Source organism: Ancylobacter vacuolatus (assembly GCF_030813595.1).
Taxonomy (GTDB): Bacteria; Pseudomonadota; Alphaproteobacteria; order Rhizobiales; family Xanthobacteraceae; genus Ancylobacter; species Ancylobacter vacuolatus.
In genome coordinates, this window is sequence record NZ_JAUSUH010000001.1 from 1 (window position 1) to 112,144 (window position 112,144).

Consider the following 112,144-nt stretch of genomic DNA (forward strand, 5'->3'; position numbering starts at 1 on the left):
GCGCAGTTCGACGCGCTCGCGCTGCGCGGCGGCGCCTCCTACACCTGGCACGACATCTCGGTGTCGCGCTCGGTGGTGTTCCCGGGCTATTACGGCACGCAGGACGGCGACTACACGCTGGGCACCACCCAGCTGTTCGGGGAGATCGGCTACGACCTGTCGGTGGGGGCCTATGCCTTCGAGCCCTTTGTCGGGCTCGCCTATGTCCACATCTCCGGCGACAGCTTCACCGAGAGCGGCACGCTCGCCTCGGCGCTGTCGGTTGATGGGGCCTCGCAGGGCACGTTCTATTCCACGCTGGGCGTTCGTGCCGCCACCAGCTTCACCGTGGCGGGCCGCACCCTGACCACGAGCGCGACGCTGGGCTGGCAGCATGCCTTTGGCGACACGACCTCCACCGCCGACATGCTGTTCGCCAATGGCGGCACCAACCCGTTCACCATCCGGGGCGTGCCGATCGCCGAGGATGTGGCGCTGGTCGGGCTCGGGCTGGGCTACCAACTGTCCGACAGCGCCGCGCTGCAGCTCAACTATGCCGGCCAGCTGGCCGACCAGACCAACCAGAACACCTTCAGCGCCCAGTTCTCCTTGAAGTTCTGAGCGAACGGCGCGGGTTACTCTGATCTCGCCCACCCGATCCTCACCTGACCGAGTTGTATGATGACGCATCGTTTCCTCAAACTGGCGGCGCTCCTGGCGGGCCTCGGCCTGTCCTGCCTCAGCCTCGCCGGCCCCGCTTCGGCGCAGCAGCCGGCGACGCCCGCGCCGACGGCGAGTGCTTCGGCGGCCGCGCGGCCCGGCCTCACCACCGCCACCTACCAGGACTGGGTGGTGCGCTGCGTGGCGGGCGACAATGGGCGGATCTGCGAGGTGGTGCAGAACATCCAGGCGCAGGGGCAGGGGCTGATCGCCAGCGTGGCGGTCGGCCGGGCCGATGCCAAGGCGCCGCTGCGGCTGGTGGTGCAACTGCCCGCCGGGGTGTGGCTGCCGGCCGGGGTGAAGGTGCAGGTCAGCGAGAAGGCCAAGCCGCTGCAGCTCGCCTTCACCCGCTGCCCGCAGGGCTGCTTCGCCGAAGCCGAGCTGGACGCGGCCACGGTGCAGGCGCTGCGGGCCGCCACCGAGGGAGGCAGCTTCTCCTTCGAGGACGGCGCCCGCCGCCCGGTGATGCTGCCGCTCTCCTTCAAGGGCTTCGCCTCAGCCCTCGACGCCAGCCTCAAGCCCTAGGCGACGCGCCGGCCCGCCGGCAACGCACGCCGGTCGGATGACGCCTCATCTGTCTCGGAGTTCGGCCACCCGCCGGCTTCCAGCCTGTCTCTTCACGCCGATCGGACAGCGCGCCTCGAAGGTCGCCGCTGCCCGCCGGCCGCATCCCGGCGTCCCGCTGACAGGACGCCGGGCGCTCCGCTCCGCGAAAGGTCCCTGAAGTGACGAACCCGACCGAAACCGGCTCCGCCGCCTCTCCCGCCTCATCCTCTCCCGCCGCCGCTCTGCCGCTGTTCTACCGCGCGCCGGGCCTGCTGCGCTTCCAGCGCCATGCCCGGCTCGGCGTCCGGCGCGGGCCGGCGTTCGGCTTCGCCGCAAGCGCGACGGCGATCCCTGTGGTGGCGGGCGAGTTCGCGCTGGCCGGGCGCGACTATCCCCTCGTCTTCGCCAGCGATGAAGCCGCCATGCCGCTGGCGGTGACGGGCATCGCCGCCGGGCAGAACCTGTTCGTGGAGGCCGACGGCCAGTGGCGGGCGGGCTGCTACATCCCCGGCTATGTCAGGCGCTATCCCTTCATCGGCATGACGGTGGCCGAGGGCGGTGCGACGCTGCTGGGCGCAGACCTTGCCAGTGACCGCCTCGCCAGTGACCGCCTCGCCAGTGACCGCTTGGCCAGCGACCGCCTCGCCACCGGGGACGCGGAGGTCGAGCTGCTGTTCGACGCCTCGGGCGGCCCCACGCCGGCCGGCCAGGCGGCCATCGCGCTGTGCGAGGCCTATGCCGCCGACCATGAACGCACGCGCGCCTTCGCCCAGGCGCTGCAGGCCAACAGCCTGCTGGCGGCGCGCACGGCGCAGGTCAATTATCAAGATGCCGGACGCGCCGTGGTGCAGGGCTTCCAGCTGGTCGACGAGGTCGCCTTCCGGGCGCTGCCCGGCCCGGTGCTGGCCGAGTTCCACGCCAAGGGCTGGCTCGACCTCATCGTCCTACACCTGGCCTCGCAGCAGCGCTGGCCCACCCTCGCCACCGAAGCCGCCAACAGCCGCACCCGCAACGCTAACTGAAGGGCCTCCGGCCGGGGCTCAGTCGAGCACGGCGGCCTTGAGCAGGCAGACCATGGTGGCGTGGGCCGGCTCGGTGGTGAGGTTGCGGATGACGTGGCGCCGGTCGCACCGGTAGCGCAGCGTCTCGCCGGCGCGGGCGGTCTCGATTACGTCGCCGCACTCCACCTGAAGCTCGCCGGCCAGCACGGACAGGCATTCCACCGAGCCGCGCTGGTGGCCGTCGGAGATCAGCTCGCCGCCCGGCCCGGCGACGAAGTCGAACCATTGCAGCCATTCCACCGTCTTGATCCAGCCGGTGATGGTGAGGCGGCACTTGCCGTCCTCCGACAGCAGGATCGGCGTGTCGGCGCGGGTGAGGTGCTCGACAAAGGGCTCGTCATCGGTCGCCGCCATGAAGCGGTCGATCGACATGTCGAGCGCCTGCGACAGCCGCCAGACGGTGGCGAGCGTCGGATTGGTCTCGTTGCGCTCGATCTGGCTGATGATCGACTTGGCGACGCCGGACTGCTCGGACAGCTCGGACAGGGAGAGATTGTAGGCCTTGCGCAGGCGCTGGATGGTGCGGCCGAGCTGGCCGGTAATCGCCTGCGCCCCGGCATCCATGTCGCCGCGATCGAGGCTGCGTGTCCGGCCCGACATGCCGTCTCCTGTTTGGCTTATGAGGCCTGTATTTAGGTCGCCACGGCACGCCCGCGCAAGCCTGGCGAAAAAGGGTGCGGAAAGGGCGCGGAAAGCGCATGCGCGCCCCGCGCGGCCGGAATAAGCTGGCGCCATGATGCAGAGCAATGCCCTTCCCACCTATGACGATATCGCCTCGGCGGCCGAGCGCCTCGCCAGCGTCGCGGTCCGCACGCCGCTCCTCTCCAGCGCCCGCCTCGACGCGATCACCGGCGGGCGCGTGTTCCTGAAGCCGGAGCCGCTCCAGCGTACCGGCTCGTTCAAGTTTCGCGGCGCCTATAACCGCATCTCGCGCATTCCCGAGGACCAGCGGGCCGGCGGCGTGGTCGCCTGCTCCTCCGGCAATCACGCCCAGGGCGTGGCGGCGGCGGCGACGCTGATGGGCATGGCCTCGGTGATCGTGATGCCGAAGGACGCGCCTGACATGAAGAAAGCACGCACCATCGCCTTCGGTGGCGAGGTGGTGGAGTATGACCGCGAGACCGACGACCGCGACGCCATTGCCGGCGAGATCGCGCGGGCGCGCGGCGCCATTTTCGTGCCGCCTTATGACGATTTCCACATCATCGCCGGGCAGGGCACGGTGGGGCTGGAGATCGCCGAGGATCTTCTCGCGCGCGGCCTCGCCCCGGATGTGGTGGTGGCGAACGCCTCGGGCGGCGGGCTCGTCTCCGGCATCGCGCTGGCGGTGCGGCACCATTTTCCGGACGCCCGGATCCTTACCGCCGAGCCGGCGGGCTTCGACGATCACGCCCGTTCCTTCCGTTCCGGCGGGCGCGAGCGCAACAACCAGGCGACCGGCTCGATCTGCGACGCGCTGCTGGCGGCGACGCCGGGGCGGTTGACCTTCGAGATTTCCTCCCGCCTCGTCGGCGAGGGTGTTTCGGCCACGGACGAGGAAGTGGCGCGGGCGGTGGCGTTTGCCTTCGAGGAACTGAAGCTCGTCGTCGAGCCCGGCGGGGCGGTGGCGCTTGCCGCCGTGCTGGCCGGCAAGCTCGATCTCACCGGCAAGCTCGCCGTGCTGGTGCTGTCGGGCGGCAATGTGGATGCGTCCACCTTCGCCCGCTGCCTCGCGGTGGCGTGAGGCTCAGCCCGCCGCCACGCTGGGGACGGCGCGGGCGTGGGCGGCCTCGATATTGTGCAGGAACTGCTCGGTGCAGGCGCGCCAGGAAAAGCGCAACGCATAGGCGCGGGCCGACGCGCGGTCGATGTCGAGCGCGCCGAGCGCCGCCTGCCGCAGATCATCCGACAGCACGCCGACGGAGAGGTCCGCCTCGCCGATCACGTCCTTCGGCCCGGTGACGGGAAAGGCGGCGACCGGCAGGCCGCTGGCCAGCGCCTCCAGCAGCACGATGCCGAAGGTGTCGGTCAGGCTGGGAAACACGAACACATCTGCCGCCGCATAGATGCGGGCCAGTGCCTTGCCTTCCCGAAGGCCGAGGAAATGCACGTCGGGGTGGCGGGCCTGAAGCTCGGCGCGCGCCGGGCCCTCGCCGACCACCACCTTGGAGCCGGGCAAATCCAGGTCGAGGAAGGCGGAGATGTTCTTCTCCACCGCGACCCGGCCGACCGACAGGAAGATCGGGCGGGGCAGGGCGGCCACAAAGGCGTCCATCTCGGATTCGGGGCGCGGGTGGAACAGCTCGGCATCGACGCCACGCGACCAGCGCATGATGTTGCGGAAGCCGCGCCCGCGCAGCTCCGCCTCCAGCGTCGGGGTGGAAACCATGATGCCGGCGCCGGCATTGTGGAAGCGCCGCAGCCAGGCATAGGACAGCACTTCCGGCACCGGCGCGCGGGCCGCGAGATATTCGGGAAAGCGCGTGTGGTAGCTGGTGGTGAAGCTCTGCCCCCGCGAAAGGCAGGCCCGCCGCGCCATGATGCCGATCGGCCCCTCGGTGGCGATGTGGACGTAATCGGCGCCGATCTCGTCCATCCGGCGGCGCACCCGCCCGGGCGTCGCCAGCGCCAGCCGGATTTCCGGATAGGTCGGCATCGGCACCGTGCGGAAATCGGCGGGGGTGAGGAAGTCGATCCGCGCGCCCAGCGTGGCGGCCTCGCGGGCGGTGTTCTGCAGCGAACGGACGACGCCGTTCACCTGCGGCAGCCAGGCATCGGTGGCGACGAGAATGTGCATCAGGCGGCGACCTTCGGTCGTTCGAGCAGCAGCGGCGCCTTGACGCGCGCCCGTGTCTGGCGTGCCCAGTCGATCAGCTCGAAGCGCCCGTCCTCATGTTCGACGATCGCCGTGCAGCTTTCGACCCAGTCGCCGCAATTAATGTACTCGACGCCGAAGCTGTCGTGAATGACCGCATGGTGGATGTGGCCGCATACCACCCCGTCCACCTTGTGGCGGCGGGCCTCGGTGGCCACCGCTTCCTCGAAGCGGCCGATGAAGTTGACCGCGTTCTTCACCTTCAGCTTGGCCCACTGGCTCAGAGACCAATAGGGAAAGCCGAATTTGCGCCTGATCCAGTTGAGATAGGTGTTGAGGCCGAGCGCGGCGGTGTAGGCGCCATCGCCGAGGAAGGCGAGCCAGCGGGCGTGGCGCACCACGACGTCGAACACGTCGCCATGGATGACGAGGTAGCGCTTGCCGTCGGCGCCTTCGTGGATCGCAGTCTCGACCACTTCAATGCCGCCGAAATGATTGCCGTAATAGTCGCGGAGGAATTCATCGTGGTTCCCCGGCAGATAGACCATGCGGGTGCCCTTGCGGCTCTTGCGCAGCAGCTTCTGCACCACGTCATTATGCGCCTGCGGCCAGTACCAGCCCGAGCGCAGCCGCCAGCCATCGACGATGTCGCCGACGAGGTAGATGGTGTCGGCGTCGTGGTAGCGCAGGAAATCCAGCAGAAGATCGGCCTGGCAGCCCTTGGTGCCGAGATGGACATCGGACAGGAAAAGGCTGCGATAGCGGCGCGCCTCGGGTGCGTCGTTCACCTCGAAAGCCCCCTCGATCAGGCCCTCAAACGGGCTGGGCAATGTCTCCATGGGGAAGCATAAGCCCGAGTCGCATCACCCTTTTATGACGATGCTGCGCTGCACCGTTCACAGGCACTTGTCAGAGGAACAGCATCACCACGCTCGACGCCACCAGCGCCGCCATCACGTAGTTGACGAGGCGTTGCTGGCGTGGGGTCGACAGCAGCCGGGCGAGCAGCGCGCCGAACCCCGCCCACAGGCACAGGCTGGGAAAAGCGACGCCGCCCGAAACCAGCGCGATCATCGCCACCTCGGCGAACAGATGCTCGCCGCCCACCGTGGTGAAGGCGGGGATGATCGAAAGAGCGATGGTCCACGCTTTCGGGTTCACCCATTGGAACAGCGCCGATTGCAGCAGGGTCATCGGCCGCTCCACCGCGCTGCCGTCCCCCGGGCCGCCGGCATTGGCGATCTTCCAGGCGAGATAGAGCAGATAGAGCGCGCCGACGATCTTCAGCGTCTGGTGCATGTAGGGGATGGCGAGGAACAGCGTGCCCAGCCCCATGCCGATGGCGACGAGCATCACCGCGAAGCCGACCGTGACGCCCCAGATCTGCGGCAAGGTGCGGCGGAAGCCGAAGGCGGCGCCGGAGCCGGCCGAGATCATGTTGTTCGGTCCCGGCGTCAACGCCCCGGCCAGCGCGAACAGGAACATGGGCAGGAGCTGGGACGACAGCGGCACCGTATTTTCCTAAGGCGGGCGACAGGCCGGATCGGCGCATCAGAGCTAAGTCGCGCGGCGCCTGCACGCAAGCTGGGAACGATCGCGCATCGGACATGAAAAAACCGCCGGCCCCTCTCGGGAGCCGGCGGCGAACAGAGCCAGTGTGGAAGCGGCCCGTCCGCTCAGTGCGCGACGAAAAGCGGCACGGGCGGGTCGACCAGCAGCGAGGCGGTGACGCCACCGAGGATCATCTCGGCCAGGCGCGAGCGGCTGTAGATGCCCATGACCAGCAGGTCGGCGCCGAATTTCTGCGCCTCCTGGGTAATGACGACACCGGCCTGGCCCTCAAGGACATGGCGGTGCGTGGCATTGACGCCGTGGGTGGAGAGGTAGGCGGCGAGCTTGGCGCCGGAGGCGGCGACATCCGACTTGCTCTCCTCGACGGTGAGCACTTCCACCTGGTCGGCCAGCGCCAGCACGGGGAGGGCGAAGCGCACGGCGTGGCCGGCCTCGCGCGAGGGCTTCCACGCCACCAGCGCCCGGCCGATCCGGGCCGGCACCGGCTTGCCGGTCGGCACCACGATCACCGGGCCGTTGCAGGCGAGGGCGAGATGCTCGGGCAGGGTGGCAGCGAGTTCGTCATCGACCGTGCCATAGCGCGTCTCGCTGACCACGGTCACGTCGGTAAAGGTGACTTCATCGCGCAGCGCGGCCGTGACCTCGCCCTCGATGGTCTGCCACACCCCGACCACGCCAGCTTCCGCGACAGCGGCCTCGAACTGGGCCTTAAGGGTGGCTTCCTTCTCCTTCGCCTCGCGCACCAGCTCGTTCACATAGATCGACAGCGCCCGCCCGACGCGCGGCACGCCGGCGGGATAAAGCGTGTAGACCGCCTTGAGTTGGGCCCCGGTCTGGCGCGCGAGGCCGGCGGCGAAGGCCAGACGGTCGCTAAAGCCCGAATCGGGCGCGGCGTGCAGCAGGACGGTACGGATGGACATGGCGTTTCTCTCTCCTGGCGGCTGTCCCTTTGACGTAAGGACATTGGAGCCTGATGGAAATGCGGAAAACCACGATCCGCAAGAGGCATTAGGTATTCACCATACTTGGCTTTCCGCCCCATCACGAGCGCGCGACCGCGCCGCTTGCGTCATTGCCATCGCATATGCGGTCACTACTCTCGCACCGCGCGTCGGGCCCGGCGCGTAGATGAGGGAGCATCTCATGGTTCGTCGCCTGACGGCTGCACTTGCAGCCGGCATCATCACCGCTATCGTCGCAACATCGGCCCCGGCCGGGGCCGATGTCATCAAGGAGCGCCAGGCCCTGCTCAAGCAGTTCGGCGATGCCACCAAGCCGATCGGCGGCATGCTGCGCGGCAGCGTGCCCTTCGACCTGGCGCAGGTGCAGGCGGCGCTGGACCTCTATGTGACGGACGCCAAGGTGCTGCCGACCCTGTTCCCGGCCGGTTCGGGCACTGGCGACACCGAGGCGCTGCCGGCGATCTGGACCAATAAGGCGGATTTCGACGCCCGCTTCGCCAAGCTCGGCACGGATGCCGCAGCGGCGCGCGCGGCGATCACCGACGAGGCCAGATTCAAGGCCAGCTTCCCCGGCGTGGTCCGCAATTGCGGCGGCTGCCACGACAATTACCGGCAGAAGAATTGACCGGCGCGCCCCTTTCCTCGTCCACGCCGGCGGCGATGCTGGCGTGGGACCTGCCGACGCGCCTGGCCAAATGGGGGCTGGCCGCGCTGGTCGGGCTCGCCTTCGCCAGCCGCTACTGGGGCGACGCGGCGCTGGTCTGGCACCAGTGGAACGGCCTCGCCATTCTGGTGGTGCTCGTGTTCCGGCTGCTCTGGGGGCTGGTCGGCGGTTCGACGGCGCGCTTTGCCGGCTTTCTTGCCGGGCCGGCGGCGGTGCTGGGCTATGCCGGGCGGCTGCTCAAGGGCCGGCCGCCGCATTTCCTCGGCCATAATCCGCTTGGCGGCTGGATGGTGCTAGCGCTGCTGGCAATCGTGGCGGCGCAGGGGCTCACCGGCCTGTTCACCAGCGACGACATCATCGTCTATGGCCCGATGACGCCTGTCGTGAGCGACGAGACGATCCGCAGCGCTTCCAGCTGGCATCAGCGGCTCTACCCGTTCCTCCTGGCGCTCATCGCCCTGCATGTGCTGGCCAATCTCGCCTATTCGCTGTTCGGCCGGGACAATCTGATCCGCGCCATGGTCACCGGCTGCAAGCCGGCGGCCACCTATACCGACCGGGCACCGGCGACGCCGGGCGGGGTGGGGCTGGCGTTCGCCTGCCTCGGTCTCTCGGTGCTTATCGTGTTCGGCGGTATCGCGTTGGCGGGAGGACATCCCTTCCCGTGAAATACCACCTTCGGCCGGCTGCCGAGCCCCCTTGCCGGGGCGGGTGAACCGTGCTCCATGGCGGCCCCATGAACGCGCTCAAGGGCATCGCGCTGCAGGTCGGCGCGACGTTCCTCTTCACCATCATGTCCGCCCTCGTCCGCATCGTCTCGGAACACGTTCCGACCGGCGAGATCGTCTTCTCGCGCTCGTTCTTCGCGTTGTTTCCGCTGCTGGCGCTGCTCGCCTGGCGCGGCGAGATCAGCGCGGCGGTGCGCACCGCCCATCCGCTCGGCCATATCGCGCGCGGCACCATCGGCGTGTGCGCCATGGGATTGAGCTTCGCGGCGCTGGCGCGGATTCCGCTGGCGGACGCCACCGCCATCGGCTTCGCCGCGCCGCTGCTCACCGTCATGCTGGCGGCGCTGCTTCTGCGCGAGCGGGTGCAGCTTTATCGCTGGGCGGCGGTGGTGGTGGGGCTTGGTGGCGTGGTGGTGATGCTGTGGCCGCACATGCACGGCTCGTTCGACACGCCCGGCCACATGTTCGGCGCGCTCTACGCGCTGATGGCGGCCGCCTTCACCGCCGGGGCGATGGTGCAGGTGCGCCGTCTCACCCAGACCGAGACAACGGCGTCCATCGTGTTCTATTTCCAGGCGCTCGCCGCCCTTGCCGGCCTTGCCACCGCCGGCTGGGGCTGGGTGCTGCCGAGCGGGCGCGAGGGGCTGCTGCTATTGACGATCGGTTTTCTCGGCGGGGTCGGGCAGATCCTGCTGACCGAGAGCTATCGCTACGCGCCGGCCTCTGTCGTGGCGCCCTTCGCCTATTCCGCCATGCTGTGGTCGTTGCTGCTCGGCTTCATCCTGTTCGCCGAGATTCCGCCGCTGCTGGTGCTGCTCGGCGGCGCCATCGTTATCACCGCCGGCCTGTTCGTCATCTGGCGCGAGCGCCAGCTTGGCATCGACCGGACGCGGGAGGAGGCGGCGACCACGCCGCCCGCCGCGCCGGCCCCGTGAGGGCTCAGAACGCCTTGAAGGTAATGAGCGTGCGGGTGTCCTGGATGCCCGGGAACAGCTGCACCTTCTCGTTGACGAAATGGCCGATATCGGTGCCATCAGGCACGTAGAACTTCACCAGCAGGTCGAACTCGCCGGCGGTGGAATAGATTTCGGACGCGATCTCGGCGTCGGCGATGGCGTTCGCCACTTCATAGGCGCGGCCGAGCTGACATTTGATCTGCATGAAGAAGGGAACCATCGCGGCATTCCGGCTTGGATCGGGAGGCCGATAGGAACCAGAAGGCGGCGGATGGCGCAACCCCCGCCGCCCCCCGTGGCGCGACGACGCCTTGCGCGCACGGGCGTCCTCGCCTATCTCGCGGGGACGATCACGTTGGGGTGCCCAAGGCGCGGTGGCGCGGCGGGCTGAGAGGTGAAGGCGCGCCGCAGGGCACGCCACCAACCCACGAACCTGATCCGGGTCATGCCGGCGGAGGGAACGGATCGCGCGCGCTCGGGGTGGCTCCCCCCGCAGGGCGACGCTTCCGCCTCCCGCGCGGCGAGGGGAGGCGTAGCATGGCAGGCTCCACACCGATCGCGGTGACGATGGCAGGCTCGGATTCCGGCGGCGGCGCTGGCATCCAGGCCGATCTGAAGACCTTTTCGGCGCTCGGCGTCTATGGCGCCAGCGTCATCACCGCGCTGACCGCGCAGAACACGCGCGGCGTCACCGGCATTCACGACGTGCCCGCCGCCTTCATCGCGGCACAGATCGACGCCGTGCTGTCCGATCTCGCGGTCGATGCGGTGAAGATCGGCATGCTCTCGCGCCCCGAGGCGATCGTGGAAGTGGCATCGGGCCTGAAGCGCCACGGCATGGCGACTGTCGTGCTCGATCCTGTCATGATCGCCGCCTCGGGCGACCGACTGCTGGTGCCGGAGGCGATCGAGACGCTGCGCCGCGACTTGCTCCCGCAGGCTCTGCTCATCACCCCGAATCTGCCGGAAGCCGCCGCGCTGCTCGATGCGGCGCCGGCCACGGACCTCGCCAGCGTGCGGGCGCAGGCGCAGCTTCTGCTGGCGATGGGGCCGCGCGCGGTGCTGATCAAGGGCGGGCATGGCGAAGGGCCGGACAGTATCGACGTTCTGCTGGACGAAGACGGTTTCCTCGAACTTTCCGCGCCGCGCATCGTCACCCGCAACACCCATGGCACCGGTTGCACGCTCTCTTCCGCCATCACCGCCGGGCTGGCCAAGGGCCTGCCGCTGCGCGAGGCGGTGGCGGCGGCGAAGGAGTATCTGACCAGGGCGCTGGCGCGCTCGGAAGAACTCGCCATCGGCCAGGGCCACGGGCCCGTGCACCACTTCCACGCCTGGTGGTGAGCGCGCACTGATGGCCCTCGCGCGGCGCGGCCTGCTAAGCGGGGCGGCCTTTCCTGCGAGCCGCCTCGTGCCCCTCATTGCCCCCCGCCACGCCATCGCCGCCGTCTATGCCGGGTTGTTCTTCGGCATCGGCGTGTTCATGCCGTTCTTCCCGGTCTGGCTGGAGGGGCGGGGTTTCGATGCGTCGATGATCGCGCTGGCCCTCGCTGTGCCGCAGGTGGTGCGGCTCGTCACCATGCCGCTCGGTGGCCTGCTGGCCGATCGCAGCGGGCGGCCGCGTGCCACGCTCATCGTCTATGCCGTCGCCACTGCCCTGTGCTTTGCCGGCATCGCCTTCGCCCCGAGCGCCACCTTCATCCTGATCGGGCTCGGCCTCGCCGCCGTGTTCTGGCAGCCGAGCCTGCCGGTGCTCGACGCCTATGCGGTGGCGCGAAGGCGTGAGGGGCTGATCGACTATGGCCGGGTGCGGCTGTGGGGATCGGCGGCGTTCATCGGCGGCAACCTCCTGGCGGGAGGCCTGCTCGGCGGGGTGTTCCTCGCCAACGTGCCGGCCGACACGGTGATCTGGCTCATCGCCGGGGCGAGCGTGGCGGCGGCGCTGGCGGCGGCGACGCTGCGCGAGGTGCGCCCGGTGCCGCACGAGACGGCGGTGCGGCGCCCCATGCTCACCGGTATGGCGCCGGTGCTGCTGGTCGGGCTCGCCGCGGCGGCGCTGGTGCAGGGCTCGCACGCGGTACTCTACGCCTTCGCCTCGTTGATGTGGCAGGGCAAGGGTCTGTCCAGCACGCTCATCGGCCTGCTCTGGTCGCTCGGCGTGCTGGCCGAGGTGGTGCTGTTCCATTACGGCACGCGGGTGACGATGCGGCTGGGGCCGGAAAAACTGCTGCTGATCGGCGGGCTCGCCGGGATGCTGCGCTTCGGGGTGATGGCGCTCGACCCGCCGCTGCTGCTGCTTCTGATCTTGCAGCCGCTGCATGCCTTCACCTTTGGCTGCACCTATCTCGGCACGGTGGAACTGGTCGCCCGCCACGCGCCGCCGGGGCGCGGGGCGAGCGTGCAGGCGCTGGCGGCCTGGGCGACGGCGATCGCCATGGCGGGGGCGACGCTGGCCGCCGGTCCGCTGTGGCAGGCCTACGGCCCCGGCGCCTTCCTCGCCTCAAGCGGGCTGGCGGGGCTCGGCACGCTCGGCGCGCTTCTCGCCGGGCGGCTGCGTCAGCCCCACAGCGCGGGCTCGGGCGGGTAGACCCGGCTGCCCTCATAGCGCAGCGCCGGGTCGCGGTCGGCGGCGAGCAGAAGCGGGCCGTCGAGATCGACGAAGCGCGCCAGCGGCGCCAGCAGTAGTGCCGGCGCCATGGCCAGCGAGGTGCCGACCATGCAGCCGACCATGATGTCGAGCCCCGCCGCCTGCGCCGCGCGGGCGAGCAGGATCGCCTCGGTCAGCCCACCGGTCTTGTCGAGCTTGATGTTGAGCGCGTCATAGCGCCCGGCCAGCGCGTCGAGGCTGTCAAGCCCGTGCGCGCTCTCATCGGCGCAGACCGGCACCGGGCGGGCGATCTGCGCGAGGGCCGCGTCATCGGTGGCGGGCAGGGGCTGTTCCACCAGTTCGACCCCCACCTGCGCACAGGCGGTCAGGTGTGCTTCCAGATTGCCCGCCGTCCAGCCCTCATTGGCGTCGACGATGAGCCGGGCATCAGGCACCGCCGCGCGGATCGCCGTCAGGCGCGCGAGGTCGCCCTCCGTGCCGAGCTTGAGCTTGAGCAGTTCGTGCCCCGCCTCGCGGGCCGCCTGCGCCATGGCGGACGGCGTGTCGAGGCTGAGCGTGTAGGCGGTAACGACCGGCTGCGGCGCCGGCAGGCCGGCCATCTCATAGGCGCGCATCCCGGCGCGCTTGGCCTCGATGTCCCACATCGCGCAGTCGAGTGCGTTGCGCGCTGCCCCCGGCGGCAGCAGCGTCATCAGGTCCTCGCGCCGCAGGCCCTCGGCGACCAGTCTTTGCAGCGCGGCGAGCTGGTCGACCACCCCTTCGACGCTCTCGCCATAGCGGCCATAGGGCACGCATTCGCCGCGCCCGACATGGGCGCCGTCGCGCAGCTCGACGGTAACGACGGCGGCCTCGGTCTTCGAGCCGCGGGCGATGGTGAACCGGCCACGGATTGGGAAGCGTTCGGGGGTGATGAGGAGATCGGTCATGGCCCTATCGCCGGGAGCAGGAGGAATCGCGCTCCCAGCATAAGGCCGGCCGCGCCCGGCGGGGCGTCGCATTGAAAGCACACTCGCGGCGATTACGCCGTTCTCAGGGTGTCATCGCCGTGATTCGCCGGGCGGCTCTCTCGACTGCCGCAGGTGCTACCGCTAAGTAGGGCATTGCGAATTCGTCTCGGTGTCGCGGCCGCTGGTCGTGTCATGCCCGCAGGAGAGGTCATTTTGGGAGCTGCTGAAGCGCCGCTTCTGGCCACCGCCCGCAATGGCCGCGAACTCGTGTTCGTGGGCAATGGCCGCTGGGTGGCCGGGCAGGGGCGCGCGCTGGAAGGCAGCGTGGATGCCGCGCTGGCGGAAGTCGGCACCGGCGCCAGCGAGACGGCGCGGATCGACCTTTCCGGCGTGCGCAGCTTCGACACGCTCGGCGCCGTGGTGCTCGACCGGCTGCTGCAATCCCTGGACAAGGCCAATATCCGCTTCCAGATCGTCGGGCTGGAGCGCCGCTTCCGCCCGTTGCTCGACGATATCGTCAAGGGCAGCCATCAGAATCCGCCGCGCCGGCGCTATGTGAACCCGCTGCTGGGCGCTCTCCAGCTGGTCGGCAAGACCACGGTGTCGATGGCGGAGGACGCCCTGGGGCTGCTTTCCTTTATCGGGGCGGTGGTGGCGGCCTTCCTGCGCGTGCTGGTGCGCCCGCACACCTTCCGTTTCACCTCGATGATCTATCATCTGGAGCGGGCGGGGCTGCGGGCGGTGCCGATCGTGGCGCTGATCACCTTCCTGATCGGCTGCATCATCGCCCAGCAGGGCATCTTCCATTTCCGCAAGTTCGGCGCCACCACCTATGTCGTCGACATGGTGGGCATCCTGACCCTGCGCGAACTCGGCGTGCTGATCGTCTCGATCATGGTCGCCGGCCGCTCCGGCAGCGCCTTCACGGCGGAACTCGGCTCCATGCGGATGCGCGAGGAAGTCGACGCGCTGCGCGTGATGGGGTTCGACCCCAATGAAGTGCTGGTGCTGCCGCGCCTGGTGGCGCTGGTCATCGCCGTGCCGCTGCTCACCTTCATCGGCAATATGAGCGCGCTGTTCGGCGGCGGGCTGGTGGCCTGGCTCTATGGCGGCATCTCGCCTGCGATCTTCATCGCCCGGCTGCAGGAGGCCATCGGCCTCAACACCTTCGAGGTCGGCATGATCAAGGCGCCGTTCATGGCGGCGATCATCGGCCTCATCGCCTGCATGGAGGGCATGCGGGTCGGCGGCAGCGCGGAATCCCTCGGCGCCCACACCACCGCCTCGGTGGTAAAGGCGATCTTCCTGGTGATCGTGGTGGACGGGCTGTTCGCCATGTTCTTCGCCGCGATCGACATGTGAGGCGCGCGTGCACGCCGAGAGCGATACCCAGCAGAGCAGCGGCCCGGCCGTCCCCGAAGTCGCCCCCGGCGAGCCGATCATCCATGTGCGCGACCTCGTGGTGGCGTTCGGCGAGCGCACCATCCTCAACGGCCTTTCGCTCGACGTGAAGCGCGGCGAGATCCTCGGCTTCGTCGGCGCCTCGGGCGGCGGCAAGTCAGTGCTGACCCGCACCATTCTGGGGCTGGTGCCCAAGCGCGCCGGCACGGTGGCGGTGTTCGGCCAGGACCTCGACGAACTGACCTTTGCCAGCCGGCGGGCACTGGAGCAGCGCTGGGGGGTGCTGTTCCAGCAGGGGGCGCTGTTCTCCTCGCTGAGCGTGCGGCAGAACATCCAGTTCCCGATGCGCGAATATCTCGACCTGTCGCAGGGGCTGATGGACGAACTCACCATCGCCAAGCTGGAAATGGTCGGCCTTGCCCCTGACGTCGCCGAGAAGGCGCCTTCCGAGCTTTCCGGCGGCATGATCAAGCGCGTGGCGCTGGCCCGCGCGCTGGCGCTCGATCCGGAAATCCTGTTCCTCGACGAGCCTACATCGGGCCTCGACCCGATCGGCGCCGGCGAATTCGACGAATTGATTGCAACCCTGCAGCAGACTTTGGGGTTGACTGTATTCATGGTAACTCACGATCTGGACAGCCTGCATACGGTATGCGATCGCATCGCGGCACTCGCCGATGGCAAGGTCATAGCCGTCGGTCCGATCGAGACCATGCTGGCGTCGAAACATCCTTGGGTTTCGGCCTATTTTCACGGCAAGCGGGCGCGCGCCGCCGGCTTCGGATCTGAAGGGGCGCGCTGAGGACACCATGGAGACACGCGCCAATTACACGATCATCGGGCTGTTCACCCTCGCCGTCGTGGCGGCGGGCTTCGCCTTTGTCTGGTGGTTCACCGGCTCGGCCAATCGCGGGCCGCGCACTTCCTATGATGTCGTGTTCAGCGGCGTGGTGAGCGGGCTGCAGACCGGCTCCGCCGTCACCTTCAACGGCATTCCGGTTGGCGAGGTGACGGCCTTGCGGCTCGATGCGCAGGACCCGCGCAAGGTGATCGCCCGCATCGCGGTGCAGCCCGATACGCCGGTCAAGTCCGACACGCGCGCCACGCTGGATTCGCAGCTGCTCACCGGCCTTGCCTCGGTCGGGCTGGTCGGCGGGTCGACGGCGGCCGCGCCGCTGCCGGCGCCGGCGGAAGGCCAGCTGCCGCGCATCGACGCCGACACCTCGGCGGTGCAGGACCTTATGCGGACCGCCCGCGACGTGCTGGGGCGGGTCAACGATATCGCCATTCGCGTCGACGACCTGATCAAGGCCAATGACGCCAAGATCTCCTCGGTGATCGACAATGTCGACAAGTTCACCGCTGCCCTGGGCGAGAATTCCGGCAATATAGACACTTTCCTTCGGGAAATGGGCGGCGCGGCGCGGCGCATTTCCTCGCTGGCGGACAATCTCGACAAGCTGGTGGTTTCCGTCGATCCGGAAAAGCTCGGCAATACGGTCAACGACATCAGCGCGTTCACCGCGCAGCTCGGTACCATGGCCCAGAAGGTCAACGTCATCCTCGACAATGTGAATGGCATGACGACGAGCGAGGAAGGCAAGGGGATGTTCAACGAGATTTCCAGCGCGGCTGCCGAAGTGCGCAAGCTCGCCGCCAATCTCGACACCCGCACGGCGGAACTGACGGTCAACCTCAACAAGTTCGCCGGGCCGGGCCTGCGGCAATACGAGGCGCTGGCGGTGGACGGCCGGCGCACGCTCGGCGAGATCGAGCGCGTTTTCAGGAATTTCGAGCGCAACCCACGCCAGTTCATCTTTGGCGGGTCGAACGTACCAAGCTACAATGGGCGCTAGGGGATGGGGCGCCATATGATGGGAAGTCGTGCAACCGACGGGGGCAGGGGCGTTCGCGTGAGTTTTGACGAGACAAGCGACCGCTCGGCCGGGCGCAGCTTTCCCGAGCGCGGCTCCCGCGCGCGCAAGGTCGCCGGCACTCTCGGCATGGCGGCGCTGGCCGTGTTGCTCGGCGGCTGCAGCACGCTGCTGTCGGGCGGTGACGCGGCCGTGCCGACCTTCGATCTCAGCGCGCCGGCCGATTTCAGCGCCCCGCGCCGGGGAACCGGCCTGCTCGTGGTGGGCCCGCCCAGCGCGCTGGCGGTGCTGGACACCGAGCGGATCGTGGTCGAGCCGCAGCCCGGGCAGATTACCTATCTCGACAAGGCGCAGTGGAGCGACCGGCTGCCGGCGCTGTTCCAAGCGCGGCTGATCGAATCGTTCGAGAATGGCAACCGCGCCCGCTCCGTCGGCCGGGCCGGCGAGGGGCTGAGTGCCGACTACACACTGCTCTCGGACCTGCGGGCCTTCGGCCTGCGCACCTATGAGGGCGGGCCGGTGGCGGTGGTCGAGGTGTCGGTCAAGATCGTCGCCGCCAATTCGGGCCGCATCGTCGCCGCGCAGGTGTTCACCGCCCGCGCCCCGGCCGCCTCCACCAGCGGGCCGGATGCCACCGCAGCCCTCGACCAGGCCTCGGACCAGGTGTTCGTGGAGCTGGTGCGCTGGGCGTCCAGCCGCTTCTGACGTTTAAACAGCAGGCAGGGCGCCGCCACTTCGGCGAGTGCCATCCCCACGGTTCCTATCGATCTCCAGACGCAAAAAAAGCCCGGCTCGCGCCGGGCTTTTTCGTTGTCGGTCAGGCGTGGATCAGAACTTGTAGCTGATCGCGGCGCGGACGATATTGCTGGTCAGGTCGGCTTTGGCGCTGACGAAGCTGCCCGAGGTGCCGGCGAGGTAGCTGGTCACGTTGGACTCGCCGAGGTCGACATAGAGATATTCGCCGCGCAGGATCCAGTTGTCGGTGATCGCATATTCGAGACCGCCACCGATCGTCCAGCCGGTATTGACGTTGTCATGCGAGCCATAGGCCGCGGTGCTGATGTCCGGCGCGCCACCTTCAGTGAGACCCATGACGGTGGTCGAGCTGCTGACCTTGCCATAGGCGAAGCCGCCGGTGCCGTACACGAGCAGGCGGTCAAAGGCGTAGCCGAGGCGGGCGCGCACGGTGCCGAACCACTCCAGCTCGGCGCTGGACTGGTAGTAGGGGCCACCCGGCGTGGCATAGAAGGCGACGCTTTCCTCGGCGCCGGTCCACTGGAAGTCAGCCTCGACGCCGACGACCACATTGTTCTCGAACTGGTAGTTGTAGCCGATCTGGCCGCCGGCGACCCAGCCGTCCATATTGCCGAAGTTCACGTCGTTGCCGGCAAAGAGGCCGCCGGGCGTGAAGACGCCGCCAGTGCTGTCGAAGAACAGCACGTCGGTGGCCTTGGATTCACCCCAAGCATAGCCGGCATTGCCGCCGAGATAGAGGCCAGTCCAGGAGAAGGCCGGCACGAAAACCGCGACCGGTTCGGCCTTGACGGGATAGGGCATGTCGGCGGCAAGGCTGGCGGTGCCGGTGGCAAGCAGGGCGGCCGCGCCAAGAAGCAGCGAGCGGTTCATGAGGTTTCTCCAGGTAAACGCACTGCCGGGATAATGACATTCCCGCGAAACAGTTCGGTTGTGGCCTGCTACCCCTGCGTTTGTTCCTGAATGTGCGGCTGAAATACAACAGATGGCGTTCTCCAATACCTTTAAGCCTATCGGCTGCTGTCATGATACCGCCAGATGGTAATTTATTACATGTCGGTGGGGTGCGCGGTGGCCGGGCGGAAGGACAGGCCTTCGCATATCGGCGTATTTCGGCGCATGTCGCCGATGGCCGGCATCGGAGGCTCCGGGTGCGGCGCGATTCTCGTGGGGCAGTGAGTCGGTCGGGCGAACGAGGGGGCTGGCGCGGTCCAGAGTGGGGGGTACTCCAGCGCAGCGTCTGGGTGACGCTGGCCCGGCCATCGCCCTTCCTGTCGAGGCCGATCTGCGTGGCTTCGAGGTCGCTCCGCTCGCGCCTCCGCATGACGGACGGGAAGGGGGCTCGACCGGCTAGCCCGCCTTGGACGCCCAACGTGCAGCCATTGCGTCGGGGCAAGAAGGCGTGGATCCCCGGGCCAAGCCGGGGATGACGTGCTCTGGAGGCGATCGCCCAACACAAGCGGCGCGGCCTCGCATGGGCGGCCTGCGGGCGCGATTTCCACCCTGTCGGGAGCGGGAGCGAGCCGCCTCCGCGAGTGTCACGTCATGGTCAGGCCTGGCCCGGCCATCCCCGCCCTTCGTTCGCCTCAGTGGCTGCACGATCGCAGCAAAAAGGGCGCAGCTTGCGCCGCGCCCTTGATGGAACCGCAGGGACGAATGGACCCCTGAGGAAGTCCATGCCGCCACCTAAGTCGGGCTTGCCCGGCTTAGGCACTCAGGGAAAAGCAGGGGCGAAGGGACTTCCTCAGAAGTCCATGCCGCCACCTAAGCCGGGCTTGCCCGGCTTAGGCACTCAGGGAAAAGCAGGGGCGAATGGACTTCCTCAGAAGTCCATGCCGCCCATGCCACCCATGCCGCCGCCCGGCATGGCGGGGGCCGCGCCGCCCTTCTTCGGAATGTCAGCGATCATCGCTTCGGTGGTGATCAGCAGCGAGGCCACGGAAGCCGCGTTCTGGATCGCCGAGCGCAGCACCTTGGCCGGGTCGATGACGCCGGCCTTGTACATGTCGACATATTCGCCGGTCTGGGCGTTGAAGCCGTAGGCGTAGGTATCCTTCTCGAGTATACGGCCGACGATCAGCGAGCCGTCTTCGCCAGCATTGTTGGCGATCTGGCGCGCCGGGTACTGCACCGCCTTGCGGACGATGTCGACGCCGGTCTTCTGGTCGGGATTGGCGGTGACGACGGCGTCCAGCGCCTTCATGGCGCGCAGGAGGGCGACGCCGCCGCCCGGCAGCACGCCTTCTTCCACGGCCGCGCGGGTGGCGTGCAGCGCGTCGTCGACGCGGTCCTTCTTTTCCTTCACTTCGACTTCGGTCGCGCCGCCGACGCGGATGACCGCGACGCCGCCGGCGAGCTTGGCCAGGCGCTCCTGCAGCTTCTCGCGGTCGTAGTCCGAGGTGGTCTCCTCGATCTGCGCCTTGATCTGCGACACGCGGTCCTCGATGTCCTTCTTGGAGCCGGCGCCGTCGACGATGGTGGTGTTCTCCTTCTCGAGCACGACCTTCTTGGCGCGGCCGAGCATGGCGAGCGTCACGGTGTCGAGCTTGATGCCGAGATCGTCGGAGATGGCGGTGCCGCCGGTCAGGATGGCGATATCCTGCAGCATGGCCTTGCGGCGATCACCGAAGCCGGGCGCCTTGACGGCCGCGACCTTGAGGCCGCCGCGCAGCTTGTTGACGACGAGGGTGGCCAGAGCCTCGCCCTCGATGTCCTCGGCGATAATCAGCAGCGGCTTGGAGGTCTGCACCACGGCTTCCAGCACCGGCAGCAGTTCCTGCAGGCCCGAGAGCTTCTTCTCGTGGATGAGGATGTAGGGGTCCTCGAACTCGACGCGCATCTTCTCGGCATTGGTGATGAAGTAGGGCGAGAGATAGCCACGGTCGAACTGCATGCCTTCGACCACGTCGAGCTCGGTCTCGGCGGTCTTGGCTTCCTCGACGGTGATCACGCCCTCATTGCCGACCTTCTGCATCGCCTCGGCGAGGTACTTGCCGATTTCGGCATCGCCATTGGCGGAGATGGTGCCGACCTGGGCGATCTCGGCGTTCGACGTCACCTTGCGGGCGTTCTTCTTGAGATCAGCGACGATGGCTTCGACCGCGAGGTCGATGCCGCGCTTGAGGTCCATCGGGTTCATGCCGGCGGCGACCGACTTGGCGCCTTCCTTCACGATGGCCTGGGCGAGCACGGTGGCGGTGGTGGTGCCGTCGCCGGCGAGGTCGTTGGACTTCGAGGCCACTTCGCGCACCATCTGCGCGCCCATGTTCTCGAACTTGTCCTCGAGCTCGATCTCCTTGGCGACGGTGACGCCGTCCTTGGTGATGCGCGGGGCGCCGAAGCTCTTCTCGATCACGACGTTGCGGCCCTTGGGACCGAGCGTGACCTTGACGGCGTTGGCGAGAATGTCGACGCCGCGCAGCATCTTCTCGCGCGCGTCGCCAGCGAACTTAACTTCCTTGGCAGACATGATCTCTTACTCCGGTGATGCGTTGCGAGCAGCGTGAGCGGCTGGCTCAGGCGGCCTTCTTCGACGCAGAAGCGCCTTCCAGGACGCCCAGAATGTCGGACTCCTTCATGATGAGGTAGTCGACGCCGTCGAGCTTGACCTCGGTGCCCGACCACTTGCCGAACAGCACCCGGTCGCCGGCCGCCACATCGAGCGGCACCAGCTTGCCGGCCTCGTCGCGGGCGCCAGGGCCAACAGCGACGACTTCGCCCTGCGAGGGCTTTTCCTTGGCAGTGTCGGGAATGATGATGCCGCCCGCGGTCTTCTCTTCCGCATCAATGCGCTTGACCACGACCCGGTCATGCAGGGGACGGAACTTCATCGGCTCTCTCCAATCGTGAACGATCGTTTGATCCTGCACCACGCCCGCCCAACCGGATGGCCTGGGGGTATCTCGCGGTGCCGTGCGACATCTAGGCGCCGGGGAATGGGGGCGCAAGGTGCGGGCGGCAAAAAACTGGCAGTCACGATGAGAGAGTGCCAACGCGCCACCCTCCTTCCTGTCAGCACTCTGTCGTATATGCTGCTAGTGCATTGATATTGAACATTTATTGTCAATTTTAGCCTTGCCGCGTGCCGGCGGCGGCTGCACACTCCTTTCAGTCACGAAAGGAGGTTCCGCATGACCGATCATGGGGTGTCGTCGCGTGGTGGGCCGTCGCTTCAGGCGACGGGGGAGGGCGCGGGTACCGGCGGGCGCGTGTCGCCGGATTTCCGCCGGCAGTTGGAGGGCTATGGCCTCACCACGGCCCAGATCCTCTACCGGATGCCCGATCATCCGGGAATTCTGCAGACCTTTCTCTGGCAGCATTACGATCTCTGCCCGCATTTCCCGGAGCTGAACCGCTTCCTCGCCTTCTGGAAGCGCGAGCTGGAAGGCCCGCTGCATTCGGTGCTTGTGGCGCATTCCCGGCTGATCGGCCCGGCCGAGCTGCGGCGGGTGGACGGGGAGTTCCGGCTGAACTGAGACGCATGGTCCGCCGCTTCTTTTGAGCGACCTGCCCTCTTCTTGCCGCGCGCGACGTGCTATGAGCGCGGGAACGGGGGCCGGTCCGGCGTCCGAGGAAAGTCAGGCAGCTGGTCACGCTGGTGGATCATCGTTCTCCGCGCACGTCGGAATTGCTCTCGGCGATCGTCACCGCCCATTCGGCGGAACGCATCGGCGTGGGCGAAATCGTGCACGCGCTGCGCAACCGCGCCTTCGGCCTGTCCATCCTGCTGCTCGGCCTGCCGAACTGCCTGCCGATGCCGCCCGGCCTGCCGGTCATCTGCGGCATTCTGCTCTGCCTTGTCGGCGGACAGATGGTGGTGGGGCGCGATGAATTGTGGCTGCCGCGCTGGCTGGCCAACCGCACCATCTCGCGCGGGCTGCTGGAGAAGATCGTCAACGGATCGCTGAAGCTGATCTGCCGCTTCGAGGGCTATTCCCGCCCGCGGCTGCCCTATTTCTCCTCGCCCTCGGCGCGCTTCGTGCTGGGCGGGCTGGTGGTGGTGCTGGGGCTGCTGCTGCTGCTGCCGATCCCGATCTTCGGCAATCTGCCCCCCGGCATCGCGGTGGTGATTCTTGGCCTCGGCCTGGTCGAGCGCGACGGCGTGTTCATCCTCGCCGGCGTGGTGGCGACGCTGGTCAGCTTCGGCGTGATGGGCCTGCTCAGCTGGCTGCTGTTCCAAGGCGCGCTGGCGGTGTTCTGAAACCGCCTGAAGAACAAGGCGCTGCAAGCTCTTAGCCGATACTGGACAGACCGCGTCGCCTGCACCTATTCCTTAACGGAATGGGGTGGGGAGAGTTGCCATGGCGCGAAGCGGACGGTCTTGGCTGGCCGGTATTGGCCTTTGTGTGGCCGGCATGGGGTCAGCTCTGGCCGCCGACATTCCCTCGCTTGGGCTGCCCGACCCGCTGCTGCTGGCGACGCCCGGCGAGGAGATCCTTCTCAGGGCCGGCGTCGGCTACGCGTGGATCACCGCCAACGAATATGTCTATGAGGACGGCAACCGGATCAGCCGGCTGATCTGGGAGAGCCAGGTGCCGGTTGTCACCGCGGCGCTGAAGGCCGAGCTGTGGGAGAACGTGGTGTTCTCGGCCAATGGCAAGCTCGGCTTTTCCGGCAGCAGCCATATGCGCGACTTCGATTGGGTCGGCCCCTATTTTCGCAGCTATGCGGCCCAGGACTGGACCCACTACTCCACCCACCCCTCCACTTCGCTCGACCATTATGTCGATATCGACGCGGCGCTGGGGCGGCGGTTCACCCTGGGCGAGGGGAGGTTGCTCACCCTGCAGGCCGGGTTCAAATACACCGACATCAAATGGACCGCGAATGACGGCCCTTATCTCTACAGCCGCAACGGCTTCCGCGACTCCGCCAAGCTAGACGCCACCGGGCTGCCGGCGATCGCCTATCAGCAGCGCTACGCCGGGCTGTTCCTCGGCGCCGAGACCGAAATGCGGCATGAGGCGTGGACGCTGACCGGGCAGGTCAAGGGCGGCCTGACCATCTCCGCCAATGACACCGACCACCACTATTTCCGCAATCTGCGCTTCGAGGACGATATCGGCGCCGTGCCCTTCCTCACAGTTGGCGCGCGCGCGGACTATGCGCTCAGTACCTCCGCCGGCTTTTATCTCGGCGTCGAGCTCGACACTTATTTCCGCGGTACGGGCGACACGTCCACATATGACAACACCACCGGCGGACGGCTCGACTATTACAAGGACGGCGCGGGGATGGATTTTCAGTCCACGTCCGTGACCGCCGGGTTCCGGCTGGCGTTCTGAGCCCCTTGTCACCCGCGCCCGATGAACGGCGCGCTGCTGGCCATGATGGTCATGGTGAGGATGTTGGCGTCGAGCGGCAGGCTGGCCATGTGGGCCACCGCGCGTCCGGCATGGACGGGGTCGAAGGTCGGCTCGACCATGATCTGGCCATTGGGCTGCAGGATGCCGGTCTTCATCTTCGCCGCCATATCGGTGTCGGCATTGCCGATGTCGATCTGCCCGCAGGCGATGTTGTGGGCGCGCCCTTCCAGCGCCACCTGCTTGGTCAGGCCGGTGACGGCATGCTTGGTCGCGGTATAGGGCCCGGTCAGCGGGCGCGGCGCATGGGCCGAGATCGAGCCATTGTTGATGATGCGCCCGCCCTTGGGGTCCTGCGCCTTCATCAGCCGCATGGCGTGCTGGATGCACAGGAACACGCCGGTGAGGTTCACATTCACCACATGCTGCCAATCGGCCAGCGGGATGTCCTCGATCGGCGTCGCCGGCGACCAGCCGCCGGCATTGTTGAACAGCACATCGAGCCGGCCGAAGCGCTGCTGCACCGCCGCGAACAGCGCCGCCACGGAGGCGGGGTCGGCGACATCGGCGGTGATCGCGTGGCCTTGGCCCCCCATGGCGGCGGCGACCGCTTCCAGCGGTTCGGTCCGGCGCCCGGTGAGCACCACGGTGAAGCCGGCCTCATGGAGGGCGAGCGCGGCGGCCTTGCCGATGCCGGTGCCGGCGCCGGTGACGAGGGCGATGCGGGGGGCGTTCATGCTGTTTTCTCCCTGCGGGCGCGCCGTTGGCCGACGCTTAGGCGTGTGTGCTGATATCCCGTCGCGGACGGAGGCTTGATTGTGTCACGGTATCGGGCGCGACAAGGAACCCAAAAGCAATTTCGGCGTTATCAAGGCGAACCCCACGTCTTGCAAACCGGAGGGCAAATCATGCCTATTCTTTTGTGGCTTATCGGTATCCCGATTCCGATCATTCTTCTGATCTGGCTCCTCACCTGACGGGTGAAGACGCCTCTAACCTGCCGTTAAACGCAGGTTTACAAAATGGGTCGCCCGTATAAGCCTGCGGGCGGCCCATTTTGCTGTCGAATGCGCTCTCAGCGCCCATAGGGCGGGCGCGGGATCGAGGTATGGGCCGCCCGCAGCGCCGCCGACCAGCGCTCGCGCAGATCGTGGAAATAGGGCTCGCCCGGCTCGATGCGGTAGTTCAGCTCGGCCTGTCCGCCATCGCGGCGCGCCACCAGAATGTCGATCGGCATGCCGACGCCGAGATTCGAGCGCATGGTCGAATCCATCGAGATCAGGCCGGATTTCAGCCCGTCATAGAGATCGGTGTCGAAGGTGATGGAGCGGTCCAGCACCGGCTTGCCGTATTTGTGCTCGCCGATCTGCAAAAACGGCGTGTCGCTGGTGCATTCGATGAAATTGCCGGCGGCATAGATCATGAACAGCCGCATGCGCCCGCCATTCACCTGCCCGCCGAACAGGAAGGAGACGTCGAAGCGCAGATCGGCTTCCTTCAGCGCCGCGCCGTAGAGATCATAGACATGGCGCACCGCCCGCCCGACCAGCTGGGTGGCGCGGAACATGCTGCTGCAGGTCGACAGCGTCTCCTTGGCGCCAGTCTCCGGGTTCTCCAGCCCCTCCTGCAGCGTGCTGATCACCGCCTGCGAGATCGACAGATTGCCGGCGGTGGACAGCGCCAGCACATGGCGGCCCGGCTCCTCGAAGACATGGAGCTTGCGGAAGGTCGAGACGTTGTCGAGGCCGGCATTGGTCCTCGTATCGGCGATCATGACGAGGCCGTCACGCACCAGAATGCCGCAACAATAAGTCATGAAAGGCACTTCCCCCATCCGCGCCGGCGCCAGAAGGCGCCGCCCCGCGCCCTTATACCGGGCCGCTTTCCTGCGGGGCAACCTCAGCGATGCACGTTTGGCCGCGATCTGTCCGTGGAGCCTCAGCCCTGAACCTGGCGGCTGGACTGGTCGACCTTGAGAGCGACGGTGAGGTTTTCATCGCCGCCGCCATAGCGATTGCCCCGCACCGGGGCCGCGCCGAGATAGTCGAGCCCGACGGCGAGCCGCACATAGGCATCGGTCGGGCACTGGCCCTGCGCGGCATCGAAGCCGATCCAGCCCAGCCCCTCGACATAGGCTTCCGACCACGCATGCCCGGCCTGATGGCCGGCGCGCTGCTCGGCCTCGGCGCCATCGCCGACGAGATAGCCGCTCACATAGCGCGCCGGCACGCCGATGTGGCGGGCGCAGGTGGTGAAGATATGCGCAAAATCCTGGCACACGCCCCGCTTCGCCTTGAAGGCGGCGGCGGCGGTGGTGGAGACATGGGTCGGGTCGGCATCGAACTCCATCGCCGCGGTGATCGCGTCCATCAGCGCGTGCAGGCGGGCGATGCGGTCGCCCTCGCCGCCGCTGGAGGCCTGCGCGAAGGCGATCAGCTCGGCATCGGCGGTGGTGAGGTCCGAGTTTCGCAGGAAGAAGGTCGGCGGAAAGCGCTCGTTTATGCCGCGAATGACACCGGCGGTGTCCTGCGTCTCGACCTCGCCCTCCACCAGCACGCGCAGTTCCTTGATCGGGCCATCAAGCGCGAAAGTGTGGGTCAGATTGCCGAAGGCGTCCTGGTGGGCGCGCAGCTGGCAGCCTTCCGAGACGTCGATGCGCCAGGAGACGACATACTGGCCATCATGGTTGCGCGGCGTCAGGCGCAGGGTCTGGATCGCGCCATTGGCCGGCGGATCATAGGTGTAGATGGTCGCGTGGTTGACATGGATACGCATGACGCAGGCCGGTTCAGAGCAGGTATTGCTCGTTGACGATGGAGCCGAGGCGGTTGTTCTCGGTCACGAAGGTGTCGATGTATTCGTGAAGTCCGGTCTGGAAAATGTCCTCCATGCGGCTGTTGCCGAGCCGGGTCAGGGTCGAGCGCGCCAGCCTCTGCGAGCCGCCCTGGCGGCCGTAATAGGCGGCGATGTCGTCGAGATAGCGCGTTATGTTCTGGTAGCAACTGGTGAGCGAGCGCGGCATCTGCGCGTTGAGGATGAGCAGGTCCGCCACCAGCCACGGCTTCACGCTTTCGCGGTAAACCCAGTGGAACGAGGTCAGCGCCGAGACCGAGCGCAGGATCGAGGCCCACTGGAAGTAGTCGAGCGGGCCGCCAATGTGCTCGGAATCCGGCAGCAGAACATGGTACTTCACGTCGAGGATGCGGGCGGTGTTGTCGGCGCGCTCGACATACATGCCCACGCGCGAGAACCAGAACGCGTCGTTGCGCAGCATGGTGCGGTAGGCGGCGCCGTCGAAGCGCAGCGAGGTTTCCTTGACGAAGGACATGAAGCGCGCCAGCTCCTCGCGCGTCATGTTCTTGGTGGAATAGCGCTTCAGCTCCAGCCAGGAGGAGTTGATCGTTTCCCACATCTCCATGGTCAGCGCGGTGCGGACCGAGCGGGCATTGGTCCGGGCGATCTCGAAGCAGTTGCGGATCGAGGACGGGTTTTCCGGCGAGAAGGCCAGAAAGGTGATGACGTTCTGCTCGCTGATGTCGTCGCCATACACCGCCTTGAACTGCTCGGCGCAGCCGGCGGTGAGCAGGGCGGAGCGCCACTCATTGGTGGAGCCGCCATAGGCCGCCGGCAACTGGGCGAGACGCTGCGTCACATCGAGGATGCGGGCGAGGCAGTCCGCCCGCTCCATGTAGCGGGACAGCCAGTAGAGATTGTCGGCAGTACGAGAAAGCATGGGACCCGCGTTCTATTTGGCGTTGCGCCAGGCGAGCGTGGCGACGCCCGCCGCGATCAGCAGCGAACCGCCGACCCGGTTGATGATAGCGACCATGCGCGTGTTCTGCACCGCCCCGCGCAGGCGGCCGGCGAGCAGCGCGTAGCCGAACGCATTGGCGGCGGCGAGGACAAGGAACGTCGCCTCGAAGATCGCAAGCTGGGTGAGGAAGTCCCGGCCCGGATCGAGGAATTGCGGCAGGAACGCCACGAAGAAGGTGATGCTCTTCGGGTTCAGCGCCGTGACCACCCAGGCATGCGCGATCATGGCCCAGGCCGAGCCCGCCGGGCGGGCCTCGCCGAAGCTCGCCTGTCCACCGGCCCGCCAGAGCTTGATGCCGAGCCAGATGAGATAGGCGGCGCCGACCCATTTCAGCGCGGTGAACAGCGTCGCCGAGGTGGCGAGCAGGGCGCCGAGGCCGAGCATGGACAGCGTCATGGCGGTGAAGTCGCCCAGCGCCACGCCGAGCGCGACCGGAAACGCCACCTTGCGCCCCTGGCCGAGCGCATAGGAGACGACGAGCAGAATGGTCGGGCCGGGGATCACCAGCAGGACCGCCGAGGCGGCGACGAAGGCCAGCCATGTTTCAATCGACATCTGTCTATGCGCTCCCACCCCGCGTCATCCCGGCCGCAGCGAAGCGAAGAGCCGGGATCGCTCACCAAGTCCGAAGACGATCCCGGATCGGCCTGCGGCCGTCCGGGATGACGATCCGATCGCAGGTCCCTCAGTTCTCCTCCAGCACCCAGGTGTCCTTGGTCCCGCCGCCCTGGCTGGAATTGACCACCAGCGAGCCAGCCTCCAGCGCCACGCGGGTCAGCCCGCCCGGCACGATGCGCACCTTGTCGGCGCCGGTCAGCACGAAGGGGCGCAGATCGACATGGCGCGGGGCGATGCCTTCCTCGACGAAGGTCGGGCAGGTCGACAGCGCCAGCGTCGGCTGGGCGATGAAATTGTTCGGGTCCTGCTTCAGCTTGGCGCGGAACAGCTCGATCTGCGCCTTGTCGGCGCGGGGGCCGATCAGCATGCCGTAGCCGCCGGAGCCGTGCACTTCCTTCACCACCAGCTCGTTCAGATGGTCGAGCACATATTTCAGGTGGTCCGGCTCGCGGCAGCGCCAGGTCGGCACGTTCTTCAGCAGCGGCTCCTCGCCGAGATAGAAGCGGATGATGTCAGGCATGTAGCTGTAGACCGCCTTGTCGTCGGCGACGCCGGTGCCGACCGCATTGGTCAGCGTGACGTTGCCGGCATTATAGGCGCTCATCAGCCCCGGCACGCCGAGCGCGCTGTCGGGCCGGAAGGTCAGCGGGTCGATGAAATCGTCGTCGAGCCGGCGGTAGATCACATCGACCCGGCGCGGCCCCTCGGTGGTGCGCATGTAGACAATGTCGTTGCGCACGAACAGGTCGCGGCCTTCCACCAGCTCAACGCCCAGCTTGTCGGCGAGGAAGGAGTGTTCGTAATAGGCCGAATTATAGATGCCCGGCGTCAGCACCACGACCGCCGGGTCGCTGTTGGAGGTGCCCGGCGCCAGCGATTTCAGCGTCGCCAGCAATTCGTCGGTGTAGTTCTCCACCGGGGCGACGCGGTTCTCGGCGAACAGCTCCGGGAAGAGCCGCATCATGATCTCGCGGTTCTCCAGCATATAGGAGACGCCGGAAGGGGTGCGGGCATTGTCCTCCAGCACATAGAACGTGTCGGCGTCGACGCGCACCACGTCGATGCCGGCAATGTGCACATAGAGGTCGTGCGGCACCTTCTGGCCGTTCATTTCAGGCCGGAAGGCGGGGTTCTGATAGACGAGATCCTCCGGCACAATGCCGGCCTTGAGGATCTCGCGCCGGGAATAGATGTCCTTGAGGTACAGGTTCAGCGCCTTGGTGCGCTGCTCCAGCCCCAGCGACAGCCGGCGCCATTCGGTGCCGGTAAGGATGCGCGGGATGATGTCGAAGGGGATCAGGCGCTCCTGGGCATCGCTCTCGCCATAGACGGCGAAGGTGATGCCGATGCGCCGGAATATGAACTCGGCCTCCCGCCGGCGGTAGTCCAGCACGTCGGGCGGCACATTGCTCAACCAGCGGGAGAGCGCGGCGTAAGCGGGCCGGATCGAACCGTCCGCATTGGTCATTTCGTCGAAGGCGACGCTCATTGCTGCAAATCTACTCCCCAACTCAGCCAAGTTAGCTACAAAGCTCGTGCCAGAGGAAGGGGAGGAACCCTTCCCGAGGCGATAATTGCGGGATTGCGCACCGATTGCCTGTTTTCAGGGCATGGTGCCCTCACCTGCGGCGACAAGTGCGGTGAATTGCGGCGGATGGCGGCGTCGTCATCCCGGTGTGGGGGAGAATCGAATGGCGGATGCGGCAGTTTCGGTGACGGCGGCGGTGCTGGTCATTGGCGACGAGATACTTTCCGGCCGCACCAAGGACCGGAACATCGGCTATATCGCCGAATATCTCACCGCCATCGGTGTCGATGTGCGCGAGGTGCGGGTGGTGCCTGATATCGAGGACGAGATCGTCGGCGCGGTGAACGCGCTGCGCGCCCGCTACACCTATGTCTTCACGACAGGCGGCATCGGCCCCACCCATGACGACATCACCGCGGATTCGGTCGCGAAGGCTTTCGGGGTCGGCATCGATATCGACCCCCGCGCCCGCGCCATGCTGCTGGAATACATCAAGCCGGAAGACCTCAACGAGGCGCGCCTGCGCATGGCCCGCATCCCGCACGGCGCCGATCTGGTGGAAAACCCGGTCTCCAAGGCGCCCGGCTTCTGGATCGGCAATGTCATTGTCATGGCCGGGGTGCCCACCATCATGCAGGCCATGCTCGACCAGGTGGCGCCGAAGCTGCAGACCGGCGTTCGCATGCTCTCGCAGACCGTGCGGGCGGATGCGCGCGAGGGCGATGTCGGCGGGCCGCTCGGCGCCATCGCGAAGGCGAACCCTGAGGTGAGCATCGGCAGCTATCCCTTCATGGCAGAGGATGGGCGGCCGAACACCAATCTCGTGGTGCGCGGCCGCGATCCGGAAAAGCTGGCGGCGGCGGTGGCGGAGGTCGAGGCCATGGTCGCAGCGCTGGCGGCGCGGCCGTGAACCTGGCGGTCCGATTTTCCCGTGCGAAGCCGGGAATTTCCGGCCGGCAGCACTGGAGAAGGCGCGGCGCTGCCGCTAATGATCGCCGCTGACGTTTCCGCCAGCCCTGCCGGGATTTCGCCTGATGTCCGATGACCGCCAGAACAAGGCCTTTCCGGTCTCCTGGGATCAGTTCCACCGCGACGCGCGCGCCCTGGCGTGGCGTCTGGCCGGTGCCGGCCCGTTCGAGGGCATCGTCTGCATCACGCGAGGCGGGCTGGTGCCGGCGGCGATCGTGGCGCGCGAGCTGGGCCTGCGCATGATCGAGACGGTGTGCATCGCCAGCTATCACGACTACACCAAGCAGGGCGAGATGCAGGTGCTCAAGCCCATCGCCGAGGTGGTGACGTCGGTGGCGGGTGAGGGCGGACGTGGGCTGCTGGTGATCGACGATCTGGTCGATACCGGCAAGACGGCGCGGCTGGTGCGCGATATGCTGCCCTCGGCGCATTTCGCCACCGTCTACGCCAAGCCGCTCGGCCGGCCGCTGATCGACACCTTCATCACCGAGGTGAGCCAGGATACGTGGATTTATTTCCCGTGGGACATGGGGCTGAGCTTCCAGCCGCCAATCCGCGACGGGGTAGCGTGAGGACAGGACATGCCCGGCAGCAGCACTGAAAATCCGGAAGACGAGAACGACGAAGGCTATGATGCCGCCTTCGACCAGCACCGCGCGGCGCTCTACGACATGCTCATGGAATATGCCGACGATCACGATCTGAGCGACGGCTTCATGGCTGTTCTGGCCTCGGATATCGGCCTGTCCCTGCGCATGGTCGCCTATGCGGCCGAAACCGAGAAGCCCTCGGTCGGCGGGCTGCGGCTCGATCTCGACCGCTACGCCCGCGAGCTCGGCGACAGCGTGCGCGACGCCAAGAAATACGCCGCCGAGTTCATCGCCGAAGCCAAGGCCGCGCAGGAAGCGGACGATGCCGAGGACGAAGAGGACGAGGACGAGGACGATACCGGGCCGGAAGAGGATGGCTCGGACCGGACGGATCCGGACGGCGATCCGAAAAGCCGGCCGTCCTGAGGCGAGGGGGCCGGCGGGCGTCTCGCCTTTCGGCTTCCCCTGCGCTATGCCCGAGCTGCGGCAAATCGCGCCGCTTAGGGAACCTTACCGATGACCCCCGCGATCATTTCCGGCATTCTTCTCTCGCCGATCACGGCCTTCGTCGCGCGTCTCCTGCTTGTGTTCATGTTCCTCGGCAGCGCCATAGCCAAGATCACCGACTTCGCCGGCGCTGAGGCCGAGATGGCCCATTTCGGCCTCAACCCGCCATGGCTTTTCGCGGTGGCGACCATCCTTGCCCAACTTGTCGGCGGGCTGCTGATCCTGCTGAACCGGGTCACCTGGCTCGGTGCCGGCGTGCTCGGCATCTTCACGGTGCTGACCATCCCGATCGCGCACCATTTCTGGACCATGGAAGGTCCGATGGCGCAGATCGAATTCTATTTCGCAGTCGAGCATCTCGCGGTGCTCGGCGGCATGCTGCTGGTCGCCATACTGGCCGAGCGCACGCGCGCGGCCTGACGGCGGAAAGTGTAACGGGAGCCTTCATGAAGACCGCGCTGCGCACGATCGATCCCACCAGCGACGCGGCCATTGCCGCTTCCGTGACGCCGCGTCCCATTGAGGAGATCGGCGACCGGCTCGGCGTGCCGGCCGCCGCGCTCTACCGCTACGGCCCCGACAAGGCGAAGATCGCGCTCGACTTCGCCCGAGGCGCCGAGGCGCGGGCGGATGGCAAGCTCATCCTCGTCACCGCCATCAACCCGACCCCGGCGGGCGAGGGCAAGACCACCACCACCATCGGCCTTGGCGACGCGCTGGCCCGCGCCGGCAAGCGCGTCGCCATCGCGCTGCGCGAGCCGAGCCTCGGCCCGGTCTTCGGCTCCAAGGGCGGGGCGACCGGCGGCGGCCATGCGCAGATCGTGCCGATGCAGGACATCAACCTGCATTTCACCGGCGATTTCCACGCCATAAGCGCCGCGCATAATCTGCTGGCAGCGGCCATCGACAACCACATTTACTGGGGCAATGCCCTCGACATCGACACCCGCCGCATCAACTGGCGGCGCGTGGTCGACCTCAACGACCGCGCGCTGCGCAGCGTCGTGGTCGGCCTCGGCGGGCCGGGCAACGGGTTTTCCCGCGAAGACGGGTTCGACATCACGGTCGCCAGCGAGGTGATGGCGATCTTCTGCCTCGCCCGCTCGCTGGAGGATCTGGAGGAACGGCTCGGCCGCATGGTGGTGGCGCAGAACCGCGCCCGCCAGCCGATCACCGCCGGCCAGCTCAAGGTGACGGGGGCGATGACCGCGCTGCTGCGCGATGCCTTCCAGCCGAACCTCGTGCAGACGCTGGAAGCGACCCCGGCGGTTGTGCATGGCGGCCCCTTCGCCAACATCGCCCATGGCTGCAATTCGGTGATGGCGACGCGCACCGCGCTCGGCCTCGCCGATTATGTCGTCACCGAAGCCGGCTTCGGCGCCGATCTCGGGGCGGAGAAGTTCCTCGACATCAAGTGCCGGCAGGCGGGCCTCACCCCCTCCGTCGTCGTCATCGTCGCCACGGTGCGGGCGCTGAAGATGCATGGCGGCGTGGCGCAGAAGGACCTCGGGCCGGAGAATGTCGCTGCCGTTTCCGCCGGCACCTCCAATCTCGTGCGCCACATCGAGAACATGAAGGCGTTCGGCCTGCCCGCCGTGGTGGCGATCAACCGCTTCACCAGCGACACGCCGGCCGAGATCGAGGCGATCAAGGCCGCCTGCGCGGCGGTGGGCGCCAGCGTGCATCTGTGCTCGCACTGGGCCGAGGGGTCGGCCGGGGCGATCGGCCTCGCCGAGGAAGTGGTGACGCTCGCCGCCGGCCCGTCGAGCTTCCACCCGCTGTATGAGAGTGCCCTGCCGCTGGTGCAGAAGATCGAGGCCATTGCCACCCGCATCTACCGCGCCGGCTCGGTGGCGATCGAGCCGGGGGCGCTGAAGAAGCTCGCCGAGTTCGAGGCGCAGGGCTATGGCGATCTTCCCATCTGCATGGCCAAGACGCAGTACAGCTTCTCCGCCGACCCCACCCGGCGCGGCGCGCCGGAAGGCTTCGTGCTGCCGGTGCGCGATGTGCGCCTCTCCGCCGGCGCCGGCTTCGTGGTGGCGCTGTGCGGCGATGTGATGACCATGCCGGGCCTGCCCTCGCGCCCGGCGGCGGAAGACATCTTCGTCGACGCCACCGGCTTCATCGGCGGGGTGTTCTAAGATCGCCCCCGAACGCGGCGGATCGCCACCGCTGAAAGCCTTGCGGGCGTGGCGAAACTGGTAGACGCAACGGACTTAAAATCCGTTTCTCTCTGAGAGTGCCGGTTCGAGCCCGGCCGCCCGCACCATCGTCTTGCTCCCGCGCCCCGACGGCCGGGACGCACGCGCCGTCCCGTTCCCCGGTGGCCGTCCGGCGCCGGACGGCCACCCTTCGTCCGGCTCCCGCCGGTTCAGTCGACCAGTTCGATCTTGTGCTCGTAATGGCCGGCATCGCGGCGCGTGGTGGTCATCTGCCCGCGCTTGCCGATGAAGCGGCCGGTGCCGCCGACGATGGCGCGCACCTGCGGGGCATCGACGACCATCTCGCCGGCGCCCACGGCGTAGACCGAGCGTCCGGCAATCACCAGCGTATCGGTGCCGCCGAAATCCAGCACGATGTCGGCGAGGCGGTCGAAGAACTTGTCCTTGTCACCGTCGGGCACGTCCACCGTGGTGATGAGGCCGCTCATCGTGCCCTTCTTGCCGTCCGGGGTGGTGAAGCCGGCCTCGAAGGCCAGCATGTCGCCATGCGAGGCGCCCGCCTTGCCGAGGTCGATATGGACCAGTTCCGGCTTGTCCTGGATGACGGCGAAGGTCTCGCCGGCCTGTGCGGCGGCGGTGGTGAGCAGCAGGGCGGAGAGAAGGCCCGCCAGCGGAGAGAGACTGTTCATATGGCGCGTCCTTAGGGGCGCAGGTGCCCGTCCGGGAGCACGATAGCTCCGCCACTCGCGCTACCAATCGCGCGGGGAGGCCGCAAAGTCTATTTTTGACCGCATTTCCCCGGCGGGTACACTGGCCTGGCGGCGGCGTGTTTTTCGTGTTGAACCGGGACGGAACTTTAGGGCAAGCTAACTGCAACCTTGACGGCCCCCTTGGTGGGCAAATGCAATTTAAGGGTGTTATTATGCGTCGTCGCGACTTTCTGGCCGGGGCCGGCGTCATCGGGCTCGGCCTTCCGCTCATCGCCCGTGCCGCCTTCGCGCAGACTCCCGCCTCCGCGGCCGCGCCCGCCGACCAGAAGGTGGCGCGGCTGGCGATCTATCCCCCGCTCGGCATCTGCCGCGTCGGCAGCAGCGCGGAATTCTTCTACGCGCCAGAGGTTCCCGGCCTGCCGGCCCTGGCCGATGGCGCCTACAAGGACGGGCGCGACAAGCTGAAGAAGCAGGCGCAGCGCTTCCGCGTCTATGCCTTCAACGCCGCCGGCGAGGTGCTGCGGGAAGTAACCGCCCATGAGGCGACCATCGAATGGTCGGTGCATGTGGCCAACACCAAGGGCGCCTGGTACGGCTTCAACAACCCGCTCGACAATGGCGAGCTGGCGCCGGGCTTGCCGGGAGGGCCGCGCAACCAGGCGATCACCGATTGGGCGCAGCGCGCGAAGATGCTGGTCATCGACCCCGGCCCGCAGGCCATTTCCGGTCGCGGCCTGAATCTCGCCGGCGACGACCCGGCCCATGCGATGGTGGGCGAGTTCTGGGGCCGCGAGCGGGTGCGGCTCGCCTCGCTCGGCACTGATACGCAGGGCCGACTGGTGGTGTTCCCCGGCGACGGGGTGGCGAAATCGGCCATTCCGAACAACCCGATCACCAATTTCTCCGACAATGATGGCTGGTGCGACGATTGGTGCGACGGCCCGGTGGAGGCGCGCGTCACCTTCGCCGATGGCCGCATGCTGGAGGCAGAAAACGCCTGGGTCGCCAGCTGCGGCCCGGATTTCGCGCCGGAAATCCCGCCCTTCGTCTCGCTCTATGACGTGATGCGCGATGTCGCGTTCGATGCCGGCTGGCTGCCGGAGACGACGGCACCCTATTCCTTCCGGCGCGACATCTACCCCTTCTTCCGCGCGCTGGCGCTGATGCAGTGGGTCGCCGCCGCCGGGGCGATGGCCGGGCAATATGTCGAGGTCGGCGATTTCAGCGATCCCGCCTATATGCGCCGCCTCGCCGATCCCTCGCCGGAACAGGCGGCGCTGCGCGCCTCGGTATTCGCTGCCTTCCGCGACCCGGAAAAAGACGTGTCGGTCGAGCCGGAACAGCAGTTCAAGCTGCCCTACATGCTTGGCGACGGGGTCAACTATGCCGGCTCGCCGCTGCGCTGGTTCCGCATTCCCGCGCGCCAATATGCCCTGCTCAAGGCGTGGGCGGAGGGCAATTTTGTTGCCGATCTCGACCCGGACGCGCCTGAGCCGGTGATCGGCTTCGAGCAGATTCCGCTGGCGCAGCAGCCCGAGGCGCTCACCCGCGCCGCGCTCGCCCCGTGCTCGGGCGGCGCCTTCCATCCCGGGGTGGAACTGACATGGGTGCTGCGGCACAAGGAGCTGTTTCGCGGGCCGTTCCGCATCGCCCGGTCGGACAAGCGCGATCCCCGCCTGATCCAGAATCTCGGCCTGCTGCTGACGCCGGAAAAGGCCTTTGCCGGCTATGGCGATACCCCGCCCGCCGTGGCACCGCAAATGCCGGGCGATCTCACCCGCTGGATGGGCCTGCCCTGGCAGTGCGACGCCTTCAGCTGCCAGCAGGTGCAGTTCTCGCATGATTTCGTCAACGCCACCTGGTGGCCGGCGCTGCTGCCGATCGACGTGCTGCCGGAGATCAATTATCGCGGCGTGCTCAACAAGAACCTGCCGGCCGAGGAGCGGATCAAGATGTTCGGCGCCCGCGTGGCGTGGGCGCGCGGCGCCGCGGGCATCGGCTACCACGCCAATGCCAGCTACACCGACGGGCTCAACCGGATGATCTATTTGTGGGAGCGCATGGGCGTGGTGGTCAGCCGGCCCGGTCCCACCGATGAAGGGCGGCCAAAGGGCATACCCGAAACGCTTTTCGTCGAGATCGACCGTGGCTCGATGGACCTTATGCTGAACGGCGCGCCCGCTCCGGGCCCGTTCGCCCCCGACGATCTCTGACCGGGCGGTGGCGCGGGCAGGGCTGGTCATCGCCGGCACCGGCCTCGCCGGCATGGCGGCAGCGATAACGGCGGCGCAGGCGGGCGTGGAGGTGCGGCTTCTGGGTCCGCCGCCGGCGGCCGGAGATCGCGTCGGCGACACGCTGTCGGCCGCGGGGTCGGCGGCACTCGCGGCGCTCGGCATGGAGGATCTTCTCGTCGAGGGACCGCACCGCCCTCATCTCGTCACCCATGCCGCCTGGGGCCTGCCGGTGCTGGCCCAGCGCCACGCCGCCGCCCAGCCGGAAGGCGGTGGCCATATTCTCCAGCGCGCGGCGTTCGAGGCCGCGCTGTTCTGGCGCGTTCGGGCGCTGGGCGTCGCCGTCCAGCCCGCGCGAGCGGTGGCGATGGCGCGCGAGGGCGCACGCTGGCGGGTGGCGCTCGACACCGGTGGCGAGATGGAGGCGGACGGCGTCATCGACGCCACCGGCCGCGCCGCCGCGCTGGCCCGCGGCCATTCGCGGCATTTCCGCGCCGACCGGCTGGTGGCCGCCTGGCAGTTCATCGCCCGCAGCGACCATGAGGTCGAGCCCTCCCGTGCCAGCCTGATCGAGGCGGTGGAGGGCGGCTGGTGGTATGGCTGCCTGCTGCCGGACGAGCGCCTGAGCCTCGCCTTCTTCTCCGACCCCGACCTGTTGCCGCGCGGCCTGTCGCGCGATCTGGCGCGCTGGCGCGCGCTGACGGACGAGACGGTTTTCATTCGCCGCTGGCTTGAGAGCGCAAGCTTCGACCTTGTCGCGCCGCCCCGGCTCGCCTCCGCCGCGACGACGTGGCTGGCGCCGGCCGCCGGGCCGGGCTGGGCCGCCGCCGGGGATGCCGCCTGCGCCTTCGATCCCCTGTCCTCACATGGCATGGCGACGGCGCTGTGGACCGGGCGCCGCGCCGCGCTGGCGCTGATCGCCGCCGGCAATGGGGAGAAGCAGGCGCTCGCCGCCTATGCCGGCGAGATGGCCGGGGCGGTGACGGATTTCCTCCTCCAGCGCGAGCGGGTCTATGGCGCCGAGCGGCGCTGGCGCGAGGCGCCGTTCTGGAAGCGGCGGCGCGGCGCGGCGGATTGAAAGGGCGTCAGTCCGCGGGGCAGGCGGCGCCGGTGTCGACCCAGGCCTGGGCCAGCGCCTTGGCCTCCTTCTGCGTGCCCGGCGCCGGCGTGCGCCCGGGCCCCGGCGCCCAGCCCCAGCCGACGAGGCTGTCATCGCCGATATGGTGGACGAGATCGGCCAGCGAGCGGCCGCCATTGGTCGCCGGGTTCTTGATCTGGGCGCAGAGCTGGGCGACCGTGCGGCCCTCGAACGCCATTTCGCGCGGGGCGAGGAACCACGGGTCATGCCCCGGCATGCGCGCGGGATCGTAATTGGTTGCCTGGTGGCAGGTGGAGCAGCGCAGCGCCGCCAGCCCCTTGCCATCCGCGCCGCGATAGACCGGCGGCTGGTGCAGGCGCTGGCTGTCGCCCTGCAGCGGTCGGTCGGCGACGGGGTGGCAATTGACGCAGCGCGGGCTGGTGAGCACCCGGCCGAGCTCGGTGAACAGCGCCGCCGAACGGGTGGCCGGGTCCTTGATGCTGTCGAAGCTGGCGGGCGGCGCCAGCCCCTCGGAGGCGGCGCCGGAAACCGGGGCGGGGGCCATTAGCGCCATCAGCAGCCCGGCGGCAAGGCCGGCCGCGCCTGTCGAGGCGATGAGGCTGGGCAGGCGCAGAAGGAACATCATCGCCGGTCGCCCCGTCACAGCAGATAGCGGGAGGGTTCGGCGAGCACGACGTCGCGAACCGCCTCATGATAGCGGACATAGCCCGAGCACCGGCACAGATGCCCGTCCAGCGCGTCGAGGATGGCCTGTTCGAGGCCCGCGCGGGGAATTGGCGCCGCCTCCAGCCGCTCCAGCAGCACCTGCGCCTCGTTGAGGAAGCCGGCGGTGCAATAGCCGCACTGGAAGGCGTAATGGGCGACGAACGCCCTTTGCAGCGCGGTGAGCTGGCCGGCCTTGGCGTGGCCTTCCACCGTGCGGATATGGGTGCCGTTGAAGCTCACCGCCGGCGCGACGCAGGTCGGTTGCGTGGTGCGGGTGCCGGCGGGGTCGTCGACAATGACCACGCAGCTCAGGCACTGGGCGGCGCCGCAGCCGAACTTGGTGCCGGTCATGCCCAGCACCTCGCGCAGGAAATCGTTCATCGACAGATCGTCGCGAACCTCGATCGGCCCGTGCGGCGTGCCGTTGATGGTGAGCGAAAGCGCGGTCATGCGATCACCTTGCGCAGCATGGCCGGCGTCACCGGCAGCGACTGGAAGCGGTGGCCGGTGGCGTCATAAATGGCGTTGAGCAGCGCCGGCACCACAGGGATCATCACCACCTCCGCCATGCCCTTGGGCGGCTCCTTTGGCGAGACCGGCGGCAGCACCTCGATCTGGAGATGGTGCAGCGGCAGATCGGAGGCGCGGGCGATCACATAGTCGCCGAGATTCCACTGGCCGTTGCCGGGGCCGTCCTCGAAAGGCGGCAGGTTCTCCAGCAGCGCGTAGCCGACCCCCATGGCGAAGCCGCCCTGCGCCTGGCCTTCCACCAGCTCCGGCACCAGAACCTCGCCGCACTCGAACACGCTATAGGCCTGGGCGATGCGGATCTCGCCACCCGGCACGCTGATCTCGACCCGCACCGCTGTGCCGCAGGAGGAGGTGAAGGCGGTGCCGATGCGGTTGTAGTCGGTGGGCGGGAAGAACACGAAGCTGCGGTCGATCACCTCGAACGGCCCGTCACCCTGGCGCACCGCCAGCGCGTCGATATCGGCCGCCCAGTCCAGGCCGCCCAGCTTGAACGCCGCCTGCGCCCACGCCCAGCGCGAGAAGGCGTGCGCCATCGCTCCGGTAATGCCCTTGAGCGCATGGGCCCGCGCGGCGATCGCGGTCTGCGCCAGTGGCGGCAGGCCGGACATGATGAGGAACCCGTCCTGCCAGAACGCTTCCTCCGCCAGGAATTCACGGGGATCGCCGGCCTTGATGCCCCAGAGGTCGAGCGCGGCGGGCCAGAGGCCGAAGCGGAAGATGATCCGCGCCGCCTCTGCCGGTGCCTGGGTGCTGACATGGGCGCCGATCGAGGCGCTGGTGGCCGAGCTGATCGCCGGCACCCAGCGCGGGTTCTTCGCCGCTGCATCCTGCTCGGCCTGCGTCATCGCATAGGGATCGCCCGAGGTGACGAGGCCGAGCGCGTCATACATGTCGATGCGGGCGACCGTCACCGCGTCGGCGCTCTGGCCGAGAATGGCCGCCACGCGCCGCGCGGTGGCGGTGCCGATGCCATTGCCCATCTCCACCGCATCTGACTGCAGGGTGACGCGGCCATCCGGCCCGATCTCGACCCGCCCGAGCGAGCAGTCCGCCCCGGTGCCGTAATCCTTGGTGCAGCAGGCGACCCCGGTGCCGACGCGCACGCCGGGAGCGGCGGCCGCCTTCTTCGCCGCGCGGTCGCGCCAGATCGGGTGGGCTTCCAGCTTGTCGAGGATCTCCGGCGTGCGGACCGACACCGTCCAGGGATTGCCGGTCATGGTGCGCCCGCCGGCGGTGAGCAGATTGCGCCGGCGCAGGTCGATCGGGTCGATCTTCAGCGTGGTCGCCGCCTCGTCGATCAGCGTCTCGATCGCGGTCATGGTTTGCAGCGTGCCATAGCCGCGCATCGAGCCGGCTGGGACGCCGCGCGTGTGCTCGGCCACCGTGGTCACGTCGACCTTGGGAATGTCGTAGATGCCGGCGGCGGCGGTGGCGCCGACCACGGCGACGCTGGGCGAATAATTGGCGAGGCCGCCGCCATCGAGCACATGGTCGGCGGCAAAGGCAGTGATGCGGCCGGTGGCGCGGTCAACGCCGATCTGCGAGCGCATCTGGAAGGCGTGGCGCTTCACCCCGCCCTGGAACTGCTGGAAGCGATCCTGCGTCAGCCGGATCGGCTTGCCCGGCAGGAACAGCGCGGCGAGGCCGGCATAGAGCGGGAAGGGCGTGTGGTCGCGCCCACCAAAGCCGCCGCCGAGCGAGGCGAAGTCGAGGTCCAGCCGCGTCGGCCGCAGCGTGGCGGGGGCCTGCGCCAGCATGTAGTCGAGCGCTTCCGCCGCCTCGAAGGGCGATTGCACGCCGAGCACGAGGTGCAGCGCGCCGGCGGCTTCTTCGTACCAGCCGAGTCCGGCTTCCGGCTCCAGGAACATCGGGTCGACCGACTGGGTGTTGAAGGCGCGGTCGAGCACCAGCAGGTCGGGATTGTCCGCGGCCAGCAAAGCGCGGATCTCCTCGCCATAGGTCGCGCCCTTGGCGTACTCGCCGCCCTGTGCGGTGGGCAGCGGCTTCCAGATCGGCCGGCCGCCGCCCTCGGTGAAGCCCGGGCTGATCCAGCCTTCCTGCAGCGGCGAGTAGATGTCGGGCGCGTCCGGCGTCGGGCCGGCGATGCGGGTGAAGCGCAGTGCGGCATAGTTCGGCCCGGTGCGCGGGCCGGTCTCGGCGCCGAAGCGCACCAGCGCGCTGTTCTCGCGAAAGGCGATCCGCGCCCGGTCATAGGCGTCGAAGCCCTCGAACAGCAGCAGCGCCACCGGCTGGCCGAGATAAAGCGGCGTCTGGCCGATGGGACAGAACAGGTCGCCGGCATAGAAGGGAGGCGTGCGCAGCGCACTCGCCGCGACATCGGCGGCGCCCACCACCTTGGTCGGCTGCGCCTGCGGCGGGAGAGCGTCGAGGTTCAGCCCTTGATAGACATGGCTGGCATCGCGCGCCCGCACCAGCAGCGCATGGGCTGTTGTGGCCGGCCAGCCCTCCATGTCGGCGGCGCGGAAATCCGAGGCGTAGAGCTTGGCGCCTGTGACCTTGGCGATGCCGTCGATGCGGGCGCGGCCGGTCAGCCCCGCATTGGCGCGGCCTGGCAGGGTCTGCGTCGCCTCGAAGGGCAGGGCGGCGGCCGGCGAAAGCCGGCTGAGGCCGAGGGTGATGCCGCTCGCGGCCACCCAGCGGAAGAGCTCACGGCGTGTTGGCTGCATGGCTTGTCGCTGGGTCCCCGCCGCGTAGACTTGCGAAACCTTAGAACACTTCCGAACGAACAGCCAGAAAACTCGCCGGCAAATGACCGTGTTAAAGGCAGGCCAGCCGCCGCCAGGCCTTTCGCCCCATCTCCATACCTCTCTGTAAAGGCTCGAAAAAATAGTGTCGGGCGCGTCCCGGCGCGAAAGGGCCGCGTGCTACTGTGCCGGTGCGGAAGAGCAGGGTGGGGTGGTCACGTGAAGCGTATTGTTCGTTGGGCCGCGTCGGCGGCCATCGTCGCCTTGCTTGTGCCGTCGTTCGGCGCGGGGCCGGTCCTCGCCCAGACCTACCAGCCGCCCGAGTTTCGCGAGCCGGTGGTGCTCTCCAGCGTCGATGGCGTGCTGGAAGTCACGCTCACCGCCCATCAGGGCGAAGCCACGCTCGACACCTCGCCCGTGCCTGTCAAGAACACGCTGCTCTATGGCTATGCGCTGGTGCGCGGCAAGGCCTCCAACGGCGTGAACGCCAACCGCGACAATTATCCGGCGCCGACGCTGCAGGTGTTTCCCGGCGAGAAGCTGATCATCCACTACGAGAACGGCCTCGCCGGGCTCGACATTCGCGACTTCTACGATCCGCGCTACACCGCCGTGGGCGGGGAGGTGCCGGTCTATCCCCCGCAGCTCACCGTCTCGCCGGTGAACCTGCACACGCATGGCCTGCATGTCAGCCCGAAGTCGAATTCCGACAATGTGCTGCTGCACATGCCGCCGGGCACGGTGAACACCTATGTCTATGACGTGCCGCGAAACATGCCGCACGGCATCTACTGGTATCATCCGCATCTGCACACGCTCACCTCAGCCCATGTCTATCTCGGCCTTGCCGGCATGCTCGCGATCGGGCGGACGGACGGCAACCTGCCTGTCGTGACGCAGAAATCGATTCCCGTGCGCAACATGGCGCTGCAGTATAATTTCGTGTTCGACCGCACCGGGCCGGAGCCGAGCTTCAACAATGCCAGCTGGCCGCAATTCATCAGCACGCTGACATCGCCCCTTGAGGGCGAGCTGGCCGCCGGCACCTATCGCCCCATTCTGGCACCGGTGAACTTTGCCGGCTCGGCAAAAGGCACGCGCTTCGCCACCGTCTGGTATTCCGGCCCGCTGTCGATCCATAATATGCGCGGGCGCACCCAGTTCATCCCGAACAATCTGCAAAGCTTCACCGCCGCCTCGGGACCCGAGGGCAACGTGCCGGCCGACCCGGCGCTGCCGGACCATCTGCGCGATATCCAGTTCACGGTGAACGGCCAGTTCCAGCCGGTGCTGCGCGGCAGGCCGGGCCAGACCGAGATCTGGGTTCTCGCGAACATCAGCGACATGGCCTATATGAGCGTGCGCCTGACCGAGACGGCGACCGGGCGCCACCCGAAGATCGCCATTGTCGGCCAGGACGGCAATCCGAGCCCCTCCGTCCGCTATCCCGTCGAGGAAAGCGGCACCCGCCTCGTCATCCCCCCGGCCTCGCGCTTCGCCATTGCGGTGACGCTGCCGCTGGAGGGCGAATTGGTGCTCGACATGCCCGCGCGCGGCGGCGGCGCCCGCACCGAGAACGCCCCGGGCATCCTCTACACCAGCAACGGCACGCAGAACCCGCCCGCCGTGCTCGGCACGCTCAGCGTCGCGCCTTCGGCGGTGAGCTATTATGACGGCTTCTTCCTGTTCCCCACCCAGAAGCTGATGAGCGCGGTGGTGGAAGGCGAAAAGGGCGAGAGCACGCCCTTTGTCGAAGGCCAGCCCGTCGGCGCCTTCTCCTCCTTCGACGACCTGTCCAAGGTGACGCCTGACGTCACCCGCAACATCCTCATCAATGGCGGCTTCCTCAACGACCTCGCCAGCAAGGCCGACCCGAAATCCTTCATCTACGCCTTTGACAGCGGCGCCTTCCCAAATGTGCCGCTGATGCAGCCCCGGCTGGATTCGGTCGAGGAATGGGTGTTCCGAAACGAAAACAATGACGAGCACCCCATCCATGTGCACGTCAACGACTTCCAGATCATCTCCGTCTCCGATCCCACCATCGGCCAGAAGGTGGGCGTGGTGCAGCAGGGCGTCGACAACGCCAATGTGCCGGCGCCCAATCTCGGCCCCGAGGAATCGGTAATCGAGCCGGGCACCCTCACCATCCGCACCCGCTTCGAGGATTATGCCGGCCTGTTCGTCATGCATTGCCACCGGCTGAACCACGAGGACAATGGCCTGATGGCGCTGGTCAATGTCATCCCGGCGATCTCTTCCTATGCCGTCGCCGTGCCCGGCGCGCCGGGCCGTGCCGCCACGGTGCGGGTGATGGATGGGGACAAGCTGCTGGCCACCGTGACTCCTTTCCCCGGCTATGAGGGCACGCCCAGCGTCGCCATCGGCGATGTCGATGATGATGGCATCTATGATCTCGTGGTCGGCGCCGGCCCCGGCCATGCGCCTGAGGTGGCTGTCTTTTCCGGGGCGGTCCGGCAGGGCGGCGGCCCCTTCGCCACCGAGCTGGCGCGCTTTCTCGCCTTCGACGCCGCCGCCACCGGCGGGGTGAGCGTCGCCTCGGCGCAGATCGACGGCATCACGACCGGCGACAACATCGTCGTCGGTTCCGGTCCCGGTGTGTCCAGCGAAATCCGGGTGTTCGGCTCGAAGCTGCCGGCGGTGGGCACGGCGCCGGAGCTGTTTTCGACCTTCAACCCCTTCTTTGGCGAGCGTAACGGCGTCACCCTCGCCACCGGCTTCGTCGATTTCACCACCGGCCGGCAGAGCCTCATCGCCGCGCCCGGTGCTGGCTCGCCCGCATTGGTGAAGGTGTTCGTCTTCCCGCTGCTGAAGGCGATGGAGGGCGAGATCGGCAGCCACGCGCACCGCAGCAAGGGCCCGCCGCGCCCGGTGCTGTCCACGTCCTTCACGCCGTTCGGTCCGGATTATCGCGGCGGGGTGTCGCTCGCCACCGGCTGGCTGGCCGGCGTGCTCGGCGGCGCCGAGCGCATCGTCATCGGCCAGCGGGATGGGGCTGAGGTGGCGGTGTTCTCCGCCGGCTCGGCGCTCGATGGCGGGCCGGCCATGTATCTGCACAGCGCGAGCGCCCACCAGAAGGCCGACTTCACCGAGATGGCGCGCTTCACCCCCTTCGGGGCGGACGCACGCGGGGTGAGCGTCGCCACGACGAGCACCACCTCGGGTGCCGATCTGCTGGTCGCCACCGCGCCCGCCGGGAGTGGGGCGAGCGTGCGCCGCTTCGCGATGGAGCGGGCCGGCGAGGGGGCGAAGACGCTGGCCGCCACGCCGCTCGGTGAGGCGAAGGTTTCGAGCGCCGGCGCCGTGGTCCTCGGCGGCGACTGAGCCTCAGGCGATGCTCTCGCCGCCATCCACCACCAGCGCCTGGCCGGTCATGAAGGAGGAGCGGTCGGAGACGAGGAACAGGATCGCTTCGGCGATTTCCTCGGCGCTCGCCCAGCGCCCCATCGGGATCTTCTCGCGCACATAGGCCTCGATGGCGGCGCGTCCGCCCATCTGGGCGATGAAGGGTTCGTTGAACGGGGTGTCGACCCAGCCCGGGCACAGCGCGTTCACCCGCACATTATGGCGGGCATAGTCGATCGCCATCTGCCGCGCCATGGCGATGACGGCGTGCTTGGAGGTGGTGTAGGCGATCATCTCGCGGTCGTAGAACACGCCGGAATTGGAGGCGGTGATGAGGATCACGCCGCCGCCCTGCGCCATCATCGCCGGCATGGCGAGGCGCGCCGCGAGATAGGAAGCCCGCACATTGATCCGCCAGGAGCGGTCCATGCCATCAGGCGCCACCTCGGTGAGCGGCCCGCCGACCTGGATGCCCGCATGGCTGTGCAAGATGTCGAGGCGTCCGTGACGCTCCAGCGTGCCGCCCACCAGCGCCTCGATGTCGGCATCGACATCGACATCCGTCCGCACCGCCTCGCCGCGTCCGCCGGCGGCATGGATCGCCGCCACGGTGGCCTCGCCCGCCTTCCCGTCGCGATCAGCGACGATGACGAACGCGCCCTCGCGCGCCATGGCGAGCGCCCCGGCGCGGCCGATCCCCGAGCCGGCGCCGGTGACGATGGCGATCTTGTCCTTGAGAATCATGATGCACCTATGCGGAGGCCGGGCGGCGCCGGCGGAGCAGCAGCTGCGCCGCGATGACGAGGATGATGGACGCCACCAGCACCAGCGCGCCGATGGCGTTGATCTCCGGCGTGACGCCGCGCCTTATCGAGGCGAAGACATACATGGGCAGCGTGGTCTGCGACCCCGCGACGAAGAAGGCGACGATGAAGTCGTCGAAGGAGAAGGTGAAGGCCAGCAGGAAGCCGGCAAGGATGGCCGGCAGGATCTGCGGCAGCACGATCGAGCGGAAGGTGGTGAAGGGGCTGGCATAGAGATCGCTGGAGGCTTCCACCATGTCGCGACCGAGCGCGCCGAGCCGGGCCCGCACGATCATCGTCACCAGCGCGGTCGAGAACAGCCCATGCGCGGCGATGATCGAGCCATAGCCCAGCGACAGGCGCGGCGGCGCGTCGCCCGGCCACAGCGCCGCGAGCGCCGGATTGACGATGCCGAACAGCTGCACCAGCGCCACCAGCGTGGCGATGCCGATCACTACGCCCGGCACCACGATGGCGGCGCCGAACAGCGCGTCGAACACGGCGCGGGTGCGCGGCCCGGCGCGGCCGAGCCCGAGGGCGGCCGCCGTGCCGCACAGCGAGGCCAGCGCGGCGCTGGTCGTCGCCACGATCAGGCTGTTGGTCAGCGCCTCCATCAGGAAGGTGTTGGAGAGCGCCCGCCCGTACCACTGCACGGAAAAGCCAGTGAAGTCGCTCGCATGCCGCCCGGCATTGAACGAGAACAGCACCACCAGCCCGATCGGCAGGTAGAGGAAGCCGTAAACGGCGATGACGAAGGCGCGCATCATAGGAGGTCGACCTGTCGGGCGCCGGAGAGCCGGGCGGTGATGCGGTTGGCGGCCAGCAGCAGCACGACGGCGATGCCCACCAGCGCCACCGCGATGGCCGAGCCGAACGGCCAGTTGCGCGATTGCAGGAACAGGTCGACCAGCGCATTGCCGATGAAGAACACCTTGCCGCCGCCGAGCAGGGTCGGGATCAGGTATTCGCCCAGCAGCAGGATCAGCACCAGCGAGAAGCCGGTCATCATGCCGGGCAGGGAGAGCCGCAGGGTGACGCTGAAAAAGGTGGAGAACGGCGTGGCGCCGAGGTCGGCCGAAGCTTCCAGCAGCCGGCGGTCCAGCCGCTCCAGGCTGATATAGATCGGCAGGATCATCAGCGGCAGATAGCCATAGACGATGCCGAGCAGCACCGCGCCAGGCGTGTTGATGAGGCGCACATCCGGCAGGCCGACCAGCTCCAGAAAGGCGGGAATGCCGCGCCCGCCGAGAATGTACATCCAGGCATAGGTGCGGATCAGCAGGCTGGTCCAGAACGGGATGATGATCAGCGCCACCAGCAGCAGCCGGCGCTGCGGCAGCACCTTGATCGCCAGATAATAGGCGACGGGATAGGCGATGAGCAGGCAGGCCAGCGCCCCGGCCGGCGCCAGCACCAGCGTGTTCCAGAACGCCGCCGCCCGCGCCGGCAGATTGGCATATTGGGCGAGGGTGAGCGCCGGCTGGTAGCCGCCCGCCGGCGCCCGCTCGCCCAGGCTGAACACCACGATGGCGATGAAGGGCAGCACCAGGAACAGGAACAGCCACACCGCCGCCGGGGCGAGCAGCAGGGCCGTGACCAGTCGCTTGCGGGCGGCGCTCGACATTGCGGGGTCCATCGTGACGGCGCTGGGGAGCGCGGCATGCGCTGCCCGGACAAGGTGAGGGGAGCGCGCCAGCGCACTCCCCCAGATGCGGCGTGGATCAGGCCGACTTGAAGCGGGCCATCAGCTCGGCGCGGGCCGGGTCGGTCAGCGTCGCCGCCGCGCCGAATTCAAGCGGGGCGAGCAGATCGGCGGCGGGGTAGAGGATCGGGTTGTCGAGCAGGTCCTTCGGCAGCAGGGCGTTGACGCGCGCATCGGTGGAGGGCGCGCCATTGGCGATGTGCTCCTTCACCGCCACCTTGGGGTCCATCAGATAGTTCAGCAGCGCATAGGCCGCCGCCTTGTTCGGCGCGTCCTTCGGAATGGCGTAGAAATCGGTCCAGATCTCGCCGCCCTCCTTGCCGAGCACATAGTCGATCGCGGGAATGTCGCGGTGCAGCTGGGCGCCGTCATTGGTCCAGCACATGGTCAGCCAAGCGTCGCCGCTGCGCATGGCGGGCTGGTAGTCGCTGGAAATGGCGAACAGATGCGGCTTCACCTTGAGCAGCAGCTCCTCCGCCTTGGCCAGTTCGTCCGGCTTCAGCGAATTGAAGGAATAGCCGTAATATTTCAGCGCGTTGCCAATGGTGGTCAGCTGATAGTCATGCACCATGGAGCGGCCGCTGCCGGTAGTCATGGCGGTGTCGAAGAAGTCCTTCCAGCTGGTCATCGGCTTGGTCAGCTTAGCCGTGTTCACCGCGAAGCCGGTGGTGCCCCAGTTCTTCGGCACCGCGCACAGCACGCCGTTCACTTCGCCCTCGGCGGTGAAGCGCTTGTTCTGCGCGGCGGCGTCGTAATTGGGCAGCTTCGACACGTCGAGCGCATCGATCAGGTCGAGCTGGCGATAGGTCGAAATGGTGTAGTTGGTCGGCACGAACAGCGACCAGCCGGAGGCGCCGGCCTGCAGCTTGGCCAGCATCTCCTCATTGGAGCCGAACACGTTCACTTCGACCGCGACGCCGGTATTGGTGGTGAAATCAATGAAGGTCTGCGGGTCGTGATAGTTCGGCCAGGTGGCGATCGACAGGCGGTCGCCGAGCTCGCCCGCCGCATAGGCCGGCATCGGCCGCAGGCCGAGTTCGCTCGCCAGCACCGCCGTGGCGACGCCGAGGCCGGTCACGCCGAGAAAGTGGCGGCGGCTGATCGAGCCGCGGCGGAAGCGCAGCAGCTGGTCGATGAATTCCCGCGCCGAAAGGGGCAGGCCGTCACGATACGATTTGGACATGGCTGGATTCCCTCTGTCTGGTCTTGTTGTCCGACGCCGGAAACGCCAGCGGCGCGCCGGGGTTGAAGCTGATGGCGACGGGGTCGCCCGGTCTCAACAGATCGCTCTGCGCCGCGCTGTGATCGGCGGTCGCGAGCAGCGTGCCGAGCAGCGGCACTTCAATGGCGTATTCGGCGGTGGAGCCGAGAAAGATGCGGTTGCGGATGATGCCGGACAGGCCGGTTCCGCCTGCGGGCGCGCCGAGGCGCAGCGCCTCCGGCCGCAGGCTCACCGCCACATCAGCGCCGGCGGAAACATCGCCGCTCACGCGGGCGCTGACCTCCATGCCGTTGGAGAGGCGCAGGCGGGCGGCCCCATTGGCGTTTGCCAGCACGGTGCCGTCGAGGAAATTGGTCTTGCCGACAAAGGCGGCGACGAAACGGTCGGCCGGGCGGTCGTAGATTTCGTCAGGCGCGCCGAGCTGGACGATCCGCCCGCCATTCATCACGCACACCACGTCGCTCATCGAGAGCGCCTCTTCCTGGTCGTGGGTGACGAGCACGAAGGTGATTCCGAGTTCGCGCTGCAAATTCTGCAGCTCGATCTGCATGTCGGTGCGCAGCTTCTTGTCGAGCGCGGCCAGCGGCTCGTCGAGCAGCAGCACCGAGGGGCGGTTCACCAGCGCGCGGGCGAGGGCCACGCGCTGCTGCTGGCCGCCGGAGAGTTCGTGCACCTTGCGGGCCCCGAAGCCGGCGAGCTGCACCATCGCCAGCGCGTCCGCCGTGCGCCGGGCGATCTCGGACGAGGTCAGCCGCGGGCGGACCTGGCGCAGGCCATAGGCGACATTGGCGCTGACATCGAAATGCGGGAACAGCGCATAATGCTGGAACACCATGTTGACCGGACGCCGATAGGGCGGCACATCCGCCATGTCCGCGCCGCCGATCAGCACCTGTCCGCTGCTCGGCTGCTCGAAGCCGCCGATCATGCGCAGACAGGTGGTCTTGCCGCAGCCGGAAGGGCCAAGCAGGGCGATGAACGCGCCTTTCGGCACGGCGAAATCGGTGGGATGGACGGCGGTGACGTCGCCATAGCGCTTGCTGACGCCGCGAAACTCGATGTCGAGGGTCTGCTGGCCTGCCACCGGGCGCTCTCCGCAGCTTTCCGGCCGCCATCAGCGGCGCGGCCGGGTCATCGTCACATAAAAAGCTAATACCGGCGCGTTTGAGGGTATATACCTTTGCAGTGGTAGAAAGAGCCTATATATTCGTCACGAGGGGTATAGATGGTGGGCATTGGCAAGGCCGAAATCGGCCGAGACGGGCAGGAAGACATCACGCGGGACGGGGGCGAGCGCCCGTCGGCGGCGCGGCTGCTGGCGCAGGCCATTTCGGCGGCGCATGAGCGCAGCGCCGATGTCCGCACCGGGCCGGGCGACGATCCGTTCGGCCACGCCCTCATCGCCTGGCTGCGCGCCCATGTGCCGTTCGACCATTGCGTGACCTTCGGCTATCGCGGCACGGCGCGCCCGCCCGTGCTGTTCGAGACCTTCAACCCGGAAGAGAGTCACGTCTATGTGACGCTCTACCAGGTCGGCCCCTATCTGCTCGACCCGTTCTACCACGCCGCGATCGAGCGCGTTGAGGGCTTCCGCCGCATGCGCGAGCTGGCGCCGGACCGCTTCTATGCCAGCGAATATTACCGCTCCTATTACAGCCAGACCGTGCTGGCCGAGGAGGTCGGCTTCTTCGTGCCGCTGGCCAATGGCGCCAGCGTGGTGGTGTCGCTGATGCGCAAGGCCCCCTCCGGCGCGTTCGGCGCGGCGCAGGTCCGCCAGTTGCGCGAGCTGGCGCCGATCGTGCTGGCGCTATGCCGCCTGCGCTGGGGCGGCGAGGTCATTGGCGAGGAGGCGCGCGGCCGCCCGGGGCGCGAGGGCGAGGGGAAAGCCGCGCGGGGGGTGGATCGCGGCACCATCTGGCGCGACCTGGCGCTGACCGCCCGCGAGGGCGAGGTGGTCGACCTCATCCTGCAGGGCCATTCCGCCGATTCCATCGCCCGGCTGCTGTCGATCTCCGCCGGCACGGCGAAGGTTCACCGCCGCAACATCTACCGCAAGCTCAACATCAATTCGCAGGCCGGCCTGTTCGCCCATTTCGTCGCGATCATGCAGCGCAAGCCGTAGAACGCTCAGCCCTTCGCCGCCGCCGCGCTCTCGCGCATCATCAGCGCGGCACCGAGAAAGAAGCCGAGCGCGCCGAGGCCGAGCAGGCTATTGGCGAGGTCGGCAATCCACCACGCTTCGCCCCCGCGCGGCACATAGGCCAGCGTCGAGGCGGCCATGAAGGCGAGGCAGCCCAACAGGTTGACGAACACGATCTGCCAGTCGAGCTGGCGTGGCCGCCAGCTCCAGTAGCGATGCGCGGTCTCGACAAAGGCGAGATAGCCCGAGGCCAGAAACAGCACCGAGCCGATCATCCCCGGCAGCCACACCGCGAGGTCCTGCGTCTGCCAGCCGGCGCCGACCACCAGCGGGTCGAAGGTGTTGAAATTGAACGCCACCGTGCCGACGAACTGGCAGAAGGTGCTCAGCCATCCCGCGCTGTGCGGGTGCCAGCCGATCAGCGAGATCCGGCGCGGCGCGGCGGCATCCTTCGGGTCGATCGTGAAGGCGCTCTGATTGGCGGCCTGGAAATGCTGGAGATAGCCCGCCAGCGTGAACGGGATCGACCCCAGGAAGAACACGATGTTGATCGGCGTCGCGGCCAGCCCCGCCTCCGCCGGCAGCAGGCTGAGCAGGCTGCCGGCAAGGAACAGCAGCGAGCCGAGCGCGAACAGCGCGCCCGTCCACCAATTGTAGCCCTGCGTCTGCCAGAACGGGACCGGCGCATTCTCCAGCGCCCGCGCCGCGCGGGCCAATCCCTTGCGGTGCTGGCGCGCCTGCCAGACGATCCGCCGCCCGGCGAGCAGGTAGCTGCGCCGCGTGATGAACGGCCACGGCCCGGCCACATGGATGCGCAGGCCGGAGGGGTGGAGATGCACGCCCTTCATCATGCCTCTCCGCCGGGGCCTGCGGCGCGCGGGAAACGGCTCACGCCGCGCTCGCCGCCTTCAGCGCCGCAGTGGCCTCGCCCGTCTCAAGGGGGAGACGGTCAAGCGGCAGCACCTTCGGCGCGGTTTCGCCGGCCAGCGCGGCGAGGTCGAAGCGGCTGAAATTGAGGCTGCGGTAGTCACGCAGGAAGAACAGCTTGCGGTCGAGGTCGGAGAGGCTGGTCCAGCAGGTATATTCGGTGGCGCAGCCTTCGCCCGCCGGCTGGTCGAGGCCCGCCACCTCCATATGGCCGCCGCCCCCGCCGGGGGGATCGATGCTCACCCCGCGCGGCCGGTCGAAATTGTTGAGGATATGCGCCAGCGTCTGCACGGCGCGGTCCGGCGTTGCCGCCTTCTCGGTGAACTCGGCGTAATAGGCGGCGCGAATGAAACGCCCGACCGAGGTGTTGGAGGCCGGCAGGCCGGCGGTGGCGATGCCGGAATCGGGCTGCACCGCCCTATAGCCGCCAAAGCGCGCCGATGACTTATCGACATTGGAGAGGAAGGTGTAGTTGTTGAGATTGGTGAGGTGCCAGCCGAAATCCGGCCCGTTGGTCATCACCCCCACCGGGTTGTCATAGACCTTCATCGTGCCGTGATCGAACTCGATCACCAGCGCCGCCCCGGTGGCGTCGTGCACCACATAGTGGAACGGCGATTCCACCCCGCCCAATATGGCGAGCGGAACCAGCAGGACCGGCTGGGCCTCCAGCGCCGCCTTCACCTCACCCACCGTGGCGAACTGGCCGAGGCACCAGCTGCCGAGATCGGAGGCCGACAGCACGGCCTGGGTCATCTCCACCGAGCGCTGCGTGCCGCCGGCGGCGGGGTAGGAGAGCAGGCTGAAGGTCAGGCCCTGGTCGTTCAGCCCTTCCAGCACCTTGAGATCGTCAAGTCCGGCGGGGGCCTGCGGCGTCGGAACCCGGCACGGCATGGTGACGGCAAGCAGGGCGTAGCGCGCCGCATACTCGGTCGCCTTGTGCCCTTCGACCTGCGAGCGGGTGCGGAAACCGACGGGAAAGAAGGCCATCTGGTAGGGCAGATCGATCGTTAGTTCGAGTGTGCGGCCGAAATAGGCATTGCCGCTTGCGTCGCGATAGCCGAGCGATGTGCACATCCCGTCCGTCCTTCCCGTTCGGGCGAGGGTCTGCGCCTCGCCACCGCGTCTCTCCAGTCGCCCCGCGTCGCCCAGTGGCGGGCGGTCGGTCGCTGGTGTTTGGTGGCATGATTCAGCGAGGCGGGAAAGGCCAAGGCGCCGTCGGCGCGGCGCGCAGCTTCGGAGCGGCTAGCTTCGCCATAATGAAGCCCCCCGTTCCCCCGGGCGGGCGCCGGCGGCGGCGCGCGAGCGGCCCTGGCTGCCGGGAATTTGCTCTCGCTGGAAGGCCTTGCTACCCCTTTCATCAACGTTTCCGACTCGGAGACCCTGCCGGAGAGCGACGTTGACCTGCGTGTGTCCCGTCTCAGTGCGATCGGTCCGGCGGCGGCCGCCAAGCGTGCCGCTGCGAGTTGCCGCGCGGCTGCGAGTCGCCGCGTCACTGCGCGCTGTCGCGGCGAGCCTCGCCGCGCTGCCGCTCGCCGGCTGCATGCCGGCGGGTGCGCCGGCTATACCTTTATTCGGGGCCTATTTTCCCTCCTGGCTGCTCTGCGCGCTCATCGGCATTCTCGGCGCGGTGCTGGTCCGGCTGTTCTTCATAAGGGCGGGCATCGACGATGCACTGCCGCTGCGGCTGCCGGTCTATGTCTGCATCGCCGCGGCCATCGGCTTTGCCGCTGCCCTTCTCGGCTTCGGGCGCTAGCGGATGGCGGAAGACGCGCCTCACGCCTCCCGCCGCCCGCTCGGCCTGCTGGTGAGCCTGCTCGCCGTGGCCGCGGCGGTGTGGCTCGGCTGGCACTATCTCAGCGATGCCGCGCGCAACCCGCTCTCGCAGGATGCCGAGCTGTCGGCTGACGTGACCGCTATCTCCGCCTCGGTGCCGGGCCGGATCGTCAGCATCGGGGTGCGGGAGAACCAGGCGGTCGCCAAGGGCGCGCTGCTGTTCGCCCTCGATCCCACGACCTATCGGCTGCAGGTCGAGCAGGCCCGGGCCGATCTCAAGCTCGCCGAGGCGGCGCTGGCCGACAAGCAGCGCACCGTCACCGCCGAGCGGGCCAATGCCGTGATCGCCCAGGACCAGGTGACGCGGGCGCGGCAGAATCTCGCTCTGGCGACGCAGACGCTCGCCCGGCTGGAGGCACTGCGCCCCAAGGGCTATGTCAGCGCCCAGCAGGTGGACGACGCCGCCACCGCCAAGCGCGACGCCGAGGTGAGCCTCAGGCAGGCAATCCAGCAGGAGGCGGCCGCCCTGGTGCTGGTCAGCGACACGGCGGCAGCGGTGGCGCTGGTGGAAGCGCGGCGCGCGGCGCTGGCGATCGCCGAGCGGGCGCTGGCCGACACGCAGGTGATGGCCCCCTTCGAGGGCCGCGTGGTGGGGCTGGAGACGGCGGTGGGTGAATATGTGCTGCCCGGCCAGTCGATCTTCGTGCTGATCGACACCGGCGCCTGGTTCGCCTCCGCCGCCTTCGTCGAGACCGAGCTGGCCGGCATCCGCGTCGGCAATTGCGCCACCGTCTACACGCTGGCCAATCGCGAGGCGAAGATACGCGGCCGGGTGGAGGGCATCGGCTGGGGCGTGCAGTCGACCGAGCAGATCACTTTGCCGCGCAAGATGCCGATCGTGCCCAAGAGCCTCGACTGGGTGCGGGTGGCGCAGCGATTCCCGGTCCGCATCCGGCTCATCGATCCCCCCGCCGATCTGATGCGGATCGGCGCCTCGGCCACCGCGACCGTGCATCATGACACGGATTGCTGAGCAGCCCTGGGGCGGCATGCTGCGCGAGGCGTGGGCCGACCTCCAGCCCGCGCCCGGCCGCTTCGCCATGACCTGGCGGGTGGCGCTGCTGTGCGCGCTGGTTTGCGGTACGGCAATGCTCTACAAAGTACCGGAATCGGCGATCAGCTGCTATCTCATCATTTTCCTGATGCGCCCGAACGGGGCGGAGAATGTCGGGCAGGCGCTTGGTCTGATTGTTCTCGTCACCCTGATCGTCCTCCTCATTGCACCGATCATCCAGTGGACGGCGGAGCTGCCGCTGCTGCGCATCGCGGTGATCGCGGCGACCTCTTTCGCCTTTCTGTACCTGAGTTCGGCCTCCCAACTGGGCGAGATCGGCGCCATCATCGCCCTCGTCATCGCCTTCGTGCTGACCCTGGTCGACCAGGTGCCAGCCGGTGAAATTGTCACCCGCGGCCTGCTCTATGCCTGGCAGATGGCGTCCATGCCGATGGCGCTGATGGCGGTTTTCTCAATGATGTTAGGGACTTCGCCGCATCGACTGCTGCGCGGTACCCTTGCCCGGCAGCTCGACGCCGCGGCCCTCGCGCTGTCGGGCAAAGGGCGGCACGGCCTGCACGCGGCGCTGGAGGAGGGGCTGGAGGCGAGCGGCAAGCAGGCCCTTCTGGCGCGCCTGTTCCACACCGCGCCGACCCGCGAGATCACCTGGCTTTACGGCGCAGCGGCAACGGCTTATCGCCTGATGCTGGCGGTGGCGGCTCTGCCCGCCGGCCTCACCGACACCGCGCTGGCGCAACGCTGCCGGGCGATGGCCGCAACGCTTCGCGGCGGCGGTCGGCCCGCCCCGGAAAACGGCAGTGCCAGCACCGGCGAGGGCGCGCTCAGCGCCGCCCGCCAGGCTGTGGCGGATCTCGAAAAATCTAACGGCGGCAGTGCGTTGCGCGCCGAAAAGCCGCCCTTCCTCGCCGCCGACGCCTTCACCAATCCCGACCACCAGCGCTACGCGCTGAAGACCACGGCGGCGGCGATTTCCTGCTATCTCATCTATTCGCTGATCGATTGGCAGGGCATCCATACGGCGATGGTGACCTGCTACGTCGCCGCGCTCGGCACGACGGGCGAGACGGTGCACAAGCTGGCGCTGCGCATCACCGGCTGCCTGATCGGGGCGGTGCTGGGATTGGGCTCGATCCTGTTCGTCATCCCGCATCTGCAATCGGTCGGCGGCCTTATGGCGCTTGTGTTTGCGGGGGTTCTGGTGGCAGCTTGGGTGTCGTCGGGCAGCGAGCGAATCTCCTATGGAGGTGTTCAGATCGGCCTCGCCTTTCTCCTCACCATCCTCGACGGCTTCGGCCCCAGCACCGACATGGACTCGGCGCGCGACCGCGTGGTGGGTATCCTGCTCGGCAATCTCGTCGTCTATGTCGTCTTCACCCAGATCTGGCCGAAGAGCGCCGCCGCCGATGTGCGCGAGAGGCTGGCGAAGGCATTGGCCGCACTGGCGCGTCTGGCCACGCTGGATCACGCAACGCGCGCGCAAGCGGTCAACGAGGCGGCTTTGGTGGAGACCGAGCTCGCAAAGGCGCGCGAGGCGTTGGCACTGCTGGCTTTCGAGCCGCGCCGCCAGCGCCCGCCGGAGAGCCATGTCCGGCGCCTGCGCCGGCTGGCGGAGGAAGCCGGCGCGGTGCTGCCGCCGCTGATGTTCGCCGAGGATGTGACAGCCGAGACCACGCGGCGCTTGGCCGAGGCGGCGGAACAGGTCGGCCGGCACGGGGCCGGGCGGGGGGAGCCGATGGCGATGCCCGGCGACGAGGTCCCTGACGCGCTCGCCCGCCGGGCCGAGCGCATCGCGTTGCTGGCGGCGGGGTAGGCCATGCACGTGTTTCGCCGGTCGGCCCGTTCCCGAATCGTCCCGCTCGGACTGCTGCTGGCGGGCCTGCTGCTTTCCGGCTGCGCGACCAGCGCCCTGAAGACGGCGCCGCAGGACCCGTCACAGCCCTGGGCGCCGGTTGAAGCGGCCTCTTCAGCATCGACGGAGGGCGAGCCGATGGCGGCTGTGGCTTCTTCAGCGAAGCAGTTCAGCGTGCCGGCCGACCCGGAAGTGGCGCAGATGCAGCAGGTGCCGGGCATCGACCCCCGCCGCGCCTATGGCCTGCCCGAGCTCATCGACATCGCCCAGACGCAGAACCCGCTGACCCGCATTGCCTGGCAGCAGGCCCGGCAGGCGGCGCTGGCGACCGGCATGGTGGAGGCGACCTATCTGCCCTTCATTTCCGCCAATGTGATTGGCGGCTGGCAGGATGTCTCGGCCTCGCTGCCCGTGGCGGTCGGCAGCACCAGCCAGGTGTCGAACAGGATCGAGGGCGTGTCGCCGCAGGTGGCGTTGCAATGGCTGCTGTTCGATTTCGGCCAGCGCGACGCGCTGCATAAGACGGCCCGTCACAACGCTACTGCCGCCAACATCCTGTTTAACGGCGCGCATCAGAAAATCATCTACGACGTGACGCGCAGCTATTTCCTCTACAGCGCCGCGCGCAGCCGAGTGCGGATCGCCGAGCGCAATGCCGCCAATGCGCGCCGGATCGACGCGGCGGCGCAGGCGCGCAATAATGAGGGCAGGGGCACCACGGTGGAGGTGGCGCAGGCGCGGCAGTTAGTGGCGCAGGCGCAGTTCGGGCTGGTGCAGGCACAGGGCGCCGAGCGCGACGCCTATCAGATGCTGCTGGGGGCCATGGGCGTGTCCCCGATGACCAAGATCACCATCCGAGAGGCCGGCCGGCGCGCGCTGCCCGAGAGCGTCGGCGCGCCGACCGAAGAGATGATCAAGGCCGCGCTTGCCCGTCGGCCGGACGTGCTCGCCACCTTCTCCGCCCTGAAGGCGAGCCGCTCGGCCATTGGCGCGGCGCAGGCCGATTTCATGCCTAAGGTTTTCCTCGGCGCGGTGGCCGCCGGCGGGGACGCCAGCTTCAGCGCCACCGGCCTGCCGACCATCGGCCAGCAGGCGTCCGCCACCGGCGTGCTGCTGGGCGTGACCATGCCGCTCTATGATGGCGGGCTGCGCGCCGCGCAGCTGAAGAATGCAGAGTCGCTGGCCGCCGCGACTGAAGCCACCTTCGAGAAGACGCGCGACGCTGCCGCCCGGGAGATCGTCATTAGCGCCGATACGCTGCGCTCGGCGCTGGCCTCCCACCGCGCCGCCACCGCCCTCGCCAGCGCCGCCGCTGTCACCTATGACGCGGCGCTCGACGCCTACACCAGCGGCGTTGGCGACATCACCGCCGCCACGGCCGCCGATAGCGGCTTGCTCACCGCCCGGCAGGCGCAGTCCGACGCCCACGCCGCCGCGCTGGTGGCCGCCGCCAACCTCGCCTTCGTGCTCGGCGCGATGACTTCCGCCGATGTGCCCGCCGGGCTGACCGGGCGGTGAGAGGCTATGGGTCGGTATCGGGCCCCGCAGCCTGCCTGAACGGCAGCTTGCTTGATCTGGCGGCGCCGATGTCGCTACCTTTGCCCCATGGGCAGCCGCCGCGACCATCCCCTTTCCCCGTCAATGGTGCGCCCCATGGCGGGCCGCCAGAAGCGCAAGAGCCATCACCCGCCGGCGCTGCCGCTTCCCACTCTCTTTACCTCTCTCTCGTGAAAGGACGCCCGTCTTGACGTCAGAACCGTCCAGCCCCGATCTCCGCCCTGACCTGCGCAGCGACCTCCTCGACGATCTCTACGGCTCGCCAGACTTGATGGGGATGCTGCCCAAATCCGCGTTTCCGCGAGCGGAGAGGGAGCCGCGCCATGTGTTTGCGGCGGTGCGCGACGAGCTGATGCTGGACGGCAATTCGCGTCAGAACCTCGCCACCTTCTGCCAGACCTGGGTCGACGACGAGATCCGCGACCTGATGGAGCTGTCGATCGACAAGAACATGATCGACAAGGACGAATACCCCCAGACGGCGGAAATCGAGGCACGCTGCGTGCGGATGCTCGCCGATCTATGGAACGCGCCGGATGCGACCAGCACGCTCGGCTGCTCCACGGTCGGCTCTTCCGAAGCGGCGATGCTGGGTGGGCTCGCGCTCAAATGGCAATGGCGTAAGCGCCGCGCCAAGGACGGCAAGCCGGCCGACAAGCCGAACCTGATCTGCGGGCCGGTGCAGATCTGCTGGCACAAATTCGCCCGTTATTTCGATGTCGAACTGCGCGAAATCCCGCTTGAGGGCGACCGGCTGATCATGACGCCGGAGGAGGTGCTCGCGCGCGTCGACGAGAACACGATCGGTGTCGTGCCGACGCTTGGCGTCACCTTCACCTGTCAGTATGAGCCGGTGAAGGCGGTGAACGACGCGCTGGACCGGCTGCAGGCCGAGACCGGGCTCGACATCCCCATTCATGTCGACGGCGCCTCGGGCGGCTTCCTCGCCCCCTTCTGCGCGCCTGACGTCGAATGGGATTTCCGCCTGCCGCGGGTGAAGTCGATCAATGCCTCCGGCCACAAGTTCGGCCTCGCGCCGCTGGGTGTGGGCTGGGTGATCTGGCGCGAGGCGGGCGACCTGCCGCCGGAACTCGTCTTCGATGTGAACTATCTCGGCGGCGACATGCCGACCTTCGCGCTCAACTTTTCCCGTCCGGGCGGGCAGATCATTGCGCAGTACTATAATTTCGTCCGGCTCGGGCGGGAGGGCTACGCCAAGATCCAGAACGCCTGCTACGACACGGCCGAATATCTCGCCCGAGAGATCGCCGCGCTCGGGCCGTTCGAGATGCTCTATGACGGCAACCGGCAGGAGGGCATTCCGGCCCTGTGCTGGAAGCTCAAGGACGACAAGGGATTCGGCGGCTACACGCTCTACGATCTTGCCGACCGGCTGCGCTCGCGCGGCTGGCAGGTGCCGGCCTATTCCATGCCGGCGAACCGACAGGACATGGTGATCCAGCGCATTCTGGTGCGTCATGGGGTAAGCCGCGACCTTGCCAGCCTGCTGCTCGACGACCTCCGCCGCGCGCTCGACTTTTTCGCCAAGCACCCCGTCACCCACCCGATGACCGATGACGAGGCTGCTGGGTTTAACCATAACTGAAGCCGGGAGGGCCGGGCGCTGCGGAGCGCCCGGCCCTCTTGTCGGCTTCAGCCGAGCGTCATCAGGCTGGCATTGCCACCGGCGGCGGCTGTGTTGGTGCTGGTGGAACGCTCCAGCATCAGAAGATCGAGCGGGTAGACCTCGCCCCGCGCAATGTCGTCCGGCGCCAGGCCGTGCACCAGCACGATCGGCCCCTCGCGCGCGGCGATAGTCTCGTTGAGCTGGCGCAGCGCATCGCCGTCGCCTTCGAACAGCACGGCGTCGAACGCCGCCTCGGTCAGGCTGTCGGTCAGGCTGATCCATTCCTCCAGCCCGTGCGGAAGCGCCGGCAGGAGCGAGCCCTCCAGCAGCACCTTATTGCCGGTGGCGAGCGCCGAGGCGATCTGCACGGCGAGGCCCTTCTCGGTTGCGGCCAGACACAGGATGGCGCCGCGCGGAGAGAGCGCATACAGGTTGCGCTCGCCCACCGGTCCGGGCAGCTCTGCCTGGTGTCCGAAGGGGGAGGCGTCGAGAACCCCGCCGCACAGTGTGCGCGTGCCGGTGTCGGACTGGAAGTCCACCCAGAGCCGGGCCGGGGCGGGCGCCTCGCGCGCCGACAGCAGGGTGGCGGGGCGGCGCGCAAGCAGGCGGCCGAGATAGAGCGGTCCGCCAGCCTTCGGGCCGGTGCCAGAAAGCCCGTGGCCGCCAAAGGGCTGCACGCCGACCACCGCGCCGATGAGGTTGCGGTTCACATAGACGTTGCCGACCTCGATGCGGGAGCCGACACGCGCAATGGTCTCGTCGATGCGGGTGTGCAGGCCGAAGGTCAGGCCGTAGCCGGTGGCGTTGATGGCGGCAATCAGTTCGTCGAGTTCGTCCCGGCGGTAGCGCACCACATGCAGCACCGGGCCGAACACCTCGCGGGTAAGCGCGGCGATGCCGTCGATCTCGATCAGCGTGGGAGGAACGAAGGTGCCGTGGCGGGCGTCCTCGCCAAGCACGACCTGCTCGACGGCGCACCCTGCCTGCCGTAGGCGTTCGACATGGGCGTCGATACCGGCCTTCGCCTCGGCCGAGATGACCGGGCCAATATCGGTGGACAGATGAACCGGATTGCCGAGCTGGAGCTCCTTCAGCGCGCCGCGCAGCATGTCCAATATGCGTTCGGCCACATCCTCCTGCAGGCACAGGATACGCAGCGCCGAACAGCGCTGGCCGGCGGAATCGAAGGCAGATGCAAGCACATCCGCCACCACCTGCTCGGCCAAGGCCGAGGAATCGACGATCAGCGCGTTCTGCCCGCCAGTTTCGGCGATCAACGGGATGACGCTGCCATCGGGATTCAAGCGGGTGGCCAGCTGGCGCTGGATGAGCCGGGCCACCTCGGTCGAGCCGGTGAACATGACGCCGCGCGTTCGGGTGTCACCCACCAGCGCAGCCCCCACCTCGCCGGCACCGGGAAGGAGTTGCACCGCGCCGGGCGGCACTCCGGCCTCGCGCAAGATTTCAACCGCAGTGAATGCGATCAAGGGTGTCTCTTCGGCCGGCTTGGCCAGCACCACATTTCCGGCGGCGAGTGCGGCGCCGACCTGGCCGGCGAAGATGGCGAGCGGGAAGTTCCACGGGCTGATGCAGACGACCGGACCCAGAGGGCGGTGGGTGTCGCCGGAGAAACCGTCGCGTACCTGCGCGCCGTAATAGCGCAGGAAGTCCACCGCCTCGCGCACCTCGCCGATGGCGTTGGGATAGGACTTGCCGGCCTCGCGCACGATAATGCCGATCAGCGTCGGCATGCGCGCCTCCATGAGCTCCGCGGCGCGGAACAGGCAGGCGGCGCGCTCGGCGGGCGGCGTGGACTGCCAGATCGGCGCGGCCGCGTGAGCGAACTCCATGGCGCGCGTGACGATCTCGGGCGTCGCTTCCACCACTGTGCCAACCGGGTCACGATGGTCCGCCGGGTTGAGGACAGGCCGAGCTGTTCCTTCCCGGTCGAGAGGTTCAGCCAGCAATGGGCGGGCGGCCAGCGGGACGGTGCTACCTGCAAGCAGCGCTGCGGCCAGCGAGGCGAGGCGCTGCTCGTTGGAAAGGTCCAGTCCGGCCGAATTGCGTCGCTCCGTGCCGAAAAGCTCCGCCGGGGCGGCGATGCCGCGATGCGGCGCGCCCAGCGGCTCGATGCGCTGGGCGGCGTCGACGGGGCTCTCGGTCAGTTCGTCCAGCGGGACGTTCGGATCGGCGATGCGGTTGACGAAGGAGGTGTTGGCGCCGTTCTCCAGCAGGCGCCGGACGAGATAGGCCAGGAGCGTCTCATGGGTGCCGACGGGTGCGTAAATGCGGCAGGGCCGGCCGAGCTTCTCGCGGCCGACCACTTCCTCATAGAGCGGCTCGCCCATGCCGTGCAGGCACTGGAATTCATATTGTCCGGCATAGTAGTTGGCGCCGGCCATTTCCATGACGGTGGAAAGCGTCTGGGCGTTGTGGGTGGCGAATTGCGGGAACACGGCGTCCGGGGCCGCGAGCAGCTTGCGGGCGCAGGCGAGATAGGCGACGTCGGTGTGGACCTTGCGCGTATAGACGGGGAAGCCCTCCAACCCATCCACCTGGGCGCGCTTGATCTCGCTGTCCCAATAGGCGCCCTTCACCAGCCGCACCATCAGCCGGTGACCGGAGCGGCGGGCGAGGTCGATCAGGAAATCGGCCACGTAGGGGCAGCGCTTCTGATAGGCCTGAATGACGAAACCGATGCCATTCCAGCCATTTAGCGCCTCATCAAAACAAAGAGATTCAAGCAGGTCGAGCGAGATTTCCAGCCGATCGGCCTCCTCAGCGTCGATGTTGAGGCCGATGTCATAATGCCGAGCCAGCTTTGCCAGTGCGGTAACGCGCGGCAGCAACTCATTGATAACGCGGGAATATTGCGCGCGGCTGTAACGAGGGTGCAGCGCCGATAGCTTGATCGAGATGCCCGGGCCTTCATAGATGCCGCGCCCGGCCGAGGCCTTGCCGATGGCGTGGATGGCCTGCTCGTAATCGGCGAAATAGCGCTGCGCGTCGGCCTCGGTGGTCGCGGCTTCGCCAAGCATATCAAAGGAATAACGGAACCCCTTCGCCTCCATGCGGCGGGAATTGGCCAGCGCCTCGGAGATGGTCTGGCCGGTGACGAACTGCTCGCCCATCATCCGCATGGCGACATCGACGCCGCGTCGGATCAACGGCTCGCCGCCGCGACCGATGAGTCTAGTGAGAGCGCCAGTGAGTCCAGTCTCGCTTGATGTGGAGGTCAATTTGCCGGTGAGCACCAGCCCCCAGGTAGCGGCGTTGACGAACAGCGAGGGGCTGTGGCCGACATGGGCCTGCCAGTCGCCATGGCCGATCTTGTCGCGGATCAGCGCGTCGCGGGTGGCACGGTCGGGAATGCGCAGCAGGGCCTCGGCGAGGCACATCAACGCCACGCCTTCCTGGCTGGAGAGCGAATATTCGTGGATGAGGCCTTCGACCGGCCCCTTCTGTCCCTTTTCGCGCAATGCCTCCACCAGCGCACGGGCGCGGGCCCGGGCGGCCTCCGCCTTTGCCTCGGGCAGGGTGGCGGAGCCCATGAGGACCGGCACCGCCTCGGTCTCCGGCACCCGATAGGCCGAGGTGATGCGGGCCCGCAGCACGCTCTGGGGCTGGATGCCGCGGGCGAAGGGCAGGAACGGGCTGTCGGCATGCAGGCCGCCTTCGCCGGGGGCGGGCGTCGCCGCCGCCACCGGTGGCGACAGGGCGGCAAGCCCGCGCTCGGTGCGCTCAATGGCGGCGGTGAGCGCGCCCTTGACCAGGGCGTGCGCGGTGCAACCCTCGCGCTCGGCGGCGGCCTTAAGACGGGAGCGCAACTCGTCGTCGATCTTCACGCCGATGGTCGTCTGCGACATGATGCGATCCCTCTTTGCCTCGGTCGAAGTGGCCCCAAGGCGCGCTTCTATGATAAAAAGTGTAACCTCAGAGACCAATAAGTGCAACCAGATCGGAGAGGGGGTGATGGCGCGCTTTTGCAGGTTGCGCCCGTGCGCTCACGGCCCGGTATGGGCCTGCGGTGATGGCCCGGGCGGCGGGCCGTTTGCCGCTGCCGCCATGGTGACATGCAGGATACTCCTTGGCAGCAAGGCAGGGGATACCCACCTGAGCCGCATGACCCGTCTTGCAAGCACCCCCCTTTCCGTTCTCGACCTCTCCTTCGTTGCCTCCGGCAGCAGCGGGCCTGAGGCGCTGCGCGGCACGCTCGACCTCGCCCGCCATGTCGACGGGCTGGGCTTTTCCCGCTTCTGGGTGGCCGAGCATCACAATCTGGCCTCCGTCGCCTCTGGCGCGCCTGACATTATGGCGGGGCAGATCCTCGCCGTGACGGAGCGGATCCGCGTCGGCTCCGGTGGCGTCATGTTGCCCAACCACGCCCCGCTGATGGTCGCCGAGCGCTTCAAGGTTCTGGAAGCGCTCTATCCCGACCGGGTCGATCTCGGCCTCGGCCGGGCGCCCGGCACCGACCAGCTCACCTCGCACGCGCTGCGCCGCCGACAGGACGTCGACCCCGGCGACGATTTCCTCGACCGGCTGAAGGAACTGATGCTGTGGGACAGCGGCCAATGGCCGGCCGACCATCCCTACCGCACGATTCAGGTGATGCCGGTGGACGTGAAGCTGCCGCCGATCTGGCTGCTCGGCTCGTCAGGCTACAGCGCCCGGCTCTCGGCGCAATTGGGGTTGGGCTATGCCTATGCCCATCACTTCGCCCAGCATGACGTGCTGGACGCGATGTTGAGCTACCGCGCCGGCTTCCAGCCTTCCGAGACGCTGGCGGCCCCGCATGCCATTCTCGCCCTGGCTGTGGTGTGCGCACCGACCGACGAGGAGGCGGAATATCTCGCCGGCAGCGTCGACCTCGCCCATCTGCGCCGCGCGCGCGGTCATTACGGGCCTATCCCGACGGCGGAAGAGGCTGCCGCCTATCCCTATACCGAGGCGGACCGCGCCTTCATCCGCCGCAACCGCGACAAGGTGCTGGTCGGCGGGCCGGACAAGGTGGCGCAGGGGCTGGAGCGGTTCCTCGACACCACGCTGGCGGACGAACTGATGATCGCCACCGCCATTCCCGACCTGGCGGCGAAGAAGCGCTCCTATACGCTGGTGAAGGCGTTGCAGGCGGTGTCGGCGGCGGCCTGACGTTGCGTCCCTGAAATAGCGTTCCGGACGGCCGCAGGCCGATCCGGGATCGTGTGTTGATATCGGATGCCGATCCCGGCTCTCCGCTGCGCTTCGGACGGGATGACGTCTGAGGGGGCTACCCCGCCGCCTTTGCCGGGCGGGTCACCAGCCAGATGCCGAGCGCGATCGGCACAATGCCGAGGATGTCCAGCAGCGGCACGGCTTCGCCCAGCAGCAGCCAGCCGAAGAACAGGCCGAGCGGCGGCATGAGGAAGTGCAGGCTGGATGCCGCCGTCGCCGAGGCGCGGGTGAGTAGGTAGAACCAAAGTCCATAGCCGCCTATGGAAACGCCGATCACCAGAAAGGCGAGGCCGCCGAAAAGGTTGGCGGTGAGGCGGATGTCGCCCGTGCTTTCGGTCGCGAGGGCAACGGGAATGAGGGCAAGTCCGCCGGCGAGGCACTGCACGGCATTGCCGCTCCATACCCCCCCGCGCGGGGCGAAATATTTGAACGCCAGCGTGCCGGCGGCGAGCGCGGATACGCCGCCGCCGATCAGCAGCGTGCCGGCCAGCGTCTCATGCGCGCCGGCAAGGCGCGAGCGCAGCACGATGACGACGCCGATGAGGCCGAGCGCGATGCCGGCCCATTTCGCCACGCTCATTCTCTCACCCAGCAGCGGCCCGGCGCCCAGCGCCACCAGCAGCGGCAGGCAGCTGGTAAGCACGGCCGTATAGGCGGAGGAGGTGAAGGTGAGCGCGGTCCAGTTCAGCCCGAGATAGACCGCATTGTTGAGAATGCCGATGCCGATCAGCGCCACGATGTCCCGCCGGCGAACCGGCGGCTGGCCTTTGCGCCGGCCGGCATTGTCCCAGAGCGGGGCCAGCGCCAGCATGATCGAGCCGGCGAGCAGCAAGCGCACCGAGAGCAGGATCAGCGGCGGGCAATCGGCCAGAGCGAGTTTGGCGCCGGCAAAGGCCGAGGACCACAGCACGCAGAACAGCCCCACCAGCAGCGGCAGCGGCAAAAAAGTTCGGGGGGCAACGGCGACCGCCGCCGAAGCTACCGGGCTCGCCTTTGATGCGGGTGGCATCGCCGATCTCCATTCTCAATGGCGCGCACCCTAGGCGGGGCGGTCTCGATCGGAAAACGAGATGTTTTTATAGCCTCTATGAGGAAAATCGATGCCGCTCTGCGGGCACCGCCTCACGCCCGCCAGTCATAGATCCAGCGGTAGCGCTCCAGCACTGCGCTCTCCGGTTGGACCCGCATGACGAGATCGCGGGCGAGGCGGGCCGCGCCGCCGAGGTGGTAGATGCGGTCCATGCCCCGCGCGGCGCGCTGCACGCGGGCGGTGCGGGGCACGCGCGCGGCCTCGTAGCGGCGCAGCGCGGCAGGAAGGTCGGGAGCGTCCGCCAGCTCGCGAGCGAGCACCACCGCGTCCTCGATCGCCTGCGCCGCGCCCTGGGCAAGGAAGGGCGGCATGGCGTGGGCGGCGTCCCCGAGCAGCGTCACCGCGCCGGTGCCCCAGTTGGTGAGCGGGTCGAGATCGAACAACGCCCAGCGCAGCCAGCGCTCCGGCGCGTCGAGCAGGGCGCGGGCGTCGGCGCACCAGCCGCGATAATGCGCGAGAAGCTCGTCGCGCCCGCCGGCCTCGCTCCAGCCATGCACCTCGCGTTCGTCGGGGGTGACGGCGACCAGATTGATCGCCCGGCCGGCCTGCACGGGATAGGTGACGAGATGGGCGCCGGGGCCGAGCCACAGCCGCGTCACCTTGTCGGTAAGACGGGCGGGCAGCGCCTCAACCGGCACGGTGGCCCGCCAGGCAGCCCGGTGGCGGAAGGAGGCCTTCGCCTGCGGCTGCAGCGCGCCGCGCACCACCGAGCGCAGGCCGTCGGCACCGATGAGCGCATCGGCCGCCAGCGTCGCCGCGCCATCGGCGTTGCGAAGCTTCAGGGCGACGCCGGTGCTGTCCTGGGTGAAGTTCTCCAGCGTGTGGCCAAGCCTGAGCGTGATCGACGGAACCTCGCGCACCGCATCGAGCAGGGCGGATTGCAGATCAGCGCGGTGGATGACGAGAAAGGGGCCGCCGAAGCGGGCCTCGGCGGCCGCCCCCATCGGCCCGCCGGCGAGCCTTGTGCCGCGTCGCCCGTCGAGCACGGCGAAGGCGGTTGGGAACACCGCCTGTTCGGCCACGCGCTCATAGACACCGAGCGCTTTCAGGCAGCGCGTGGCATTGGCGGCAAGCTGGACGCCGGCGCCGGCCTCCTCCAGCACCTCCGCCCGCTCAAGCAGCGTGACGGCAAAGCCGGCCTTCGCCAGAGCAAGGGCGGCGGTGAGGCCGCCTATGCCGGCACCGGCGATGGCGATGGAGCGGGCGGACAAGGGTGCCGCTCAGGCGGCGGCCGGAATCTCGAACAGCGCGCCCGGCGGGGTCGAGTCGGTGCCGTGCAGGTGGGAATCGAAGGTGTAGAGCGTCGAGCAATAGGGGCAGATGATCTCGTCGTCGGAGCCCATGTCGAGGAAGACATGCGGGTGGTCATAGGGCGGCAGAGCGCCCACGCACATGAATTCGCGTGCCCCGATGGCGATCTTCGCCACGCCGGCCGAATTGTGGAAGTGGGGAACGACGTGGCCCGCCATGATGTTCGCCTGTCCGCGCTCGTGTTGAAATCGGCGCGACCATAGCTGCTGGCGCGCCGCGGTCCAAGGGGCCGAATGCGGGGCCGGATGCCGCGCCTGTGCATCGTGGCCCATCGCTTCGCCATAATGAACGGGCAGAAAGCGGCAATCGCGCTGCGTGATCCCCATATCAACGCCATGTACCGCTTCTTCGCCGCCTTCGGATTTCTGCTCGCCTTTGCCGGTGCCGCCCATTGGGTGGTGCCGGTGGCGCGGCATGCCTTCGCGCTGGTGAGCGCGCAGGACGATGCGGCCCGGCTGGCCGATCTCCAGCTTGCCGGTGTGTTGACGCCCGAGCGCACCGCCGTGGAGATCGACGCCGCGCTGGCGGAAGACGACGGCGAACTCGCCGCGAGCTTCATCGAACTGGCGGACGCGCGCGGCGTGCCTGTGACAGCCGAGCGCCGGGCCCGCGTTGCTCTGGCCAATGCGCCCGGTGCCAGTTTTGCGCGCGGGGCGGGCAGCTTCGGCCATGGCTTCCTGACCGGGCAGGGCGAGGACCTCGCCGGACTCGCCGGGGCAACGGCGGGCGACCTCACCGTGTGGGGCGATGTGCGCGACCTCGGCCGCGAGGCGGCGAACTGGGCGCGCGGCGAGCCGGTGGACCAATTTATGGTCAACCTCGCCGGCATTGGCATCGTGGCGACCGGAGCGACCTATGCCGCTTTCGGCGCGCCGCTGACCTTCCGGGCCGGCATTTCCGTGCTGAAGGGCGCGCGACGGGCCGGCGTGGTCGGCGGGCGCTTCGCCGGCAACATCACGGCCGCGGTGCGGGGCGGCTCAAAGGCGACGCTCGCTGCGCTGGTGGGCGATCTCGGCACAGCGGGCTCCAAGGCGGGCACGCGCGCCACCTTCGCCGGGCTGCGTCATGTCGACGATGCGGCCGGCGCGGCGCGGCTGAGCGTGTTGGCGCAGGCCAAGGGTGGCAAGACGCTGGCCATCTTCAAGACGCTGGGACGGGGCGCGCTGTTTCTCACCGAGGCGCTGGCCAAGCTCGCCTTCTGGGTCATGGCGGGCGTGCTGAACCTGTTCGGCCTCATTGCCTCGTTTAATTCCATGATGGTGGCGATGCTTCGCCCGATGTGGAAAAAGAAAAAGCCCCGCCGGCGGCTGTTGCTGCCGGCGTGAGGCCTTTGAGGAGGCGATGATGCGCCGTGCCCTGATGACGTTGTTCTCCTTCGCCGTGCTGGCGCTCGCTTCCCTGCCGGCCGGCGCGGCGGAAAACCGCTGCGGCTGGTATGTGAATCCGACGCCGGGCAACTGGTATCTGACCGACCGCGACGGCGACTGGTGGATGCGCTCGCAGGGCGGCATGGAGGCCGAGGGCTTCGACAACGCCCCCGATTTCGACGCCAAGCAATATGTGAAGCTGCAGCCAAACGGCTATGGCTATGGCTGCGCCTGCCTGAGCGTCGACACCGACAAGTCGGAGATGAACATCACCCGCATCTATTCCGGCAACATCCTGCCGCTGTCGCGCTGCCGAAACGACAAGACGTTGAAGAAGCCGGGTTGACACGCGGGCGCGGGTTGGCAGCGGGGGCCTGGCTGATTAGCGTGCCGTTCCCCGGAACGGAGCGCCTTATGCCGACCTTCAGCCATGACGGAATAGCGTTTTCCTACCTCGACGAGGGGGAGGGGGAGCCGATCGTGCTCGTGCACGGCTTCGGCTCGACCAAGGAGATCAACTGGGTCGGGCCGGGCTGGGTCTCGACGCTGACCGGCGCCGGCCGCCGGGTGATCGCGCTCGACAATCGCGGCCACGGCGCCTCGGCCAAGCTCTACCAGCCGGAACTCTACGACCCGTGGCTGATGGCCCGCGATGTCCTCGCGCTCATCGCCCATCTCGGGCTGCCCCGTGCCGACCTGCTGGGCTATTCGATGGGGGGGCGGATCAGCGCCTGCGCCGCGCTGACCGCGCCGGAGCGGGTGCGCTCGCTGGTGCTGGGCGGCATCGGCATCCACCTCATCGCTGGCGCCGGCCTTCCGATCACCATCGCCGACGCCCTGCGCGCCCCCAGCCTTGACGATGTGACCGACCCGATGGGGCGGATGTTCCGCGCCTTCGCCGACCAGACAAAGAGCGATCGCGAGGCGCTGGCGGCCTGCATCATCGGCTCGCGCCGCACGCTGAGCCGCGAGGAGGTGGCGCGGATCAGCGTGCCGACGCTGATCGCGGTGGGCACCCGCGACGAGGTGGCCGGCGCGCCCGGGCCGCTCGCCGAGCTGATCCCGGATGCCCGGGCGATCGACATTCCCGACCGCGACCATATGCGCGCCGTTGGCGACAAAGTGTTCAAAGAGGCGGTGCTGGCCTTCCTTGCCGAACCGCGCTGAGGCGGGGAGGGGGTGGCAAGGTGCCGGCGCCCCTTCTTGCCATTTTGATTCAAGAAGGGCGGAAAGCCGAGTCAACGGAATCGCTTGGCGGGCGTTGTTGGCAAAGAGAATCGGCGTCGGCTCAGATTCCGATTCAACCGCGATCCGCCGGCGGCAGGGATGCCCGATCATGCATTCGTGCAATCCCGACGGCGTAGGCCGGTGCCGGCGCTTGTGTTAGGCTCGAGCCAACTCGGGACATCTGGCCGGCGCCCAGGGGCGAACGGCGAGGGTAGAAAAATGGCTGTGAATTCTCTTCAGCGCGTCGAGGCGCCGCGCGCACTCGACAAGGTCGATCCGGTTTGGGCGCGCATCCGCGCCGAGGCGGAGACGATCACCCAACGCGAGCCGGCGCTCGCCAGCTTCGTCTATTCCACGGTGCTCTATCACACCACGCTGGAGCGGGCGGTGGCGCACCGCATCGCCCAGCGGCTCGACCATGGCGACGTGCCGGCCGACATCATCCGCCAGGCCTTCGAGGAGGCGGTGGCGGAAGATCCCGGGCTCGGGGTCGCGATCCGCGCCGACATCGTCGCGGTTCTTGATCGCGACCCCGCGACCGACCGGGCGATCCAGCCCCTGCTCTATTTCAAGGGCTTCCACGCCATCCAGACCCATCGCCTGGCGCACTGGCTGTGGAAGAACGGCCGCACCGATTTCGCGCTCTATCTGCAAAGCCGCTCCTCGGCGGTGAATCAGGTCGACATCAACCCGGCCGCGCCCTTCGGACGCGGCATCTTCTTCGACCATGCCACCGGCATCGTGGTCGGCGAGACGGCTGTGATCGAGGACAATGTCTCGGTGCTGCAGGGCGTCACGCTGGGCGGCACCGGCAAGGAGCATGGCGACCGTCACCCGAAGATCCGCCATGGCGTGCTCCTCGGCGCCGGCGCCAAGGTGCTCGGCAATATCGAGGTCGGCCATTGCGCCCGCGTCGCCGCCGGCTCGGTGGTGCTGAAGCCCGTGCCCGCCCGCACCACCGTGGCCGGGGTGCCCGCCAAGGTGGTGGGCGAGGCCGGCTGTGCCGAGCCCTCGCGCAGCATGGACCAGATGTTCGACCAGTTCTCGGACATGCCCTCCTTCCTCGGCGAGGCGATCTGAGCCTCGTTGTGTGAACAGCCGATTGTGCCGGCGCCGGTTGCGCCGGCCGGCGCGTCGTGGCAAGCCTGCCGCCCGATCAACCCCCTTGGGAGCACGGACTTGGAAAAGAAGGACCTGGAGCGCGTCCAGACCTATATGCGGCGCCTGTTCACCAACACCCAGCTGCGCGTCGTCGCGCGGCCGAAGAAGAAGGATTCGGCCGAGGTCTATCTCGGCGACGAGTTCATCGGCGTCCTGTTCGAGGACAAGGAAGACGGCGAACTCTCCTATAATTTCCAGATGGCCATCCTCGACACCGATCTTGAGGACTGAGGGCGATGCCCGTCTACGCGCTCGACGGGGTGGCGCCGGACCTGCCGGCGCTTGGCCGCTGGTGGATCGCCCCCACCGCCGAGGTGATCGGCAATGTGCTGGTCGGCGACGAGGCGAGCGTGTGGTTCGGCTCGGTGATACGCGGCGACAATGAGCGCATCACGCTCGGTGCCCGGGTGAACATCCAGGAACTGTGCGTGCTGCACACCGATCCCGGCTTCCCAATGACCATTGGCGACGACTGCACCATCGGTCACAAAGCGATGCTGCATGGCTGCACGATCGGCGCCAACAGCCTGATCGGCATGGGCGCGACGTTGCTTAACGGCGCCAAGATCGGCCGCAATTGCCTGGTCGGCGCCGGGGCGCTGATCACCGAGGGCAAGGAGTATCCCGACAATTGCCTCATTGTCGGCGCGCCTGGCAAGGTGATCCGCACGCTCGACGAGGCGATGGAAAAGCGCATCCACGGCACCGCCGCGCATTATGTGCGCAACTGGCGGCGCTTCGCCGAGGGGCTGCGCCGGATCGACTGAGGGGCGTTTGTGCTCGCCGGTCGAAACCCCGCTCGACCGGCAAAGTTTGTTTTTTGCGGATCGACGTCATCCTGAGGTTCCCGGCGATCAGCCGGGCCTCAAAGGATGCCGGGGGATACCCCGTGGCGCTTCTCCTTCGAGGCCCGCGGCGCTCGCGCCTCAGGATGACGGCGCGCGACGGGCAGAGTCTTCAGTTCCGCCCGACCGACAATGGCGCCAGCACGTCGCCGAGCGAGACCCAGCTATCGGTGTCGTGCTGCGCCTGGCGCTTGACGAAGCGGTAGCCAGTCTCGTGCCACAGCAGGATAGCGGCTTCCTGGTTGTCCAGCACGAGGTCGCCCCGGTCGGTGACGACGGTGAGGACGGCGTGGCCGTCGCCCTTGTGGTCGCGCACCACGGTGACGAGCAGCGTGTCCCCGGGCCAGCCGAGGTCGACCAGTGTGCGGCGCTTGAGCAGCACATAGTCCTCGCAATCACCAAAGCCGTCGTCGGGATAGGTCCAGCGTTCGATCTCGCCATAATGTTCGAGGTCAGTCATCGGCTGGATGCGCCCGTTGACCGCGTCATTGACCTCGCGCAGCTGAGCGAAATTGGCCTCGGTCAGCGCCACCTTGCCGCCGCTCCCTTTGCGGGGACCGCAATCGGCGGGTTGTTCGGCGCAGAACTGGAAATAGCCCATCGGCACGGCGGTATGCGCGCCGGCCGCCATGTTGGCGGCGAAGCTGGAGAGCATCGCCACCGTCTTTTCCGCCTGGGCGGGGGCGGCGTGCGTGAGCACCACCGCAACGGTTGCCGCAAGAGCCGCCTGACCCGCCGCGAGAAGGGCCCGTTCGAGCCTCTTTTTCATCGCGTACCTCATTCCTGTCACTGGAAGAGAACTTAGCGCAGAGGGTTTTATACGCGTCTAAGCGATGCTGGAGATTCGCAACAACGCTGGAGAGGGAATGTTAATAGGTTTTCTAGTGGCGTTAACCACAGCAATAGGCAAACTGTTCATCACGCCGCTTAAGCCCGTAGCAAGGCCTCAGTCGCGAGCGGAGGTGTCGCGCTCACGGCAAGATGCCTTGCCGCCGGGCCTGTGCCGGCCTATGTGATCGGCGTGCTCGAACCGCCCCGCCTTGCCGCCCACAGACGCGAACCCATTCTCAACGTGCCGCCGGTGATCACCGTGCTGGCGGCGGTGATGCTGCTCATCCAGCTGGTGCGCGACTGGGTGGACCTGGAGACCGGCGTCGAGATCCTGGCTCTGTTCGCCTTCATTCCCGCGCGCTTCGACCCCTCGGTGCTGGCCGAGGGCGTGCTGCCGGGTGGGGTGGCGGCGGATGTGTGGACCTTCGTCACCTATGCGTTCCTGCATGGCGGCTGGGCCCATGTCGGCCTGAACCTGCTGTGGATGCTCGCCTTCGGCACGCCGGTGGCGCGCCGCTTCGGGGTGCTGCGCTTCCTGCTGTTCTTCGCCGTCACCGCGGCGGCGGGGGCGGGGCTGCATCTTGTGACCCATGAGGGCGAGTTGGTGCCAATGATCGGCGCCTCGGCGGCGGTGTCGGGCTGCATGGCGGGCGCGCTGCGCTTCATGTTCGCGCAGGAAAGCCGGGGCGTCTGGCGGCCGGGCCTGATGGAGAACGCGGTGCATGTGCCGGCGCCGCCGCTGATGGAGGTGCTGCGCGACCGGCGGGTGATCGGCTTCGTCGCGGTGTGGTTCGTCATCAACCTCGCCTTCGGCCTGGGCGAGCCGGCCGGAATCGTCGATGGCAGCATCGCCTGGCAGGCCCATATGGGCGGCTTCCTCGCCGGCCTGCTGGCCTTTCCGCTGTTCGACCCGATCCGGCGCCGGCCGGGCGGGGACAGCTTTTCCCGCGCCACCCGCCACTGAAGCGCCCGAACTGATTGGCGCGCCGCCCCTTGCCTGCCGCAGGGTTAAAGCGGATCATTCCCCTATGGCTCGCCCGCGCAGCGGGAAGAAGCCGAATGACCGGGTGGTGGACCGCGCCGCGTTCCGTCCGCCCGGACAGCCGGGAAGGAGGCTTGCATGACGGTTCGGACCATTCTCGAAGAAAAGGGCTTCGACGTTCAGACGATCGCCCCAGAGGCGACGCTGCGCGAGGCGACGGAGCTTCTCGCCGCCAAGCGTATTGGCGCCATCGTGGTGACGGACCCCGAGCGCCGCGTGGTCGGCATCCTGTCGGAGCGCGACGTGGTGCGCGTGGTCGGGCTCGACGGGCCGGGCCGGCTCGACGACACGGTCGCCTCGGTGATGACCTCGCGGGTCGTCACCTGCGAGGGCAACGAGACCGTCCACCAGATCATGGAGCACATGACCGCCGGGCGCTTCCGCCATCTGCCTGTCGTGCAGGGCGGCAAGCTGGTCGGCATCATCTCCATTGGCGACGTCGTGAAGCAGCGCCTCGCCGAAATGGAGCGCGAGAGCCACGCCATGCGGGAATACATCCTCTCGGCGTGATCGCGGCCGTGTAAGTGCGTCATCCCGGACGGCCGCAGGCCGATCCGGGATCGCGGGCAGGATGGCCAACGCCCGGCTCTACGGCTTCGCCTCCGGCCGGGACGACGGCCGACAGCGCCATCTCGGCCGGCTATCGCCGGGGAGGGATGACGGCCTGCGTGTGTCGGCGCTAGAAGCGCGGCGTGTCGGTCTTCTTCGGCGCGCCATAGACCGTGGCGGGGTCGAACAGCCGGCCGGCATCATTGACGGCGAGCCGCAGATCCGGCGACGGCGCAGCGCCGAGCGGCACCGAGCGGAAGAAGCAGGAGCGGTGCCCAGTGTGGCAGGCGGCGCCCGGCACATCGGGCCCGAGAGGCGGCATCCGCACGCGCAGCACCACCGCGTCCTGGTCGCAATCGACCCTCAGCTCGACCAGTGTCTGCAGGTGGCCGCTCTCCTCGCCCTTTTTCCACAGCCGGCCGCGCGAGCGGCTGTAGTAATGGGCGATGCCGGTCTCGATGGTCAGTGCCAGCGCCTGCGCATCCATATGCGCGACCATGAGCACGGTGCCGTCATCGGCATCGACGGTTACGGCGGTGACGAGGCCATCGGCGTCGAATTTCGGGGAGAGGCGCTCGCCCTCCTCGATCTCGGCCTTGCTGCCCCGGGGGGCGAAGGAAATATCGGTCACGGGAGCCTGCGCAGACGCGCGCTCACGGACGCATGCCGCGCAGCAGGCTCATGAAGCGAACCTGCTCCTGCGGATCGTCGCGGAACACGCCGGTGAATTGGGTGGTGACGGTGGAGGCGCCCTGCTTGCGTACGCCGCGCATGGCCATGCACATATGCTCGGCCTCGATCAGTATGGCGACGCCGCGCGGCTTAAGGATCTCGTCCATCGCGGTGATGATCTGCGACGTCAGGTGCTCCTGCGTCTGCAGCCGACGGGCGAAGATGTCGACGATACGGGCGATCTTCGACAGGCCCACGACGCGCTCCACCGGGAAATAGGCGATGTGCGCCTTGCCGACGAAAGGCACCATGTGGTGCTCGCAATGGGAATGGAACTCGATGTCGCGCACCATCACCATGTCGTCGAAATTGCCGATCTCGCCGAAGGTGCGGTCGAGAATCGATTCCGGCGCCGCCCGGTAGCCGCTGTAGAGCTCCTCATAGGCGCGCACGACACGCTTGGGCGTGTCGAGCAGGCCCTCGCGCTCGGGGTCGTCGCCGGCCCAGGCGATAAGCGTGCGAACGGCGGCCTCCGCCTCCTCCCGTGTCGGACGGCGCGCGGCAGACGCCTCCATCTCGCTCTGGGCGCTGCGCATCAGCGATTTAAGCACGGCATCCATGACGAACTCCGTTCGACGCATTCACTGCCGGGCGCCGATGCGTCCCCGGTCAATCTCGTCCTACGTGCCAATACCCGCCACGGATCAGCATCATACCAACCATAACCGCCCGACGCGCCTGCTGGAAGGCAGATCGCGCGCGTTGCTTTCGCCCGGCGGCCACCACACCTATATAAGCCAGTGCGGGCAGGCCGCAATCGGGCGGAAGCCGCCCGTGCGGGGATCAACGCCGCCTTTGGGACGGATCGAACCGGCATGCTGAACGACGTCTATAATCGCCGCATATTGGAACTCGCCGCCGATATACCACGGCTTGGCCGGCTGGCCGCGCCCGACGCGTCGGCAACGGCGCATTCCCGGCTTTGCGGTTCCACCGTGACCATCGATCTCGCGGTAAGCGACGGCGTGGTGACCGATTTCGCCCATGAGGTGCGCGCCTGCGCGCTCGGGCAGGCCTCGTCCTCGGTGATGGGCGCACTTGTCGTCGGCTCTACCGCCGAGGAGCTGCGCGGGGTGCGCGAGGCGATGCGGCTGATGCTGAAGGAGAACGGCCCGCCGCCGCAGGGACGCTGGGCCGAGCTCGCGGTGCTGGAGCCGGTGCGCGACTACAAGGCGCGCCACGCCTCGACGCTGCTGACCTTCGACGCCGTCGTGGATGCGCTGGGCCAGATCGAGGCGCGCAACGCCGCCAGCGAAGCGGCGGAGTAGCGCTTCAGCGTTCAGTGAAGAAGGTGAAAAGCACCTCGTCCTTCTCGCCGGTGAGGCAGAGGAAGCGGTTTGCGGTGTCGGAGCGATCGCGTTGGATATAGGCTTCGCCCATGATGATGCCCTTGACCGCCGTAGCGCCGAGCTTGCCTTCGGCCTGCGCAATGGTGAGGCCATCGACGTCGATATAGATGTCCTCGATCGAGGGCGACGCCTTCTTCAGCTTGGTCAGCGCATCGGCCTTGCAGGCGGCGACGCGCTGCATGTCCGGGTCGACTTCCGGAGAGGTGGCGGCAGACGGCTCGGGCTGGGTGCCGCCGGCCGGGCCGGGGGAAACATGCCCCGCCGCGGGCGGTTCCTGAGCGGGCGCCTGTTGCGCGGGCGCTTGCGGCGCGGGCGGTTGCTGAGCAAGCACGGGGCTCGCCGCGAAGAGACTGCCGGCCAGCGCCGCCATCGTCCAGAACCTGATTGCCGTCATCGCGCGCTCCCCTGGCCGCCGGCATTTGTGCCGGCCCTCCACAGGGGAAACGCCGCCGAGTCCGGACGGTTCCGGGTTAGGGGCGGGGAATGAGCGGGCCGCGCGCTAAAATCAGCGCCGCCGCGCTCGTGGCGCGACTACCTCGGCTCATGCTGCGGGCGCCGATCCTGATCTACCGCTACAGCTTCTCCGCCTTCATGGGGCGGCAGTGCCGCTACCTCCCCACCTGTTCGGAATTCGCCGAGGAGGCGATCGAAACGCACGGCGCCTGGGTGGGTGGCTGGATGGCGGCGGGGCGTATCTGCCGCTGCCATCCCTGGGGCGGATCGGGCTTCGAGCCGGTGCCGGCCGAATTGCCGCCCAAAGCGGTGTGGTATATGCCGTGGCGCTACGCGCGGGCCCCGAAGGCGGAGGGCGCGCGCGACACTGACCTTGGTTGAGCCTACCTGCGTGGTTCGCAGGAGTGGGCAGGAGAAAACGACATGTCCGACATCAATCTCACCTTCCCCGATGGCGCCGTCCGAGCCTATGCCTCCGGCACCACCGGCACCGAGGTCGCCGCCTCCATCGCCAAGTCGCTCGCCAAGAAGTCGCTGGCGATGAAGCTCGACGGCGTGCTGAGCGACCTTTCCGATCCCATTACATCAGACGCGAAGTTCGAGCTCGTCACCCGCGAGAGCCCGGAAGCGCTTGAGCTCATCCGTCACGACGCCGCCCATGTGCTGGCGGAGGCGGTGCAGACGCTGTGGCCGGGCACCCAGGTGACGATCGGCCCGGTGATCGAGAACGGCTTCTATTACGACTTCTTCCGCAACGAGCCGTTCACCCCGGACGATTTCGCCGCCATCGAGAAGAAGATGCGCGAGATCATCGCCCGCGACGCGCCCTTCACCAAGGAAGTGTGGGAGCGCGAGGAGACCAAGCGCGTTTTCAAGGAGAAGGGCGAGGCGTTCAAGGTCGAGCTGGTGGACGCCATTCCCGCCGATCAGGCGCTGAAGATCTACCGCCAGGGCGAGTGGTTCGACCTCTGCCGCGGCCCGCACATGCCGAGCGTCGGCAAGGTGGGCGACGCCTTCAAGCTGATGAAGGTGGCCGGTGCCTATTGGCGCGGCGACAGCAACAACCAGATGCTCACCCGCATCTATGGCACGGCGTGGCGCACCCGCGAGGAACTCGACGCCTATATCCTCCAGCTGGAGGAAGCCGAGAAGCGCGACCACCGCCGCCTCGGCCGGGAGATGGACCTGTTCCACTTCCAGGAGGAGGGGCCGGGCGTCGTGTTCTGGCATCCCAAGGGCTGGAACCTGTTCCAGAACCTCGTCTCCTATATGCGCCGGCGCCTTGCAGCCGATTATGCGGAAGTGAACGCGCCGCAGGTGCTCGACAAGAGCCTGTGGGAGACCTCCGGCCATTGGGGCTGGTACAAGGACAACATGTTCAAGGTGCAGCCGGCCGGCGACACCGACGACAATGACCGGGTCTATGCGCTCAAGCCAATGAACTGCCCCGGCCATGTGCAGATCTTCAAGCACGGTCTGAAGAGCTATCGCGACCTGCCGATGCGTCTCGCCGAATTCGGCGCAGTGCACCGCTACGAGCCCTCCGGCGCGCTGCACGGTCTTATGCGGGTGCGCGGCTTCACCCAGGACGACGCCCACATCTTCTGCACCGAGGAGCAGATGGCGGAGGAGTGCCTCAAGATCAACGAGCTGATCCTCTCCACCTATGCCGATTTCGGCTTCGAGGAGATCGTGGTCAAGCTCTCCACCCGGCCGGAGAAGCGCGTCGGCTCGGACGCGGTGTGGGACCACGCCGAAGACGTGATGGGCCGGGTGCTGACCCAGATCGAGGCGGAATCGGGCGGCAAGATCAAGACCGGCATATTGCCGGGCGAGGGCGCCTTCTACGGCCCGAAATTCGAGTACACGCTGCGCGACGCCATCGGCCGCGAATGGCAGTGCGGCACCACGCAGGTCGACTTCAACCTGCCGGAGCGCTTCGGCGCTTTCTATGTCGATGCGGATGGTTCGAAGAAGACGCCGGTCATGATCCACCGTGCCATTTGCGGCTCGATGGAGCGCTTCACCGGCATCCTCATCGAGCACCATGCCGGGCACTTCCCGCTCTGGCTGGCCCCGGTGCAGGCGGTGGTGGCGACCATCACCTCCGAGGGCGACGACTATGCGCGGGAGATCGTCGCGCTGGCGAAGAAGCGCGGCCTGCGTGTCGAACTCGACCTGCGCAACGAGAAAATCAACTACAAGGTGCGCGAGCACTCGCTGGCCAAGGTGCCGGCGCTGGTCGTGGTCGGGCGCAAGGAGGCGGCGGAGCGCACCGTCTCGATCCGCCGCCTCGGCTCGCCCAACCAGACCGCGATGACGCTGGACGAGGCGCTGGGGAGCCTGGTGGCGGAAGCCAGCCCGCCGGACACGCTGCGGGACTGAGGGCTTCACCCCCTAAAGAAACGTCATCCTGGACGGCCGCAGGCCGATCCGGGATCACGGCACGATGGGTGGGCAGCACGGGGTGGCTGCGCCCCCTACTTCTCCGGCGTTTCCGCAGGGCGCACCGGGGTCGGGATCGGCGGTGGCGGATAGGGCTCGGTCTCGCGCCGCAGGCTGGGATTGCTGGTGGCGCCGGGCACGTTGAGCCGGCGCTGCTGGGGCGTCCAGTAGGAGGGGCCCTGCATCAGGTTCTGGCTGTTCGGACGAACCGAATCACGGCGTTGAGGCATGTATGGGCTCGGCTTTGTCGTGACCTGGGCCGGGGCGGGGACGGCAGCTAAGACCGTTGCAGCCGCGAGAAGGCTCGCTCGAAACATCTTCATCGTTGAACGTCGCGCCTCCCTTGCACCCTTATGTAGGGCGGCGCGGGGCGATCCGCCATGCCTCGCGCGCTCATCGCGATCCTCTCCCTACCGGAATAGGGGTGAGGCGCGGGAATGGCGGAACCGGCAGATTTTGTCGTTGCTTGGCGCCGCCGGCGGCGTTGCTAAGGGCGGGCATTGTGTGGATAGTCCGGCCTTGCCCGCGTCGGGGCAGGGGTCGAGAAGACGGTGGAAGCGCGCTCATGACGGACCAGAATGCGTCGATTCTGGTGGTCGACGATGTCGCGGAAAACCGGGACCTCTTGATGCGGCGGCTGAAGCGGCTCGGCTTCAGCCATATCGACCAGGCCGCCAATGGCATCGAGGCGCTGGCCGCCATCGACCACAAGCCCTACGATCTCGTGCTGCTCGACATCATGATGCCGGAGCTGGACGGTTTCGGCGTGCTGGACCAGCTGCGCGCCGACGGCCGGATCAACGATCTGCCCGTCATCGTCGTCTCGGCGCTCAGCGAGATCGAGCCTGTCGTGCGCTGCATCGAGCTTGGCGCCGACGATTTCATCTTCAAGCCGTTCAACCCGACGCTGCTGCGCGCCCGCGTGCTTGCCACGCTGGAGAAGAAGGGGCTGCGCGACCGCACCCGCGATGAGCTCAAGCGCAAGCAGGCCGAGCTCACGGAAGCCCGCACGCTGCAGCTGGCGCTGGTGCCGCCGCCCTTCGCCGGTGTGTTCGGCGGGCGGGGTCTCACCATCGACGTGCTGCTGGAGCCGGCGAAGGAAGTGGGCGGCGATCTCGTCGATTTTTTCCCCGTCGGCGACACGAAGATGGTGGCGGTGATCGGCGACGTCTCCGACAAGGGGGCGGGCGCGGCGCTGATGATGGCGCGCACCCATTCCATGTTCCGCTCGCTCGGCACCCGTCCGGATGCGGCCGAACTCTTCGCCGATCCGGCGCGGGCGGCGGGGCTGGTGAACGACGCGCTGGCGCGCGGCAACGCGTCCTGCATGTTCGTGACGCTGCTGCTGGCGGTGCTCGACGTGCCCACCGGCACCCTCGCCTTTGTTCGCGCCGGCCATGTGCCGCCTTATCTACGGGCGGTCGATGGCACGGTGTCGCGGCTCACCGCCGCCGGCGGCCCGGCACTCGGCGTGGTGGAAGACTTCGTCTTCCGCGCCGCGTCCGTCTCCCTCGCTCCGGGTGAGCGCCTGCTGGTGGTGACGGACGGGCTGACCGAGGCGCATGACCATTCCGGCGCGCTCTATGGCGAGGAGCGGGTCGGCGATTTTCTGGCCGCGCTCGGCGAGGAGACGGCGCCGCTGCCGCGCCTCGCGGCAGGGGTGCGAGCCTTCGAGGCCGGGCTGCCGGCCTTTGACGACATGGCGGCGCTGCTGCTGACGCTGGACCCGCCCGGCGTGGCGTGACGATCAGGGGACATTGGGGAATGACGGAAGACGAGTGGGTGAGCGAGGCGACGCTGCTGCGCGCGACGCTGGAGAACATGTCGCAGGGCGTCGCCATGTATGACGGCCGGCATCGTCTCGTCACCTGGAACCAGCTGTTCCGCGACTATCTCGACATGCCGGAGGAGTTTCTCGGCACCGAGCACACCTTCTCCGACTATATCCGCTATCTCGGCGCCCGCGGCGAATTCGGCGATGTCGACATCGACACAGCGCTCGCCCAGCGTCTCGCCCAGCTTGAAAGGCCGCACCGCTTCGAGCGCACGCGGCCGGACGGGACCGTCCTCGAAGTGCGGCGCGACCCGGTGCCGGGCGGCGGCTTCATTGCCATCTACACCGACATCACCGAGCGCAAGCGCGCCGAGATGAAGCTGCGCGAGGATGAGGAGCAACTGCGCGCCATCGACGCCGCCGCGCCGATCGGCCTGCTCATCATGGATATGGCGGGCAAGGTCGTGCGCCATTCCAATGGCTGCTTCGGCCGGCTGATCGGGCGCGACGCCGGCACGCTCATCGGCTGCCCGCTGCGTGAGCTGTTCGCCGACCCTGCGCGCGGGCAGGAACTGGCGGACATCCTGGCCACGCCGTCGAGCGAACGTCGGGAGTTCAACCTGCCGCACACCGACAGCTCGACCATCTGCACCATGGTCTCGCATGAGCCGCTGGAGTTCCGCGGCGCGCCGGCGGTGATCGCCACCTTCGTCGACATCAGCGACCGGGTCCGCATGGAGCAGCAGCTGCGCGAGGCCAAGGAGGCGGCGGAATCGGCCAGCCGGGTGAAGTCGGCCTTCCTCGCCAATATGAGCCATGAGCTGCGCACGCCGCTCAACGCCATCATCGGCTACAGCGAAATCCTCTCCGAGGACGCGGCCGACGCCGGCGACAGCGCCATGGTCGCCGACCTCGACAAGATCCAGGCGGCGGGCAAGCATCTTCTGGGGCTGATCAACGACATTCTCGACCTCTCCAAGATCGAGGCGGGGCGCATGGATGTCTATCTGGAACAGGTGTTCCTGGCCCGCATGGTCGAGGAGGTGAAGACCATTGTCGGGCCGATGATGCAGAAGAACGGCAACAGCTTCGTCGTCGACTGCCCGGTGGAGATCGGCACGCTGCGCACCGACGTCACCAAGCTGAAGCAGAGCCTGATCAACCTGCTGAGCAACGCCGCGAAATTCACCAAGGACGGCACGGTGACGCTGCGCATCGCCCGCGAGACGCTGGCCGACGGTGCGGGCGCGGTGCGCTTCGACGTGAGCGACAGCGGCATCGGCATGAGCGAGGAGCAGATGGGCCGGCTGTTCCAGGCCTTCACCCAGGCGGATTCCTCCACCACCCGCAATTTCGGCGGTACCGGGCTGGGCCTGACCATCACCAAGCATTTCGCCGCCATGCTGGGCGGCACCATTTCGGTGGCGAGCGAGGCGGGCAAGGGTTCCACTTTCACCATCGAGCTGCCGGTGGAGGCGCGGGTGGCCGGCGCGCAGATGGAAGAGGACGATATCGTCGATCCCGGCGTGCCGTCCGAGCCCGGGGCGATCACCGTTCTGGTGGTGGATGACGACCCGGCGGTGCATGACGTGCTCACCGCCACGCTCGGCAAGGAAGGCTATGTGCTGCGCCACGCGCGCGACGGCGTCGAGGCGCTGAACATCATGCGCAAGGAACCGCCTGATATCGTCACGCTTGATGTGATGATGCCGAAGATCGACGGCTGGTCGGTGCTCGGAATCATGAAATCCGAGCCGGCGCTGGCGCATATCCCGGTGATCATGCTCACCATCGTCGACGACCGCAATCTCGGCTATTCGCTCGGCGCCTCGGAATACATGACCAAGCCGATCGACCGGCAGCGGCTGATCGCGCTGATCCACAAATTCGCCCCCGGCAATGAGGATGGCGTGGTGCTCGTCGTCGATGATGACGAGCAGGTGCGCGCCATCATGCGCTCGACCATCGAGGGCGTCGGCCTGCCGGTGGCCGAGGTGGCGAACGGAGAGCAGGCGCTGGAGTGGCTGGGCGCCCACCCGCTGCCCGCCCTGGTCCTTCTCGACCTGATGATGCCTGTCATGGACGGCTTCGCCTTTCTCACCCGGGTGAGGGCCGAGCCGGCCTATGCCGAGCTCCCCATCGTCGTGCTCACCGCCAAGGAACTGACCGAGGACGAGCGCGAGTTTCTCGCCTGCAACACGCTGCTGATCCTGAACAAGGGCGCGCAGCCGATCGGCTCGCTCGGCGCCGCGCTCGGCACGATCGCCAGCCACGGCCATTGAGAGGGCGCGATGACGAAGATTCTCCTCGTCGAGGACAATGAGATGAACCGCGACATGCTCTCGCGGCGCCTCGCCCGTAACGGCTTCGAGGTGGTGATCGCGGTCAACGGGCAGGAGGGCGTGGACCTCGCCCTTTCCGAAAAGCCGGCGCTGATCCTGATGGATATGAGCCTGCCGGTGCTGGATGGCTGGGAGGCGACGCGGCAGGTGAAGGCCAACCCGGAAACGGCCGCGATTCCCGTCATCGCACTCACCGCCCATGCCATGGCTTCGGACCGCGAGCAGGCGATGGCGGCGGGGTGCGACGATTTCGACACCAAGCCGGTGGAACTGCCGCGCTTGCTGGAGAAGATCAAGGCGCGGCTCGGTCTTCCGGGATGAAACGGGCGCCGCGCCGTCACCGTTCTGTCATGCGACGCTTTCATAACGGCCCGCGCCTTGCTCCCGTACCGCCTCCCGGCGGCGAGGAAACGGATCGTCGCGCGCGTTCAATAGTCAACCGGACGGCAAGGTAGGCCATGGCGACCATCGCGCTCATGTTCAGCGGGCTGGGCTTGTTCTTCATCGGGGTACGCGGCCTCTCCGCCAATCTGGTGCCGCTTGTCGGGCGACGGGCCCGCGCCGCCTTTGCCCGCGCGCTGCGCGGCAATGTCAGCGCCGCCCTCAGCGGCACGCTGGCGGGGATGATCACCCAGAGCTCCACCGCCGTGTCGTGGATCGTCGTTTCCTTCGTGCGCGGCGGTGTGCTGACCGATGGGCCGGCGCTGCTGGCGCCGAGCTGGGCCAATGTCGGCACGTCGCTGCTGCCACTGATCGTCGCCGTGGATACCTCGACCGCTGCCGGACTCGTCATCGGCGTCGTCGGCTTCATGACCTATTTCCGCCTGGCGCGCGGCGACCGCATGCGCAACGTGCTGGAAGCGGCGCTCGGTGCCGGGCTTCTGCTGTTCGGCATGCATCTGGTCTCCGTCGCCGTCGGCCCGATGCGCGAGGCGCTGCTGGGCCATCCCTGGTGGGAGCAGGCGGTGGAAAATCCCTGGCTGCTGGCGCTGATCGGCGCCGGCTTCTCGGTGGCGGCGCAGTCCTCCTCGGTGGCGGCGGCGCTGGCGGTGGCGGCGGTTGGCGGCGGCCTGCTGGATTTCGGCACGGCGCTGCCGCTGATCGCCGGGGCCAATGCGGCGGGGGTGATCAACAATGCCGTGCTGATACCCGGCGAGACGCGGCCCGGCCGGGTCGTGTTCGCGCTGCAGGTGGTGCAGAAGGGCGCCGGCTCGCTGCTGCTGGTGGCGCTCGCCCTCGTCCTCGCCTGGCGCCCTGATCTGGTCACCGCGCTGGTCGACCCGGGGCAGGGCGATGTCGGCGCGGCGCTGGCGCTGATCTTCCTGGCGGCACAGATCGGCGGCGCGCTGATTTCGGCCCTGGTGGAGGGGCCGACCCGCCGCATCGTGGCGCGGCTGCTGCCGATGAACGCGGTCGAGACGCTGTCCCAGCCCGCCTTCCTGCTGCGCGAGGCGCTGGGCGATACCGAGGCGGCGCTCGACCTGTCCATGCGCGAGGTGGCGCGCCTGAGTGGGCGGCTGCCGCAGATGATCGAGCATGTGCGCGAGGAGGGAGACCCCGGCGCACCCTCGGCCGCGGTGCTGCGCGCCGCCGGGGCGACCTTGACCGAAACCACCCGCGCCTATCTCGCCTCGCTGCTCGACGCCCCGCTGGCTCGTGACCAGGTGGCGGTGGCACTGCTGCTCGACGACGCCGCGAACAATGCCGGCGCCCTGCACGAGGCGCTTGCCGACTATGCCCAGGAGGCCGCCATTGTCCGCGCCGTGCCGACGGCGCAGCGGCTGAACGAAGCGCTGCACCTGCTGCTGAGCGCGGTGGCCGACCATGCCGACAGCCTGGGGGCGGAAGAGCCGGAACTGGTGCTGGCCCTGCTCGGCCATCGCGACCGGCTGATGGAGGATTTGCGCCAGCGCCTCTCCGCGCAGAGCGAACTGACCGCCGAGGAGCAGAACGCGCTGTTCCGCCTGACGGTGCTGTTCGAGCGCATCGTCTGGCTGGCGCGGCGGTTGGTGAACGGCCTGACGCAGGTGCAGCGCGCCCAGCACGCCGCGTGAACACGCTCGCCCCGAACGATTAGTCGGCCAGCGCGAAGGTGAGGCGCTTCACGTTGCGGTCCTTCTCGCGCGCATAGGCGAAGCTGTCGCACAAGGTGCGGACGAGATGCACGCCCAGCCCGCCAACGCGCCGCTCCGCCAGCGCGCCGTCGAGATCGGGCGCGGGAGCGGCGAAGGGGTCGAACGGGTCGCCATCGTCGCTGAAGACCAGGTGCAGCTTGTCGCCCACCCGCCGCACCTCGATGCCGATCTCGCCGGCCCGACCGTCGGGGTAGCCGTAATCGACGGCATTGTTGAAGAACTCGTCCACCGCCAGCTGCAGCCGGTAGGCCGGGGTCGTGGCAATGCCGGCCGCCTCCATGAAGGCCTCGATGCGCGAACTGAGCGCGTCGAGCTCGGCCAGATCGTTGGGCAGGCGCAGATCGAGCTCGTGGTCGGTCATCGCCCGCTCCGCCGGGTTTGCCGGGACTATCAGGTCATGGTTGCGAGGGCAGCCTCGCGGCTGGGATGGATCGGGATCAGCGAGGAGAAGCCGCTGACGTCGAACACCTCGTGCACCTGCGGGATGAGGCCGCACACCGCCAATGTGCCGCCGGCCCCGCGGACCAGCTTGGTCGCCTTGAGCACGACGCGCAGGCCGGCCGAGCTGATATAGGTGAGCTCGGCAAAATCGAGCAGGATGGTGCCCTCGCTGGGGGCGCCGGCGAGGAATTCCTCAAGCTTCGGCGAGGAACTGCTGTCGAGCCGTCCCTTGACGGCGGTGACGACGATGGTGCCCGCGACGATGCGGTCGATATGTATCAAGGCCTGGCTCCCGAACTCGGCTTTGCGAGGGAAATCTTGGCGAGGGAAATCTTGGCGAGGGAAATCTTGGCGACGGAGATATTGGCGGCTGAAGTCCTGGCGGCGGAATTTCGGTGACGCCGCCGCCGGGTAGCCGCGCTGCCGAGCGCCTGCCAGCCCACCCGCGCGAGGACGGCTAAGGATTATCGGCAAAGCCAAAGCCGCGCAAGCACAGGGCCCGGCGGGTGCCGCCGCCCCGCCGAAGCGCGCCTAGGCGGGTCAGTGCTCGAAGCGCAGGGTCAGCTTCTGGCGGGTGCCGTCCATGCCGACATTGAGCTTGTCGGCGCGCTTGCTCAGCATGTAGCCGACGAAGCGGGCCACCGCCTGCGCATCGCCCAGAAGATCCTCCGGCGAGGGCCGATGGGTGGGGATGGCGATCGGCTCGCCGTCATAGATCAGGGCGACGTCGAAATTCTCCTCGTCGAAATGCGCCCGCATCTCCAGCGTGCCGGGCGCGACGCCGGTATCCAGCAGCATTTCCACCCCCTCCGCCACCACGGGTATGGCGGCCGCGATCACGTCGCGGCGTGCGCCCCAGAGGTCGCCCTGATGTTCCAGGAACTCGGTGGCGACGGTGAAGGGGTTTTCCTCCGCCGTGACGGCGCGCGAGGCCTCCTGGCGGATGCCGATGCGGAAAATCAGGTTGAGCACAATGGCCACGGCGGTGGCGATGGAGAGCGGCGATTCGAGGATCGGCTGCGCCCAGTCCGGGGTGAGGCGCACGAGGTCCGGCAGGATCGCCACGGCGATGCCGGTGAGGATGGCGAGGCCGACGGTGAAGATGCGCCGGTCGCTGAGCCGACGGGACAGGATCAGCTCCATGCCCGCGACGGTGAGGAAGGCGGCGGCATAGATCAGGATTGCGCCGATGACCGGGGCTGGAATGATGGTGAGCACGCCGATGAGGCGCGGCGAGAAGGCGGCCAGTATGATTAGGATGCCGGAGACGGCGCCCACCCGCCACGCCGTGGTGCCGGTGGCGAAGGCGACGCCGACCGCCGCCGAGGACGAGGCGCTGGCAAAGCCGCCTGTCACGGCGGTGCCCATGTCGGCGAGCGTGTTGGCCTGGATCGCCCGTCCTGCCTGGTCGAGATCGGCGCGGCGCCAGTCGGCGTCGTCCATGCGCTGCATCGACACCACCGTTCCCACCATGTCGACGGCGGAGAGCACGCCGGTGATGATGGCGGCCGGGATAAGGGCCCAGGAGAAGAAGCTGATGCCCGGCCAGCCGAGGCGCGGCAGGTCGACATAGGGCAGGGTGGCGAAGCTCGGGCTCGGCTCCGGCGCAACGCCGACATAGGCCGCGAGACTCCAGCCGACGGCCGCGCCGATGGCCACCGCGAACAGCCGCAGCATGCCGCGTGAGAAAATCGCCAGCGCGATGATGATGACGAGCGTGACCGTGCTGACGAGAGCGTAGCGCATGTCGAGGTCGGGCGTGATCGCCCCCGAAATGCCGAAGGCCCGCCGCAGCGCCGGATCGGCCAGCGCCACGCCCAGCATGGTGACGGCGACACCGCAGACCTCCGGCGGGAACACCGCCCGCAGCGCGCCCATGAAGCGCGACAGCGTCAGTTGCGACACCGCCGCGATCAGGCTCATGCCGGCATAGAGCGCGGGCCCGCCGGCGGCGAGCGACTGCACCGCCAGCGGCATGTGCGCCATGTTGGGAATCTGCACCAGCAGCATTCCCGCCCCTCGCTTGGGCAGGCATTCCAACAGCGTGGCTAGCCCCATGAAGATGATGCAGCTGGTGATGAAGACCTGCGTGTCGTCGAAGGAAAGCCCGGCCTCCACCGCTGCCACCAGCGGATAGACGATGAACAGCAGGGCGAGCGTAGCATGCTGCACGCCGAGAATCAGCAGCGTGCTGAGCGGCGGCTTCTCGTCGGCCGAATAGAGAATGTTCGTCGGCTTGCGCGGCATGGGCGGGCCCTTGAGGGAGATGACGGAAGCCGACGTCGCTGCGCCCGTCTGGAACTGGAACGAGGCTTCCCGCCCTGGCGTGCCGATGGGCGGAGAATCTGTTTGAGCGACTATGGAATTTCGTCCGAAGCCGGGCAAGCTCGCCCATCTGCCAACTTTCGGCCATCGATGCGAGGCGCGCGAGGGTTTCGCCCGGTTTGACGGACGGACAATCCCGCACCATCCTTGTGGTCGAAAATGATATATTGTATCTTTTAAGTCGAATGCGGCGCCCCTGCACGGGAGATAGGCGAAGAGTGTCCGGGCGCCACCCATGTCGCGTTACACGGGACGGCCCCTGCGCGGGGGCGCCCGGCTCTCTTGACGACGGGGCGCGAGCGTTTACGGTCGCGGCCGATCAAGGTTCTCCGGGTCCCACGCCCGGAGCTAAGAGGGAATTCGGTGAGGCGCCCCGCGCCAAAGCCGAGGCTGCCCCCGCAACTGTAAGCGGCGAGCCCTCTGCCCATCGTCCACTGGCGCCACGGCTCAGGCCGTGCGTTGGGAAGGCCGGGCAGAGCCAGCGTCGACCCGCGAGCCAGGAGACCTGCCCTGATCGCGACCAATCTTTCGGGCGGGGTGCTCCGGAGGTTGCCGGCCGTGCAAGGGCTTGATGGGCCTTGCCGGTGCCGGTTTCCTTTGCGCGTCCCGTCTTCCTTATTCAGGAAGCGGTGACAATGCTCAACACGATCTCTCATCCTCTCCGTCGGCCGGCCCAGACCGTCGCGCTGGCGCTCGGTCTTCTCGCCGGCGCCGTCCTGGCGACCGATGCCTTTGCCGGCACGACCTATCCCCTGACGCTGGAGAATTGCGGCCACCCGGTGGTGATCGACCACGCGCCCAAGCGCGTCGTCAGCGTCGGCCAGGCGCAAACCGAGATTCTCTACGCCCTCGGCCTCGGCGACCGGGTGGTCGCCAGCGCGCTCTGGTTCGGCCCGGTCGCCACGCCCTATGAGGCGGTTAATGCCGGGGTGAAGCGGCTCGCCGACAATGATCCGAGCTTCGAGGCGGTGGTCGGGCAGGAGCCGGACCTGGTGGTCGCCATGTATGAGTGGCACATCGGCCCGAACGGCATCATCGGCAAGCGCGACCGTTTCGACGCGGTGAAGGTGCCGGTCTATGTCTCGCCCACCGATTGCGTCGGCAAGGACAATACCGGTGCAGGCGACGGCGTCCGCACGCAGATGTATTCCACCGCGCTGCTGTACCGGAACATCCTGGAATATGGCGCCATCTTCGACGTGTCGGAGCGCGCCGAGGCGCTGGTCGCCAGCCTGAAGGCGCGGGAGGAAGCCGCCGCCCGCACCGTCGCGACGCTGAAGGGCAAGGACGTGTCGATGGCGCTGTGGTTCTCCAGCAAGGACATCAAGGGCGACGCCTTCCTCGCCGGCAGCAACGGCGTGCCGGCCTATGTCATGGCCCAGCTCGGCGCCCGCAACATCATCACCACGGAAGAGGAATGGCCGCTGGTCGGCTGGGAGACCATCGCCGCCAACGACCCCGACGTGCTGGTGCTGGTGAAGATGGATCGCCGCCGCTTCCCCGCCGACGACATCGAGGCCAAGCTCAATTTCCTCAAGACCGACCCCGTGGCCAGCCAGCTTTCCGCCGTGAAGAACGGCCGCATCGTCATCGTCGATGTCGGCGCCACACGGCCGGGCATGGACACGGTGGACGGCATCGAGGCCATCGCCAAGGCGGTGCAGGGCTTCGGTCTGGTCAATTGAGCCATCTCGTCATCGGGCCGAACTGGCCGGCGCGGATCGCCCTCGCCGGCCTCTCGCTGGTCGCGCTGGTCTTCGCCATCACGCTGGCGGTGACGGTGGGGGAGATGCCGATCCCGCTTTCCGTCGCCTTCCGGGCGCTTGGCAACGGGCTGTTCGATCTCGGCTACCCGGTCAGCGCCATCCAGCAGGGCGTGATCTTCGAGTACCGGCTGAGCCGGGCCTTGATGGCGGCGCTTTGCGGGGGCGCGCTCGCGCTTTCCGGCGCGATCCTGCAGGCGCTGCTGCGCAACCCGCTGGCCGAGCCCTATATTCTGGGCGTCTCGGCCGGCGCTTCCACCGGCGCGGTCTGTGTGATGATCCTCGGCTTTGGCGGGGCGACGCTGGGCCTGTCCGGCGGGGCGTTTCTCGGCTCGGTGGCGGCCCTCGTCATGGTCGGGCTGCTCGCCGCCGGGGCGGGAGGGGCCAGCGACCGGGTGATCCTCGCCGGCGTCGCCGGCTCGCAGCTGTTCAACGCCGCGACCGCGACCATCGTCACGACAATGGCCAGCGCCGAGCAGGCGCGCGGGGTGATGTTCTGGCTGCTGGGCAATTTCGGCGGCGTGCGCTGGTCGGACCTCTGGGTGGCGGCGCCGGTGGCGCTGCTCGGCTTCCTCGTGTGCATGGTGCACGCCAAGGCGCTCGACGCCTTCGCCTTCGGCGCCGACGCGGCGGCCTCGCTCGGCATCCATGTGACGCGGGTGCGGCTGGTGCTGCTGGCCACCACAGCGCTGCTCACCGCCACCATGGTCGCCATCGTCGGCACGGTCGGTTTTGTCGGGCTGGTCATCCCCCATGCGGCGCGCTTTCTGGTGGGCCCCGGCCATGCCCGGCTGCTGCCGGCCTGCCTCATCATCGGCGCGGTGTTCATGATCCTCGCCGATGTGCTCTCGCGCATTCTGGTGCCGCAGCAGATCCTGCCGATCGGCATCGTCACCGCCTTGGTCGGCGCGCCGGCCTTCGCGCTCATCCTCTACCGCGCGAGGCGGCCCGCATGACACTTGCCACCCATGATGTGCGCTGGGGCGCCGGCGGAAAGCTCATCGTCGACGGCGTCAGCCTCAACGTCGAGCCGAACCGGGTGCTCGGGCTGATCGGCCCCAATGGCTCGGGCAAGTCCAGCCTGCTGCGCCTGCTCTGCCGCCTGCGCAAGGTAGCGAGCGGGGTGGTGACGCTCGACGGGCAGGATATCGCCGGCGTTGGCCGCCGCGACCTCGCCCGGCGCCTCGCCTTTGTCGAGCAGCAGGCGACCACCGAGATCGCGCTCACGGTCTGCGACGTGGTGCGGCTCGGGCGCACGCCGCACCGCGCCGCTTTCGCCTCCTGGAGCGCGGAGGACGAGCGGGCGGTCGATGCGGCCCTGGAACGGGTGGGGCTCTCGGAGCGGCACGACCAGCCCTGGCACACGCTGTCGGGTGGCGAGCGCCAGCGCGTCCACATCGCCCGGGCGCTGGCGCAGGCGCCGCGCGAGCTCATTCTCGACGAGCCGACCAACCATCTCGACATCCAGCACCAGCTCTCCATCCTCGGCCTGGTCCGCCGCCTCGGCGTGACCTGCATCGTGGCGCTGCACGACCTGAACCTCGCCTCGCTGTTCTGCGACCGCATCGGCGTGCTGTCCGCCGGCCGGCTGGTGGCGGCCGGCCTGCCCGAGGAGGTGCTCACCCCGGCTCTCATCAGCGAGGTGTTCGGAGTGGAGGTGACGATCCGCCTCGGCGCCAATGGCCATCGCCATATCGACTACCTCGTCGATCACGAGCCGGGAGAGCGCCCGTGACGATGCCGGCCGTAAGGAGCGTCCCATGAGCCAGGCTGACCCTCAGGCCGCCGTCACCGCCTATTGGAGCGCCCGCGCGCCGCTGTTCGACGGTGTCGCCTCGCATGTCGCGCAGCGCGATCTGTGGCGCACGGTGCTGGAGGCCGCCTTCGAGGCCGACGGTCCGCGCAACGTGGTCGATCTCGGCAGCGGCACCGGCGCCTGCGCCCTCATCGCCGCCGGGCTTGGCCATCGGGTGCGGGGTTACGACGCCTCGCCCGGCATGGTCGCTGCGGCCCATGCCGCGGCAAAGGCGGCGGGGGTCGAGGCGTCGTTCGAGACGGCGCTGATCGGCGATATCCCGGCCGAGGATTCCAGCGCCGATATCGTCACCCTTCGCAATGTTCTCTGGACGCTCGAACAGCCGATGCAAGCGCTGCAGACCGCCCACCGGCTGCTGCGCCCCGGCGGGCGGCTCGTCGTGTCCGATGCCCTGTGGTCGGTCGCCCCGCACTATCGCTCGACCTACGCCCCCGAGCTGGTCGCCCGCCTGCCGCTGCATGACGGGATCACCGAGCCGGCGATGCGTCTCATGCTGGAGGCGGCGGGATTTTCCACCGTCCGCGCCTGGCAGCAGCTCTTCCCCGCCTCGCCCTATCCCGGGGATGTCCCGCTCTTCGTGCTGAGCGCCGGCAGAGGCTGAACCCGGAGCGCTGCCGGCACCGACGGTCGGTGATGTTGCCGCTGGTGCTAGTGGTTGCGCTTTTCCAGGCGGGTGAGGAACTGTCCCACGCGCAGGCCATGCCCGAGGGATGGAGCAGCAGATGCACGCGCGGCGGCTTGGCCGCTTCTTCCGCCGAGGCTGGCCGGTCCTCGAACACCCGCCGCATCAGCGCGACATCCAGCACGTCATAGGCCCGCGGGGATTTCTCGATCCGCTCCAGTTCCGCACCGATCCAGTCGCGGCGCCGGTCGGCCCAGGCGAACCAGTCCGGCTGACCCGGGACGATGCGGGTTTCCTGCGTGATCGCGGGCGGCACCCGGCCGGCATGCGCCGGGCCAGAGACCGAATAATGCCGTTGCGGTGAAACTGATCGCGCGGGATGGCCAGGCAGAATTCGACCAGAGCCCGGTCCGCCGCCGGATCTCGGATCTCGAAATCACCGCGCTGGTTCAAGAAACTGGACGTCGCATGGCGCAGCCGCATTTCCTCAAGGTCGGCGATGTGGTGGCCCAGATCCGCCGATCCGGTGCGGACAGGGGGCGATACGCCAGGGCTTCGGCGTCCGGCGTATCGGGGACCTCCCGGAACTTCAGCAGCAGGCTGGGCTGGGACGCCGCATAAAGGCAGCCATCCACCATCGCATAATAAAGGGACCTCTGGCCCATCGCATCCGCAGCCAGGTGCCCTCGCGCCCGTCATGGCGGGCCAGGGCGAAATCGCCGTTCAGGTGGGCCAGAAAATCCCGGCCGAGCCAGTGATCCGTCCGTGGCTGGCCGGATGGTCAGGACGCGCTGGGATGCCCGCCGGGAGGCAAGCCCTGCGGGCGCCACCATCGCCAGCCTGGCATTGCCGGCATCGAAAATCGCTAGTCCCGATACCTGCCGAAGCAGGTCCGCCCGCAGCGGGATGGGCGGTTGTGCCGATACGGCGACGATGGGTACGGGTGGGTCAGCACCCACCAGCAGAACGACGTCGGACGCTCAAGACGCCCGCACCCTCAGGATTGGGGTGAAAAGTCACCATCAAAATTAAAGCCAGAAACGCCCGTGGTCAGTTCATCAATGACGACGACCTTCAGCTGCGGCGGCAACCAGCCGGAACGGGACCGATCGTCCTGGGCGGCAGCGTCCTCGGTCCGCTCGCAATCATCACGCATGGCTCTTTTTCCGTGATAAATCTGAAGCAACGGCTGGACGGCTACGCAGAGCGCGACAAGATCCCGCGCGTCAAACCCGTGCTGCCGCCGCCGACGCCGGAAGCCGCCGCGCATCGGCCAGCGCAATGGCGGAGTGGGCTCGTGGGCGTGCTCCCTCTGTGCAGGCCCACACAAGGCCAACGCATTCGCGAGGAGGGGTGGCTCTGGCCGACCCTGACTGGGACAGTGAGCGGAGGCTGGCGGCGAAATTAGCCAGCCATGCCAGAATTATGATGAGCTTTGCTACGCTGAGCCGACCCGGAAACGGGGGGTGGCTCCCTGAGCAGGACTCGAACCTGCGACCATTCGATTAACAGTCGAACGCTCTACCAACTGAGCTATCAGGGACCGGGGACGCCGTGGCGTCTCGGAGGCCGGCGATATAGCAATGCGGGACAGGTTTGTGAACCCCTCATCCCGCACCATGTGGATATCCTCAGGCGCTGAGGCGTTCCTGCTGCCCGGCGAACTGCAGCTGGTGGAAGGTGAAGTAGCGCCCGCGCTTGGCCACAAGCTCTTCGTGGCGGCCACTTTCGACCACGCGGCCCTTCTCGATGACGCAGATCTTGTCGGCGTTGATGACCGTCTGCAGGCGGTGGGCGATGACCAGCGTGGTGCGGTTGGCCTGCAGCGAATGCAGCGCCTTCTGCACCTCGGCCTCCGATTCGCTATCGAGGGCGGCGGTCGCCTCGTCCAGCAGGAGAATCGGCGCATCCTTCAGGAAGGCGCGGGCAATGGCGATGCGCTGGCGCTGGCCGCCGGAGAGCTGGGTGCCACGCTCGCCGACGCGGCTGTCATAGTCGCCCTCGAAGCCCATGATGAAGTCATGCGCGTGGGCCGACTTGGCGGCGGCGATGATCTGTTCCTCGGTCGCCCCCGGACGGCCGGCGGCGATGTTCTCGCGTACCGTGCCGGTGAACAGGAACACGTCCTGGCTGACGAAGCCGATGGCCTGGCGCAGCGAGCGGCGCGTGACCGAGTCGATCCGCTGGCCGTCAATGGCGATGACGCCCGAATCGACTTCGTAGAAACGCTCCAGCAGGTTCATCACCGTGCTCTTGCCGCCGCCCGAGGGGCCGACCAGCGCCGTGGTCTGGCCGGGCTCGGCGAAGAAGCTGAGGCCGCGCAGCACCGGTTCGCTCTCGCGATAGCTGAACACGACGTCCTCGAAGGCGATTGCGCCGCCGGTGACGACGAGTTCCGGCGTCTCCGGCGCATCCGCCTCGGTTGCCGGCCGGTCGAGAAGCTCGAACAGCATGCGCGCGCCCATAAGGTGGGTGGTCAGGTCGATGTTCAGGCGGGCGAGGCGCTTGGCCGGCTCGTAGCAGAGCAGCAGGGCGGTGATGACCGAGAAGAACTCGCCCGGCGTGCGGCCGCCATGCAGAACGCCCCAGCCGGCATACATGACCACAAGGCCGATGGCGACGCCGCCCAGCGCTTCCATCAGCGGGCCGGACTGCGACTGCGCCCGCATCATGCGGTTCGAGGCCTTCTCCATCCGGTCGATGCGCTCGAAGATCTTGGCCCGCTGGCTGTCCTCCAGGGTGAACGACTTGATCGTGCGAATGCCCTGAAACGCATCGATCGATTCGGTCATGATCTGGATCGCGCTGTGGAACTCGCGGCTGAAGATCTTCTGCACCTTGCGGATCAGCGAGCGCACGCCTCCCACCGCGATCGGCATCACGATGAAGCCGATCAACGCCATGAACGGGTCCTGGATGATCATCACCAGGGTGAGGCCGATGACCGAGAGCAGGTCGCGCCCGAGGCTGGTGATGATGAGGTTCAGAACGTTGCGCGCGGCCTGCGCGCCCGTGCTGAAGCGCATCATGATCTCGGCGGTGTGGCTGCCCGAGAAATAGGTGACGTCCTGCAGCAGCAGCCGGTCGAGAACGCGCTTCTGGTTGTCGGCGACGATGCGGTTGCCGACCTTGGCCAGCGTGACCGCCTGGCCATAGGCGGCAAAGCCCTTGGTGACGGAAAGCGCGACCACTGCCCCGGACAGGATCCAGATCGCCGAAGTGTTCTGCTCGACGAAGATGCGGTTGATGACCGTGCCCATGAGATAAGCGAGGCCCGAGGTCGTCCCGGCCATGAAGGCCATGAAGACGAAGGACAGCGCGTAGCCCTTCCAGTGGCGGCGCCCGTCCTGGAGAAACAGCCGCCCGACCGTATTGCGGGTCTCGGGGCTGATCATGTTGGCGAGCGCGTTGGCCATCTTGGGAGGCAACATCAGCGAAAATCCTTTGCACGGGCCCGGCCGGATCGGGCGTCGCCCCTTCACTCCGCGTTCGCAGACGCCGGAGGACGGGATCATCAACGACGATCACGGGAGGTTGTCAAACCCGTGACGGCTTGCGCGCCGGCATCCAGAAAGGCGGTGACGACACCCGCCGCCGACACTTTTTCAAGGTCGGCGGCGGGTGCGTGAACTGGAGGCCACGCCCGGAATCGAACCGGGGTGCACGGATTTGCAGTCCGCTGCGTAACCACTCCGCCACGTGGCCCGACCGAGACTGCCGCAAGGCGCCTCATGGGCCGGGCCGGCTCATAACAGAGGTAGAGGCGATGAGCAACGCGCCCGGCATGAGAAGGTGGGGACGGCGTGGTGCCGGGTGAGGCCGGGCCGGGGCATCGGGCACTTTGCGGCGCGTCGTCCGCAGCGGCGGCGTTTACCTGCCGGTGCCCGGCCCGGCCGCGAGGCGCGGGCGGCCATGCGGCATTCTATCGCGACGAGGGCGCGGCGGCGGCCCGGTCCGCCGGTAGGGTGGGCTGGAACGCCGGCCGGTGATCGCGGGGCGGCACTGGCGACACGCCAGGCTGGAAATCTTCAAGAACGCCCGTCGAGAACGCTTGCAATGGAGCTGCCGCTGCCGCAATTCTGGCGCCGTTCGCTCGCGCTGCCTGTGTGTGCGCTCTCCGCGCGGCCCGCGCGCGGCCTTTGCCGTTTGCTTTCGAGGTTGTCGCCGAATGATCGATTTCGCCGAACTGCGCCGTGCCATGGTGGACGCCCAGGTGCGCGCCAACGACGTCACCGACCTGCGCATCGTGGCCGCCATGCTGGAGACGCCGCGCGAGCGCTTCGTGCCCGCCAGCCTGCGCAACTTCGCCTATATCGACGACGACGTGCTGGTGAAGGAAGGGGCGCCGGCGCGCTACCTGATGGAGCCGATGGTGCTCGCCAAGCTGCTGCAGGCAGCCGAGATCGGCCCCGACGCGCTGGTGCTCGATGTCGGCGCGGCGAGCGGCTATTCCACCGCCGTGCTGGCCAAGCTGGCCGGGCAGGTGGTGGCGCTCGAGGAAGATGCCGCGCTGGCGGCGCAGGGCTCGGCCCTGCTGCTCGATCTGGGCCTTCTCAACGCCGCCTATGTGCAGGGTCCGATGACCGCCGGCTGGCCGGGCGAGGCGCCCTATGACGTGATCCTGCTCAATGGCGGGATCGACGCGGCCCCCGAATCGCTGCTGGCGCAGCTGAAGCCCGGCGGGCGGCTGGTCGCCGTGGTCGGGCGCGGGCGCGCCGGCCGGGCGACGGTGTTCACCCACACGACGGGCGGCATGGGCTCGCGGGTGGTCTTCGACGCCGCCGTGCCGACGCTGCCGGGCTTCGAGGCGCGGCCGGGCTTTGTTTTCTAGAGGTTTCTGTCGCCCCTGTGGCTGATCTGCCGCGTGTCCGACTAAATCGTCCCCCGGACCAAACCGAACGGTTCACAGCCCCTCTTCGAGCACCTATCTTGCGTTCGCGTCATACAGAGAGTGAGAGAGTCGCCCGGGGGCAGGCGATTCCCATCAGATTAGCGTTCGCAGAGGTTGGACATGTGGGTGTCGACTACCGGGGGTAAGGTCGTCGCGTGGGCGGCGGTCGCTTTTTTTGTCGGCATCGCGGTGCCGGCGAAAGCCCAGACCCTCGATCAGGCGCTTTCGGCCGCCTATCGCAACAATCCCACATTGAATTCGCAGCGCGCTGCCACCCGCGCTACGGACGAGTATGTGCCGATCGCGCTGGCGGGCTATCGCCCGCAGGTGTTCGGCAGTGCCTATGTCGGCGCCCAATGGGCGGAGACCCGGCTCGATTCGGGCTATGCCGCGCTGCAAGGGTCAAGTTCGCTCACCGTCGCCAAGACCTACCCGACCGGTGTCGGCATCACCATCAGCCAGACCATCTATAATGGCCTGCGGACCGCAAACTCGGTGCGCAGCGCCGAATCGCAGGTGCGCGGCCAGCGCGAATTGCTGCGCAACACCGAGCAGCTGGTGCTGCTCGATGCCGCTACCGCCTATATGAACGTGCTGCAGAACGCGGCGCTGGTGGAACTGCAGAAGCAGAACCTCGAAGCCCTGCGGGAAGAGCTGCGCGCGGCGCGGGACCGCTTCTCGGTCGGCGAGATCACCCGCACCGACGTCGCCCAGGCGGAAGCCTCGGTCGCCAACGCCCAGAGCGAGCTGGCGCTTGCCGAATCGAACCTCAATACCGCCAATGCGGTGTTCTACCAGGTGATCGGCCTGCGCCCGACCAAGCTGAGCCCGGGCCGCCCGATCGATCGCCTGCTGCCGAAGAGCGAGAAGCTCGCCGTCGATTCCGGTCTGACCCGGCATCCGGCGGTGAAATCGGCCGAGTTCGCCGTCGACGCCGGCCTGTCCAATGTGAAGGTGGCCGAGGCGGCTCTGTCGCCGACGCTGACCCTGAACGGCTCGGCCTCCTCGGACTACAATAGCAGCCTGTCCGTGAGCCGGCAGACCGCCGCCTCGGCGACGCTGAACCTGTCCGTGCCGATCTACCAGGGCGGCAGCGAGTACGCGACCATCCGCCAGGCCAAGGAAACGCTCGGCCAGCTGCGGATCGAGGTCGACGTGAACCGCGAGCAGGTGCGGGCCAATGTCGTCCAGTATTGGGGCGCTCTCGAAGCGGCGAAGGCCGCCATCGAATCGGCGCAGGCCGCCGTTGCGGCGAACGAGATCGCCCTGCGCGGCGTGCGCGAGGAATGGCGTGTCGGCCAGCGCACCACGCTTGACGTGCTGAACGCGCAGACCGCGCTGTTCAACGCCCGCGCCAGCCTCGTCATCGCCCAGCGTGACCGGGTGGTCGCCTCCTATGCGGTGCTTTCCGCCAGTGGCCATCTGAGCGCTGTCACGCTGGGGCTCAAGGTCCCGGTGTACAACCCGCAGATCCATTACGAGCAGGTGCGTGACGCCTGGATCGGCGTGCGCACGCCCGGCGGGCAGTAAGTCTCGGCCCGCCCGCCCGCACGCCGCCGAGAGGTGGGGAGCTTGCGCCAGCGGGGAGGGGAGGCCGGCCTCGAACGGTAATGAGGTCGGCGTTAACCTTAGCTGTCGAACGTTGTTGGTCCGATTGGGTTACATCTTGGCGTTCCGCCGTGGGCGGTTCACACTTTACGAAGTGTTAACGGGTTGAGTCGTGCGCCTCGGCCGGGCGCCGTCAACCCTGGGATCGGAAAACAGCGCATGCCGGTGAATGCGAGAGGCAGTGAGCCGTCGATGGAGGAAATCCTGGCCTCCATCCGTCGCATCATTTCCGACGAGGTCGCCGCCGATCCGGCGGCGGGGCGCAGCGATGCGCCGCGACCCGCGCGCGATACACGCGAGGCACCGGCCCGTCAGGCCGCCGCGCCGGCCCGTGAACCGGCGCCGCGCCCTGCCGCGCCGCCGCGGCCTGCGGCAAGCACGGAGTCATCCGAGGCACTGTCCTATGCGCCGCCGCCCTACCGCGAGCGGGTCGAGGCTCCGGTTGACTATGCCCCGCGCGGGCGCGCTCCGGCGGCCGATCCGTTCACGCCACGTCCGGTGACGGTTTCCGCTGCCGCGCTCTCCGCTCCCGCCTTTGCACCGGCGGCGATGGCCTCCCGCGCGCCGTCCGCCGCTGTCTATTCCGGCGGTTCCGCCGCACGGGCGCTTGAGGCGCCGCTGCCGGCCCGGCCGGCGAGCGAGAGCCGGGCGCCCGAAGCGCGCCGCGTCGAGCCGCGGCTGTTTCCCGACTCCCGGCCGCTGCCCGACCTGCGGCCGCTGGCGGAGGCACGGCCACGACCGGAGCCCCGGCTTGTCGAGCCGCGCAGCGCCGCACCGGCCTTCACGCCCGACATGCGCGCGCCGGCAGCCAGCGCTCCTTCGCGCCCGTCCCTGGGCTCCTCACTGAATACGCCGCCGGTCGGGGCCGGCATGGCCGCCCTGCCGCCGGTGCGTCCTTCTTTCGCCCGCCCCTCGGTTGTACGGCCGCCGGCGCCGCTCGACAGCGAACTCGACAAGCCTCTGGCGGCGGCGCTGCTCGACCTCGCGCTGGTGGAGCAGGCCGTCCAGGCCGAAATGGCGAATGTGGCGATGAACGAGCCGGTCGCCTCGGCGCAGCCGGCGGACGAGTCCCCCCGAGGCGCGGCCGTGGAGCCGACCCGCGCGGCCGTCGTCAAGACTGTTGCCACGCCCGAGCCGGCGGCGGTGGAGCCGGCGCTGGCCGAGCCCGCCAAGGCCGCCGCCCTGGCCACCGTCCCGGCAAGCGCGGCGCCGGTCGCGTCGCCCGCGCCGGAGGCCGTGGTGCAGCCGGTTGCCGAGCCCGCCGAGATACCGGCGCCGCCCGCGCGGTCCGCCCTTGCCGATCCGGCCCGCGAGGGCGCTGCCCTTGCGGCGCCGGCGAAGGAGGAGGCCACCCCGGCGTCGCCGCCCGTCGCGCCCCGCCCGGATTTCCGCTCGCCCGAGCCGCGCCCTTCCGACGTGCGCCTCGCCGAGCCGCGCGGACATGAGGCAAATCTGGCGGACGCGCGTCTTTCGGAAGCGCGACTCGCGGAATCCCGCCTCTCGGAGTCCCGGCTGGTCGCCAGCAACCGTCCAAGTGCCGCCCCGGAAGCCGCCGAGCCGGCGCGCGAGCGCCTGGTGTCGGCGCCGGCCAGCAGCGCCGTGTCGGCCGCCTTCGGCTCGCTGCAGCGCTCGGTCGGCAGCGCCGCGCCCCGTTCGGTCGACGATCTCGTCACCGAGGCGCTGAAGCCCATGCTCAAGGCCTGGCTCGACGAGAATCTGCCGGCCATGGTCGAGCGGCTGGTGCGGGCGGAAATCGAGCGCGTCGCCCGCCACGGGCAATAGGCGACGCCGGCATCAGCCCGGACAAAGCAGCCCTGATCCCGCGCTTTAGCGGCAGGTTGGCGTCTGACGAGTTGACTTGAGGCATCCGCTCCGCTTTGTCTCGCACCCAATCCATTCAGGTGCCGGAGCCAAAATGCTCGACAACAGGTTCGATCCCGCCGCCGTCGAAGACCGCATCTACCAGAGCTGGGTGGAGGCGGGTGCCTTCAAGGCCGGGCGTCCGGAGCGGGCAGGGGCCGAGCCCTATTGCATCGTCATCCCGCCGCCCAACGTCACCGGCTCGCTCCATATGGGGCACGCGCTCAACAACACGCTGCAGGACATTCTCTGCCGCTTCGAGCGCATGCGCGGCAAGGACGTGCTCTGGCAGGTCGGCACCGACCATGCCGGCATCGCCACCCAGATGGTGGTGGAGCGCCAGCTCGCCGAGCGCCAGCTTCCCGGCCGCCGCGACATGGGTCGCGCCGCCTTTGTCGAGCGCATCTGGGCGTGGAAGGAAGAATCCGGCGGTACGATCATCAACCAGCTGAAGAAGCTGGGCGCTTCCTGCGACTGGTCGCGCGAGCGCTTCACCATGGATGAGGGCCTGTCCCGCGCCGTCCTCAAGGTGTTCGTCCAGCTCTACAAGGAAGGGCTGATCTACAAGGACAAAAGGCTGGTCAACTGGGACCCGAAGTTCCAGTCCGCCATTTCCGATCTCGAAGTGCTGCAGGTCGAGGTGAAGGGCCATCTCTGGCACCTGCGCTACCCCTTGGCCGACGGGGTGACCTATGAGCACCCGATCGCCTTCGACGAGAACGGCCAGCCCTTCGAGTTCGAGACACGCGACTATATCGTCGTCGCCACCACCCGCCCTGAGACCATGCTCGGCGACACGGCGGTGGCGGTGCACCCGGATGACCCGCGCTATCAGGGCCTCGTCGCCGCCGGGGCCAAGGTGCGGCTGCCGCTGGTCGGCCGGCTGATCCCGATCGTGCCGGACGAGTATTCCGACCCGACCAAGGGCACCGGCGCGGTGAAGATCACCCCGGCGCACGACTTCAACGATTTCGAGGTCGGCCGCCGGCATGACCTGCCGATGATCAACGTGCTCGATGCCGAGGCGCGGATCACGCTGGCCGGCAATGAGGACTTTCTCGCCGGTGCACAGCCCGGCGTCGGGCTCGACACCGCGCTGGCGCTCGACGGCCTCTCGCGCGAGGCGGCGCGCAAGGCAATCGTGGCGCTCATGGAAGAGGGGGGCGTGCTCGACCGGATCGAGCCGCACACCCACATGGTGCCGCATGGCGACCGTTCGAACGTGGTCATCGAGCCCTGGCTGACCGACCAGTGGTATGTCGACGCCCACACCCTCGCCCAGCCGGCGCTGGCCGCCGTGCGCGAGGGGCGGACGAACTTCGTGCCGAAGAACTGGGAAAAGACCTATTTCGAGTGGCTGGAGAACATCCAGCCCTGGTGCGTCTCGCGCCAGCTCTGGTGGGGCCACCAGATTCCGGCCTGGTATGGGCCGGACGGGTCGATCTTCGTCGAGGAGACGGAAGAGGCGGCGGTTGCCGCCGCGCTCGCCCATTGCGTGCAGAACGGCATCATCACCGATTCCGAGGCGCTGGAGCTTGCCGCCGACCCGGAAAAGCGGGCGGCGTTGATCACCCGCGACGAGGACGTGCTCGACACCTGGTTCTCCTCCGCGCTGTGGCCGTTCTCGACGCTCGGCTGGCCGGACGACACAGCGGAAGTGGCGCGCTTCTACCCGACCACGGTGCTGATCACCGGCTTCGACATCATCTTCTTCTGGGTCGCCCGAATGATGATGATGGGCCTGCACTTCATGCCCGACGTGCCGTTCCGCGACGTTTACATCCACGCCCTCGTCCGCGACGAGAAGGGCGCCAAGATGTCGAAGTCCAAGGGCAACGTCATCGACCCGCTCGACCTCGTCTCGAAATACGGCGCCGATGCGCTGCGCTTCACACTTGCCGCGATGGCGGCGCAGGGGCGCGACATCAAGCTCGCCCCGGCCCGTGTCGAGGGCTACCGCAACTTCTCCACCAAGCTGTGGAACGCCGCCCGCTTCGCCGAGATGAATGGCTGCGGGCGCGATCCCGCCTTCGTGCCGCGCAACGCCGAATCCCGGCTCAACCGCTGGATTCTCTCGGAGACGCAGAAGGCCGGCACCGAGATCACCCAGGCGCTGGAAGCCTACAAGTTCAACGAGGCGGCCGGCGCGGCCTATCGCTTCGTGTGGAACATCTTCTGCGACTGGTATCTCGAACTCGCCAAGCCTGTTTTCAACGGCAATGGCGGCTGGAAGGACGAGACGCGGGCGACCACCGCCTTCGTCCTCGACGAAATCCTCAAGATGCTGCACCCCTTCATGCCCTTCCTCACCGAGGAGCTGTGGGCACGGACCGCTGAGACCGGCGCGCCGCGCGCCAGCCTGCTGGCGCTGGCGCAATGGCCTGCGCTGGAAGGGCTGGAGGCACCGGACGCCGAGGCCGAGATCGGCTGGCTGCTCGACCTCATCACCGAAATCCGCTCGGTCCGCGCCGAGATGAACGTGCCGGCCGGCGCGCAGCTTCCCCTCGTCCTGGTGGGCGTGGCGGACGAGGTGCGCGAGCGCGTGGTGGTGTGGCTGGACACGCTGACGCGGCTGGCCCGCCTGTCCTCGATTTCCTTCGAGACGGAGGCCCCGGTGGGCTCGGTGCAGATCGTGGTGCGCGGCGAGACGGCGGCGCTGCCGCTGGCCGGAATCATCGACATGGAGGCCGAAGGCGCGCGCCTCGCCAAGGAGCTTGCCAAGGCGAAGGACGACATCGCCAAGGTCGATGCCAAGCTCGGCAATGCCGACTTCATCAAACGTGCACCCGAGGAAGTTATCGAGGAGCAGCGCGAGCGCCGCGAGTCGGCGTCCGAACGCGCCGCCAAGATCGGCGAGGCACTGGCCCGGCTCGGCCGCGCCGGCTGAGGCGGGCGGCGCGACCGGCAGGCGACGGCATAGGGCAGGGCGGGCAGGGAAACGGCATGGCGTTCATCGAATCGTTCCATCCGGGCGATTTCCTCTCGACGATCATCAGCCTGCTGGTCGCCTTCGCCATGGGCACGCTGATCGGCGCCGAGCGGCAATACCGCCAGCGCACGGCCGGCCTGCGCACCAATGTGCTGGTGGCGATCGGCGCCTGCCAGTTCGTCGACATGGCGATGCACCTGGCCGGCCCCGAGGGGGCGGTGCGGGTGGTGGCCTATGTCGTCTCCGGCATCGGCTTTCTCGGCGCCGGCGTCATCATGAAGGAAGGCACCAATATTCGCGGCCTGAACACGGCGGCGACGCTGTGGTGCTCGGCCGCCGTTGGGGCCTGCGCCGGGGCGGACCTGATCGCCCAGTCGGTGCTGCTCACCGGCTTCGTGCTGGCCGGCAACACATTGCTGCGCCCGCTGGTGGGCGCGCTGGAGCGCCTTCCGCGCGACGAGGAATCGACCGAGGCGACCTATGGCGTCAGCGTCATCACCGGGGCGACGGTGGCGGCGGAACTGCGCAGCAAGGTTTCCACCCTGCTGGAAGCCGCGAAGTTCCCGATCGACGAGGTCGAGATCCAGGACCGCCCTGACGGCACGGCGGAGCTGCGCGCCACGCTGGTCAACACCTCCGTGCGGGTGGCCGAGCTCAATGCCGCCGTGGCGCGGCTGCGCCACCTGCCGGGCGTGACCTCGGCCGACTGGACCCGCTCGGCCGCCGATTGAGGCCGGGGGTCGCTATCAAGGGGCGGGCGGAGAATCGGGCGTGGCCGCCTGCGCCGCCACCAGCCGGGCTTCCATGCGGTCGAGCTCGGCGCGCAGCCGCTCGATGACGTCGGCAGCCTCCGACAGCTCGTCCTCGACCTTGTCGCGGCGGAACTGGTCCAGATCCGCCGCCATCGCCCGCAGGCGCTCCACGATATTGCCGTTCGGCACGTTACTCTCCCTCGTTTCCCGGCGGACACGGGCTCTGCGCGCAGGCCGCTTTTCCAGCCGTCTGGCTATCGCGATTTTGTGACTGGCTGGCAACAGTGTCACGCATTCGCAACCATAACCGAAGACCACGGCGCGCACGCCGCGAAGCCGCCACAAACCGGCACGAAATCCGACGGATAGACGGGGGATAAAGGTGTCGGATGCGGCGCCGACAAGAAGCCCCCGCACCGGGATGCGTGAAGAAAATGGACGTCAGGACGATCATCGATAAGCGGAACCTGCCGAGCCGCCATGTGACGGAAGGCCCGTCGCGCGCGCCGCACCGTTCCTATCTCTACGCGATGGGTCTGACCCGCGAGCAGATCCACCAGCCGCTGGTCGGCGTCGCCTCGTGCTGGAACGAGGCCGCGCCCTGCAACATCTCGCTGATGCGCCAGGCGCAGGCGGTGAAGAAGGGCGTCGCCAGCGCCAACGGCACGCCGCGCGAATTCTGCACCATCACCGTCACCGACGGCATCGCCATGGGCCATGACGGCATGAAGGCCTCGCTGGCCTCGCGCGAGGTCATCGCCGATTCGGTCGAGCTGACCATTCGCGGCCATGCCTATGACGCGCTGGTCGGCCTGGCGGGCTGCGACAAGTCCCTGCCGGGCATGATGATGGCGATGCTGCGCCTCAACGTGCCGTCGATCTTCATCTATGGCGGCTCGATCCTGCCGGGCTCCTTCCGCGGCCAGCCGGTGACGGTGCAGGACATGTTCGAGGCGGTCGGCAAGCACTCGGTGGGCCTCATGTCCGACGAGGATCTCGACGAACTGGAACAGGTCGCCTGCCCCTCCGCCGGCGCCTGCGGCGCGCAGTTCACCGCCAACACCATGGCCACCGTTTCCGAGGCGATCGGCCTCGCGCTGCCTTATTCGGCCGGCGCGCCGGCGCCTTATGAGATCCGCGACCGTTTCTGCATGGCGGCCGGCGAGCAGATCATGGATCTCGTCGCCCGCAACATCCGTCCGCGCGACATCGTCACGCTGAAGGCGCTGGAGAACGCCGCCACCGTGGTCGCCGCCTCGGGCGGCTCGACCAATGCGGCGCTGCATCTCCCGGCGATGGCGCATGAGGCCGGCATCAAGTTCGACCTGTTCGACGTCGCCGAGATCTTCAAGCGCACGCCCTATATCGCCGATCTCAAGCCCGGCGGGCGCTATGTCGCCAAGGACATGTTCGAGGCCGGCGGCATTCCGCTCTTGATGAAGACGCTGCTGGAGCACGGCTTCCTGCACGGCGACTGCCTCACCGTGACCGGCCGCACCATTGCCGAGAACCTCGCCTCGGTGAAGTGGAACCCGCACCAGGACGTGGTGCGCCCGGCCAATGATCCGATCACCGTCACCGGTGGCGTGGTCGGCCTGCAGGGCAACCTCGCCCCCGACGGCGCGATCGTGAAGGTGGCGGGGCTCAAGACCCAGAAGTTCACCGGCCCGGCCCGCTGCTTCGATGGCGAGGAAGCGTGCTTCGAAGCCGTGACCCACCGCACCTATGAAGAGGGCGAGGTGCTGGTCATCCGCTATGAGGGGCCCAAGGGCGGCCCCGGCATGCGGGAAATGCTGTCCACCACCGCCGCCCTGTACGGGCAGGGGGTGGGCGACAAGGTGGCGCTGATCACCGATGGTCGCTTCTCGGGCGCCACGCGCGGCTTCTGCATCGGCCATGTCGGGCCGGAGGCGGCGGTCGGCGGCCCGATCGGGCTCATCCGCGACGGCGACATCATCACCATTGACGCGATCGAGGGCACGCTTGACGTGGCGCTTTCGGACGAGGAACTCGCCGCCCGCCGGGCGGAGTGGAAACCGCGTCCCTCGCCCGTCGGCTCGGGGGCCATCTGGAAGTTCGCGCAGGCCGTGGGACCCGCCCGTGATGGCGCGGTCACTCACCCCGGCGGCGCGGCCGAGACGGCGTGCTATGCGGATGTATGATCGTTCGGGCCTCAAGCCCCTTATCCTCCTTTTCGCGCTCGTGCTGGCGCCGTCGGTGGCTTTGGCCTTCGACGGCACGCCCGGCGCCGACGCGCCTGCGGGTGCGGCCGTGCCGGCGGGCAAGCCGCGCACCATTGAGGAATCCGTGCGCTTCGGCGCGCAGGCGCTGCGGTCGGGCCAGACCGAGCAGGGCATCGATTCGCTGCGCTACGCGGCCGAAAAGGGCCATGCCGGCGCGCAGTGGAAGCTCGGCCGCATGTATGCGGAAGGCGAGGGCGTCGAGCGCAACGACATCAAGGCGTTCGAGTATTTCAGCCAGATCGCCAACATGCATGCCGACGACAACCCGGCGACGCCGGAGGCGCGCTTCGCGGCGGATGCCTTCGTGGCGCTCGGGGCCTATTATCTGGTCGGCATTCCCAACAGCAAGGTGCGCCGCGACGCCACCCGCGCGCGCGACATGTTCGCCTATGCCGCCTCCTATTTCGGCGATCCCGGCGCGCAATATCATCTGGCGCGGCTCTATATCGACGGCGATGGCGTCGACCGCGACCCGCGCTTTGCCGCGCGCTGGCTCGGGCTGGCGGCGCAGAAGGGCCAGTACCAGGCGCAGGCGGCGCTGGGCGGGCTGCTGTTCAAGGGCGATGACGGCATTCCCCGCCAGGCGGCGCGCGGCCTGATGTGGCTCACCCTCGCCCGCGACGCCGCGGCCGGCCCGCAGGATAAATGGGTGGTGGACCTCTATGAGGACGCCTTCTCCAACGCCAACCCGGACGAACGCGCCATGGCGCTGGTCTATCTCGAACAGTACATGAAGACGGTGCGCTGAGGCGCGGGGCTCCGGCCCGGCCTGTCGGCCAACGTCCTCCCGGACGGCCGCAAGCCGATCCGGGAGCGGCCCGGTGCCGGCGCGCGGTCCCGGCTCTCGCTACGCGCGGCCGGGATGACGGAAACCTGAACCCGCCAGCGCCTAAAGCGACAGTTCCGCCCACACCGGCACATGATCCGAGGGCTTTTCCCAGCCGCGCACATGCTTGTCGACGCCCACCGCCGTCAGGCGGTCGGTGGCCTGCGGCGAGAGCAGCAGATGGTCGATGCGGATGCCGTTGTTCCGCTGCCAGGCGCCGGCCTGATAGTCCCAGAAGCTGTAGATGCCGGCCTCCTCAGTGGTGGCGCGCAGCGCATCGGTCATGCCGAGATTGAGGATTTCCCGGAACGCCGCCCGCGTCTGTGGCAGGAACAGCGCGTCCTCCACCCAGGCTTCGGGGTGGGCGGCATCTTCCGGCTCGGGAATGACGTTGTAATCGCCGCAGACAATGAGCGGCTCCTCGAAGGCGAGGCGCCCGGCGATATGGGCTTTCAGCCGCTGCATCCACGAGAGCTTGTAGGGGTATTTCTCCGTGCCCACGGGGTTGCCGTTGGGCAGGTAGATGCCGCACACGCGCAGCGAGCCTTCCGGGGTCGAGACCACCACCTCGATGAAGCGCGACTGCACATCGCCCTCGTCGCCGGGCAGGCCGGACGTCACCTCGTCGAAGGGCAGGCGGGAGAGCACGGCGACGCCGTTAAAGCCCTTCTGGCCATGCACGGCGACATTGTAGCCCAGCGCCTCGAACGCCTCGCGCGGAAAGGCCTCGTCGGCGCATTTCAGCTCCTGCAGGCACACCACGTCCGGCTTGGTTTCGGTGAGCCAGGCCACCGCATGCTCCTGGCGTTGCCGGATCGAATTGACGTTCCAGGTGGCGATGCGCATCGGGCTCTCATGGGCAGGCGGGAAAGGGGGGGGCGGGCGAGTGCCGCGAATTGGGTCGCGACTCGCGGCGCCAGTCTACAGCACCGGCAGCAGCCGTCGCACGATGAGGGCGGAGGAGAGCGCCACCTCGTCGACGAACTGGCGGAAATCGAAGTGCGAGTCGCGCCCGGCGAGGTCGGACAGGGTGCGGACCACCAGCCAGGGGACGCCGAAGGCGGCAGCGGCCTGCGCCATCGCGGCGCCTTCCATCTCCACCGCCGCACCGCCAAGTTCCCGGAACAGCCGCTCGCGCAGCGTCTCGGAATTGATGAACTGATCGCCGGTCAGGATGCGGCCATAATGCAGCTGCGGCGCCCTCTCGCCGCCGGCGGCCGACAGCGGCGCCAGCGAAAGCGCGGCCAGGGCCGCCCGCACGCGCTCCAGCAGGGGGCCGTCGGCGCTGTGGCCGAGCTCTTCCAGCGGGCTGAAGAAGGGCAGATGCCCCGCCTGGTAGACGATGAACGCCTCGTCCGCGTCGTAATAGCCGGCATCGTGCTGCACGACATGGTCGGCGATCACCACATCGCCGATGGACAGCGCCGGGTCGAGGCCGCCGGCAATGCCGGAGAACAGCAGCAGGCGGCAGTCGAACCGCTCCAGCAGCAGCGCGGTGGCGATGCCGGCATTCACCTTGCCCATGCCGGCACGGGCCAGCACCACCTGATGACCATCGAGCCGACCGGCATGGAACACCATGCCGGCGCGCTCGGTGATCTCGGTGCCGGTGAGATTGTCGGCGAGAAAGGCGAATTCCTGCGGAATGGCGCAGAGCACGCCAACCGGGCGCATCAGAGGGCGAAGCTGGTGCCGCAGCCGCAGGAGGCGGTGGCCTGCGGGTTGGCGATGCGAAACGAGGCGCCGATCAGATCATCGACATAATCGATGTGCGAGCCGGACATGTATTCCAGCGACACGGGATCGATGACCACGCTGGCCTCGCCCTCGGCGATGACGATGTCGTCCGCCTCGCGGGAGCGGGTGATGTCGAACTTGTACTGGAAGCCGGAGCAGCCGCCGCCTTCCACGCTGACCCGCAGCATGCTCTCGGGCGGCTCGCCACGGAGAATCTCGGCGATGCGGCGCACCGCGCTGGCGGTGACGCCGACGGCGGTGACCGCAACGATGTCGGGCGAAGAACCTGCGCTCATGTTGCACACTACCCGTTGAATATGACCTATAGCGATAGTTAAGTGCTGCCGCCCGCGAGTCAAAGGGGCTGCGCGCGCGACTGGCAGGAGAATTGCGCATGGCGGTGGCCGAGGCGGCGCCGCGCGCGCCATGGGCGTCGAGGGCCGAGGACAGCCGCGGGCGGCTCCATCCCGAGCCTGGCGGCGACGCCCGAAGCGCCTTCCGCCGCGACGCGGACCGCATCATCCATTCCAGCGCCTTCCGCCGGCTCGCCTACAAGACACAGGTCTTTTCCTATCATGAGGGCGACCATTACCGGACAAGGCTGACCCACACTCTGGAAGTGGTTCAGGTGGCGCGCTCGGTGGCCCGCGCGCTCGGCCTCGACGAGGATTTGAGCGAGGCGCTGGCGCTGGCGCATGACCTCGGCCACCCGCCCTTCGCCCATGCCGGCGAACGGGTGCTCGACGCCTGCATGGCGGCCTATGGCGGCTTCGATCACAATGCGCAATCGCTGCGCGTGGTGACGCGGCTGGAGAACCGCTATCCCGATTTCGACGGGCTGAACCTCTCCTGGGAGACCCATGAGGGAATCGTCAAGCACAATGGTCCGGTGCAGGGGCCGCTACCGCACGCCATCGCGGTGCATGCCGAGCGGCAGGATCTGTGGCTGTGGAGCTGGCCCTGCGCCGAGGCGCAGGTCGCCGCCATTGCCGATGACATCGCCTATGACGTGCACGACCTCGACGACGGGCTGCGCGCCGGCCTGTTTGATCTCACCGAACTGACTGGCCTCCCGCTTGTCCACACTGTCCTCTCCGACATCCACGCTCGCTGGCCCGATCTTGACCGCGCGCGGGTGTTCCACGAGCTCGGCCGGCGCATGATTACCGTGCTGATCGGCGACGTGGTGGCGGAAAGCCGCCGCCGCATCGCGCTGGCGCAGCCAGGGGATGCCGACGCCATCCGCCGGCTCGGCCATGCGGTGATCGGGTTCTCGGCGGAAACGGCGGCGGCGGAAAAGGCGATCAAGGCCTTTCTCTTCCCCCGCATGTACCGGCATCCGCGCGTCATGGCGACGATGGAAGCCGCCGGCGACGTGGTGCGCGACCTGTTCGCCCGCTACATGGCCGACACGCAGGCGCTGCCGGAGGAATGGCGCGCCAGCGTGGAAGGGCGCGGCGAGGCGGCCCGGGCGCGGCGCATCGCCGATTTCCTTGCCGGCCAGACCGACCGCTACGCCCTGGCCGAGCACGCCCGGCTCTTTGACAGGGCACCGGAACTGCGGTAGCGGCAGCGGCCCCTTCTGGGTCTGGCCGTGCCGGGAGCTGATCCTCATGAACCTCTTCGCCCTCTTCGTCGATCACGTCCGCGACGCCGTTGCCCAGCTCGCGAGCGAGGGGGGCGTCCCCCCCGGTGTCGATACGGCGCGGGTGGTGGTGGAGCCGCCGCGCGACGCCAGCCATGGCGACCTCGCAACCAATGCGGCGATGGTGCTGGCCAAGGATGCCGGGCTGAAGCCGCGCGACCTCGCCGAGAAGCTGGCGGCCCGGCTCGCCACGGTTCCGGGCGTGGCGAAGGTGGATGTGGCCGGCCCCGGCTTCATCAATCTCACCCTCGACGGCTCCTATTGGCCGCAGGTGATCGGAGCGGTGCTGCGGCAGGGCCGGGAGTTCGGCCGCTCGGATTCCGGCGGCGGACAGGCGATCAATGTCGAATATGTCTCGGCAAACCCCACCGGTCCAATGCATGTCGGCCATTGCCGGGGGGCGGTGTTCGGCGACGCGCTGGCCAATCTTCTGGCGTTTGCCGGCTGGAAGGTGACGCGCGAATATTACATCAACGATGCCGGCGCCCAGGTTGACGTGCTCGCCCGCTCGGCCTTCCTGCGCTATTGCGAGGCGCTGGGCGAGGAGATCGCCATCCCCGAGGGGCTCTATCCTGGCGACTATCTCGTCCCCGTCGGCAAAGCGCTGGTGACGAAATATGGCCGCACGCTGCGCGACAAGCCGGAGGCGGAGTGGCTGCCGGCGGTGCGCGATGTCGCCATCGACGCGATGATGGCGATGATCCGCACCGATCTGGCGGCGCTGAACATCCATCACGAA

105 protein-coding genes, 3 tRNA genes and 1 riboswitch (1 of these 109 cut by a window edge) are annotated in these 112,144 nt (G+C 68.1%); of the genes, 61 read left to right on the top strand and 47 right to left on the bottom strand.

Annotation, left to right across the window (positions count from 1 at the left end; translation table 11 throughout):
* The 3 genes from J2S76_RS00005 to J2S76_RS00015 all read left to right on the top strand — a co-directional run.
* A partial coding sequence (locus tag J2S76_RS00005) for an autotransporter outer membrane beta-barrel domain-containing protein (protein WP_307056336.1) occupies window positions 1–600 on the top strand: 600 nt, incomplete at its 5' end.
* Window positions 601–657: 57 nt separating this feature from the next.
* A complete protein-coding gene (locus J2S76_RS00010; protein ID WP_307056338.1) occupies window positions 658–1,224 on the top strand; it encodes an invasion associated locus B family protein in 567 nt (188 codons plus the stop codon).
* Between the two features lie 200 nt (window positions 1,225–1,424).
* Window positions 1,425–2,267 (top strand): SapC family protein, encoded by an 843-nt coding sequence (locus J2S76_RS00015; protein ID WP_307056340.1) that lies wholly within the window; start codon window positions 1,425–1,427, stop codon window positions 2,265–2,267.
* Between the two features lie 18 nt (window positions 2,268–2,285).
* On the opposite strand, the gene J2S76_RS00020 is transcribed toward J2S76_RS00015, so the two are convergent.
* Entirely contained in the window at window positions 2,286–2,906 is a 621-nt protein-coding gene (locus J2S76_RS00020) for a helix-turn-helix domain-containing protein (protein WP_307056342.1), read from the bottom strand.
* A gap of 133 nt (window positions 2,907–3,039) precedes the next feature.
* On the opposite strand from J2S76_RS00020, the gene J2S76_RS00025 reads away from it, so the two are divergent.
* Window positions 3,040–4,029, top strand: coding sequence for a threonine ammonia-lyase (locus J2S76_RS00025; RefSeq protein WP_307056344.1), 990 nt, complete (start codon window positions 3,040–3,042; stop codon window positions 4,027–4,029).
* 3 nt (window positions 4,030–4,032) lie between these two features.
* Here the strand turns inward: J2S76_RS00025 and J2S76_RS00030 are convergent, their stop codons facing one another.
* The 4 genes from J2S76_RS00030 to J2S76_RS00045 all read right to left on the bottom strand — a co-directional run bounded on the left by J2S76_RS00030 (window position 4,033) and on the right by J2S76_RS00045 (window position 7,592).
* Window positions 4,033–5,082 carry a glycosyltransferase family 4 protein gene (locus tag J2S76_RS00030; protein WP_307056346.1) on the bottom strand — a complete coding sequence of 350 codons (1,050 nt, stop codon included), beginning with the start codon at window positions 5,080–5,082 and terminating at the stop codon, window positions 4,033–4,035.
* Window positions 5,082–5,939 (bottom strand): UDP-2,3-diacylglucosamine diphosphatase, encoded by an 858-nt coding sequence (locus J2S76_RS00035; RefSeq protein ID WP_307056348.1) that lies wholly within the window; start codon window positions 5,937–5,939, stop codon window positions 5,082–5,084. The genes J2S76_RS00030 and J2S76_RS00035 overlap by 1 nt, the downstream gene beginning before the upstream one ends.
* A gap of 70 nt (window positions 5,940–6,009) precedes the next feature.
* Window positions 6,010–6,612 carry a LysE family translocator gene (locus tag J2S76_RS00040; protein WP_307056350.1) on the bottom strand — a complete coding sequence of 201 codons (603 nt, stop codon included), beginning with the start codon at window positions 6,610–6,612 and terminating at the stop codon, window positions 6,010–6,012.
* A 164-nt stretch (window positions 6,613–6,776) separates the two neighbouring features.
* Window positions 6,777–7,592, bottom strand: coding sequence for a universal stress protein (locus tag J2S76_RS00045; RefSeq protein WP_307056352.1), 816 nt, complete (start codon window positions 7,590–7,592; stop codon window positions 6,777–6,779).
* A 223-nt stretch (window positions 7,593–7,815) separates the two neighbouring features.
* On the opposite strand from J2S76_RS00045, the gene J2S76_RS00050 reads away from it, so the two are divergent.
* The 3 genes from J2S76_RS00050 (at window position 7,816) to J2S76_RS00060 (ending at window position 9,961) form a co-directional block, all read left to right on the top strand.
* The gene (locus J2S76_RS00050; RefSeq protein ID WP_307056354.1) at window positions 7,816–8,259 is read left to right on the top strand and encodes a c-type cytochrome; all 444 of its coding nucleotides are present in this window, start codon (window positions 7,816–7,818) and stop codon (window positions 8,257–8,259) included.
* Window positions 8,256–8,966, top strand: coding sequence for a cytochrome b/b6 domain-containing protein (locus J2S76_RS00055; protein WP_307056356.1), 711 nt, complete (start codon window positions 8,256–8,258; stop codon window positions 8,964–8,966). The genes J2S76_RS00050 and J2S76_RS00055 overlap by 4 nt, the downstream gene beginning before the upstream one ends.
* Before the next feature lie 68 nt (window positions 8,967–9,034).
* Entirely contained in the window at window positions 9,035–9,961 is a 927-nt protein-coding gene (locus tag J2S76_RS00060) for a DMT family transporter (protein WP_307056358.1), read from the top strand.
* Between the two features lie 4 nt (window positions 9,962–9,965).
* On the opposite strand, the gene J2S76_RS00065 is transcribed toward J2S76_RS00060, so the two are convergent.
* Window positions 9,966–10,202: an Lrp/AsnC ligand binding domain-containing protein gene (locus J2S76_RS00065; protein WP_307056360.1), complete on the bottom strand. Its 237-nt coding sequence runs from the start codon at window positions 10,200–10,202 to the stop codon at window positions 9,966–9,968.
* 317 nt (window positions 10,203–10,519) lie between these two features.
* Here J2S76_RS00065 and thiD point away from each other — a divergent pair, with 317 nt between their 5' ends.
* Both thiD and J2S76_RS00075 read left to right on the top strand, forming a co-directional pair.
* The gene (thiD, locus tag J2S76_RS00070; protein WP_307056362.1) at window positions 10,520–11,326 is read left to right on the top strand and encodes a bifunctional hydroxymethylpyrimidine kinase/phosphomethylpyrimidine kinase; all 807 of its coding nucleotides are present in this window, start codon (window positions 10,520–10,522) and stop codon (window positions 11,324–11,326) included.
* A gap of 67 nt (window positions 11,327–11,393) precedes the next feature.
* Entirely contained in the window at window positions 11,394–12,569 is a 1,176-nt protein-coding gene (locus J2S76_RS00075) for an MFS transporter (RefSeq protein ID WP_307056363.1), read from the top strand.
* Here J2S76_RS00075 and dgcA read toward each other — a convergent pair.
* Window positions 12,539–13,516: an N-acetyl-D-Glu racemase DgcA gene (gene dgcA / locus J2S76_RS00080; protein WP_307056365.1), complete on the bottom strand. Its 978-nt coding sequence runs from the start codon at window positions 13,514–13,516 to the stop codon at window positions 12,539–12,541. The two genes, J2S76_RS00075 and dgcA, sit on opposite strands and share 31 nt — an antisense overlap.
* Window positions 13,517–13,750: 234 nt before the next feature.
* Here dgcA and J2S76_RS00085 point away from each other — a divergent pair, with 234 nt between their 5' ends.
* From J2S76_RS00085 to J2S76_RS00100, 4 genes are read left to right on the top strand one after another with little or no spacing between them, the layout of a single operon-like run.
* Complete coding sequence (locus J2S76_RS00085; RefSeq protein WP_307056367.1) at window positions 13,751–14,899, top strand: ABC transporter permease; 1,149 nt, start codon at window positions 13,751–13,753, stop codon at window positions 14,897–14,899.
* Window positions 14,900–14,906: 7 nt separating this feature from the next.
* The gene (locus J2S76_RS00090; protein ID WP_307056369.1) at window positions 14,907–15,740 is read left to right on the top strand and encodes an ABC transporter ATP-binding protein; all 834 of its coding nucleotides are present in this window, start codon (window positions 14,907–14,909) and stop codon (window positions 15,738–15,740) included.
* A gap of 7 nt (window positions 15,741–15,747) precedes the next feature.
* A complete protein-coding gene (locus tag J2S76_RS00095) occupies window positions 15,748–16,794 on the top strand; it encodes an MlaD family protein (RefSeq protein WP_307056371.1) in 1,047 nt (348 codons plus the stop codon).
* A gap of 57 nt (window positions 16,795–16,851) precedes the next feature.
* Window positions 16,852–17,517: an ABC-type transport auxiliary lipoprotein family protein gene (locus J2S76_RS00100; protein WP_307056373.1), complete on the top strand. Its 666-nt coding sequence runs from the start codon at window positions 16,852–16,854 to the stop codon at window positions 17,515–17,517.
* Window positions 17,518–17,640: 123 nt separating this feature from the next.
* Here the strand turns inward: J2S76_RS00100 and J2S76_RS00105 are convergent, their stop codons facing one another.
* From J2S76_RS00105 to groES, 3 genes are all read right to left on the bottom strand, one after another.
* Window positions 17,641–18,438, bottom strand: coding sequence for an outer membrane protein (locus J2S76_RS00105; RefSeq protein ID WP_307056375.1), 798 nt, complete (start codon window positions 18,436–18,438; stop codon window positions 17,641–17,643).
* Window positions 18,439–19,387: 949 nt separating this feature from the next.
* Entirely contained in the window at window positions 19,388–21,034 is a 1,647-nt protein-coding gene (gene groL / locus J2S76_RS00110; protein ID WP_018391369.1) for a chaperonin GroEL, read from the bottom strand.
* A gap of 46 nt (window positions 21,035–21,080) precedes the next feature.
* Complete coding sequence (groES, locus tag J2S76_RS00115; RefSeq protein WP_018391368.1) at window positions 21,081–21,395, bottom strand: co-chaperone GroES; 315 nt, start codon at window positions 21,393–21,395, stop codon at window positions 21,081–21,083.
* A 300-nt stretch (window positions 21,396–21,695) separates the two neighbouring features.
* Here groES and J2S76_RS00120 point away from each other — a divergent pair, with 300 nt between their 5' ends.
* The 3 genes from J2S76_RS00120 to J2S76_RS00130 all read left to right on the top strand — a co-directional run bounded on the left by J2S76_RS00120 (window position 21,696) and on the right by J2S76_RS00130 (window position 23,849).
* A complete protein-coding gene (locus J2S76_RS00120) occupies window positions 21,696–22,040 on the top strand; it encodes an usg protein (protein ID WP_307056379.1) in 345 nt (114 codons plus the stop codon).
* 122 nt (window positions 22,041–22,162) lie between these two features.
* A complete protein-coding gene (locus J2S76_RS00125; RefSeq protein WP_307056381.1) occupies window positions 22,163–22,765 on the top strand; it encodes an exopolysaccharide biosynthesis protein in 603 nt (200 codons plus the stop codon).
* 154 nt (window positions 22,766–22,919) lie between these two features.
* Window positions 22,920–23,849 (top strand): omptin family outer membrane protease, encoded by a 930-nt coding sequence (locus J2S76_RS00130; RefSeq protein WP_307056383.1) that lies wholly within the window; start codon window positions 22,920–22,922, stop codon window positions 23,847–23,849.
* 8 nt (window positions 23,850–23,857) lie between these two features.
* On the opposite strand, the gene J2S76_RS00135 is transcribed toward J2S76_RS00130, so the two are convergent.
* The 6 genes from J2S76_RS00135 to J2S76_RS00160 form a co-directional block, all read right to left on the bottom strand.
* Window positions 23,858–24,604, bottom strand: a complete 747-nt coding sequence (locus J2S76_RS00135) for an SDR family oxidoreductase (protein ID WP_307056385.1) — start codon at window positions 24,602–24,604, stop codon at window positions 23,858–23,860.
* Window positions 24,605–24,942: 338 nt separating this feature from the next.
* Window positions 24,943–25,683 carry a proteasome-type protease gene (locus J2S76_RS00140; protein WP_018391363.1) on the bottom strand — a complete coding sequence of 247 codons (741 nt, stop codon included), beginning with the start codon at window positions 25,681–25,683 and terminating at the stop codon, window positions 24,943–24,945.
* Between the two features lie 122 nt (window positions 25,684–25,805).
* On the bottom strand, window positions 25,806–26,642 hold the full coding sequence (locus J2S76_RS00145) for a transglutaminase family protein (protein WP_307056388.1): 837 nt from the start codon (window positions 26,640–26,642) through the stop codon (window positions 25,806–25,808).
* Window positions 26,643–26,655: 13 nt separating this feature from the next.
* Window positions 26,656–27,600: an alpha-E domain-containing protein gene (locus J2S76_RS00150; RefSeq protein ID WP_091436500.1), complete on the bottom strand. Its 945-nt coding sequence runs from the start codon at window positions 27,598–27,600 to the stop codon at window positions 26,656–26,658.
* 12 nt (window positions 27,601–27,612) lie between these two features.
* Window positions 27,613–28,236, bottom strand: a complete 624-nt coding sequence (locus J2S76_RS00155; RefSeq protein WP_307056391.1) for a LysE family translocator — start codon at window positions 28,234–28,236, stop codon at window positions 27,613–27,615.
* A gap of 130 nt (window positions 28,237–28,366) precedes the next feature.
* Window positions 28,367–29,788 (bottom strand): circularly permuted type 2 ATP-grasp protein, encoded by a 1,422-nt coding sequence (locus J2S76_RS00160; protein ID WP_307056392.1) that lies wholly within the window; start codon window positions 29,786–29,788, stop codon window positions 28,367–28,369.
* Window positions 29,789–29,990: 202 nt separating this feature from the next.
* Here J2S76_RS00160 and J2S76_RS00165 point away from each other — a divergent pair, with 202 nt between their 5' ends.
* The 6 genes from J2S76_RS00165 (at window position 29,991) to J2S76_RS00190 (ending at window position 34,162) form a co-directional block, all read left to right on the top strand.
* Window positions 29,991–30,737: a competence/damage-inducible protein A gene (locus J2S76_RS00165; RefSeq protein WP_307056394.1), complete on the top strand. Its 747-nt coding sequence runs from the start codon at window positions 29,991–29,993 to the stop codon at window positions 30,735–30,737.
* 124 nt (window positions 30,738–30,861) lie between these two features.
* Window positions 30,862–31,368, top strand: a complete 507-nt coding sequence (gene gpt, locus J2S76_RS00170; protein WP_307056396.1) for a xanthine phosphoribosyltransferase — start codon at window positions 30,862–30,864, stop codon at window positions 31,366–31,368.
* Between the two features lie 9 nt (window positions 31,369–31,377).
* Window positions 31,378–31,812, top strand: coding sequence for a hypothetical protein (locus J2S76_RS00175; protein WP_307056398.1), 435 nt, complete (start codon window positions 31,378–31,380; stop codon window positions 31,810–31,812).
* 90 nt (window positions 31,813–31,902) lie between these two features.
* Complete coding sequence (locus J2S76_RS00180; protein ID WP_307056400.1) at window positions 31,903–32,313, top strand: DoxX family protein; 411 nt, start codon at window positions 31,903–31,905, stop codon at window positions 32,311–32,313.
* A gap of 26 nt (window positions 32,314–32,339) precedes the next feature.
* Window positions 32,340–34,034 (top strand): formate--tetrahydrofolate ligase, encoded by a 1,695-nt coding sequence (locus J2S76_RS00185; RefSeq protein ID WP_307056402.1) that lies wholly within the window; start codon window positions 32,340–32,342, stop codon window positions 34,032–34,034.
* Between the two features lie 42 nt (window positions 34,035–34,076).
* A tRNA-Leu gene (locus J2S76_RS00190) sits at window positions 34,077–34,162 on the top strand.
* Window positions 34,163–34,264: 102 nt separating this feature from the next.
* Here J2S76_RS00190 and J2S76_RS00195 read toward each other — a convergent pair.
* Window positions 34,265–34,744: a hypothetical protein gene (locus J2S76_RS00195; protein WP_307056404.1), complete on the bottom strand. Its 480-nt coding sequence runs from the start codon at window positions 34,742–34,744 to the stop codon at window positions 34,265–34,267.
* Window positions 34,745–34,977: 233 nt separating this feature from the next.
* Between J2S76_RS00195 and goxA the strand changes: the two genes are divergently transcribed.
* Both goxA and goxB read left to right on the top strand, forming a co-directional pair.
* Window positions 34,978–36,978, top strand: coding sequence for a CTQ-dependent glycine oxidase GoxA (goxA, locus tag J2S76_RS00200; protein WP_307056406.1), 2,001 nt, complete (start codon window positions 34,978–34,980; stop codon window positions 36,976–36,978).
* A gap of 7 nt (window positions 36,979–36,985) precedes the next feature.
* Window positions 36,986–38,074: a glycine oxidase maturase GoxB gene (gene goxB, locus J2S76_RS00205; RefSeq protein WP_307056408.1), complete on the top strand. Its 1,089-nt coding sequence runs from the start codon at window positions 36,986–36,988 to the stop codon at window positions 38,072–38,074.
* A 7-nt stretch (window positions 38,075–38,081) separates the two neighbouring features.
* Here goxB and J2S76_RS00210 read toward each other — a convergent pair whose 3' ends face one another.
* The 3 genes from J2S76_RS00210 to J2S76_RS00220 are packed head-to-tail and all read right to left on the bottom strand — an operon-like array spanning window position 38,082 to window position 42,018.
* Complete coding sequence (locus J2S76_RS00210) at window positions 38,082–38,720, bottom strand: Isoquinoline 1-oxidoreductase subunit (protein ID WP_307056410.1); 639 nt, start codon at window positions 38,718–38,720, stop codon at window positions 38,082–38,084.
* A 14-nt stretch (window positions 38,721–38,734) separates the two neighbouring features.
* Window positions 38,735–39,250 (bottom strand): (2Fe-2S)-binding protein, encoded by a 516-nt coding sequence (locus J2S76_RS00215; protein WP_307056412.1) that lies wholly within the window; start codon window positions 39,248–39,250, stop codon window positions 38,735–38,737.
* Window positions 39,247–42,018, bottom strand: a complete 2,772-nt coding sequence (locus tag J2S76_RS00220) for a xanthine dehydrogenase family protein molybdopterin-binding subunit (protein WP_307056414.1) — start codon at window positions 42,016–42,018, stop codon at window positions 39,247–39,249. Before J2S76_RS00220 ends, J2S76_RS00215 begins: the two co-directional genes overlap by 4 nt.
* A gap of 237 nt (window positions 42,019–42,255) precedes the next feature.
* Between J2S76_RS00220 and J2S76_RS00225 the strand changes: the two genes are divergently transcribed.
* On the top strand, window positions 42,256–45,381 hold the full coding sequence (locus J2S76_RS00225) for a multicopper oxidase family protein (protein WP_307056416.1): 3,126 nt from the start codon (window positions 42,256–42,258) through the stop codon (window positions 45,379–45,381).
* 3 nt (window positions 45,382–45,384) lie between these two features.
* On the opposite strand, the gene J2S76_RS00230 is transcribed toward J2S76_RS00225, so the two are convergent.
* The 5 genes from J2S76_RS00230 to J2S76_RS00250 form a co-directional block, all read right to left on the bottom strand.
* Complete coding sequence (locus tag J2S76_RS00230; protein ID WP_307056418.1) at window positions 45,385–46,146, bottom strand: SDR family NAD(P)-dependent oxidoreductase; 762 nt, start codon at window positions 46,144–46,146, stop codon at window positions 45,385–45,387.
* A 7-nt stretch (window positions 46,147–46,153) separates the two neighbouring features.
* The gene (locus J2S76_RS00235) at window positions 46,154–46,969 is read right to left on the bottom strand and encodes an ABC transporter permease (protein WP_307057683.1); all 816 of its coding nucleotides are present in this window, start codon (window positions 46,967–46,969) and stop codon (window positions 46,154–46,156) included.
* Window positions 46,969–47,829: an ABC transporter permease gene (locus tag J2S76_RS00240; RefSeq protein WP_307056420.1), complete on the bottom strand. Its 861-nt coding sequence runs from the start codon at window positions 47,827–47,829 to the stop codon at window positions 46,969–46,971. The genes J2S76_RS00235 and J2S76_RS00240 overlap by 1 nt, the downstream gene beginning before the upstream one ends.
* 97 nt (window positions 47,830–47,926) lie before the next feature.
* Entirely contained in the window at window positions 47,927–49,090 is a 1,164-nt protein-coding gene (locus J2S76_RS00245; protein ID WP_307056422.1) for an ABC transporter substrate-binding protein, read from the bottom strand.
* The gene (locus tag J2S76_RS00250; RefSeq protein ID WP_307056424.1) at window positions 49,071–50,213 is read right to left on the bottom strand and encodes an ABC transporter ATP-binding protein; all 1,143 of its coding nucleotides are present in this window, start codon (window positions 50,211–50,213) and stop codon (window positions 49,071–49,073) included. Before J2S76_RS00250 ends, J2S76_RS00245 begins: the two co-directional genes overlap by 20 nt.
* A 141-nt stretch (window positions 50,214–50,354) precedes the next feature.
* Here J2S76_RS00250 and J2S76_RS00255 point away from each other — a divergent pair, with 141 nt between their 5' ends.
* On the top strand, window positions 50,355–51,251 hold the full coding sequence (locus J2S76_RS00255) for a helix-turn-helix transcriptional regulator (protein WP_307056426.1): 897 nt from the start codon (window positions 50,355–50,357) through the stop codon (window positions 51,249–51,251).
* 5 nt (window positions 51,252–51,256) lie between these two features.
* On the opposite strand, the gene J2S76_RS00260 is transcribed toward J2S76_RS00255, so the two are convergent.
* Window positions 51,257–52,117, bottom strand: coding sequence for a hypothetical protein (locus J2S76_RS00260; protein ID WP_307056428.1), 861 nt, complete (start codon window positions 52,115–52,117; stop codon window positions 51,257–51,259).
* 40 nt (window positions 52,118–52,157) lie between these two features.
* The gene (locus J2S76_RS00265; RefSeq protein ID WP_307056430.1) at window positions 52,158–53,273 is read right to left on the bottom strand and encodes a linear amide C-N hydrolase; all 1,116 of its coding nucleotides are present in this window, start codon (window positions 53,271–53,273) and stop codon (window positions 52,158–52,160) included.
* A gap of 376 nt (window positions 53,274–53,649) precedes the next feature.
* Here J2S76_RS00265 and J2S76_RS00270 point away from each other — a divergent pair, with 376 nt between their 5' ends.
* The 5 genes from J2S76_RS00270 to gad all read left to right on the top strand — a co-directional run bounded on the left by J2S76_RS00270 (window position 53,650) and on the right by gad (window position 60,059).
* The gene (locus J2S76_RS00270) at window positions 53,650–53,952 is read left to right on the top strand and encodes a YtcA family lipoprotein (protein WP_307056432.1); all 303 of its coding nucleotides are present in this window, start codon (window positions 53,650–53,652) and stop codon (window positions 53,950–53,952) included.
* A 3-nt stretch (window positions 53,953–53,955) separates the two neighbouring features.
* Window positions 53,956–55,005, top strand: coding sequence for a multidrug transporter subunit MdtN (mdtN, locus tag J2S76_RS00275; protein WP_307056434.1), 1,050 nt, complete (start codon window positions 53,956–53,958; stop codon window positions 55,003–55,005).
* Entirely contained in the window at window positions 54,989–56,857 is a 1,869-nt protein-coding gene (locus tag J2S76_RS00280; RefSeq protein WP_307056436.1) for an FUSC family protein, read from the top strand. Before mdtN ends, J2S76_RS00280 begins: the two co-directional genes overlap by 17 nt.
* Window positions 56,858–56,860: 3 nt before the next feature.
* Window positions 56,861–58,414: a TolC family protein gene (locus J2S76_RS00285; RefSeq protein WP_307056438.1), complete on the top strand. Its 1,554-nt coding sequence runs from the start codon at window positions 56,861–56,863 to the stop codon at window positions 58,412–58,414.
* Window positions 58,415–58,640: 226 nt separating this feature from the next.
* Window positions 58,641–60,059 carry a glutamate decarboxylase gene (gad, locus tag J2S76_RS00290; protein WP_307056440.1) on the top strand — a complete coding sequence of 473 codons (1,419 nt, stop codon included), beginning with the start codon at window positions 58,641–58,643 and terminating at the stop codon, window positions 60,057–60,059.
* A 47-nt stretch (window positions 60,060–60,106) separates the two neighbouring features.
* Here the strand turns inward: gad and putA are convergent, their stop codons facing one another.
* Entirely contained in the window at window positions 60,107–63,946 is a 3,840-nt protein-coding gene (gene putA, locus J2S76_RS00295) for a trifunctional transcriptional regulator/proline dehydrogenase/L-glutamate gamma-semialdehyde dehydrogenase (RefSeq protein ID WP_307056442.1), read from the bottom strand.
* A 256-nt stretch (window positions 63,947–64,202) separates the two neighbouring features.
* Between putA and J2S76_RS00300 the strand changes: the two genes are divergently transcribed.
* Window positions 64,203–65,231: an LLM class flavin-dependent oxidoreductase gene (locus J2S76_RS00300; RefSeq protein WP_307056444.1), complete on the top strand. Its 1,029-nt coding sequence runs from the start codon at window positions 64,203–64,205 to the stop codon at window positions 65,229–65,231.
* A gap of 118 nt (window positions 65,232–65,349) precedes the next feature.
* Here J2S76_RS00300 and J2S76_RS00305 read toward each other — a convergent pair whose 3' ends face one another.
* The 3 genes from J2S76_RS00305 to J2S76_RS00315 all read right to left on the bottom strand — a co-directional run bounded on the left by J2S76_RS00305 (window position 65,350) and on the right by J2S76_RS00315 (window position 67,853).
* Window positions 65,350–66,303, bottom strand: a complete 954-nt coding sequence (locus tag J2S76_RS00305; RefSeq protein ID WP_307056447.1) for a DMT family transporter — start codon at window positions 66,301–66,303, stop codon at window positions 65,350–65,352.
* 113 nt (window positions 66,304–66,416) lie between these two features.
* A complete protein-coding gene (locus tag J2S76_RS00310; protein WP_307056449.1) occupies window positions 66,417–67,595 on the bottom strand; it encodes an FAD-dependent monooxygenase in 1,179 nt (392 codons plus the stop codon).
* Between the two features lie 9 nt (window positions 67,596–67,604).
* On the bottom strand, window positions 67,605–67,853 hold the full coding sequence (locus J2S76_RS00315) for a zinc-finger domain-containing protein (RefSeq protein ID WP_307056451.1): 249 nt from the start codon (window positions 67,851–67,853) through the stop codon (window positions 67,605–67,607).
* An 87-nt stretch (window positions 67,854–67,940) separates the two neighbouring features.
* On the opposite strand from J2S76_RS00315, the gene J2S76_RS00320 reads away from it, so the two are divergent.
* The 6 genes from J2S76_RS00320 (at window position 67,941) to J2S76_RS00345 (ending at window position 72,217) form a co-directional block, all read left to right on the top strand.
* Complete coding sequence (locus tag J2S76_RS00320; protein WP_307056453.1) at window positions 67,941–69,020, top strand: hypothetical protein; 1,080 nt, start codon at window positions 67,941–67,943, stop codon at window positions 69,018–69,020.
* A 16-nt stretch (window positions 69,021–69,036) separates the two neighbouring features.
* A complete protein-coding gene (locus J2S76_RS00325) occupies window positions 69,037–69,408 on the top strand; it encodes a DUF4087 domain-containing protein (RefSeq protein WP_307056455.1) in 372 nt (123 codons plus the stop codon).
* Between the two features lie 68 nt (window positions 69,409–69,476).
* Window positions 69,477–70,229: an alpha/beta fold hydrolase gene (locus J2S76_RS00330; RefSeq protein WP_307056456.1), complete on the top strand. Its 753-nt coding sequence runs from the start codon at window positions 69,477–69,479 to the stop codon at window positions 70,227–70,229.
* A gap of 279 nt (window positions 70,230–70,508) precedes the next feature.
* Window positions 70,509–71,369 (top strand): serine O-acetyltransferase, encoded by an 861-nt coding sequence (gene cysE / locus J2S76_RS00335; RefSeq protein ID WP_307056458.1) that lies wholly within the window; start codon window positions 70,509–70,511, stop codon window positions 71,367–71,369.
* 99 nt (window positions 71,370–71,468) lie between these two features.
* Window positions 71,469–71,681 (top strand): DUF3126 family protein, encoded by a 213-nt coding sequence (locus J2S76_RS00340; protein WP_018391302.1) that lies wholly within the window; start codon window positions 71,469–71,471, stop codon window positions 71,679–71,681.
* Between the two features lie 5 nt (window positions 71,682–71,686).
* Complete coding sequence (locus J2S76_RS00345) at window positions 71,687–72,217, top strand: gamma carbonic anhydrase family protein (RefSeq protein ID WP_091436554.1); 531 nt, start codon at window positions 71,687–71,689, stop codon at window positions 72,215–72,217.
* A 190-nt stretch (window positions 72,218–72,407) separates the two neighbouring features.
* On the opposite strand, the gene J2S76_RS00350 is transcribed toward J2S76_RS00345, so the two are convergent.
* Entirely contained in the window at window positions 72,408–73,064 is a 657-nt protein-coding gene (locus J2S76_RS00350; protein WP_307056461.1) for a transglutaminase-like cysteine peptidase, read from the bottom strand.
* A gap of 252 nt (window positions 73,065–73,316) precedes the next feature.
* Between J2S76_RS00350 and J2S76_RS00355 the strand changes: the two genes are divergently transcribed.
* Window positions 73,317–74,090, top strand: a complete 774-nt coding sequence (locus tag J2S76_RS00355; RefSeq protein ID WP_307056463.1) for a rhomboid family intramembrane serine protease — start codon at window positions 73,317–73,319, stop codon at window positions 74,088–74,090.
* A gap of 156 nt (window positions 74,091–74,246) precedes the next feature.
* Window positions 74,247–74,678: a CBS domain-containing protein gene (locus J2S76_RS00360; RefSeq protein ID WP_018391296.1), complete on the top strand. Its 432-nt coding sequence runs from the start codon at window positions 74,247–74,249 to the stop codon at window positions 74,676–74,678.
* Between the two features lie 169 nt (window positions 74,679–74,847).
* Here the strand turns inward: J2S76_RS00360 and hisI are convergent, their stop codons facing one another.
* Both hisI and folE read right to left on the bottom strand, forming a co-directional pair.
* Window positions 74,848–75,348 carry a phosphoribosyl-AMP cyclohydrolase gene (hisI, locus tag J2S76_RS00365; protein WP_307056465.1) on the bottom strand — a complete coding sequence of 167 codons (501 nt, stop codon included), beginning with the start codon at window positions 75,346–75,348 and terminating at the stop codon, window positions 74,848–74,850.
* 22 nt (window positions 75,349–75,370) lie between these two features.
* The gene (gene folE / locus J2S76_RS00370) at window positions 75,371–76,009 is read right to left on the bottom strand and encodes a GTP cyclohydrolase I FolE (RefSeq protein WP_018391294.1); all 639 of its coding nucleotides are present in this window, start codon (window positions 76,007–76,009) and stop codon (window positions 75,371–75,373) included.
* A 255-nt stretch (window positions 76,010–76,264) separates the two neighbouring features.
* On the opposite strand from folE, the gene J2S76_RS00375 reads away from it, so the two are divergent.
* A complete protein-coding gene (locus tag J2S76_RS00375) occupies window positions 76,265–76,717 on the top strand; it encodes an iron-sulfur cluster assembly scaffold protein (protein ID WP_307056467.1) in 453 nt (150 codons plus the stop codon).
* Window positions 76,718–76,721: 4 nt separating this feature from the next.
* Here J2S76_RS00375 and J2S76_RS00380 read toward each other — a convergent pair whose 3' ends face one another.
* A complete protein-coding gene (locus tag J2S76_RS00380) occupies window positions 76,722–77,168 on the bottom strand; it encodes a hypothetical protein (RefSeq protein WP_307056469.1) in 447 nt (148 codons plus the stop codon).
* 113 nt (window positions 77,169–77,281) lie between these two features.
* On the opposite strand from J2S76_RS00380, the gene yidD reads away from it, so the two are divergent.
* Entirely contained in the window at window positions 77,282–77,632 is a 351-nt protein-coding gene (gene yidD, locus J2S76_RS00385; protein WP_370874671.1) for a membrane protein insertion efficiency factor YidD, read from the top strand.
* 42 nt (window positions 77,633–77,674) lie between these two features.
* Window positions 77,675–79,636: a threonine--tRNA ligase gene (thrS, locus tag J2S76_RS00390; RefSeq protein WP_307056471.1), complete on the top strand. Its 1,962-nt coding sequence runs from the start codon at window positions 77,675–77,677 to the stop codon at window positions 79,634–79,636.
* A gap of 95 nt (window positions 79,637–79,731) precedes the next feature.
* Here thrS and J2S76_RS00395 read toward each other — a convergent pair whose 3' ends face one another.
* The gene (locus J2S76_RS00395) at window positions 79,732–79,926 is read right to left on the bottom strand and encodes a hypothetical protein (RefSeq protein WP_244517570.1); all 195 of its coding nucleotides are present in this window, start codon (window positions 79,924–79,926) and stop codon (window positions 79,732–79,734) included.
* Between the two features lie 335 nt (window positions 79,927–80,261).
* Between J2S76_RS00395 and J2S76_RS00400 the strand changes: the two genes are divergently transcribed.
* The 4 genes from J2S76_RS00400 to J2S76_RS00415 all read left to right on the top strand — a co-directional run bounded on the left by J2S76_RS00400 (window position 80,262) and on the right by J2S76_RS00415 (window position 85,866).
* On the top strand, window positions 80,262–81,440 hold the full coding sequence (locus J2S76_RS00400; protein WP_307056472.1) for a PP2C family protein-serine/threonine phosphatase: 1,179 nt from the start codon (window positions 80,262–80,264) through the stop codon (window positions 81,438–81,440).
* Between the two features lie 20 nt (window positions 81,441–81,460).
* Entirely contained in the window at window positions 81,461–83,752 is a 2,292-nt protein-coding gene (locus J2S76_RS00405; protein ID WP_307056475.1) for a response regulator, read from the top strand.
* 9 nt (window positions 83,753–83,761) lie between these two features.
* Window positions 83,762–84,133 (top strand): response regulator, encoded by a 372-nt coding sequence (locus tag J2S76_RS00410; protein ID WP_307056477.1) that lies wholly within the window; start codon window positions 83,762–83,764, stop codon window positions 84,131–84,133.
* A 137-nt stretch (window positions 84,134–84,270) separates the two neighbouring features.
* On the top strand, window positions 84,271–85,866 hold the full coding sequence (locus J2S76_RS00415; protein WP_307056479.1) for a Na/Pi cotransporter family protein: 1,596 nt from the start codon (window positions 84,271–84,273) through the stop codon (window positions 85,864–85,866).
* Window positions 85,867–85,885: 19 nt separating this feature from the next.
* Here the strand turns inward: J2S76_RS00415 and J2S76_RS00420 are convergent, their stop codons facing one another.
* From J2S76_RS00420 to J2S76_RS00430, 3 genes are all read right to left on the bottom strand, one after another.
* Window positions 85,886–86,308, bottom strand: a complete 423-nt coding sequence (locus J2S76_RS00420) for an ATP-binding protein (RefSeq protein WP_307056481.1) — start codon at window positions 86,306–86,308, stop codon at window positions 85,886–85,888.
* A gap of 29 nt (window positions 86,309–86,337) precedes the next feature.
* Window positions 86,338–86,670, bottom strand: a complete 333-nt coding sequence (locus J2S76_RS00425) for an STAS domain-containing protein (protein ID WP_307056483.1) — start codon at window positions 86,668–86,670, stop codon at window positions 86,338–86,340.
* A 258-nt stretch (window positions 86,671–86,928) separates the two neighbouring features.
* The gene (locus J2S76_RS00430) at window positions 86,929–88,635 is read right to left on the bottom strand and encodes a uracil-xanthine permease family protein (RefSeq protein WP_307056485.1); all 1,707 of its coding nucleotides are present in this window, start codon (window positions 88,633–88,635) and stop codon (window positions 86,929–86,931) included.
* Window positions 88,636–89,018: 383 nt separating this feature from the next.
* Window positions 89,019–89,240: riboswitch (cobalamin riboswitch) on the top strand.
* A 108-nt stretch (window positions 89,241–89,348) separates the two neighbouring features.
* Between J2S76_RS00430 and J2S76_RS00435 the strand changes: the two genes are divergently transcribed.
* The 5 genes from J2S76_RS00435 (at window position 89,349) to J2S76_RS00455 (ending at window position 93,535) form a co-directional block, all read left to right on the top strand.
* On the top strand, window positions 89,349–90,398 hold the full coding sequence (locus J2S76_RS00435) for an ABC transporter substrate-binding protein (protein ID WP_307056487.1): 1,050 nt from the start codon (window positions 89,349–89,351) through the stop codon (window positions 90,396–90,398).
* Complete coding sequence (locus J2S76_RS00440; RefSeq protein WP_307056490.1) at window positions 90,395–91,432, top strand: FecCD family ABC transporter permease; 1,038 nt, start codon at window positions 90,395–90,397, stop codon at window positions 91,430–91,432. Before J2S76_RS00435 ends, J2S76_RS00440 begins: the two co-directional genes overlap by 4 nt.
* Entirely contained in the window at window positions 91,429–92,211 is a 783-nt protein-coding gene (locus tag J2S76_RS00445; RefSeq protein ID WP_307056492.1) for an ABC transporter ATP-binding protein, read from the top strand. Before J2S76_RS00440 ends, J2S76_RS00445 begins: the two co-directional genes overlap by 4 nt.
* Before the next feature lie 25 nt (window positions 92,212–92,236).
* A complete protein-coding gene (locus J2S76_RS00450) occupies window positions 92,237–92,893 on the top strand; it encodes a class I SAM-dependent methyltransferase (protein ID WP_307056494.1) in 657 nt (218 codons plus the stop codon).
* Window positions 92,894–93,274: 381 nt separating this feature from the next.
* A complete protein-coding gene (locus J2S76_RS00455) occupies window positions 93,275–93,535 on the top strand; it encodes a hypothetical protein (RefSeq protein ID WP_307056496.1) in 261 nt (86 codons plus the stop codon).
* A gap of 376 nt (window positions 93,536–93,911) precedes the next feature.
* Here J2S76_RS00455 and J2S76_RS00460 read toward each other — a convergent pair whose 3' ends face one another.
* The 4 genes from J2S76_RS00460 to J2S76_RS00475 all read right to left on the bottom strand — a co-directional run bounded on the left by J2S76_RS00460 (window position 93,912) and on the right by J2S76_RS00475 (window position 96,619).
* Window positions 93,912–94,070, bottom strand: coding sequence for a hypothetical protein (locus tag J2S76_RS00460; RefSeq protein ID WP_307056498.1), 159 nt, complete (start codon window positions 94,068–94,070; stop codon window positions 93,912–93,914).
* Window positions 94,071–94,381: 311 nt separating this feature from the next.
* A tRNA-Asn gene (locus J2S76_RS00465) sits at window positions 94,382–94,457 on the bottom strand.
* Between the two features lie 88 nt (window positions 94,458–94,545).
* Window positions 94,546–96,345: an ABC transporter ATP-binding protein gene (locus J2S76_RS00470; protein ID WP_307056500.1), complete on the bottom strand. Its 1,800-nt coding sequence runs from the start codon at window positions 96,343–96,345 to the stop codon at window positions 94,546–94,548.
* 200 nt (window positions 96,346–96,545) lie between these two features.
* Window positions 96,546–96,619 (bottom strand) — tRNA-Cys (locus J2S76_RS00475).
* 463 nt (window positions 96,620–97,082) lie between these two features.
* Between J2S76_RS00475 and J2S76_RS00480 the strand changes: the two genes are divergently transcribed.
* From J2S76_RS00480 to J2S76_RS00500, 5 genes are all read left to right on the top strand, one after another.
* Window positions 97,083–97,745: a protein-L-isoaspartate O-methyltransferase family protein gene (locus J2S76_RS00480; RefSeq protein ID WP_307056502.1), complete on the top strand. Its 663-nt coding sequence runs from the start codon at window positions 97,083–97,085 to the stop codon at window positions 97,743–97,745.
* Window positions 97,746–97,925: 180 nt separating this feature from the next.
* Entirely contained in the window at window positions 97,926–99,335 is a 1,410-nt protein-coding gene (locus J2S76_RS00485; protein WP_307056503.1) for a TolC family outer membrane protein, read from the top strand.
* Between the two features lie 237 nt (window positions 99,336–99,572).
* A complete protein-coding gene (locus tag J2S76_RS00490; protein WP_307056505.1) occupies window positions 99,573–101,195 on the top strand; it encodes a DUF2497 domain-containing protein in 1,623 nt (540 codons plus the stop codon).
* 133 nt (window positions 101,196–101,328) lie between these two features.
* The gene (locus J2S76_RS00495; RefSeq protein WP_307056507.1) at window positions 101,329–104,160 is read left to right on the top strand and encodes a valine--tRNA ligase; all 2,832 of its coding nucleotides are present in this window, start codon (window positions 101,329–101,331) and stop codon (window positions 104,158–104,160) included.
* Window positions 104,161–104,216: 56 nt separating this feature from the next.
* On the top strand, window positions 104,217–104,933 hold the full coding sequence (locus J2S76_RS00500; protein ID WP_307056510.1) for an MgtC/SapB family protein: 717 nt from the start codon (window positions 104,217–104,219) through the stop codon (window positions 104,931–104,933).
* Window positions 104,934–104,948: 15 nt separating this feature from the next.
* Here the strand turns inward: J2S76_RS00500 and J2S76_RS00505 are convergent, their stop codons facing one another.
* Complete coding sequence (locus tag J2S76_RS00505) at window positions 104,949–105,143, bottom strand: hypothetical protein (protein WP_307056511.1); 195 nt, start codon at window positions 105,141–105,143, stop codon at window positions 104,949–104,951.
* Window positions 105,144–105,388: 245 nt separating this feature from the next.
* Here J2S76_RS00505 and ilvD point away from each other — a divergent pair, with 245 nt between their 5' ends.
* Window positions 105,389–107,116 (top strand): dihydroxy-acid dehydratase, encoded by a 1,728-nt coding sequence (ilvD, locus tag J2S76_RS00510; protein ID WP_307056514.1) that lies wholly within the window; start codon window positions 105,389–105,391, stop codon window positions 107,114–107,116.
* A complete protein-coding gene (locus J2S76_RS00515) occupies window positions 107,109–107,945 on the top strand; it encodes a tetratricopeptide repeat protein (RefSeq protein ID WP_307056516.1) in 837 nt (278 codons plus the stop codon). The genes ilvD and J2S76_RS00515 overlap by 8 nt, the downstream gene beginning before the upstream one ends.
* 141 nt (window positions 107,946–108,086) lie before the next feature.
* Here the strand turns inward: J2S76_RS00515 and xth are convergent, their stop codons facing one another.
* The 3 genes from xth to J2S76_RS00530 all read right to left on the bottom strand — a co-directional run bounded on the left by xth (window position 108,087) and on the right by J2S76_RS00530 (window position 110,056).
* Window positions 108,087–108,869: an exodeoxyribonuclease III gene (gene xth / locus J2S76_RS00520; protein WP_307056518.1), complete on the bottom strand. Its 783-nt coding sequence runs from the start codon at window positions 108,867–108,869 to the stop codon at window positions 108,087–108,089.
* 75 nt (window positions 108,870–108,944) lie between these two features.
* Entirely contained in the window at window positions 108,945–109,697 is a 753-nt protein-coding gene (locus J2S76_RS00525) for a 5'-methylthioadenosine/adenosylhomocysteine nucleosidase (RefSeq protein ID WP_307056520.1), read from the bottom strand.
* On the bottom strand, window positions 109,697–110,056 hold the full coding sequence (locus J2S76_RS00530) for a HesB/IscA family protein (RefSeq protein ID WP_307056522.1): 360 nt from the start codon (window positions 110,054–110,056) through the stop codon (window positions 109,697–109,699). The genes J2S76_RS00525 and J2S76_RS00530 overlap by 1 nt, the downstream gene beginning before the upstream one ends.
* 98 nt (window positions 110,057–110,154) lie before the next feature.
* Here J2S76_RS00530 and J2S76_RS00535 point away from each other — a divergent pair, with 98 nt between their 5' ends.
* Together J2S76_RS00535 and argS are read left to right on the top strand one after the other, a co-directional pair.
* The gene (locus J2S76_RS00535; protein WP_307056524.1) at window positions 110,155–111,327 is read left to right on the top strand and encodes a deoxyguanosinetriphosphate triphosphohydrolase; all 1,173 of its coding nucleotides are present in this window, start codon (window positions 110,155–110,157) and stop codon (window positions 111,325–111,327) included.
* Window positions 111,328–111,373: 46 nt separating this feature from the next.
* Window positions 111,374–112,144, top strand: partial view of an arginine--tRNA ligase gene (argS, locus tag J2S76_RS00540; protein WP_307056526.1) — the 5' end (the start) only. 996 nt of this gene lie beyond the right edge of the window; the window shows 771 of its 1,767 coding nt (coding positions 1–771); the start codon lies at window positions 111,374–111,376; its stop codon lies beyond the right edge, outside the window.

Excerpts from the sequence above, each read along its gene's own strand:
- folE (WP_018391294.1), bottom strand. The coding sequence starts at position 76,009 with ATGGATGCCGTGCTTAAATCGCTGATGCGCAGCGCCCAGAGCGAGATG.
- J2S76_RS00525 (WP_307056520.1), bottom strand. The coding sequence starts at position 109,697 with ATGCGCCCGGTTGGCGTGCTCTGCGCCATTCCGCAGGAATTCGCCTTT.
- J2S76_RS00260 (WP_307056428.1), bottom strand. The coding sequence starts at position 52,117 with ATGAAGGGCGTGCATCTCCACCCCTCCGGCCTGCGCATCCATGTGGCC.
- J2S76_RS00135 (WP_307056385.1), bottom strand. The coding sequence starts at position 24,604 with ATGAACGCCCCCCGCATCGCCCTCGTCACCGGCGCCGGCACCGGCATC.
- J2S76_RS00180 (WP_307056400.1), top strand. The coding sequence starts at position 31,903 with ATGACCCCCGCGATCATTTCCGGCATTCTTCTCTCGCCGATCACGGCC.
- J2S76_RS00230 (WP_307056418.1), bottom strand. The coding sequence starts at position 46,146 with ATGATTCTCAAGGACAAGATCGCCATCGTCACCGGCGCCGGCTCGGGG.
- J2S76_RS00105 (WP_307056375.1), bottom strand. The coding sequence starts at position 18,438 with ATGAACCGCTCGCTGCTTCTTGGCGCGGCCGCCCTGCTTGCCACCGGC.
- putA (WP_307056442.1), bottom strand. The coding sequence starts at position 63,946 with ATGTCGCAGACGACCATCGGCGTGAAGATCGACGACGAGTTGCGCTCC.
- cysE (WP_307056458.1), top strand. The coding sequence starts at position 70,509 with ATGGCTGTGAATTCTCTTCAGCGCGTCGAGGCGCCGCGCGCACTCGAC.
- J2S76_RS00300 (WP_307056444.1), top strand. The coding sequence starts at position 64,203 with ATGACCCGTCTTGCAAGCACCCCCCTTTCCGTTCTCGACCTCTCCTTC.
- J2S76_RS00220 (WP_307056414.1), bottom strand. The coding sequence starts at position 42,018 with ATGCAGCCAACACGCCGTGAGCTCTTCCGCTGGGTGGCCGCGAGCGGC.
- J2S76_RS00140 (WP_018391363.1), bottom strand. The coding sequence starts at position 25,683 with ATGACTTATTGTTGCGGCATTCTGGTGCGTGACGGCCTCGTCATGATC.
- groES (WP_018391368.1), bottom strand. The coding sequence starts at position 21,395 with ATGAAGTTCCGTCCCCTGCATGACCGGGTCGTGGTCAAGCGCATTGAT.
- goxA (WP_307056406.1), top strand. The coding sequence starts at position 34,978 with ATGCGTCGTCGCGACTTTCTGGCCGGGGCCGGCGTCATCGGGCTCGGC.
- J2S76_RS00145 (WP_307056388.1), bottom strand. The coding sequence starts at position 26,642 with ATGCGTATCCATGTCAACCACGCGACCATCTACACCTATGATCCGCCG.
- J2S76_RS00345 (WP_091436554.1), top strand. The coding sequence starts at position 71,687 with ATGCCCGTCTACGCGCTCGACGGGGTGGCGCCGGACCTGCCGGCGCTT.
- J2S76_RS00350 (WP_307056461.1), bottom strand. The coding sequence starts at position 73,064 with ATGAAAAAGAGGCTCGAACGGGCCCTTCTCGCGGCGGGTCAGGCGGCT.
- J2S76_RS00010 (WP_307056338.1), top strand. The coding sequence starts at position 658 with ATGATGACGCATCGTTTCCTCAAACTGGCGGCGCTCCTGGCGGGCCTC.
- J2S76_RS00215 (WP_307056412.1), bottom strand. The coding sequence starts at position 39,250 with ATGACCGCGCTTTCGCTCACCATCAACGGCACGCCGCACGGGCCGATC.
- yidD (WP_370874671.1), top strand. The coding sequence starts at position 77,282 with ATGAGCGGGCCGCGCGCTAAAATCAGCGCCGCCGCGCTCGTGGCGCGA.
- J2S76_RS00415 (WP_307056479.1), top strand. The coding sequence starts at position 84,271 with ATGGCGACCATCGCGCTCATGTTCAGCGGGCTGGGCTTGTTCTTCATC.
- J2S76_RS00155 (WP_307056391.1), bottom strand. The coding sequence starts at position 28,236 with ATGTCGATTGAAACATGGCTGGCCTTCGTCGCCGCCTCGGCGGTCCTG.
- J2S76_RS00120 (WP_307056379.1), top strand. The coding sequence starts at position 21,696 with ATGACCGATCATGGGGTGTCGTCGCGTGGTGGGCCGTCGCTTCAGGCG.
- J2S76_RS00050 (WP_307056354.1), top strand. The coding sequence starts at position 7,816 with ATGGTTCGTCGCCTGACGGCTGCACTTGCAGCCGGCATCATCACCGCT.
- J2S76_RS00530 (WP_307056522.1), bottom strand. The coding sequence starts at position 110,056 with ATGAGCGCAGGTTCTTCGCCCGACATCGTTGCGGTCACCGCCGTCGGC.
- J2S76_RS00130 (WP_307056383.1), top strand. The coding sequence starts at position 22,920 with ATGGGGTCAGCTCTGGCCGCCGACATTCCCTCGCTTGGGCTGCCCGAC.
- xth (WP_307056518.1), bottom strand. The coding sequence starts at position 108,869 with ATGCGCATCGCCACCTGGAACGTCAATTCGATCCGGCAACGCCAGGAG.
- J2S76_RS00240 (WP_307056420.1), bottom strand. The coding sequence starts at position 47,829 with ATGTCGAGCGCCGCCCGCAAGCGACTGGTCACGGCCCTGCTGCTCGCC.
- J2S76_RS00255 (WP_307056426.1), top strand. The coding sequence starts at position 50,355 with ATGGTGGGCATTGGCAAGGCCGAAATCGGCCGAGACGGGCAGGAAGAC.
- J2S76_RS00280 (WP_307056436.1), top strand. The coding sequence starts at position 54,989 with ATGACACGGATTGCTGAGCAGCCCTGGGGCGGCATGCTGCGCGAGGCG.
- J2S76_RS00150 (WP_091436500.1), bottom strand. The coding sequence starts at position 27,600 with ATGCTTTCTCGTACTGCCGACAATCTCTACTGGCTGTCCCGCTACATG.
- J2S76_RS00500 (WP_307056510.1), top strand. The coding sequence starts at position 104,217 with ATGGCGTTCATCGAATCGTTCCATCCGGGCGATTTCCTCTCGACGATC.
- J2S76_RS00030 (WP_307056346.1), bottom strand. The coding sequence starts at position 5,082 with ATGCACATTCTCGTCGCCACCGATGCCTGGCTGCCGCAGGTGAACGGC.
- J2S76_RS00235 (WP_307057683.1), bottom strand. The coding sequence starts at position 46,969 with ATGCGCGCCTTCGTCATCGCCGTTTACGGCTTCCTCTACCTGCCGATC.
- J2S76_RS00435 (WP_307056487.1), top strand. The coding sequence starts at position 89,349 with ATGCTCAACACGATCTCTCATCCTCTCCGTCGGCCGGCCCAGACCGTC.
- J2S76_RS00380 (WP_307056469.1), bottom strand. The coding sequence starts at position 77,168 with ATGGCGGCGCTGGCCGGCAGTCTCTTCGCGGCGAGCCCCGTGCTTGCT.
- J2S76_RS00450 (WP_307056494.1), top strand. The coding sequence starts at position 92,237 with ATGAGCCAGGCTGACCCTCAGGCCGCCGTCACCGCCTATTGGAGCGCC.
- J2S76_RS00245 (WP_307056422.1), bottom strand. The coding sequence starts at position 49,090 with ATGTCCAAATCGTATCGTGACGGCCTGCCCCTTTCGGCGCGGGAATTC.
- J2S76_RS00035 (WP_307056348.1), bottom strand. The coding sequence starts at position 5,939 with ATGGAGACATTGCCCAGCCCGTTTGAGGGCCTGATCGAGGGGGCTTTC.
- J2S76_RS00020 (WP_307056342.1), bottom strand. The coding sequence starts at position 2,906 with ATGTCGGGCCGGACACGCAGCCTCGATCGCGGCGACATGGATGCCGGG.
- gpt (WP_307056396.1), top strand. The coding sequence starts at position 30,862 with ATGTCCGATGACCGCCAGAACAAGGCCTTTCCGGTCTCCTGGGATCAG.
- J2S76_RS00410 (WP_307056477.1), top strand. The coding sequence starts at position 83,762 with ATGACGAAGATTCTCCTCGTCGAGGACAATGAGATGAACCGCGACATG.
- J2S76_RS00515 (WP_307056516.1), top strand. The coding sequence starts at position 107,109 with ATGTATGATCGTTCGGGCCTCAAGCCCCTTATCCTCCTTTTCGCGCTC.
- J2S76_RS00330 (WP_307056456.1), top strand. The coding sequence starts at position 69,477 with ATGCCGACCTTCAGCCATGACGGAATAGCGTTTTCCTACCTCGACGAG.
- J2S76_RS00430 (WP_307056485.1), bottom strand. The coding sequence starts at position 88,635 with ATGCCGCGCAAGCCGACGAACATTCTCTATTCGGCCGACGAGAAGCCG.
- J2S76_RS00095 (WP_307056371.1), top strand. The coding sequence starts at position 15,748 with ATGGAGACACGCGCCAATTACACGATCATCGGGCTGTTCACCCTCGCC.
- J2S76_RS00320 (WP_307056453.1), top strand. The coding sequence starts at position 67,941 with ATGCCGCGCCTGTGCATCGTGGCCCATCGCTTCGCCATAATGAACGGG.
- J2S76_RS00495 (WP_307056507.1), top strand. The coding sequence starts at position 101,329 with ATGCTCGACAACAGGTTCGATCCCGCCGCCGTCGAAGACCGCATCTAC.
- groL (WP_018391369.1), bottom strand. The coding sequence starts at position 21,034 with ATGTCTGCCAAGGAAGTTAAGTTCGCTGGCGACGCGCGCGAGAAGATG.
- J2S76_RS00165 (WP_307056394.1), top strand. The coding sequence starts at position 29,991 with ATGGCGGATGCGGCAGTTTCGGTGACGGCGGCGGTGCTGGTCATTGGC.
- J2S76_RS00210 (WP_307056410.1), bottom strand. The coding sequence starts at position 38,720 with ATGATGTTCCTTCTGCGCCTGCCCAGCCTCATCGCCTCGACAGGCGCG.
- J2S76_RS00195 (WP_307056404.1), bottom strand. The coding sequence starts at position 34,744 with ATGAACAGTCTCTCTCCGCTGGCGGGCCTTCTCTCCGCCCTGCTGCTC.
- ilvD (WP_307056514.1), top strand. The coding sequence starts at position 105,389 with ATGGACGTCAGGACGATCATCGATAAGCGGAACCTGCCGAGCCGCCAT.
- J2S76_RS00305 (WP_307056447.1), bottom strand. The coding sequence starts at position 66,303 with ATGCCACCCGCATCAAAGGCGAGCCCGGTAGCTTCGGCGGCGGTCGCC.
- J2S76_RS00470 (WP_307056500.1), bottom strand. The coding sequence starts at position 96,345 with ATGTTGCCTCCCAAGATGGCCAACGCGCTCGCCAACATGATCAGCCCC.
- dgcA (WP_307056365.1), bottom strand. The coding sequence starts at position 13,516 with ATGACCGATCTCCTCATCACCCCCGAACGCTTCCCAATCCGTGGCCGG.
- J2S76_RS00420 (WP_307056481.1), bottom strand. The coding sequence starts at position 86,308 with ATGACCGACCACGAGCTCGATCTGCGCCTGCCCAACGATCTGGCCGAG.
- J2S76_RS00325 (WP_307056455.1), top strand. The coding sequence starts at position 69,037 with ATGATGCGCCGTGCCCTGATGACGTTGTTCTCCTTCGCCGTGCTGGCG.
- J2S76_RS00065 (WP_307056360.1), bottom strand. The coding sequence starts at position 10,202 with ATGGTTCCCTTCTTCATGCAGATCAAATGTCAGCTCGGCCGCGCCTAT.
- J2S76_RS00315 (WP_307056451.1), bottom strand. The coding sequence starts at position 67,853 with ATGGCGGGCCACGTCGTTCCCCACTTCCACAATTCGGCCGGCGTGGCG.
- J2S76_RS00375 (WP_307056467.1), top strand. The coding sequence starts at position 76,265 with ATGCTGAACGACGTCTATAATCGCCGCATATTGGAACTCGCCGCCGAT.
- J2S76_RS00025 (WP_307056344.1), top strand. The coding sequence starts at position 3,040 with ATGATGCAGAGCAATGCCCTTCCCACCTATGACGATATCGCCTCGGCG.
- J2S76_RS00485 (WP_307056503.1), top strand. The coding sequence starts at position 97,926 with ATGTGGGTGTCGACTACCGGGGGTAAGGTCGTCGCGTGGGCGGCGGTC.
- J2S76_RS00405 (WP_307056475.1), top strand. The coding sequence starts at position 81,461 with ATGACGGAAGACGAGTGGGTGAGCGAGGCGACGCTGCTGCGCGCGACG.
- J2S76_RS00490 (WP_307056505.1), top strand. The coding sequence starts at position 99,573 with ATGCCGGTGAATGCGAGAGGCAGTGAGCCGTCGATGGAGGAAATCCTG.
- J2S76_RS00060 (WP_307056358.1), top strand. The coding sequence starts at position 9,035 with ATGAACGCGCTCAAGGGCATCGCGCTGCAGGTCGGCGCGACGTTCCTC.
- J2S76_RS00160 (WP_307056392.1), bottom strand. The coding sequence starts at position 29,788 with ATGAGCGTCGCCTTCGACGAAATGACCAATGCGGACGGTTCGATCCGG.
- J2S76_RS00395 (WP_244517570.1), bottom strand. The coding sequence starts at position 79,926 with ATGCCTCAACGCCGTGATTCGGTTCGTCCGAACAGCCAGAACCTGATG.
- J2S76_RS00360 (WP_018391296.1), top strand. The coding sequence starts at position 74,247 with ATGACGGTTCGGACCATTCTCGAAGAAAAGGGCTTCGACGTTCAGACG.
- thrS (WP_307056471.1), top strand. The coding sequence starts at position 77,675 with ATGTCCGACATCAATCTCACCTTCCCCGATGGCGCCGTCCGAGCCTAT.
- J2S76_RS00265 (WP_307056430.1), bottom strand. The coding sequence starts at position 53,273 with ATGTGCACATCGCTCGGCTATCGCGACGCAAGCGGCAATGCCTATTTC.
- J2S76_RS00285 (WP_307056438.1), top strand. The coding sequence starts at position 56,861 with ATGCACGTGTTTCGCCGGTCGGCCCGTTCCCGAATCGTCCCGCTCGGA.
- J2S76_RS00175 (WP_307056398.1), top strand. The coding sequence starts at position 31,378 with ATGCCCGGCAGCAGCACTGAAAATCCGGAAGACGAGAACGACGAAGGC.
- thiD (WP_307056362.1), top strand. The coding sequence starts at position 10,520 with ATGGCAGGCTCCACACCGATCGCGGTGACGATGGCAGGCTCGGATTCC.
- J2S76_RS00480 (WP_307056502.1), top strand. The coding sequence starts at position 97,083 with ATGATCGATTTCGCCGAACTGCGCCGTGCCATGGTGGACGCCCAGGTG.
- J2S76_RS00535 (WP_307056524.1), top strand. The coding sequence starts at position 110,155 with ATGGCGGTGGCCGAGGCGGCGCCGCGCGCGCCATGGGCGTCGAGGGCC.
- J2S76_RS00445 (WP_307056492.1), top strand. The coding sequence starts at position 91,429 with ATGACACTTGCCACCCATGATGTGCGCTGGGGCGCCGGCGGAAAGCTC.
- J2S76_RS00460 (WP_307056498.1), bottom strand. The coding sequence starts at position 94,070 with ATGCGTGATGATTGCGAGCGGACCGAGGACGCTGCCGCCCAGGACGAT.
- J2S76_RS00045 (WP_307056352.1), bottom strand. The coding sequence starts at position 7,592 with ATGTCCATCCGTACCGTCCTGCTGCACGCCGCGCCCGATTCGGGCTTT.
- mdtN (WP_307056434.1), top strand. The coding sequence starts at position 53,956 with ATGGCGGAAGACGCGCCTCACGCCTCCCGCCGCCCGCTCGGCCTGCTG.
- J2S76_RS00400 (WP_307056472.1), top strand. The coding sequence starts at position 80,262 with ATGACGGACCAGAATGCGTCGATTCTGGTGGTCGACGATGTCGCGGAA.
- J2S76_RS00185 (WP_307056402.1), top strand. The coding sequence starts at position 32,340 with ATGAAGACCGCGCTGCGCACGATCGATCCCACCAGCGACGCGGCCATT.